Source organism: Duganella sp. SG902, from assembly GCF_013376005.1.
Classification (GTDB): Bacteria; Pseudomonadota; Gammaproteobacteria; order Burkholderiales; family Burkholderiaceae_D; genus Rugamonas.
The window spans coordinates 115,344-230,686 of sequence record NZ_JABMJK010000007.1; the positions used below are offsets into that span (position 1 = coordinate 115,344).

A 115,343-nucleotide genomic window follows, 5' to 3' on the forward strand; every position below is an offset into this window, starting at 1 on the left:
CGGCCCCGGCGAACGGTCCAGCATGCGGCCAAAGGGCTCCATCATCCAGCGGGTGTTGAGGGCGACACCTTCCATGAACGCACGAATGATGTCTTCGCGCGAATGGGCCAGCGAGAGATTGATCAGGCCGGCGCGCAAGCTGGGGTCATCGACCGGCGTGCGCTCGCCAAACAGCCAAGGCATGTAAATCAGGCCGCGAGCCCCGGCCGGCACGCGGGAGGCAATGGTGTTGAGGATGTTGTAGACGTCCGGCCGCTGTTCGTCGCTGAGCAGTTCGTCGGGGTGGAACAAGATGCGGTCGCGCAGGAAGGAGAGATTGGCGCCGGCGGTCGATTGCAGCGCCAGGGCGAGATAACGGCCGTCGACGGCACAGGGTACCGAGGCGATCTTGCGCCGCACATCAGTTTTCTGGTGCGGCACGTGCGCGCCGAGCCAGGAGGAGGTGCCGAGGTACAGGTGGGAGGCGTAGTCGGCCACCGCCGCGCCTACCGCGACGGCGGAAGTGTCGGTCGCGCCGGCCACCACCATGGTGCCCGGATGCAGGCCGAGCGCCTCGGCCACGTCGCGGCGTAAAGGCCCCAGCAGTTCGGTGGAGGCGACAATATCCGGCAGCTTGTCGCGCGCGATTCCCAGCATGGCGATCAGACGGTCGTCGTAGCGGATGCGCAGCGGATCGCGGTTGTTGGTGACCCAGGCGGTCAGGATCGAATCGCGGGTGGCGCAGACGCGGCCGCTCAGACGCAGGTTCATGTAATCGAGCACGTTGAGGAACTTGGCGGTGCGCTCATAGCGCGCCGGATCCATGTCGCGGATGAAGGCGATATGGCCGGCGCTGTCCTTCCCGGACAGGGCGGGGGCGCCACCGGTCAGGCGCAGCCAGCGCCACAGCTTGAGCGGGCTGTAGCCCTCGATGTTGAGCCAGTTGCCCCGCGCGCGGCGGGTGATGGGGCCGGCGCCGCGCATGTCCAGCCAAAGCATGGCGCGGCCCAGCGCATTGCCGTCGCGGTCGACGCAGACCGTGCCTTCCGTTTGCGTGGAGCAGCAGACGGCCACGATCCGCCGCCGTACGCAGGGGTCTGCATGGCACAGCCGCCCGGCGGTGGTGAGCAAGGCTTGCCACCAGTCTTCTGGTTCCTGTTCCGCAGCTACGCCGTCCACGTGCAGGTGCACCGGCTCGAAGGCCCACGCGAGCACGGCGCCCTCCAGGGTGATCAGGGCACACTTGCAACCCGAGGTGCCAAGATCGACGGACAGGACCAGCGGCGCGCTGGCGCGGTCGCTTGACGGTGGTTGGACTGAATAAGACATGGTGCTGGCGGTGGCTCCCGGCGGACGATTGTTTCATGAAAGATAGTTATGACTAGCATATAGCGATGGCTATAATTCCGCAACAATTTTGTTCATGCGATAATTGGCCTGACTCTTTCCATTCATACTTCCGCCATGGTCACCAGCAGCACCTCGAGCAAACCCAGCCTAGCGGCCAAGAAAATCCCGGCCCAGCAGAGAGCTTCCGATACCTATGAACTCATCCTGGAGGCGGCCGCGCGGCTGCTGGCCGACGTCGGGGTGGAGCGTTTGTCCACCAACATGGTGTGCGAGCATGCAGGGCTGACGCCGCCTGCGTTATACCGCTATTTCCCCAACAAGTACGCGTTGCTGTGCGAGCTGGGGCAGCGCCTGATGCAGCGCCAGAATGAATTGATTCCACTCTGGATCACGGCGCAGGCGTTGCGCGGCAGCGTGGTCGAACTGGAGCGCGCGCTGGCCGGACTGTTGTTGGAAACCTACAAAGTCACCAGCGAGACGACCGGGGGCGTATGGATCTTGCGCGCGTTGCGCGCGGTGCCGACCTTGCAGAAAGTGCGTCTGGATTCGCACGCGCAAGTGGTGGCGGCGCAGAGTGGACTGCTGCGCGCGGCGTTTCCCGATGTGCCGCCGAAATCGCTTGAGCTGGTCGAGCGTGTTACGGTCGACATGATCTATGCAGGCGTGGAGCTGCTGTTCGACGAGCCACTGAGTCCGCGGGCGGTGGCCGATGTGATCGCCTCCATGATCGCCAGCCATCTGACGCGCTTGCGCGGCTAGTGCGGGGTGGCCGGCATGGTAGGCTGACGGCAATCCTCACTGCTGGCGGCACCTCGGATCGCAAGGGTATCCCGGTCGACCGGCTCTGAGCCAAACTCCGGCGGCCCTTTGCGCTCAGGGCAGGCGACTGTCCAGCGTCACCTGCGTACCACTCAGCCCCGGCGCGCTCGCGGTGAGCACCAGGCGGCCGGCCTGGCCGGGCCGGGTGCGCACGATCGCCAGCGCCTTGCCGTTGAAGACCCGGCGTGTGGGCGACTGGAAGGATTCGAAGCTGGTCGCGTCGCCGTTGTCGGTGGCGACGATCTCGCCCGGTCCGCTCAGACTGAACGCTACGCGATCGCTGGCGCGCGGTATCGTATGGCCAGCCTTGTCGGTCACCGTCACGGTCACGAAGGCGAGGTCGGCGCCGTCCGCGCGGAGCGTCGCACGGTCGGCGACAAGTCGAAGCCCGGCCGGTTCGCCCGTCGTTTGCACGGTGTCCTCGGCCCACGGCTTGCCATTCTTGTAGACCACGGCGTGCAGGATGCCGGGCGCGTAGACGACGTCGTCCCAGCGCAGCCGGTAGTCGCGCGGACTGCGCTTCTTGCGGCCGAGCGACGTGCCGTTCAGGAACAGTTCCGCCTCATCTCCCGAAGTGTACAAGTGTACCGGCGTAACCAGCCCAAGCCGCTCTGGCCAGTTCCAGTGCGGCAGCAAATGCGCCATGGGAAACTCGGGGCGCCAGCGCGCCTGGTACAAGTAGAAGCGGTCCTTCTTGAATCCGGCCAAATCGACGATGCCGAAGTAGGAGCTGCGCGAGGGGATCTCGATCTTCTTCAGTTCCGCCAGCTCCTTCGCGGCGCGCTGCTGCTGGGCGGGGTCGCTGAAATTCAGAAGATTCGTGCTGTCGCTGTTGTAGGGCGTCGGTTCGCCGAGGTAGTCGAAACCGGTCCAGACGAATTCGCCGGCGACGAAGGGATGGTCGTCCTGGCTGCGGAACTCCGTCTCAGCCAGCGTCGCCCAAGTGGGCGCGGTCAGGTCGTAGCTGCTGACCTGGAAGTCGGCCATGCCCTTTGTCCCATCGTCCCCTAGCGGGAAGAAATATACGCCGCGCGAGCTGACCGTCGACGCGGTTTCGCTGCCGAATATCGGAATGTGCGGGGCGCGGTCGTGGAAGTTCGCGTATTCATGTGGTTTGTAGTTATAGCCGAACAGGTCGACGGCTTCCTGTAGACCGTTGTAGCCCGCTTCGATGTTGTTGTTGGCCATCGTGAGCGGGCGGGTACGGTCTTCGCTGCGCGCGATGGCGGCCAGCCGCGCGGCGAGCTTCCAACCTTCGCTCTTACCCTGTTCGGGGATCTCGTTGCCAATGCTCCAGCCGAACACACTTGGATGATTGCGGTCACGCCGGATCATCGCACGCAGGTCCTGTTCATGCCAAGCGGTGAACAATGTGTGGTAGTCGTTTGGCTTCTTGCCGACGGCCCAGGCGTCGAAGGCTTCGTCGAGCACCAGAAAGCCCATGCGGTCGGTCAGGTCGAGCAGCTCGGGCGCGGGTGGATTATGGCTGGTGCGGATCGCGTTGACGCCCATTTCTCGGAGGATCTCCAGCTGGCGTTCAAGCGCTCGCGTGTTGATCGCGGTGCCCAGCGCTCCCAGGTCGTGGTGCAGGCAGACGCCTTGGATCTTGATGTGCTCGCCGTTCAGCAGCAGGCCGCGCTCCGGATCGAGCGTGATGCTGCGCACACCGAACGGCGTTTCGACCACATCGGCCACGCGGCCGTTCGCGTTGACGGTGGTGACAGCAACATAGCGCTGCGGGTTGGCGATGCTCCACAGGCGCGGCTGCGGCAGCGTCAATGCGTGGCTGATCATGGCCTGGCGTCCGGCCACGATCTTGACCGGTGTGGCCGCCTCTCGACGTGCGACAGGCTCGCCGAGGCGGCGGCCATCGGCGCTCAGTGCGTAGATCTCGGTCGTCACCCGCACGTTCGCTGTCGCGGCATCGTTCTGCAGCGTCGCCTGCAAGTTCACGATGGCGGACGTGGTCGTCACCTTCGGCGTCGTCACGAAGATGCCGTCCTGTGCCACATGCAACGGGGCCGTTTTGACCAGCCAGACATTGCGGTAGATGCCGCCGCCCGGATACCAGCGCGATGCGTCGGGCGGATTGTCGAGGCGGATAGCCAGCACATTCTGCGCGCCTGGGTTCACCCAAGGGGTAAGGTCCACGCGCCAAGAAGCGTAGCCGTATGGCCAACCGCCCACGTAATGGCCGTTTATCCAGACTGCGGCGTGCGACATGGCGCCGTCGACGTCCAGGTAAATGCGGCGCCCGGCGTCCGCCGCAGGCAGCGTGAAGTGCTTGCGGTACCAGCCGACGCCCCACGAGGGTAGTTTGCCGGTCTCGCCAGGATAGGATTGCTTGAACGGCCCTTCGATGCCCCAATCGTGCGGCAGGTTGAGGCTGCGCCAACCCGCGTCGTCGAATCCGGCTGCCGTGGCGACCGCGTTCCACATGTCCGGGCTGGTGCCGGCGGCCGGCGCCAGGGTACCGGCCGGGTCGCCCTTGTTGAAGCGCCAGTCGGTGTTGAAGGCAAGACGTTCGCGCGGCGATATGGCGTCGGTGGACCTGGCGTCCTGGAGCGACATCAGGCCGAGGGAGAGGCAGATAAGGAGGTGGGCGTGGCGTGTCATGGATGTTCCTGGATCAGCGTGTTTGTGTGGTGATGGTGCTGGGCGTGCCTTTGGCGCCGGCCACCCAGGTGTGGTTCCCGGCGATGCTTCGTCCGCTTGTGGCGGTGCGGGGGCGAGCGGGCAAGTCCCAAGAAAGCTTTTGAGCGTATGGTGCGGGTATCAAGGCTTGGTTACATCGTCCGTTCAGACGGTGCCAGGACTCTCGTCACACGCCATACTTCCAGTTGTCACGCACTGATGACCTGTGGCGTCATCTCCGCCATGATCGATACATCGTCACCGTTGGACAGGGGCCATGCTGCCAGTGCAGTCGCTAACCTCGCGCGACGACTGGTCCGGCGTCACTCCGTAACTGACGGTACCTGTACTAATGGTTGTCGATAGCCGACATTGGACAGCTTCAAGTATCTTCATTGATCTACACGCGTTAAAGAGAAAGAGACTGAAAATGAAAATGACGAGACGAGCCTTGCTGGCATCGGCAAGCCTTATATGTGCGATCCCGGCGCTGGCCAGCCCGGCGCCGCTCTATAAGAGATCGGGGCAGCCGATCCCCGAGCGGGTGCGCGACCTGTTGCAGCGAATGACACTGGACGAGAAGGTCGCCCAGCTGTGTTGTTTGTGGATGAATAAGCGCATGCTTGTCGACGTCGGCACGTTTGCCTTTTCACCGGAAAGGGCGGCGAAGGCAATCCCTCACGGGATTGGGCAAATCGGACGCCCGTCTGATCTCGCGGGAAGTGCCCGTTATCTGACCAACTCGTTTCGTGAGCCGGAGGATATGGTGAACTTCATCAATGCCGTCCAAAAGTATGCGGTGGAAAATACCCGCCTTGGCATTCCGGTCCTTTTTCATGAAGAAACCGCACATGGACTGGCGGTGAAAGGCGCGACGTCATTCCCTATCCCGCCGGCGCTTGGTTCGACGTGGGATCCTGAACTTGTCGAAGCATGTTTCACGCTAACGGCACGCCAGGCGCGGCTCCGCGGCGTCACAGTCGCGCTGAGTCCCGTGCTGGATCTCGTGCGCGATCCGCGCTGGGGCCGTAGCGAGGAGCTGTTCGGCGAGGATCCTCACCATGTTGGCGTGATGGGGGCGGCGGCGGTCAAGGGACTGCAGGGGCCGGCAAGGCCCATCGCGCCGGACCGCCTGTTCGCGACGCTCAAGCATTTCGTCCATGGCATGCCGCAGAACGGCTTGAACATTGGACCATCGGACATGTCGGAGCGCCTGTTGCGTGAAGCCTATCTGCCGCCTTTCATGGCCGCCGTGAAGCAAGCTAACGCGGCGATCATCATGCCGTCATACAACGAGGTGGGGGGCGTGCCGTCGCATGCCAACGCCGACCTGTTGCAAAAAACGGGGCGGGGACTCCTGGGCTTCAAAGGGGCGTACTTCAGCGATTATGGTGGTGTGGCGGAACTGGCGAGTTTGCATGGCATGGCCGAGGACCCAGATGGGGCGACGATTCTCGCTCTGAATGCGGGCGTCGATGCCGACCTTCCAGAGGGCAGCAATTATTTGCGTCTGGCCAAACTGGTCAAGGACGGTCGCGTCCCGCTGGCGAACGTTGACGCCGCCGTCGCGCGCGTCCTGGCAATGAAGTTCGAAGCGGGTTTGTTCGAAAATCCCTACGTCGATCCGGAGCGCGCGGCAGCTGTGCTCGACGATCCTGCGGCGATTCCACTGGCGCGCAAAGCCGCGCAGAAAGCCATCATCCTTCTCAAGAACGACGGCGTGTTGCCTCTTGACGCGAGCAAGACACTGAGGATTGCGCTGGTCGGTCCCAACTCGGTCACGCCGTTGTTGGGCGGTTATTCCGGCTGGCCGAAACAGACGGTCGGCGTTATGGAGGGAATGCGTGCCGCCGCCGGTCCGAACGTGACGATCGAGCAGTCCGATGGCGTGTGGATCAACGTGCCGGTGCCGCACGGCGTACGTCCCGAGGTCCAGACCATACGCAAAATCCCGCAGGCGGAGAATGAGGCCCGGATCGCCGCCGCCGTCGAGGTCGCGCGCAGATCCGATGTCGTGGTGCTGGTCGTTGGCGACAACGAGCAGATCACCCGGGAAACGGTCACGATGGTCAACCCTGGCGACCGTAGTTCCCTGGGCCTGTACGGCGATCAGGATGCGCTCGTGGATGCCATGCTGGCGTGCGGTAAACCGGTGATCGCGGTGCTGCTCAACGGCCGCCCTCTGGCGACGACCAAGCTTGCCCAAAGCGCGCATGCGTTGATCGAAGGTTGGTACCTGGGCGAGCAGGGCGGACACGCGGTCGCCGACGTGTTGTTCGGAAAAGTAAATCCCGGCGGTAAGCTGGCGGTATCGATCCCCCGCTCGATGGGGGAACTCCCGGCGTTCTACAACCGTCATCCCTCGGCCGATCATGTGCCTTATGTCGAGGGCAAGCGCCGGGCGCTGTATCCGTTTGGATATGGACTCAGCTACACCACCTTCGAGTTGTCCGTGCCGCGCCTGTCGAAGACGCGGATCGGCGCCGACGAACGCTTTGCCGTGGAAGTCGACGTATCCAATACCGGTAAGCGCGAGGGCGACGAAGTCGTGCAGGTGTATATTCGCGATATCGTCAGCTCGGTGCCGCGCCCGGTCCTGGAGCTGAAGGCCTTCCGTCGCGTCACGCTCGCCCCCAGCGGCACTGCCACGGTACGGTTCGAGCTCGGTCCCGAAGCGCTGGGATTTTGGGACAAGGCGATGAAATGGTCGGTCGAGCCAGGCGCGTTCATGATCAGTACCGGCAACAGCTCCGACAACCTGAAGTCGGCAAAACTGCTCGTTGTTTGACGATCGCGCGCTGTGAAGAATCGATTCCTGACGTGTCGTATACTGGCCGCGGCTTCGTTGGCGGCCGGTGCGTGGGGCGCGGCGCAAGCGGCCTCGCCGGCCCTGGTCGACGCCTTCGAGGGCAAACCAAGGCTGATCGTGCTCACCGACATCGGCAACGAGCCCGACGATCAGATGTCATTCGTGCGCCTGTTGGTGTATTCGAATGAGTTCGACATGGAGGGACTGGTCGCGACCACCTCGACATGGTTGCGGAATACCACCAACCCGCATACGCTCAAGGAAATCATTGACGCCTATGCGAAGGTGAGACCCAACCTGATGCTGCACGCGCCGGGTTGGCCGGAGGCGGCGCGGCTGCGGGATCTGGTGGTTACCGGACAGCCGAGATATGGTATGGCGGCTGTCGGCCCGGACAGGATGTCGCCAGGCGCGCAAGCCATCGTGGCTGCCGTCGACCGTCCGGACTCGCGGCCTGTCTGGATCAGCATATGGGCCGGCGCCAATACGCTCGCGCAAGCGCTGGCGCATGTCCGCGCAACGCGCGTGCCCGAGGCGGTAGACGCCTTCGTCGCCAAGCTCCGTGTCTACGCGATTTCCGACCAGGACGACGCCGGCCCATGGATACGACGGGAGTTCCCTGGACTCTTTTATATCGTGCAGCCGTCGACGCCCGATTCCGCCGACTACTATTATGCGACCTGGACCGGTATCAGCGGTGACGTCTATTACAGGAACGGCGAAGGCGCCGACGGTACGACGGTGACGAATGCCTGGCTCGATACCCACATCCGAAGCAAGGGGCCGCTGGGAACCCACTATCCGCGTTTCGCCTTTATCATGGAAGGCGATACACCGGCATTTCTTGGCCTGGTCAACAATGGTCTCAACAGTCCTGCCCATCCAGGTTGGGGGGGCTGGGGCGGCCGCTACATTTACCGCAAGCCTTATGGCGAGACCCGGTCCATCTGGACGCAGGGCGGCCATGTCGGCGGCGGGCCGTCATCGCAAGACGAAGTCGTTGGCGTCGACGGGAAGCCCCACGTGTCCGACCAGGCCACCGTCTGGCGCTGGCGGACGGCCTTTCAAAACGATTTCTCGGCACGGATGGACTGGACTGTCGAGCCGTTCTCCAAGGCCAACCACAATCCAATCGCGATTGTGAACGGCATTGAAGGCAGCAGGCCAATCGTGGTCGATGCGGAAGTCGGCAAGCCAGTCATCCTCGATGCCGGCGCGAGCCGAGATCCCGACGGACAGGCGCTGCATTTTCGCTGGATCAGTTATCCGGAAGCCGGCTACACGCTTGGTCGGCACATGGCGGGAATTACATTATCCAACGCGGAAGGTCCTACGACTACGATTATCCCGAAGTCGGTTTGTCGGCCCGGATGGCTCCCGGAAAACATGAAATGCAAGGACGGTGTTGCACACATCGTCCTCGAGGTGACGGATACCGGTACGCTCCCGCTCACGACCTATCGGCGAGTCATCTTGAATGTCCGTGCCTCGGTCCAATGAGGGCGTACAACATGATGGAGGTCGGACTCGTGCCTTTTAACGACAGATCCGGGCTTTCCCCAAACCCGAAAACCGCGCAACTGACTACTGTGAGGCAAAGCATGACAGTGAACTATATGAATGATGGTGGCGTGGGCAAGGGCGGCTCCGTGGACCCTGGCATGATCGGCAAACGGGGCCGGAGAATTTTCGCTCCATTCCCTGTGCTGGTGGACATGGTTCGCGCGATGACCGTCTTGATGGCGCTCTTGTGTACATGGCCGCTGCACGGTGCACGGGCTGCCGAAGCCGTGTGGATCACACATCCTGACCTGCAGGCTAAGGTCGCCACCGTTCTTCACTTAAGAAACAGCGTTGATCTTGCCGGCGTGCCTGAGACCCTGTGGATCGACGTGAGCGCCGACCCGCGGTTCATCTTGTATGTGAACGGGCGGCGGGCGGCCGCTGGTCCTGCGACCAGCGACCTCAAACACTGGCGCTACAAGCGTGTCGATATCGCGCCTTTCCTGCGCCAAGGACACAATGACGTGGGCGTTGTGGTCTGGAACCTGGTCCATTCCTCCGGTCCGCTTGCGCAAGTCGGCGCGCAAACGGCATTCTATTTGCGGGCCGAGGATTCTGCTTTTGAGATGTTAAACAGCGGACCCCAATGGCAAGGCCGGATTGATGCCGGTCACACTTCGATCGCCGCGGTAAAACAACTGTGGCGCCACTTGAAGGATGCTTTCTATGCCGCATCCAACCCGGAGGTGATCACGGCTGCGGACGCTGACTGGGGCTGGGAGACCGGCCCGTTGGCCCCGGCCGGTTGGAAAGATTCGGTGCCGGTCATTGAGGCAAACGCGACTGTGCCATGGACCCTGACGCCCGATCCGCTTCCCTCAATGCGGTACGAAGAAGTCGAGCCTGGTCATGTCGTGCGCACCGATATGTCCGCCACGACGGTCTTCCCGGCGCAACCGGTCACCATCCCGGCGAACAGCCACGTCAAGATCCTGCTGGCGCGGCCCGCGATGGTGGCAGCCTATCCATCCTTGACGGTTTCCGGAGGCGCGGACGCCAAAATCAAACTGCTGTATGCCGAGGCGCTCTACGACGCGCAGGGCAGGAAAGCCGATCGCGCCGAAGTTGGTACCCGCGTCCCCAGGGGGATCTATGACACGTTCATCGCAGACGGGGAGCGCCGTAAGTTCGAGTCGCTCGATTGGCGTGTCTGGCGTTTCCTCGAGCTCGAGGTGGAAACACAGGGGGCGCCCCTCACCCTGGAGAAGCTCACGGTTTTCGAAACCGGCTACCCGTTCAGACAGGTGGCGAAATTCGTCTCCGATGACGTCCAGTTGAACAGGATATGGAACATTGGCTGGCGCACCGCCACGATTGACGCGCACGAAACGTATATGGACTCGGCTTATTGGGAGCGGCTCCAGTATGTTGGCGACACCCGCTTGCAGGCGCTGATTTCGTACGCGGTGACGGGCGATGACAGGCTGGCTGTGAACGCCATCGATGCCATTGGTTGGTCCAACGTAGACGGGCTTACCGAGGGCGCTTATCCTAGCCGCACTTCGAACCTCATCGCACCGTTTTCGCTGATCTGGATTGGCATGCTGGACGATTATTATCGGTACAATCCGAATCCGGCGGTAGTAACGCGTAACTTGCCGCGTGCGCGCCAGGTGCTGAAATGGTATGCGAAATATCTACGTCCTTCGCATATCCTCGGCAAGACGCCGACGTGGAATTTCGTCGATTGGGTCGGGCAGTCCGGGCAGGACAGGGATGTCTTTCCTTCCTATGACCAGCAGGGCGAATCGTGCCTTACAACACTGTTCTATCTGGGGGCGCTCCAGCAGATGGCGCGGCTGGAATCGGCATTGGGCGATAGAAACCTCGGCGCTGCCGATGCGGACAAGGCCCGAGCGATTTCGGCAGCGGTGCGTGCCAGGTGCTGGAGCGCTGAGCGCGGCCTGTTCGCAGACGACCCGTCGCTGACAAAGTTCTCGCAACATTCGAACTCGCTGGCGATCTTGTACGGTGTGACGCATGGCCTCGAGGCTCGGCAAATACTGTCGCGTATCACACGGAACACCGGAATCGATGCACCGGAAGGCATAACGCAGACAAGCTATTACTTCTCATGGTATCTTGCGCAGGCTTTCGCGCATGCGGGCCAGGCTGATCGTTATCTGGCCTTGCTGTCGACTTGGCGCGACCTCCTTAAGCTGAACTACACGACCTGGCCGGAGGAGCGTGGCAACACACGTTCCGATTCCCACGCCTGGAGTGCTCATCCGACGGCCGACCTGCTCGGCTTTGTTGCCGGCATCCGACCAGACGCGCCGGGTTACGCGCGTATCCTCATCGCGCCCCATCTAGGAAGTCTGACCGCGCTGGACGTGACTGCCGCGACGCCGTCGGGGCCGGTACGGGTGCGCTATGGGGTGTCGAAGCGGAGCGTATCGACAACTATCTGGAAGCCGGCCGGTCTGCGCGGGGTGTTTCGGTGGAAAGGCAAGGATTATCCTCTTACGAAAACCAGGACGACTTTCCGATTGCCTCGTTGAATTCCTGCCCGGCAAACGCGTTTGCGGTGTCACCACACGGAGCCGATGAATTGCTGCGATCGATCAGTCCGGTAATGTGCATGCGGCGAACGAGGTCGGCAGATGAGCCCGCCGTGGCCCAGCATCGCACGCGCCCGGCGAGCGCATTGGAGTCCTGGCCCACAGATACCCGGTGCGGTCGCGCGCCAAGGCCTCAGTTGCGCCCTCCGGGGGCTGAGCGGTATGACGATCGACCCAGTGCGATGGGCCGGTTCCTCAGCTTCAACGTTGGCCGTTGCGGAACCTGGACAAGTGATGGACCGCGTCGTGCCTGCTCCAGCTTGACGATGCTAAGTTGTCGGGAAAGTCCCACATTTGGAATCGTATGGTTTAATATTTCCCTTCCGAAATTTCTGTTGGTGTTTTACATTGTAATATTTTCGCTGGTCTGCAGATGCCGCCAGCTTTGCACCCCAGCTTTGCAACAAGGAGGGCGTGCCGCAGGGCCGTTATGTCATTGAATTTTTCGCCTCCCATCCCCGGCCTGTTTAGTCGGCTCATCGCTATTCTATTCGCCAACCTGCGCACCAGGAGCTGCAGCCTAGGATCGCGCGACGCTGTTTTCCAGGGCGTAAAGCTGTTCTGGTTGCCAATATTGCTGACCTGTCTTTTGTCCGCGCCGGCCATTAGCCAGCAACTGCCCTTGCGTCACTATGGACAACTTGAAGGACTGGATAACTTGCAGGTGACCGCACTTGCTCAAGATGGCAAGGGGTATCTCTGGGTCGGCACCGTTAATGGTTTATACCGTTTCGATGGTGAGCGTTTTCGCCGGTTCTCACAGTCCGGAGGCATACCAGCCATTCCAGTGGCGGCGCTGCACACTGATCAGTATGGCGATGTTTGGGTTGGGACGAGACGAGGGATGTGCCGCATCGAGGGAGCAGCGTGCCGGACGGTGCATACCCGTGAGGGAACGGTACTGCCAGTCGGCATTGGTCAACACTTCGCATCATTTGGTTCTGATCAACTATTGGTAGTCAGCGGGGATCAGCTCTGGCGGGTTCAAGCTAAGCGGGACGGAGAGGGCCTTGAAGCGACCCCATTTTTCGGCGGCGGGCGCGCACGGTCAAGCGGAAACGAGGAGGTATCCAGCATCGCGACCGGACATGACGGTGACTTCTGGATGGGGTGCGGACCAAGGGTGTGCCATTATAGCAATGGCGAATTGCGGGTATTTGGCCACGCGCAAGGAGTACCGACCGGTGGCAAGAGCTGGCCGGCGTTGCTGCTCGATGGCAAGGGGGAACTGTGGTGCCGCAGCAGCACGGGAATGATGATGTCGCTGCCGCCAGGCGCCGGGCGGTTCATTGAGCGTCGCCCGGCGCCGCTTGGGGGGGACGGTATCATAGCGCCGGTCATGACGGCGGACCTGGATGGGCGGCTGGTCACATCCAACGGCTTCGGCTTGCTGCGTGGTTCGCCAGGAAATTGGCAAGCGATAGGTGAGGAGCAGGGATTTAACCCAGATGACGAGGTTAGCGCGCTGTTGATGGACCGGGATGGCGATCTATGGATAGGAATCGCTGGGCGAGGACTGGTTCATTGGCAAGGCTATCGCCAATGGGAGAGCTGGAGTACTCGTCAGGGTTTGCCGAGCAACACAGTGTGGTCTTTTTTACGCGCCAATGACGGGGCGTTGCTGGTCGGTACTGGACAAGGGGCGGCAAAACTGGATCCCGTTACACGTCGATTCATTGTCCATCCAATAGCTGCGGGAGCAGACCGGACCCAGTGGAGCAGTATGGTCGAAGACCGGTCCGGCAATGTTTGGGCCAGCTCGTTTTCCGGCTTGCTGCTCAGGAAGCTCCGTTCTGGCGGCCGCTTCGAGGTGGTGGCAAAGCTGCCCATGATACAGATACTGTTGGTTGACAGCGGCGGAAATCTGTGGATTTGCACCGAGCAAGGGCTGTATCGATTAGAGAACGGTGCCAACAAGCCTCGGTTGGTAAGCTTGAGCGAACGCATGGCTGGAGTGCGGACGGAGTCCGCAATACGCGCTGCTTGCCAGACCGCGCTTGGTGTTCAGTGGTTCATTGCTGATGGTGTCTTGTTGCGGCACGTGGAAGGGCATTGGTCCCGGCCGCAATTTGCGTCGTCCGTGGATATGAAGCTGATTGATCTGAGCTGTGATGAGAATAGCCTGCTGTTAACCCATGCGGATGAGACCAAAGTGTGGTGGGTGGATGCGGATGCGCTTGCCCCACAGCTGTCGTCGCGTACGTTCGATCTCGCTAACAGTCCGCTCAAAGGCCGCACGGTGCAATCGACATTGATAGACAGCCGCCGCTGGCTGTGGGTCGGTACCGAGGGCGGGATCGGCGTCTGGAATGGTCGGGGCTGGCGTGTGCTCAATCAGCAAAGCGGGCTGATATGGAACGACACCAGTCAGCATGCATTGTACGAAGACCTTGATGGTTCGGTGTGGATTGGGACCTCGAATGGCGTGTCCCACTTGTCCCATCCGGAAGAGTTGTTTACGCTACGGCCGCAAAAAGTTTTGATCGACTCGGTCACTGTCGATGACGCACCGCAAGCGACCACCTCGTTTTCTGTTCCATGGAGTAAAGGGACCTTGGCGGTAAAACTGGCGGTGTTGTCGTTCCAGAATTACGAGGGACTGCGCTACCGCTACTTCCTGCGCGGACTGGATCATGACTGGAGCATTACCGAATCGTCGGAACTGCGCTATACGGCGCTGGCGCCGGGTAGTTATGTGCTGAAGGTCATGGCGGAAAATATCGTGACGCAGACCAGTTCCCCGGTAGAGGAGCTTACGTTCACAGTGATGCCGCCATGGTGGCAGTCGTATTGGTTTTACGCTGCGGCGTTGACGCTGATGATCGGAGCGACAGCAGGTCTATCGGTAGCGCTTTCCCGTTGGCGCTGGCGCAAGATGTTGCTGAGACAGCGCGAGATGGAGGCCTTGGTTCAGCAGCGCACACAGGAACTGGAAGTGTCGCGTGAAGAGCACCGCCAGCGCTCGCTACGGGACAGCCTGACTCAGATATGGAACCGGGCTGCGATTATGGACCTGATTACCCGGCAGATCGCCGAGACACAGGCCAGCGGCAGGCCGTTCCTTTTGGTGCTGCTGGACCTCGATCACTTCAAGCGTATCAACGATACCTATGGGCATTTGGCAGGCGACGCGGTATTGAAGGAATTCGTGCGCCGGACTCAGGAACGTTTGCGAGATGATGATGCGCTTGGCCGTTACGGCGGGGAGGAGTTCTTGTTGCTGTTGCCTGGTCTGGATGCGAATAGTGGACGCAGGCGTCTTAATGGTTTGCATCTCGAAGTCTGCGCCGCGCCGATGGAAATCGGGGAGGGGGGAGCGATTGATGTGACCTGTAGTTTCGGCGTGGCGACCGGAGCCGGGAACGCCACGGCAGAGTCACTGATCCAACAGGCTGACATGGCGTTATACCGCGCCAAGGAAAACGGGCGTAATAGGATCGAATACGGCTAACTTTGAGCTTGCTATCGCCCGGCACCATCCAACAAGATATCCAGCATGCGCTTCGGATTTTTAATGAAATCATGCATTACTTGGAAATGCTCGGTCTCTTCATAGCGAACTCGTTTGAGTCCTGTGTCCGAACACGCGTAGACATACGCATCCGGATACGCCATCAGAACCGGCGAGTGCGTCGCGATCACGAACTGCGCACCATCAGCGGCAAGTTCATGGAGCCGGCTCAGTAAAGAAAGCTGACGCTGAGGCGACAGGGCGGCCTCGGGTTCATCCAGTATGTAGAAGCCCTCGCCACGAAAGCGATGCATTACCAGGCTCCAGAACGATTCGCCGTGCGACTGTTCGTGCAATGCGGTAGCGTACGCCTCGGCCTGCAAGCCAACCAAGCAGGAGAGTAAGATCGATGCGTTCAACCCGATGACATTCTTCACGGCCTGCAAAAGCCTTCGCGTTGACGTGCCAAGGCTCTGAACTAACTGCGGATGGTATCTTTGATGGTATCGAAGAAAGTCCTTGGCGAAATTGCCCAAGGATTCAGCGTGTTCGAGGTTTCGCTAGTCATTGAGTGGGGATGGTGCGTTTTGTGGATACTGGCGCATCGTTGTCGCATATTGCCTCATAAAGTTTGGATAGTGTCGACACGGAGATACCCGACAGTTGGCCTACTGCTGCGTACGATATTCCCGAACGCAGCATGTCAATAATTACTGAGTGCCTCAGTGCCTGGATTGGCGAGCTCGTTGGGAATTCTGCCGCGCGTGCATACCTCTGAACCCGTCTGCTGAGTCCCCTGATCGACCAAGCGGCGCCGCTGCTGCGAACGATAAGTCGCTCACTGCCTAAGCGATCCCGTATGATTTCCGTCAAAAAGCTGGAAACGTCCGGGGGAAGTGCTAGTTTCAGCGGAGCATCGCCGACAAGCAAATCATTGTGGAACTCTCCGGTCGTCACGTCGAAGCTCTCGACTTTGAGGGATATCAATACCGATGGCGGGAGAGGCAATAGACAAAGCGCTTGTGCCATGGGCTTGAAGCTCTTACTTGCGACGGAGATAAATTGCCCGCGCAAGCTGCGGGTAATGTACGGCAGTTGGTGACGACTCGCCTCCCGCGTCACCCGCAGTGCTGATCGCCACGCGCTGTCATCCGTTACCAAGCCATCCGCAATCGCTTGATTGAGTGCTGCTCGCACGACGGCGAGATCGCGGAAAGCGGTCGCAGGTTGGCGCGGTCGTAGTTTTGAATCGGCGCCGGTCACCGGGGCAGAGATCAAGCGGACGCGAAACTGCTTCAACTGGTCGCTGGTCAATTTTGACAGTACACATCCCGCTAGTGGGTCGGATTCGACCCAGCGGCGATAGCGAGCCGCGAGTTCATTCGCTGCCGCATCACCTTTGGCGGCGCGCACCTTCTCGGTAAAGCGATGACACGCAAGCAGCACAGTCAAGGGGGCGTCGTTCGGTCCGTTCTGCATTGCAGCTCCCTTGTTCGATTCAAGGTTTTTGTTCGTCGATTCTATTCTTATCGTTCGACGGAGGGAGCAGCGATGACAAGGCTGCGGTCGCAACATGATCGCGTAGATGCCCGTAGTGCTTTTCGATCATCGCCACCGATGTGCCGCTGATCTTTGCTACGGTCAGCAGGTCGGCACCAGCGCACACCATGTCGGTTATGGCTGAATGGCGGAGCGTGTACAGCACGGTTTGCTCCGGCAGCCCAGCTTTGAGGACAGCGCGTTTGATCAGTTTTTTCCACGCGTCTTTGGTCCAGGGCAGACCGCACTCGCGCACGAACAGCGGCTCGCCTGCAGAGCGATTGGCGGCGATGCGGGTGAGGAACTCGTTCACTGCTGCGGGAAGCGGAAGCCAGCGGTTGGCCCCTGCCTTATCCTTGCCCACACTAAGCGTGCTTAGCCGAGGCTCGTGACTGCCCACTTTTAGATGGGCGACCGCGCCCGGACGCATGGGCAGCATGGCCAGTCCTTGCAAGAACACCGCGATATCGCCGCTGCCATGCTCGATCAGCTGCAAACGCTGGCTGAGATCGAGGTACAGGGTACGGCGCTGGCCAACGTTTTTATACGAGCACAATGCTTGCCTCCACGCCCGATCGGAGGTGATCAGTCCGTCCTGCAATGCTTGGTTAAGCGCTGCGCGCAGCGGTGCAATATCACGGTTGACGGTATCAAGGCTGCGAGGGTGTTGCGGCAGATACTTCGGCTTGACTGGCTTATCCCTGACCCGTTTGCGCCAGGCGCGCGCCTGGTCCGCTGTGAGCTCATCGATCGGAATAGCGGCGATTGGATCCGGCGCGATCCAGCGTGCGAAGCGCGCTGCCAGTTCGTCCGCGGCATGATCGCCTTTGGCAATGCGAGCATGTTCGACGTACTGCTCACAGACGTTCAAAATTGTCGGTCTCGGCTTCTGCGTCGACTGCGGCGCGGGCGGCGGGCTTGGCTGGGACAGCAGCTTTTGCGCGGCCGCCAGCGCGTGGTCGAAGCGTTGATGCGCTGGAACGTCTTCGAAGGTTCCGAGCGGGTACCAATGGCGGGTACCACCGTTGGCCTCGCGAGCGCGCGCCAGCCAAGTGCCGGTGCTGCTGGCAATTTGTTTGCGATACCCGAGGTAAAAGCCAACCCGAATACGCTGCCAGTAGGGATCGCGACGGGGTGGCAGGCCATGTCGAGCAGCCACTGTGTCGATTTTGAAAGACATCCATTTCTCCGGTAGCTCTGGCCCTCAATTGATGAAACACGGTAGCAGAGCATGACAAAAGTATGACAAACATTAGCGGAATCCCGCGAACGCCGGCGGACATAGATCAATCTGAGCGTGCTACAAGCAGCAATATTTTTAGCGGGGGTGTGTTGCCTCGCATTGAATCGATTTTGGCCTGTACGTCACAGGGGAAGGCCGCTATAATGCCGCCGATCGACGGGAGGTTAGCTCAGGGGTAGAGCACTGCATTCACACTGCAGGGGTCGCAAGTTCGAAACTTGCACTTCCCACCAGAATTCTAGTGTTTTTGAAGCACTGAAAAAAGAAGCCGACCATTCCATAGGTCGGCTTTTTTTGTAGGTGTAGTTTATTATTTCACGATCGAATGTAGACAGGATGCTTGCGGCGCCAGCCAATTGCCCCGAACAACCCGAGGCCGGCCAGAATCATGGCGTAAAGATCTGGTTCGGGAACGGCGGCGGTGATGACGAAAGCCATGTCGCCAAGATCGGCTGCTCGGTTCGTTGCGCCGTCCCATTGCAACGCGTCGGCTTGCCCATTGGCGCTGATCGCATAGGTCCAGACGCTATTTCCGCGCAATACATGCGTGATGCCCAGCCAATAATTACCAGCCGCGAGGTCGATGGCCAGGCCGTCCACGGTCGCGAGTAAATAGCCTTGGTCGATGGCGATCGTGGCCACTGACGTGCCGGAATAAAGCGCCGCGCCGCCGTTGGTTGGGGTGGACGTCCATATACTCCACTTGGTTGCGTCGTAAAAGCCCTCGACAATCCCCACGTTCCAGTTGGCGAACCCGCTTACCGTGGTCGGTGAGGCGAGGGTGAATTGGTCATAGATAGTCCAGGTCCCGGACCCTCCGCACGCCTTCGGACCGGAGATGCAGTGGTAGCTGTTGTCGGCGGGCGCTCCGTTATCGAACACCACCCCGGCCTGGGCCAAGCCACTAGCCAACGTCAATGCGACTATCGCGAAGAAGTTTTTGATATTCATAGATTCCCCCAAATTTGTATCTATTATAATATTTGCAACCGAATGTGGGGGCAGGTTGTTCAATCGTCCCTCCGGTTCTGCGACACCTCAGCCGCAGCCTACCTTCGCAGCGCATCGATGAGCTGTTTCGCCTCCGACAGGAGGAGGGCTACGCATTCCTGGTCGCTGGAATAGCATCGCCCGCCGGTGCTCAGCACCTGCACCCGGGGATCAACCCACGCGGACGGATCCTCGCCGGGGAGCAGTGTGGCTTCGGCCACGGCCGTGTACTTGTTCGGGTGGCCGGCCTCGGTCCTGGCGTTGCACCGTATGGTGATCTCCCAGCCGCGATAAATTTGTTGAAGGATGTGTGGCATAGCCGGTCTCAGCTGAGCGTTGCGAATAGCATAACGCAACCATCGGCAAGTAATGATTGCTTTTTGCTATCGAATCAAGGTTGATTGTTCTGTCGTGCCCTGAATAAGCGCCCAAAATCTCCTGGTATGAATTTATTAATTTATTTTGGAAATAGTATTTCCATAACATTATTTTCATTGTATTATTTAATTAAATTTTAACAACCGTTAGTCAGGAGCTGGGATGAAGAACCAAAAGTTTGTTGGACTGCTCGCCACCGCTGTCTTCGCGCTGGCCACGTCGTCCGCGGCGACCGCCGCCAATTACATCGGGATCAGCGGCGCGCACGCCGACTTTTACTATGACGCGGATTTATATGGCATTGGCACCGCATCGGTGGTGGGCGACAGCATCAGTTTTGCCTTGCCGTCGTTTTATTCCGCCACCGCGACCTCCAAGACCGCTAACGATAACGCCTCCGAGACTCTTAGCGACAACTTCAACAAGGGCCTGATCGCGGTGGCCCACACGGGCTATCAGCTCAACGCCAGTCTGACCACCTCTGTCACGGTGGAATTCATCAACACCGGCGGCAGAAGCAACGGCATGCTCCAGGAAAGCTACTATGTCTACGAGGGTGGCTATTACAACGGCCATGTCACCAGGTCGTCGCGCCTGTTCATCGGATCGTCGGCGAATTTTTATGAAAGCTTCACTTCGCCAGGCACCGTGATTAAGAGTTCCGCTCCGGATACGGATTTTGGCTCGGGCCTGTATTCCACCCTGATCGTCGAGGATGGTTTCTACTACTCGGCTGGTCTACTGGGCTTGGGTAGCGCCAGCACCAGCGTCACCTCTGTGAGTTACGGTTTTACGGCGCTGACCATCGGCACACCGCCGATCACGCCGGTGCCCGAACCTGAGACGTATGCCATGCTGCTGGCCGGATTGGGAGTGCTCGCCGCCGCCAGCCGCCGTCGCAAGCAAGGCTGATGCAACTTTAATGCAACCATTTTCGAAGGAATGACTGTGAAGATATTTAGATCCCTACGCGTGGTTTTGCCCGCTTTGTTGACGATGGGTGTGACAGCCGGCGCCCAAGCCGCCAATTATGTGACGCTGAGCGGCGTCAATGTGGACTTCCTGGTGGATGCTGACTATTTTGACCTCGGTGGCGTAATGGTGACCGGCAACGCGATTGCCTTTAACTTCGCGCCGGACCGCTATGTGACCAGTGTTGAGAACACGCGTCCGAGCCGTCTGGGCGATTCCACTTTCTATGGCAGCACAGCCACGCGTGGCCTATTGGTGATCGCCCACCAGGGCTACGACCTGGGCAGCTCCTTTACCAGCAATGCCACTGCCAATTACGTGCGCTCGGCGAACGCGGATAACGGTGGGAATGTGTACATCAGCAGCAAGGGGTACATCGGCAGCTACGCGGGCGGTGTATTTTCCGGCGACACCGTGAGCGATTCGAGTTCATTCATCAACTTTAGCTACAGCAAGGCCAACATTACTTATTACAGCAACTTCAGCTCGTCCACCACCGCAACGAATGCGCTCGCATTGGATGTTGGCTTTAATGCTTCGCTGTGGGTTTCCGGCCTCGGTTCGGCATCGGCCGGCGCCACCAGCCTGACCTATCAGTTCACCGCCGTGGCCGACGGTTCGCCGCTGCCTCCGCCGGGCAGCCTGGTGCCGCCAGTGAGCAATGTGCCGGAACCTGGAACCTACGCGATGCTGCTGGCCGGTTTGGGCTTGCTGGGCCTGGTTCGCCGTCGCAAGTAGCAAGCATTTCCCGCGACATCTCGTCACAGATCCAGCGCATGTTTGTGGATTACCCAGCCCAGCGCGGCATGGGCGCCGACGATGTCGCGCCGCTGCAGGCAGCGCTGGATCGCCTCGGCATCCCACGCGCCAAAGGTGGCGGCGAACTCCGGCGCGCAGGCGGCGAACAGCGTCTGCGCCAGGTCGCCGCCGGCGCGCAGCGCCTGGTCCAGCCGCCTTAACTCGTCCAGCCAGGCGGCGGGTGGCCGGGCGGCGGCGGCGGTGGCGTCCAGGGCCTGGTCCGGCAAACGCCGCTCGAGATTGGCGCATAGCTCGGCCAGCGCGGCTTCCAGCGCGTCGAGCGCGCCGTTCAGCGCTTCCGGCGGCGGACGCTGGCGCGCCGCGCGCTCGAACGCGTCGGCCAGCCGCGCCAGCCGGGCCGCGCCCAGGCTTTCCGCCACCGCGCGCAGGGAATGGGCGTGGCGTTCGGCGGCCTCATGGTCCGCCGCCGCCAGCGCCGCGCGCAGCCGGGCGCCGCAATCGCGCTCGTCCCGCAGGAACATGCGCAACACCTTGAGCAATAGCGCGTCGTCGCCGTTGACGGATTTGCGCGCGTGCGCCAGGTCCAGCCCGGCCACCTCGTCCGGCAGGGCCGGCGTCGCCTCCGCGCCCGGGCCGCGCGGCGCCGTGTGCGTGGCGGCCGGCAGATAGCGCGCCAGCACACGGTACAGCTCGGCCGGCATCAGGGGCTTGCCGAGGTGGTCGTTGAAGCCGGCCTCCTTGCAGCGCCGTCGCTCGTCGGGCAGGACGTTGGCGGTGACGGCGATGATCGGCAGCGCGTCGAAGCGGCGGTCGGCGCGCAGCCGCAGCGCCACCGTGTGGCCGTCGATCTCCGGCATGTGCAGATCCAGCAGCACCAGCTGGTAGCGCCGCGGCGCGTCCGCCGCCCGCAGCCGCTCGATGGCGATCCTGCCGCTGCCGGCCACCTCGACCTCGATGCCGCAGGCCCGCAACATGCCGACCGCGATTTCCTGGTTGATGGCGTTGTCCTCGGCCAGCAGCACGCGCGCGCCCTTGAATTGCGGCACCGCCTCGCGCGCGCCATCGTCGGCCGGCGCCGGCGCGAACAGCCGCGTCAGGGTCGCCAGCAGGCTGCCGCGCGTGACCGGCTTGGCCAGCATGGCGTCGACGCCGGCCGCCAGCGCCGCCTCGTCCGCCGCCTGCGTGGCGCCGGCGGTCAACAGCGCGAACCGCGGCCGCCCGGCGTCGCCCGCATACAGATGGCGGATCAGGGCCGGGCCGGGCCGCCGCGCGCCGGCCAGCAGCAGATCGAACGGCGCGGCGGCGTCGCGCACCTCGGCCAGCGCGTCCGCCGGGCTGGCCGCCGCCACCACGGCGATGCCGAGATGCTCCAGCGCGCCGCGCAGCGCCGCGCGGGCCGCCGCGTTGTCGTCGACCACCAGCACCCGCAGGCCGTTCAGCGCGGCCGGCAGCGGCCGCGCCGGCTGGTCGGCCGCGTGCTCCAGGCTGAGCTCGATGGTGAAGCAGCTGCCGGCGCCGGCCTGGCTTTCGGCGCGGATGGTCCCGCCCATCAGCTCGACCAGGTTCTTGCAGATGCTCAGCCCCAGACCGGTGCCGCCGAACTTGCGCGTCGAGGAGCTGTCGGCCTGGGAGAACGGCTGGAACAGCCGGCCCAGCACGTCCGCCGACATGCCGATGCCGGTGTCGCGCACGCTGAAGGCCAGGCGGCTCCGGCCCGGCCCGCGCTCGAGCCGCCGCACCGTCAGCACCACCTCGCCGCGCGCGGTGAACTTGAGCGCGTTGTTGACCAGGTTGATCAGCACCTGGCCGAGGCGCAGCGCGTCGCCGCGCAGGCGGCGCGGCACCTCGGCCGGCACCACGAAGTTGCATTCCAGCGGACCGCCGCGGCCGCCCCCGCCGACGGCCGCGACATGGGCCAGCAGCTCGTCCAGGTCGAAATCGGCGGTCTCGATCTCGACCTTGCCGGCCTCGATCTTGGAGAAGTCGAGGATGCCGCTGACGATGCCCAGCAGCGAGGTGCCGGCCTGGTGGATCTTCTGCAGCTGCTCGCGCTGGCCGCCCGCCGACTCGGCGTTCAGCGCCAGGTAGGACAGGCCGATCACCGCGTTCATCGGCGTGCGGATCTCGTGGCTCATGTTGGCCAGGAACATGGACTTGGCCTGGGTCGCCTCCTCGGCGCGCGCGCGGGCCGCCTCGGCCTGCCTGAACAGCAGCGCGTTCTGCAGCGCCGCGCCGAGGTGCGAGGCGATGGTCTCCAGCAGGCGCTGGTCGCTGGCGCGGTAGGCCGGCGCGCCGCCGCCGCGGCGCACCGTCAGCGCCCCCAGCGCCACGCCGTTGGCGATGATGGGCACGCACAGCTCGGCCGGCGCCAGCTCGCCGCGGCCGGCGCCGATCACGCGCGCGCCGCGGCCGGCGTCATGCAGGCCCGGCCGCGCCGGCGCGCCGGCGGCGTACGGCACCTCGAGGGCGCCGCTGTCGCGCTCCAGCAGGGTGATCTCGGTGCCGCCGGCGTCGAACATGCGGTGCACCTGGTCGCCGACCAGCGCGATCAGCGTGTCCAGGTCGAGCTTGCCGGCGAGGGTGTGCGCCAGGCGGTTGACCTCCGCCAGCTCGGCGTTGCGCTCGCTGGCCAGCCGGTGCTCGCGCTCGGCCTCGCCGCGCTGCTGCTCGGCCAGCGCCTTCTGCTGCAGCACCTCGGCGGTGCGCAGCGCCACCTCGCGCTCGAGCGCGCCGCGCTGGGCCGCCAGGCGCCAGGTGCGCAGCCGGTAGGCGCCGTACAGGGCGCCCGCGGTCAGCAGCGCCATGGCGGCGCGGAACCACCAGGTCTGGTACCACCACGGCAGCACGGTGACGGCCAGGTCCAGGGTTTGCGTGCTCCAGGCGCCGCTGCGGTTGGAGCCGCGGATGGCCAGCCGGTAGCGGCCGGGCGGCAGGTTGGTGTAGGACGCCACCCGGTGCGCGGCGTCGGCCGCGATCCAGTCGCGGTCGAAGCCCTCCAGCCGGTAGGCGTAGCGGTTGCGCTCGGGCGCGGTGAAGTCCAGCGCGGCGAACTCCACGGCGAAGCTGTTGGCCTCGGCCCGCACCAGCAGCGGCGCGGCGGCGTCGTGCCGGCCGCCGGGCGGCACCGGCTGGCCGCCCAGCCGCAGCTCGGTGACCACCAGCGGCGCGTCCAGGCGCCACGGCCGGTAGCGCTCCGGGTGCACGATGGTGAGGCCGCCCGAGCCGCCGAACACCAGCTCGCCGCTGGCGGTGGCCACGCCGGCGTGCGACCAGTAGGGCGAGTAGCGCACCCCGTCCGCGCGGCCCAGCACGCCGATGGCGAGGGTGTCCGGGTCGATCACCACGATGCCGTCGTCGGTGCTGCACCAGACCCGCCCCTGGCGGTCCGCCAGCAGGGTGCCGGTGTTGATGTTGGGCATGCCCTGGGCCGCGCCGAGCCGGCGGAAGCGGCGCGCGCCGCTTCCACCGCCCTCCATCACGTCGATGCCGCCGTTGCTGCCCACCCACAGCCGGCCGCGGCGGTCGGTGTGCAGGGTGTTGACGTAGGCGTTGCTCAGCGCGGCGGGATCGAGCGGGTCGCCGAGGATGCGCTCGAGCACGGCGCCGCTGGCGCGGTCCACCCGGTTCAGGCCGGTGCGCGTGCCGACCCACATGGTGCCGTCCGGCGCGCGGTGCAGGGTGGTCACGTCCATGCCGCTCAACCCCTCGACGTGGCGCACCTTCTCCAGCCCGCCGCGGCCGTCGCGGCGCGCCAGGTACACGCCCTCGGTGGCGGTGCCGATCCAGAGCAGGTCGCCGTCCTCGGCCAGCGCGCGCAGGCGCAGCCGCTCGAGCCACGGCGCCGCCACCCGGACGGCGTCGCGGCCGCCCGGCCCCGAGCGGTACAGCCCGGCGCTGGTGGCCACCCACACCACGCCGTCGGCGCCGGCCAGCAGCGTCGAGACGTGGGTGGCGGGGCCGGGATCGTCGTCGCGCCGGCGCCGTGGCTGCCAGCCGGCCGCCGTGCCGCGGCGCGGGTCGATCAGGTCGGCGCCATGGCGCACCGAGGCGGCCCAGATCTCGCCGCCGGGCGTCAGCGCCAGCGCGTTGTAATAAAGATCGGACAGGCCCGGGCGGTCGTCGCGCCGCTGGCCGAGGGACATCACGGCCGGCAGCGGCTCCGACCGGCTCAGGCCGCTGTCGGTGGCGAGCCAGATCGAGCCGGCGCGGTCGGTCAGTAGCGCGCGCAGCATGCCGCTGGCGAAGCCGCCGGGCGCCTGGCCGTCGAAGGTGGCGCGCCGCAGGCGGCCGCTGGCCGGATCGACGATGGCGACGCCGCCGGCGAAGGAGCTGATCCAGATGTCGCCGCCGGCCGCCTCGCTGATGCCGGTGATGATTTCATTCTTCATCAGCGTGGCCGCCTCGGCGCTGTCGGCGTAGCGCGCGGCCGCCGCGCCGCCGGGCGGCAGCACGAACACGCCGCGGTCGCGCGTGCCTATCCACAGGCGCCCGGCGCTGTCCATGAACAGGGCGCTGGCCACGGCGCCGTCCGGCAGCGGCAGCTGGACGAAGCCGGCCGCGCCGCGCGCGCGCCACACCAGCCCCTTGAGCGTGGCCACCCACAGCGTGCCACGCGGGTCGAGGTACACGGCCTTGACGGCGTCGCCCGGCGGACTGCCGGGATTGGCGTCGTCGTGCCGGTAGTGGGTGATGCGGGCGCGCGCCGGCTCGGCCACGCCGGCCATGTGGTCCAGGCCGCGGTCGGTGCCGATCCACAGGCCGTCCGCGCCGTCGCCGGCGATGGCGCGCACGCCGCCCGGCGACAGCGCCGAGTTCTTGCTGTGGTAGGTGACGAAGTCGTCCGTCTCCGGCCGGTAGCGCGCCAGGCCGCCGTTCACCGTCCCCACCCACAGCAGGCCGCGCTGGTCCACATGCACCGCCACGATGAAGTTGTCGGGCAGCGAGCGGCTGTCGCCGGCGACGCTGGTGTAGTTGCGGAACCGGTAGCCGTCCCAGCGCGACAAGCCGCCCTGGGTGCCCACCCACAGAAAGCCGGCCTGGTCCTGGGCGATGTCGGTGGTGACGGGATTGGACAGGCCGTTCTGCGCGCCATAGTTCTGGAACACGGGCTGCGCCAGCCGCGACCAGCCGTCGGCCCCGGCCTCGGGCGGGCCGGCGGCGGCCGGCCCGGCCAGCGCGACGGCGCAGGCGGTCAGCAGGCCCGGCCAGGCCCGTGTCCACCACCGATTATGTATCCAAGCCGCCAACCGCCGCCCCCGCTAGATGTCCCCTGTTGCACAGATTACCATTTCCCTGGAATGCCAGACATCAGCAATGCCTGACAGCGGGGTAGGGAAATCCCTGCTATTACCGCGCGGCGGCCCGCCGCGCCATGGGCCACGCGATCGGCCCGATTTCTGACCTGAAAATAAGGATTTCCTGATGGAGGATATTGCCCCGAAATTACTATAATTGCTTATTCGCAACGCACGACTGATCATGCAAAACCATGAGCCACGGAGATCCCAACAAGACGGACTACATCCCGCTGGACCGGCATATCAAGTCCATCTCCCGTTACTACCTGGGCACGCTGGCGGCGGTGATCGTCATCGTGCTGATCATTTACGCCGCCATGCAGGTGGTGCTGGAACGGCATTCCGTGCAGCAGAGCATCAGCTTTCTCACCAGCAACCAGTTCATCCAATTCCAGCAGCTCAAGGGCACCGCCCGGGCCTTGATGCGCGGCGCCACCAACGAGGTGGTGCCGGACAATGTGCTGAACCACATGATCGACGATCTCAACCAGCAAATCGCCGGCATCAGGGACACTGGCGCCCGGCTGCACCGCCTGCGCCTGCAGCTCGACAAGGACGCCCGGCCCAGCGATCTTGACCTGCGTCTCGCCGCCTTCATCGAGCGCGCCGAGAAGCTCGGCAAGTTCAGCAACGACAGCCGCAGCCGGCATTACTCGTTCTGGGGGCCGATAGATTTCGCCGCCGCCTCCGACGGCGCCATCATGCGCGGTTTCCAGCTGGAGGTCGCGCAGTCGTTCGACAAGAGCCAGGACAGCATCGTCGCGGCCAAGCGGATCAGCGCCCTGTTGATCCTGTCGCTGCTGGCCGCGCTTTGCCTGGTCGGGGCGCTGGTCATTCTTCCGCTGCTGAGGAAGCTGCGCACCGAAAACGACAAGAAGGAGGCCTTCGAACGCGAGCTGTCGGTGCTGGTGCACAAGGATAGCCTGACCGGCCTGTGCAACCGCCGCTCGTTCAATCAACAGCTGGAGCGGCTGGTCCAGCCGCGCCACGCGGATGGCGGCCAGCCGGCGTCCGCCCCGTTCGCGCTGCTGTTGATCGACCTCGATGATTTCAAGGCCGTCAACGACACCTTCGGACACCAAACCGGCGACCGGCTGCTGATCGAGGCGGCGCGGCGCATCACCTCCAGCCTGGCGGCCGGCGCCATCGCGGCGCGGCTGGGCGGCGATGAATTCGCGGTGCTGGCGCCCGGCGTCGCCGACAACGCGGCGGCCGAGGCGCTGGTGGCGCGCCTGCGCGCGCTGCTGGTGGTGCCGTTCGCGTTCGAGGGCCACACCCACCGCATCTGCGCCAGCATCGGCGGCGCCATCTTCCCCGAGCACGGCGCCGACGGCAAGGCCCTGATCCGCTGCGCCGACCTGGCGCTGTACGCCGCGAAGGTGGAACGCAACAGCGAGGTCATGTTCAACGCCGCGCTCATGGCCGACCGCCTGGCGGAAAGCCGGCTGCGCGCCGAGCTGTACCAGGCGGTCGAGGCGGGCGAGTTCCTGGTGTATTATCAACCAAAGATCGATATCCGCACCGGCCGCCACCTGGCGTTCGAGGCGCTGGTGCGCTGGCGCCATCCGCAGCTCGGCATCCTGCCGCCGGGACGCTTCCTGCATCTGCTCGACACGGCGCCGCTGATGACGGCGATGACCGAGATCGTCGTGAACAGGGTGGCCGCGGACATCCGCGGCTGGCGCGACGCCGGCCTGGAGTTTGGCAGCGTGGCCATCAACATGCCCGAGACCGCCCTGATATCCGACGCCGGCTACGGCATGTTGAGCGGCGCGGTGCAGCGGCATGCGATCGAATGGAGCGACCTCGCGATCGAAATCACCGAGGACGTCTTTGTGAACAAATACGCGCAGCAAATCCTGGCCACCGTCCTCAAGCTGCGCGAGCGCGGGGTATCGATCGCGCTCGACGATTTCGGCACCGGCTTCGCCTCGCTGACCAACCTCCGGAATTTCCATTTCGACGACATCAAGATCGACCGCAGCTTCGTGTCCGAAATCGGCAAGGAGGTCAAGTCGGAGCAGATCATCAAGGCCATGATCAATCTCGCCGCCAATCTCGGCAAGCGCTGCGTGGCCGAAGGCGTGGAGACGGAGGAGCAGGTCCTGTTCCTGCGGCAGGCCGGCTGCGTCATCGCGCAGGGCTATTTCTATGCACAACCCCAGCCGTTCGAGGCCGCGACGCCCAGCCTGGCGTCCGCCTTGGCGATTTCATGACGGGACGGATAGCACCATGAGCACACGCAGACCCTCGATGAGCGCCGGATGCGCGGCCCTGCTGCTCGCGGCCGCCGGCGCGGCCCATGCCCAGGCCCCTGCCGCGCCGGCGGTGGAGGTCGCGCACTACTGGGTCTCGCCCAGCGAGCGCAAGGCGTTCGACGTCTACCGCGACGCCTGGCGCGGGCTGGGCGGCAAGTGGTTCGATCTGCCGTCCCGCAACAAGCTGGCGCAGGTGAACATGGCCACCGAGATGATCGCCAACGGTTATCCCCCCGCCGTGATCCAGTGGAACGCCAATCGGGAAAGCATGGAGCTGGCGTCGATGGGCGTGATCCAGGATATCGACGAAGTCGCGGCCGCCGATCACTGGCGCGATTTCCTGCCACGGAATTTGATCAATCACATCAGCTACAAGGGGCATATCTATTTCGCGCCGGTCGATATCCACGCCGAGAACTGGGTCTGGACCAACAAGAAGATATTCGACGAGTTGAAACTCATCCCGCCGACCAGCTGGGAAGGTGTGCTGGCCAGCGCGGCGAAAATCAAGCAGGCCGGCTACACCCCCATCGCGCTCGGATCGGGCGCGTGGGAGATTTCCTTGCTCTTCAACGACATCGTCTACGCCGTCTACGGACCCGACGGGTACAACCGCCTGCTGGCGGGGGGCGATTCCAACGCCGCCATGGAGCCGGCGATGCTCAAGGCGCTGGACATCCTGCGGCGCCTGAGCGCCTTTGTCGATCCGGCCCGGAGCGGCAAGACCTGGGTCGACGCCACGCTCTCGGTGGGGCGGGGCCGGGCGGCCATGCAGTTCATGGGCGACTACGCAAAAGGGGAGCTGGAGCAGGCCGGCCTGAAGGTCGACAGGGATTTCCGCTGCACGCTGGCGCCGGGGACGGAGTCGATTTACTTCGTCGTGATCGACGCGTTCGCGTTTCCGGTCTCGAATAACGAGCAGGTGCGCCGTTCCCAGCGGCTGTTCGCGCGCCAGCTCATGAATGTCAACAACCAGCTCGCCTTCAACCGCATCAAGGGATCGATCCCGCCGCGCACCGACATCCAGCGCAGCCATCTCGACACCTGCGGCAAGGTCGGCCTGGATCTGATTTCGCGCGAGAACGGGCAGGTGTTCGCGCAATCCATGCTCATGCCGCCGCAAATGTCGCAGGGGTGGATCGATATCGTGGCCGACTACTTCAACAATCCAAAGATCCCGCCCCTGCAGACCCAGCGCCAGCTGGCGGAGGTGCTGTCGCAAAAATGAGGCGCGGCGGCGCTAGCGCGCCGGCAGCACGGTGCCGCGCAGCGCGCCGAAGCCGATGCGCGGATGGCGGCCGGCCCTGGTCCAGCCGCGCATCTCGATGGTGTCGCCATCCTCCAGGAACAGCCGCTGTTCGCCGCCAGGCAAGGTCAGCGGCTGTTTGCCGTTGGCGGTCAGTTCCAGCAAGGAGCCGGCTTCCTCCGGCAGCGGGCCCGACTGCGTGCCCGATCCCAGCAGGTCGCCGGCCTGCAAGGCGCAACCGTTGACGGTGTGGTGCGCCAGCAGCTGCGCCACGGTCCAGTAGGAATGGCGGAAGTTGGACTGCGAGATGCGCGCCGGCGCGATACCGTCGCGGCGCATGGCGGCCGTTTGCAGCAGCACCTCCAGTTCGATGTCGAAGCCGCCGCTGTCGCGCAGCGCCGGGTAATCGAGGTAGGGCAGCGGCTGCGGATCGGCGGCGTCGCGCCGCCACGCGGCGCGGTACGGCGCCAGCGCTTCCAGCGTGACGATCCATGGCGAGATGGTGGTGGCGAAGTTCTTCGACAGGAACGGCCCCAGCGGCTGGTATTCCCACGCCTGCAAATCGCGCGCCGACCAGTCGTTGAGCAGGCACAGGCCGAACACGTGCCGCTCGGCGTCGGCCGCCGCGATCGGCTCGCCGCGTTCATTGCCGCCGCCGACGAAGATGCCCACCTCCAGCTCATAGTCCAGCCGCTGGCTGGGGCCGAACACCGGCGCGGCCTCGGTGGCGCCGCGCGTCTGGCCGCGCGGGCGGTGGAAGGCCTGGCCCGAGACGCCGATGGTGGAGGCGCGCCCGTGGTAGCCGATCGGCACCCATTTGTAGTTGGGCAGCAGCGGGTTGTCCGGGCGGAACAGCTTGCCCACCGCCGTGGCGTGATGGATGGAGGTGTAGAAGTCGGTGTAGTCGCCGATCCGCGCCGGCACCGCGAATTCCGCCTCGGCCTGCGGCACCAGGATTTCGGGGCGCGGCGTGGCGTTGTCGCGCAGCAGGCGCGACAGGGCAAGGCGCAGCGCCGACCACGCGGCTGGGCCGGCTTCCATCAGCGCGTTGAGGTTGGAGCGCGCGCCCAGCATGGCGGCCGAGCGCGCCAGCGGATCGGCGTCCTCCAGCGCCGGGCCGAGCGCGGCCAGCGCGGCGATCTGGTCGCCGATGGCGACGCCGCCGCCGAACACGGCATCGCGGTCGGCGCGGCGGAACAGGCAGAACGGCAGGTTCTGGATCGGGAAGTCGGTGTCCGCCGTGTTGGCCGAGGCCACCCAGCTGCGCAGCGCCGGGTCGTGGGTTTCGTTCAGTTGCATGCTCATGCCTGATTCGGGTTGAAGTTTTTCTTGAAGCCTTGCCAGCACTGGTAGTAGTCCGGCTGCAGTTGCGGCGAGGCCAGCGCGTGCGCGGTCGGCAGGATGACGTTGATGGTCTCGAACATGAAGGCCATGGTGTGGTCGATTTTTTGCGGCGTGCTGGTGTCGATGGCGCTGGCCTTTTCAAAGGTCGGCGCATCGGGGCCGTGGCCGCTCATGCAGTTGTGCAGGCTGGCGCCGCCGGGACGGAAGCCGGACGATTTGGCGTCGTACTGGCCTTCGATCAGGCCCATGAACTCGCTGGCGACGTTGCGGTGGAACCAGGGCGGGCGGAAGGTGTTCTCGGCCGCCAGCCAGCGCGGCGGGAAGATCACGAAGTCCAGCGTGTCCACGCCCGGCGTGTCGGACGGCGCGTGCAGCACCAGGAAGATCGACGGGTCCGGATGGTCGTAGCTGATCGAGCCGATGGTGTTGAAATGGCGCAGGTCGTACTTGTACGGCGCGTAGTTGCCATGCCACGCCACCACGTCCAGCGGCGAGTGGCCGATGCGCGCGCTCCACAGGTTGCCGCTGAACTTGGCCACCAGTTCGAAGTCGCCCTCCTTGTCCTCGTAGGCCGCCTGGGGCGTCAGGAAATCGCGCGGATTGGCCAGGCCGTTGGAGCCGATCGGGCCCATGTCCGGCAGGCGCAGCAGGGCGCCGAAGTTTTCGCAGAGGTAGCCGCGCGCGCCGCCGTCCGGCAGGCTGACCTGGAAACGCACGCCGCGCGGCACCACGGCGATCTCCTGCGGCTCGATGTCGATCACGCCCATTTCGGTGGCGATGCGCAGGCGGCCCTCCTGCGGCACGATCAGCAGTTCGCCGTCGGCGTTGTAGAAGTAGCGGCCGTCCATGTCGCGGTTGGCTGCATACAGGTGGATGGCGCAGCCGGCGTTGCCGGCCATGGTCACCCAGCCCTCGATGAAATCGGTCGGCGCGTCCGGCATCGGCAGCGGATCCCAGCGCAGCTGGTTGGGCGGCGCGGCGACCTCGTTGAAGTTGCTGACGATGCGACCGTTGCCGATCTGCTTGAAGGGCTGGTGCATGGCGGACGGGCGGATGCGGTACAGCCAGCTGCGGCGGTTGTGCGCGCGCGGCGCCGTGAAGGCGGTGCCGGATAGTTGTTCCGCGTACAGGCCGTAAGGCGCGCGCTGCGGCGAATTCTGGTGGGCGGGCAGGGCGCCGGGCAGGGCTTCCGTGGCGAACTCATTGCCGAAGCCGGACAGGTAGCTCATGGTGTCTCCTTGGTGATCTTGCTGATATCCAGCGCTCAATGTAGTGCAAACCCATGGGATTTGCGATATAAATGGAAAAATGTGGACTATTTATACTGTAAATAATGGACCTGCGCGACCTGGATTTGAATCTGTTGCTGGTGTTTCGCGAGATCATGCGCGAGCGCCAGATTTCCGCCGCCGCCAAGCGGTTGCGGCTGACGCAGTCGGCGGTCAGCAACGCGCTGGCGCGGTTGCGCGCAAGCACCGGCGACGACCTGTTCGTGCGCACCGCCGAGGGCATGCAGCCGACGCCGCTGGCGGAAGGCATGGCGGACGCGGTCGGCGCGGCGCTGTCGCAACTGGAGCAGGCGTTGCGCCCGCCGCCGGCCTTCGAGCCGGCCGGCAGCCGTCGCCGCTTCACGCTGGCCATGACCGACGTTGGCGAAATCCACTTCATGCCGCGCCTGATCGAGCGCTGCGCTGTGCTGGCGCCGCAGGTGGAGATCGCCACCGTGCGGCTGGGCGCGGTGCATCCGCGCGGCGAACTGGAGGAGGGACGCATCGACCTGGTGCTGGGCGCGTTCGAAGATGCGCCGGAGGCGTGGTTTCAGCGCCGCCTGTTCCGGCAGTCGGTGGTCACGCTGTTTCGCCGGGGGCATCCGTTGGCCGAGGGGCGCCTGACACAGGCGCGCCTGGCGGCGGCGCGGCATCTGGTGGTGACGGCGATGGACAGCCCGTACGACGCCATCAACCAGGCCTTGACCGGCGCCGGTGTCGACCTGCGGCGCGCCTTCAGCGTGCCGCATTTCGCGGCCGTGCCGTACATCCTCAGCACGACGGACATGGTGGCGACGGTGCCGCAGAAGCTGGCCGAGCGCGCCGCCGGGCCGTTCCAGCTGTGTCAGGCGCCGTCGCCGCTGGGCTTGCCGCTTTTGCAGACCAATATGTTCTGGCATCGGCGCTTTCATCAGGACCCCGGCTTGTGCTGGCTGCGCGAATTGATCGCGGAGAATTTTGGCGAACGGATGAAATAGTTTTCAAAAAGAAAGTCATCTGATGATATTATCAACGTGGCATGATAACTACAGATATTTATAGGAATTTACCGATTTATCGCTGATTTTTATTTAATGTTTCCTTATGGTTGTATGATGACATGGCAGTCATATGATGACTTGCACTTTTCATCGTTTGGCTGCGTGTTGCGTTAAAACCTTCCAATAACAATCGCAAGGAGACAATGATGGCTTTGAAACACACAGTGATTTTTGGCGCGGTGGCGCTGTTGTGCAGCGCCGGCGCATCGGCGGCGGACTGGCCCAGCGGCTATTCCAAATGCGCGGACAGTGGCGGCACCTGCAAGGTAGGCACCAGCAGCCGGCAGGTGTCGTTCGGCATCAAGGATAAGTGGGTAATCGGTACGTTCTCGGGCAATATCTTGTGTGACGTGGCCACGTTCGGCAGCGATCCCTATCCGGGGCTGGCCAAGAAATGCGCTGTCGGCCCGTTGGCCACGCCAACGCCTACGCCGACCCCCACGCCGACCCCGACACCCACGCCAACGCCAACGCCAACGCCGACCCCGACACCAACGCCAACTCCGACACCCACGCCAACGCCAACCGACGCCACCCTGGAAGCGGCACCTTCCACCGGCTGGGCCGGCCAGAACGGCGGCACCACCGGCGGTGCGGCGGCGCCAGCGACCGCCATCTACACGGTCAGCTCGGCGGCGCAACTGGTCGCGGCCATCAAGGCGCAGGGCGACAATCCCAAGATCATCAAACTGTACGGCACCATCGACCCGACCGCGGCCGATAACGGCGGCCCATACAAGGACACCACCGACCAGGCCGCGCGCCTGCAGATCAAGCTGGGCAGCAACACCACCCTGATCGGCACCGGCAGCGACACCAAGCTGGTCAATGCCAACCTGGTCATCAACGGCAAGCAAAACGTCATCATCCGCAACCTGAACATCGTGATGCCGTGCGATATCGCGCCGGTATGGGATCCGGACGATGGCAGCACCGGCAACTGGAACTCGGAATACGACGGCATCACCGTGCTGGCGTCGAAAAACGTCTGGATCGACCACAACGCCTTCACCGACGCGCCGAAAACCGACGACAAGCTGCCGATCGAGAACGGCAAGATCAAGCAGTGTCACGACGGCGCGCTGGACGTCAAGAATGGCTCGGATTACGTGACCATCTCCAACAACCGCTTCGAGCTGCACGAGAAGAACAACCTGATCGGCTCATCCGACAGCAAGACCAGCGACGACGGCCACCTGACCGTCACCTTCAACAACAACTACTTCCTGAACGTGGCGGAGCGCGCGCCGCGCGTGCGCTTCGGCAAGGTTCACATCTATAACAACTACTTCGAAGGCTCGCGCTCGCACCCGGTCTACAAGCATCAGTACAGCATCGGCGTGGCGTACAAGGCGAAAATCATCGCGCAGAACAACGCGTTTGAGATCGCCGGCGCGTCCAGCTGCCCGGACATCATGAAGAATCCGGGCTCGTCCAGCATGACCGGCGCGATCGTGGAATCGGGCTCCCTGCTGAACGGCGGCGCCCTCAGCGCCGGCGGCGCGTGCAGCTTCAGCAACGCTGTGGGCTGGACCGTCCCCTACAGCGTCAACCTGCTGAACGCGGCAGACGTCAAACAGTCCGTGCTCGGCAACGCCGGCACGGGCAAGCTGACGGTGAAATAGATGCGCGGAGCGCCTTAATCGGCGCTTTCCAGCACGGCGCGGCCGAGCAGCGGTTGCAGCGGCCGCGCGTTGTGCGGGTACAGGTGGGTGAAGCGGCGCAGCTGTGCCGCCGACAGTTCGACCGGGGTTTTCAGCACGTACCAGTTCACGCCTTCGCTGCATGGCGGCGTGGTGAGCGAGCCGGCGAAGTTATAGTAGCCGTGCGCGGCAGGCAGCAATTGGGAGACGTCGAGCGTCACGCCTTCCGGATCCTGCTGCACCTCCTTCTCTTTCGGAATCGCTTGCCACACGGTCTGCACCAGCGGGTTGGTCTTGCCGCGCTTGAACAGCACGGCAACGACCGCCAGCTTGCCATCGGCATCGCGGTGCACCAGGTGCGCCACCAGCGGATAGCGGTGGCCCTTGATGCTTTCCTCGCTAGGCGTGTGGAAGTGGAATTGCAACAGCTGGTATTCATGGCCATCGATGCTCAGCTTGCTGCCTGGGGCGTAGTTCACCTGCACGGTATGGCCGTTGTCGATGATGTGCAACGGCGTCGGCGCGTAGCTGAAATTCAGCGCTGGCAGGGCGCTCTTGCTGGTGGCGCGAATGTCGATCGGCGATTGCTCGTGGCCCAGCTTGCAGCTGCTGAATTCAGCTTGCAGGTTGCCCCAGTTTTGCGGACCGTGCGCGCCATCATAGCTCCAGCTCGCATGGGGCTCGGCGGCCAGGGCGAAGGCGGGCAGCAGGGTGGCGCAAAGCAGGAGGCGGCGTGGCAGATGCATGGATAATCCTTTAGTGAATAATCCCGTTACGTTCGCACTGTTTTTTTTACCCGTCAATCGGAAGACTATTACCATTTGGAAAGGTTGTGTGTGGGGGGGGCGGAGCTCATGCGTCGAACTCGGCCCAGACCAGGTGGTGGTCGGAGGCCTCGTCGCTGGCCTTGGTGACGGTATCGTAGGGCTGCCACAATTTCGGGTGGTAGCTGCCCTGGCGCTCGATGCCGGTGTTCGTCAGGCGCTGGCGCAGCGCCGGTGACATGATGAGGTAGTCGATCTTGTTGGCGGCGGTGCCGGTGCCGTAGGTGCCGGGCCGGTCGGTCGGGTAGGATGGGTGGTCCTGGATATCGGTGAAGCCGTCCTGCCACAGGCTGTTGAACAGTGGCTGTGCCGGCGTGTCGTTCAGGTCCCCCGCGATCAGCACATGGGGCGTGCGTTCCAGCCCGGCGACGGCGATGGCGTGGGCGCGCTCGGCCTGCGCGCGCCGCTTTTCCTGCATGGCCGGCGTATCGCCGCCGCGCTTGGATTTGAAGTGGTTGGGCAGCACCAGCAATTCGCCGCCGTCCGGCAGCGCGATCCAGTATTCGGGACAGTCGCGCGAGAAAATGCGGCTGCCGTCCGGCCTGGCGTCGTCCACGTGGCTGGCCATGCCGCTGATCGGGTAGCGGCTCAGGATGCCGACGTCGATGCCGCGCTCGTCGTTGCCGTCGATGACCATGTGGTGCGGGTAGCCGTGGTTGAACTGGGCCTTGAGCACCTGGCTGTTGAAGCGGCCCAGCGTCGGGCGCGATTCGACCTCCACGCACACCAGAATGTCTGGATTGACGCCGGCGATCACGCGCGCGGTGTTGTAGGTGGCGGCCCAGGTCACTTCGCCCATGCGCAGGTCGAACCAGCCGGTCCAGTCGGCCCGGCCGGCGGCGACAATGGTCACCGCGCCGGTTTTGGAACGCGAATACAACTGGCCGCGCACCCGGTTCAGGACGACGTAGGTATTCGACGGCGCGTTCAGGCTGCTGAAGCGATAGACCTCGTCCAGTTCGAGCAGGCGCCGCTTGTCGTGGCCGCTGTAGCTGTCCTTCTCCACGATGGCGTTCAACTCCGCGTGGTCTTCCACCGCCTGCCGTCCGGCCGCCTCGGCCTCGTCGGACAGCGCCAGCGGGCGCGTGAACAGGTTTTCCATGTTAAAACTGGCGATACGGATAGTCATGGCGGCGCTCCCCGGGTTTGCTGTTGAAAAGACAACTATCTGGGCCATCATAATCCCGCCCGGTTACCGGAGCATGACGCCGGCCAAGCCTTTGCACCGGGACTGTAAAACTGCTACTATTATCTGATATCGATAACAAACGGAGATGCGGTCATGATGAAATCCTTGTTCCTGGCGCTCATGCTGGCGGCCGGCGCCAGCACGGCGGACGCCGCGCCCTGGCCGCTGTACCGCGATCCGGTCTACGATGGCGCCGCCGACGTCTCCATCATCTACGACCGCGCGGAAAAACTGTGGAAGATGTTCTACACCAACCGCCGCGCCACCATGAAGCTTGAGGACCGCGACGACGTGGCCTGGGTGCACGGCACCGCCATCGGCGTCGCCACCTCGGCCGATGGCGCGCACTGGCGCTACCAGGGCACGGCCAGGCTGCCGGCCTCATGCACGGACGCCACCTCGTGGGCGCCGGAGCTGTTCTATGAAAATGGCGTCTATCACATGTGGCTCACCGTGGTGCCGGGCATCTTCCACCGCTGGGGCGTGCCGGGCGCGGAAGGGCGCATCGTGCACCTGACCAGCAACAACCTGAACGACTGGTCCTGCGACAGCAAGGTGGATGTGGGCACCAGCCGCATCATCGACGCGAGCGTGCTCAAGCTGGGCGACCGCTACCGCATGTGGTACAAGGACGAAACCGTCGGCGGCCTCATCGTGGCGGCCGACAGCACCGACCTGCGCAGCTGGCGCAAGTCCGGCGAGCCGGTCTCCACCACCCATGCCGAAGGGCCGAAAGTATTCCAGTTCAAGGGCAGCTACTGGATGGTGGCCGACGCCTGGAAAGGCCTGATGGTGCTTCGCTCGGACGACGCCACGCACTGGCGGCAGCAGGAGGGCTACATCCTGTCCGAACCGGGTGTGCACGCCACCGACCAAGCCATCGGCCAGCATGCCGACGTGGTGGTCAGCGGCGGGCGCGCGTTCATCTATTACTTCGTCCATCAGGGCAGGGAGCCGCAAGCGGCGGCCGATCCTCACTGGTGGCAGCGTACCGTGATCCAGGTGGCGGAATTGATCTACACGGATGGCAAGCTGACGGTGGACCGCGACGCCGGCCTGTCGTTCCAGCTGATCGCCCCCGACCAGTGAAAAATTGTTGGGAATGTATCAGTCGCGCTACAGACGGACGCGGCAAGCGTGGTACATTTCGTGGCCGCCCCTTAAACGCAATAATTTGTTATCGATAACTTGCTAAAAATTGTGATCGATAACGGAGGGCGGCGTCCATCAATTAAAAAGGAGACATATGAATACCCTCTCACTTCGGGGTGTCACGGCCGCCGTGGCATCTGCATTGCTGTGGCTGGCCGTATCCCCGGCCGGCGCCATCACCGTCGTGGCCACGCCGCAGGCCGTGCCCACCGTCAGCGCGGCCGGCTTCAAGCACCCGGCGCTGGGCTTCACGCTGGAGCAGCTGGAATACGCGCGCCAGCAGGTCAGGGCGGACGTGGAGCCGTACAAGACTTACTACAACACGCTGGCCACGGTGTGCTGCAACTACGCCAGCCTCGACCTGCAACCGACCAACCGCGACCCCAGCAAGGTCGATACCCCGAACACGCCGAACTACAACAACGGCACCGGCCAGACGCGCATGATCAACGATTCACAGGGCGCCCTGACCCAGGCCATCCTGTACTACATGACCGGCAGGAACGAGTACCGCCGCAACGCCATGCGCATCCTGCGGACCTGGAGCAATATGAATCCCAACGGTTACGCCTACTTCCCGGACGCGCACATCCACAATGGCGTGCCGCTGTTCCGCATGCTGATGGCGGCCGAGATCATGCGCTACACGCCGGCCGACGCCACCTACACCGCCTATCCGCTGGCTTGGACCGCGACCGACACGCAAAAGCTCAAGGACAACCTGATCGACCCGATGGAGCGCACCTTCTTCGCCAGCAACGAGCGCTTCATGAACCAGCACGTGTATTCGATCGCCGGGCGGCTGGCGGGCGCCATCTTCACCGACAATCGCGCGCGCTACGATGAGACGGTGGAATGGCTGACGGTGAACGCCACCTCCACCCGGCAGGACATCAACGGCGGCATCCTGCCCTTGATTCCACGGATCGACGCCGACAATCCGCTCAACACGGTCGGCTATCCTTTCTATCAAATCCAGGAAATGATGCGCGACCAGGCGCACGGCGGCGACAATGTCGACAACCTGATCGGCCTGCTGCGGCTGGTGAATTCTCAGGGCACCAAGGTCGACCCCTACACCGGCAAACCGTCCACGGCCGGCGACGCGGTCAGCGTCTATCACTTCGGCGGCGACCGGGTGCTGATGGGCGCCAACTCCTACGCCCAGTTCATGCTTGGCTATAAAGCGCCATGGGCCGACACCACCGGCGGCAGTTCCGGCATGTCCGAAGCCTACCGCGGCCGCCTGTACGCCGCCGAGGGCATCGCGGAAGTCTACAACGTCTACAAGTACGAGCAGGGCGTGGACGTCGATACCGTCGCGCCTTACCTGGCCACCGCCGCCGCGCACCAGAACGGCTTCGTCACGCCATGGGGGCGCGGCACGCCGGACAACAAGGACTTCGGCGCGGAAGCCTTCATCACGCTGCCCAAGGCGCTGACCGGCAAAACGCTGCCGCCCAACACCGGCATGCTGGAAACCGAGCGCAAGACCATTTACCTGAACGGCGACTGGAGCACGCTCACCGAGGGCGACCGCACCTTTGGCCGGGGCCAGGTCACGCCGTCCGGCGCCACCGTGGTATTCCACGACATCGTGTACGCCGACCGCAGCAAGTACGCGCCGGTGGGCATGATGATCCGCACCAACGCCGTCACCAAGCTGGCCGCCAGCGGCACCGTGGACGGCAAGCCGTGGTGCGAGATGACGGTGCCGAATACGGAGGGCCAGTGGCGCTACATCGTGCCGGACGCCTCGACCGCCGCCACCGGCGCGCGCAGGCTGGGCGACAACATCATCTATTTCAAGTTCACCGGCGCCGAGGGCGCCAGCGTGGACGTCGACTTCGTCAACCTGAACGCGCCCACCCAGTTGACGCCGCCGCGCTTCGCCATGCCGGTGTTCCCGCTGACCGAGTATGTGGTGCAGGGCATGGCCTACCGCGCCACCTATACGGCCACCGACGCCAATCCGGCCGACACGGTGAGCTACAAGGCCGTCAGCATTCCGGCCGGCGCCAGCCTGGACAGCGCCACCGGCGCCCTGGTCTGGACGCCGACGCCGGACCAGGTGGGCGAGCATGACATCGTCATCAGCGCCACCGACGGCGTCGCCATCAGCACCATGACCGCGCGCCTGAGCGTGCAGCCGGACCGTCAGACGGCCTTCCTGGCGGCGCAGGGCGGCTACGATGTCGCCTCGGTCTACACCACGCCATCGTTGGCCGCCTTCAAGGCGGAACTGGCGCCGCTGCAGCAGGCGGTGGCCAGCACCTCGGACGCCGACTTCCCGGCGCTGCTGAAGAAAGTGCAGACGGTGACGCAAAAGCTGGAACTGCTCAATCCGCGCCTGCCGTCGGACGGCAGCCTGGACTGGAGCAAGAACATGGTCACCACCACCGTGCTCAATCCGGCGGCGATACCGGGGCTGGTGGATGACGACTACAACACCACCTCCGGCGATCTGCGCGACGTGGTCACGCTGGACTATGGCGAGAACTACCGCGTGGCAGCCAGCGCCTTCGGCATCCGTCCGCGCTTCATGTTCGGCAACCGCACGCAGGGCATCAATGTCTACGGTTCCAACGACAAGTCCAGCTGGACCTTGCTGAGCAGCCGCGAAACCAGCGACACCAGCGGCCAGAACTTCATCATGGAAGTGATACCGGTGGTGCCAGGGCAGGAAAACCAGAAATACCGCTACTTCATGGTACGCGTCGACCATCCGGGTCCGCCGACCGATCCGGCCTATCCCGGCATTTCCTCGTACAGCGAGCTGCATTTCTATGGCAGCCGCTACGACTTGCTGGCCCCGGTCGACGTCAGCGCCAGCGTGAAGATGCAGCAGTCGGGGCTGACGGTGAACCGCTTCACGCAGAAGTACACTGGCACGGTGACCATCACCAACACCACGCAGCAAACCATCAGCGGGCCGCTGCAATTCACGCTGGAGAACCTGACGCCCGGCGTCACGCTGGATAACGCCACCGGCTTCAAGGATGGCGTGCCCTACATCACGCTGCCGGCCGCCGACCTGGCGCCGGGCCAGAGCGTCACGCTGAGCACCACCTTCAGCAATCCATCGAAACTGGCGATCAGCTACGGCCGCAAGCTGATCAGCGCAAAATACTAAGGAGACCAAGATGACTTTCGTAAAAGACCTGTTGACGAAGCTGCTGTTCGCCGCCTTGCTGCTGGGCGGAGCAGGGCAGGCGTCGGCGCAGAGCTACACCGTCACCATCGATACCGCCACGCTGGGCGGCGGTTCGGCCTACCTGGGCCTGTACTTCCTGGGGCTGGCCGACGCGGCGCCCGCGAGCGCCACGGTCAGCCACTTGCTGGGCGACCTGAGCGGCCCGGCGCAGCTGTCCGGCGCGGTCAGCGGCACGTTGCCGGGGCCGTTGGTGTTCGGCAATGGCGGCGAGCTGGTGCAGGCCGTCACGCTGGGCGGCGTGCTGAAGTTCAACCTCAGCCTGACGGCGGGCGGCGGCGACGCCGGCATGACCTTCGGCTGGTCGCTGTTCAACGACAGCAGCTATCTGGGCGCGGATGGCGACCTGGGCACCGTGGCGCTGCAGCCGGGCGCGCCGAATGTCGTCAGCGGCTTCAGCGCCGTCAGCAGCGTGGCGGCCGTGCCTGAGCCGGCCAGCTACGCGTTGCTGCTGGCCGGGCTGCTGTGCCTGGTGCTGTTCCCGCGGCTGTTGCGCGTACGCCGCACCGCCTGACCTGTAACGCGGCCGGGGCCGGCGGGCCGGCGGTCCCGGCCGCACGAAGTGTTTGACAGCCCGACAGAGCTCATATAATCTCTGTTATCGATATCAAAAATTAAAATCAGGAGACAATTTGTACCTCGTACGCATACTCATGGGCGTGCTGGCCTGCCTGCACCTTTCGTTGGCGGCGGCCCAGACCCAGGTCCATCCTTTCCCCAGCCCGGTGCGTTATACCCACCATAACGACGATTTCACCGTGCGCGTGCGGACCCCGGGCGGCGTCTGGCAGGACCTGTACGAATACAAGGTCAAGGTCGACCTCGACAAGCCGCAGGAAGCGTCGATGGTGTATTTCAATTTCGACGGCACGGTGGAACTGGCGGTGCAGAAGAACAACGGCATGTTTTCCAAGGTCGCCGTGCGGCCGGACGCCAAGGGCCTGAAGCCGGTGGTCAAGGACGGCATCGCCTACATCACGCTGCGGCGCCCGGAAAACCTCAGCATCGAGTTTGATGACGACCGCCTGCACAACCTGCACGTGTTCACCCACGCCATCCGCAAGGACATGCCGGCCGTGCCGGCCGACCTGTCGTCCAACGATATCGGCGTCGGCAAGACCCCGGACCTGACGCAGAAAACCGTGTTCTTCGGCCCCGGCGTCCATAGCGGCGAGTTCCGCCTGCGCTCGCACAGCACGGTGTACATCCACGGTTCGGCTATCCTCAAGAACCCGCTGCTGCTGGATGGGGTGGAGGACGTCAAGGTGATCAGCGACGGCCTGTTCGACGGCGTCGAGATGATGACCATCCGTAATTCCCGCAACGTCGAGATCGACGGTCCCATCTTCATCAACCAGCCGCACGGCACCATGCGCTGCGTCACCTCGCAGGATCTGGTCGAACGCAACATCCGCACCATCGGCGCGGGGCAGTGGTCGGACGGGCTGGGGCACTTCGCCTGCGAGCGCGTGACCATCAGCGACAGCTTCATCCGCACCTCGGACGACTGCCTGACCTTCTACAACCACCGCTGGGACATCTGGGGCAACACGCGCGACGTCAAGGTCAGCGGGACCACCCTGTGGGCGGACGTGGCGCACGCCATCATGATCGGCATCCACGGCAACACGCCGACCGCCGAGCATCCGCAATCCGAAGTGCTGGAGCGGCTGCGCTTCAGCGACATCGACATCCTCGACCACGACGAGGACGAGCCCGAGTACGAGGGCGCGCTCGGCATCATGGCCGGCGACGACAACCTGGTGCGCGACGTGGTGTTCGAGGATATCCGGGTCGAACGCATCGAGGAGGGCAAGCTGTTCAACCTGAAAATCGCCTACACCGCCAAGTACAACACCAGCCCGGGTCTGGGCGTCGAGAACATTACGCTGCGCAACATCAAGTACTCCGGCCGCGGTTCGCCGAGCGCCGCACGCATCACGGGACATGACGCCAGCCGCAAGGTAAAAAATGTCATACTAGAGAACGTTACCATGGGCGGCAAAAAGCTCACCAGGCCGGAACCCGGCGTGCTGGAGGTGAACGAATTTGTCGAAGGCATCCAGTTCCGTTGAAAAGGGTAGATGTGAGCATGCAAAAGATCATGATGGCCATGCTGGCGGCGGCGCTTGCCGCGCCGGCGCTGGCGGCGCAGCCTGCGCGCGCCGAGTGGGAGCAACCTGAAGTGGTGGCGGTGAACCGCGAGCCGATGCGGGCCACCTTCTTCAATTTCGAAACGCGCGAGAAGGCGCTGGCGGGCGAGCGTTCCGCTTCCGCCAATTTCGTATCGCTGGATGGCACCTGGTCGTTCGCCTATTCCGCGACCCCGGAGGCGCGGCCGAAAAACTTCTACCAGCCTGGCTATGACGTCGGCAAATGGGGCAGCATCCAGGTGCCCGGCATGCTGCAAACCCAGGGCTACGGCAAGCCGATTTTCACCAACATCGACTATCCTTTCCCGCCCAACGAGCCGTTGATTCCGCATGCGCTGAATGAAGTTGGTTCCTATCGCCGCGACTTCAACCTGCCATCCAACTGGAAGGAACGCGACGTGTTCCTGCAGATCGGCGCCGCCGGCGCGGCCTATTACGTGTGGGTGAACGGCCATAAGGTCGGCTACTCGGAAGACTCCAAGCTGCCGTCCGAATTCAACCTGACGCCCTACGTGCGCGCCGGCCGCAACACCATAGCGATTGAAGTCTACCGCTGGGCCGATGGCTCCTACCTGGAGGACCAGGACTTCTGGCGTGTCAACGGCATCGAGCGCAGCGTGTTCGTGTACGCCGAACCGAAGACCCGCCTGCGCGATTACAAGGTGACGGCGTCGCACGACGGCCGCTTCGAGCTGGCGGCGGAGATCGCCGGCAAAGCCGCCGACGTCACGGTCAGCGCGCGCGTGCTGGATGGCGACAAGGAACTGCTGCAGGCGTCCGCCGCGCCGGGGACCGACCGCAAGGCCGTGCTGCGCGGCGCGGTCGCCAACGTCAAGCCATGGTCTGCCGAGACGCCCAACCTGTACACGCTGCTGATCGAGGTGAAGGACGCACGCGGCCAGCTGATTTCCGCCACCGCGCGCAAGATCGGCTTCCGCACCGTGGAAATCGCCAATGGCGAGGTGCGCGTCAACGGCAAGCGCATCATGATCAAGGGCGTCAACCGCCACGAGCATGATCCGCACACCTATCGCGTGATGTCGATGGAGAGCATGCGCAAGGATATCGAGCTGATGAAGCGCGCCCACGTCAACGCCGTGCGCACCTCGCATTACCCGAACGATCCGCGCTGGTACGATCTGGCCGACGAATACGGCCTGTACGTCATGGATGAGGCGAATATCGAATCGCACGGCTACATGCAGCTGGGCGACCGCGCGCCGACGCCTGAAGCGCGCGCGGCGATCCAGCTGGGCTACAAGCCGCACTGGCTGGCGGCCCACCTCGACCGTGTATCGCGCATGGTGGAGCGCGACAAGAACTCGCCATCGATCATCTTCTGGTCGCTGGGGAACGAGGCCGGCACCGGCCCCAACTTCGAGCAGTCCGCCGCGTGGATACGCAAGGCCGATCCGACCCGCCTGATCAGCTATCTGGGCCACGGCACCATCGGCGAGGAGCACCTGCCCAACGCCTACGTCGACATCTATGCGCCCATGTACGACGACATCGAGAAGATGGCCGACTACGCGCAGGATCCCGCCTACAAGCAACCGATGATCCAGTGCGAATACGCCCACGCCATGGGCAACTCGCTGGGCAACCTGGAGGACTACTGGCAGGTGATCCGCGCCCACCGCAAGCTGCAAGGCGGCTTTGTATGGGATTGGGTGGACCAGAGCGTGATCGCCAAGGATGAAAAGGGGCGCACCTACTGGGCATCCGGCTTCGACCTGAATCCTAAGCGCGGCGATAACAGCGTGGTGGGCGACGGCGTGCTGCGCTCCGACCGCACGCCGGATCCGGAATACTATGAATTGCAGAAGGTGTATTCGCCGGTGGTGTTCGAAGGCGATGCGCGCAGCGGCAAGATCGAAGTCGTCAACCGCTACGATTTCCGCGACCTGTCGCACCTGGCGCTGGCGTGGAAGCTGGAGCGCAACGGCGTGCAGATCGCCGCCGGCACGCTGCCCTCGGCCAACGCGCCGGCCGGTGGACGTCAGCAACTGGCGCTGCCGTCCGCCGTGGCGGACGCGGTGGACAAAGCCGATGGTGGCGAGCTGGTCTTGACCGTTAGCGCGTCCGGTGCGGAAGGGCAGGCTGGCTGGTCGCAGTTCGTGCTGGCGTCGCCGGCCGCCGCCAGCGGCAAGGTCGCATGGGTGACGCCGCAAGGCTATGCGCTGCGCGGCGGCAAAGCCGTGTTGTCGCTGGATCCGGCCACCGGCCTGGTGAACTACAGCGTGGACGGCAAAGTCCTGCTGAAAGGCGGCAGCCCGAACTTCTGGCGCGGCCTGACCGACAACGACGAGGGCGCGGGCGTCGACAAGACGCACAAAGTCTGGCAAACCTTCACCGCGCAGCGCAAGGTGCGCTCGGTTGCCGTGGAGGGCGACAGCATCAAGGTGCTGTTCAGCTTTGGCGCCGGCGCCGCGCACTGGGAGAACGTGTTCCGCATGCGCGCCGACGGCACGCTCGATGTGCAGGCGAACTTCGTCCCGCTGCGTGACGATCTGCCCGATCCGCTGCGCCTCGGCCTGCGCTTTGACATGCCGGCCAGCCTGAATCAACTGCAGTGGTATGGCCGCGGCCCGTTCGAATCCTACGCCGACCGCAAGACCGGCGCGGCGCTCGGCCTGTACGCGGGGGCGCTGGCGGACCAGTACCACAGCTACATCCGCCCGCAGGAAAGCGGCAACAAGACCGACGTGCGCTGGCTCAAGCTGGCCGGGGCGCTGAACATCAGCTCCGACGTGCCGTTCAGCTTCAACGCGCTGCCGTTCCCGTACGAGGATCTGTACCTGCGTCCGCGCGGCCAGTGGAAGAGCTCGGAGATCGCCCCGCACGGCGACGGCAGCCTGCTGATCGACATGGCGCAGGCCGGCGTCGGCGGCGATACCGGCTGGAGCCTCGACGGTCGTCCACACGTCAAATACCGCATTCCATTGCAGGCTGCCAGTTACCATTTCAGCATAGCGCCATAAGGCCAGTTGTTGGATTTCAACAGAACCTGATATCAGCGAAGAAGTGATTGACCCTGCTGCTTCGCTTGATTATCATGGATAAAAAAAGTTATCGATAACTTGGTGTGCTTTAAGTTGTTTTGTTATCGATAACTAGTACACCCCAGCAGTTATTATTAGAAGAAAAGAGGAGATGAAGTCATGCGCAAGGCCCTGTTCAACACCGTGCAACTCACCGTCATGGCCCTGGCTGTCAGCCAGGCTTACGCACAAACCCCAGCCAAGGAAGAAGCCGGCACCACCGTGGTGGTGAGCGGCCTCCGCGCCAGCGCCAGCTCGGCGGTGGCGATCAAACGCGACACGATGGAGGTGGTGGATTCGATTTCCGCCGAAGACATCGGCAAGCTGCCCGACATGAACGTCGCGGAAACCCTGACCCGTGTGCCGGGCGTGCAAGGCTACCGCTACGGTGGCGAGGGCGCCTCGCCGGTGGGCCAGGGCTCGGGCCTGACCATCCGCGGCTTGTCCGGCCAGACCGCGTCGCAAGTGAACGGCCGTTCGTACTTCACCGCCGGCGCGCGCGAATACAATATCGAAGGCGCGATTCCCGGCATGGTGGCCGGCATCGACGTGTTCAAGAACCCGTCCGCCGAACACATCGAGGGCGCCATCGGCGGCCTGGTCAACATCCGCACCCGCAAGCCGAGCGACTTCAAGGAACTGACCGCCACGCTGAGCGTCAACGCGCGCCAGAACGACATGGCCAAGAAGACCGACCCCGAGCTGTTCGGCCTGATCGCCAACAAGTTCGACCTGGGCGGCGGCTCGCGCATCGGCGTGATGGCGGCCGGCGTGTATCAGAAGAGCACCGGCCGTTCCGACAACAACCCGGCCAACGGCGGCGCCAACTTCAAGCGCGCGATTCGCGGCGACAGCGCCGAATACGCCACCCTGGCTGCGGCCAACACCTCCAACGCCCCCAACCAGCCGATGGCGGCCTACGTCGGCCGCAGCGACGTGTCCTACCTGACCGGTGTGCCGACCGTGGCCACCGGTGGCGCCAACACGCCCAACCTGAGCGGCCTGACCGCCGAGCAGGCCGCCAACGTGATGGTGGCGCCGGGCCTGACCAGCAACGTCTTCCAGGAAACCATCTACCGCACCCGCAAGGGCCTGAGCCTGGCGGCCGACTACCGCCACAGCAACACGCTGCGCTTCTACACCGAGGGCGAGTACACCTACTACCAGTACTACCAGAACTACCGCGGCCTGAATTCCATCGACGGCGGCAACGTGCAGAACCTGCAAACCACGCCGTTCGCGTTCACCGAAGGCATGGCCAACCGCAACCTGAACGGCGGCTCCGACGATGTGCTGGTCAACCAGCGCCTGCGCGGCGGCACCTTCCTTAACTCGACCATCAACACCGTCGGCGGCGAGGAACATCGCCCTTACACCACCTGGATCGCGGCCGGCGGCGTGGAGTGGAGCCCGACCGCGGCATGGTCGCTCAAGGCCGACCTTTCCTACATCAAGGCGGACCAGAAGCAGGATAACCGCTCGGTCAACATGGATTCGGCCAACGGCCTGTACTGGAGCACCAACCGCGTGGCCGATGGCGCGCCGCACCAGCTGACCTTCACCGGCCCAAGCCTGTCCGACCCGAACAACTTCGTGTTCCGCGACTACAGCAACGGCACCTACCAGAAGTGGGACGACAATGGCTACGCGGCCAAGTTCGACGCGGCGTATTCGCCTGACAGCGGCTTCATCTCCAAGATCAAGTTCGGCGCGCGCGCCGCACACCAAAAGAGCCTGTTCACCAACTTCAGCTTCAGCGGCAAGCCATTGACCAGCGACGGCAAGGCGCTGGCGCCCAACCGGTCCAACGGCATCAGCGCCGGCACCATGACCGGCCTGCTCGAAACCGCCCCGACCAACTTCATGAATGGCGACGCCGGTTATGCCGGCGGCTTCCTGGTGGTCGCACCGACCGCGCTGGACGGCAACCGCATCATGACCTCCTTCCCGAACGCCGGCATCCCGGCCGAGGGCAGCTATCCGGAAAACGCGCTGGCGCGCCGCGTGTTCAGCGAACACACGCTGGCCGGCTACCTGGTGGGCGAGTTCGCCACCGAGGACGAGCGCCTGCGCGGCAATGTCGGCGTGCGCCTGGTGCGCACCAACACCGACCTGACCGCGCGCGTGGCCAACACCACCAGCGGCACCACGGTGATCGCCGATAACTTCAAGTCGATCTCGTACACCAACGCGCTGCCGACCTTTAACCTGACCTACAACATCCAGAAGGACTTCCTGGCGCGCTTCGGCTACGGTCGCGGCCTGACCCGTCCGGACATCGCCTCGCTGAATCCGTCGATCACGGTCAACACCGTCAACGGCACCGGCTCGGTGGGCAATCCGGACCTGCGTCCGCAACTGGCCAACAGCTTCGACCTGTCGCTGGAGCGCTACTTCAACGCCACCAACTACGTTTCGGCCGGCGTGTTCGACAAACAGATCAAGGGCTTCCTGAGCGGTATCGTGGAGTGCCAGACGGTGGCGCAAGTGCCGGCCTATAACGGCAACATCGCCAATAGCTGCCCGGTTGGCCAGTACCAGATCACCAAGTCGGTCAACGCGCAGGATGGCTACGCGCGCGGCGTGGAAGTGGCGGGCCAGTACTTCTTCGACAAGGACGCGGGCTGGCTGCAGAACTTCGGCGGCTCGGCCTCGTACACCTACGTCGACACCTCGAACCCGATCAACATCGGCAGCGTGACCGCGCCGCGCGTGATCGACAGCCAGCAACCGATGGTGTCGAAGAACAGCTACACCGTGGCCGGCATGTATGAGGCCAAGGGTTTCTCGGCGCGCCTGGTCTACACCTGGCGCTCGGATCAGGTGCTGTTCGGCGTGTCGCCGAATCCGATCGATGGCCGCTACATCCGTTCCTACGGCATCGTGGACGCCTCGCTCAATTACGACATCATGAGCAACCTGACCCTGAGCGTCAACCTGTCCAACCTCACCAACAAGGGCCTGGACCGTTATGTGGGCGAGCCGGGCGCGTATGCCACCGGTGTCGAGCGCCAGCACTACCTGAACGGCCGCACCTTCGCCGTGGGCCTGCGCTACAAGTTCGGCAAGTAAGACTTGCCGCCACGGCCGCAATCCGGGCGAGCCGCCTGGATTGCGGTTTTTTTATGAGTGAAAGAGAAAATGAAACGACGCTTTCTTGGCATTGACGAAGGCTTGCAGCGACTGCACCTGATCGACACCGCCACCCAGGACTTTATCTGGACGCTGGACCTGAAGGACTACCCGCTGGCGCGCGACATGCAGCGGCTGGACGAGGAGCGCGTGCTGGTCGGCTACGATCACGGCTACTTCGAGCTGGAGTGGCGCACCGGCCGCGTGCTGGCCGACTGCCGCCGGTGGAAGGATGTAACGGCCGCGCACCGCCGCGCGGATGGCAACACGCTGGTCACCGGCATGAACCTGGACGGCCGCAACGGCGTCAACGTGCTGACGCTGTCGCCGAACGGCGAGCTGCTGCACACGGCCTACCGCGAGGGCGACTACGTGCGCCTGATGCGCGTGACGCCGCAGGGCACTTATCTGCTGTGCACCAACGATCACATCAAGGAGACCACGCCGGAACTGGTGGAGCTGCGCCGTTTCAGCGCGCCGGGCTTCGAGCACGCGTGGAAGGCCGAGCGCATGGCCGATGGCTCGACCATCGTCTCGGCCGGCTATGGCGCCTTCATGGCGGTGTTTGACGGGGAGGGCAGGCTGGCGCGGCGTTTCGGCGCGGCCGGCGAGGTGCCGCAGGCGGTGGCGCCATTCTTCTACGCCACCTACGCCTTCACGCCGGACGGTCAATTGCTGGTGGCGAACTGGCAGGGGCACGGCCCGGAAAACGGCCACAAAGGCGCGCAGCTGCTGCAATTCGATAAGGATGGCCAACTGGTGGACAGTTGGTCGGCCCCGCAGCGCATCTCGTCGCTGCAAGGCCTGCTGCTGGTTTAATACGGACCGGCGCCGGGAGCACCCAGATCGAAGTGCTCCACGTCCAGCCAGGAACCGGCTTGTTTGCCTATGCTGAACAAGCCGACCTGCGCGCCCACCCAGGTGCCTCGCGTGACGGGGAAGGGGCCGCTGGCGGGCTTGAAAGTCAAGCCATCCACGCTGTAGGAGAAGTTGACGAAGGCGCCCTCGTTCATGTGCGCGCGCAGCGTCAGCTCGGCCGGGGCATCGGCCAGCACCACCGTCGATTGCTCCTTGCAGCGCGGGCCGAACGGACCGCATACCGTCATCACCAGTTCGTTGAGCTTATCCTTGCGGCGCAGGCCCAGCCACGCGTACTGCATGCCGTTGACGATCAATCCGGCGCGGTCGCCGTCGCGCGCCTGTTCCAGCTTCACGCGCGTGGTGACCAGGAAGCGAGAGGCCGGCGCCTTTTGCGTCAGGATGGCCGGCGAGGCGCGCACGTAATCGTCGGCGTCCTCCACCGCCTGGGTGTAGAGGCGCAGCGTGCCCGGCCTGGCCGACAGCGAATACCATTCCGGCCGCGCGTTGGCGCCCCATTGCCATTGCAGGCCCAGTTGCGGCGCGCTGAAATCGTCGCTGGTCGGCGGCGCGGCCAGCGGCTTGCCTTGCACCGGCTTGGCGTGCGTGATCACCGGCTCACCGGTGCCCGGCTTGCGGCCCGGCTGGCCGATCAGCGGCCAGCCGTCTTTCCATTGCATCGGCTGCAGGTGGGTGACGCGGCCGTAGGCGCCCTTGTCCTGGAAGTGCAGGAACCAGTTGCCGCCGTCGGGCGCATCGACCCACGCGCCCTGGTGCGGGCCGTTGACCGGCGTGTCGCCCTGGTCCATCACATTGCGCACTTCGTAAGGGCCGGTCAACGAGCGCGAACGGAACACGGCTTGCCAGCCTTGCTCCACGCCGCCGGCCGGCGCGAACACGTAGTAGTAGCCGTTGGCCTTGTAGATCTTCGGGCCTTCGACCGTGTGATAGCCCGGATAGTCGGCGCCGTTGATGATGTCGCGGCCTTTATCGTCCAGCATTTTGGTGGCGCCGGCGTCCATGCGGCGCAGCGTCACCACGTTGTTCTTGCCGGCGCGACTGAAGGCCCAGGCGTGCAGCAGGTAGGCCTGGCCGTCGTCATCCCACAGCGGCGCCGGATCGATCAGGCCACGGCCGGCAAGCAGCAGGCGCGGTGCGCTCCACGGGCCGCGGAAATTCTCGGCCTCGATCACGTAGATGCCGAAATCCGGATCGGGATAGAAGATGTAGAAGCGGCCATTGTGATGGCGCAGCGCGGGCGCCCACACGCCCTTGCCGTATTGCGGCTTGGCGAAGGTGGCGGCCGGCGTCAGCGCGGGCAGGGCGTGGCCGACCAGCGTCCAGTTGACCAGGTCCTGCGATTCCAGCAGAGGCAGGCCGGGCGTGTTGGAAAAGCTGGACGACGTCATGTAGAAACGGTCGCCCACGCGGATGGCGTCCGGATCGGCGTAGTCGGCGTGCAGCACCGGATTGCGATAGCGGCCGTCGCCCAGATCGGCGATCCAGGGCGCGTTGGCGGGCGGCGGCGATTGCGCCTGGGCGGCATGGCACAGCAGGGCTGCGGCCAGCGCGGCGGTCAGGGGCAGATGTTTCACCAGTAGGGCTCCCAGATGCGGCTCAGGCGCGTCAGTGCTTCCAGATAGAAGTAGTCACCCCAGATGCACGATTCGTCGACGCCGATGCGGTTCGGCTTGTGGTACACGGCGTGGCGCAGCAGGCCGGCGCCGGGCGCGCCATCGTGGTTGAAGTAATGTTCGGACAGGGTGATGACCATGCCGGCGGCGGCCCGTTCATACTGCGCGCGCAGCGGATCGAGCAGCGGCAGGCGGCTGGCCAGTTCCAGCAGGCCGCAGGCGGCCACCGCCGCCGCCGAGCTGTCGCGCTCCTCCGGGCCGCCGGTGAAGATCAGGTCCCAGTAGCAGATGCCGTCCGCCGGCAGGCGGTTCAGGTAGTAATTGGCCAGCACCTTGCCGAGTTCCAGCAGGCGGGTGTCGCCGTTGTGGCGCGCCACCAGCGGGAAGCCGGCTATGCCCCAGGCCTGGCCGCGCGCCCAGCACGAGTCGTCGCTGTAGCCCTGGTGGGTCTTGCCCTCGCGCGGCTGGCCGTTGTCGGCGTCGAAGAAGAAGGTGTGGTAGGTGGAACCGTCGGCGCGCACGATGTGGCGCGCGGCCTGTTCGATGTGGCGGTTGGCGGCGTCGCGGAAGCGCAGGTCGCCGCTGGTCTCGCTGGCCCAGTACAGCAGCGGCAGATTGAGGTTGCAGTCGATGATCATGCGGCCGCGCTGGGCCGGGTCGTTCAGGTCGCCCCAGGCCTGGATGATGCCGGCGTTCGGGTAATAGCGTTCCAGCAGCAGTTCGGCCGCGCCCAGCGCAGCGCCGCGCGCCTGCTCGCTGCCGGTCAGCTTGTAGCCCGCCACGCAGGACAGGCTGTACAGGAAGCCAAGGTCGTGGTGGTTGGTGGCGATGCGCTCGCGCTGGCGCTGATCGAAGCTGGCGACGTGGGTTTCCGCCACGTCGCGGAATTCCGGCTTGCCGCTCAGCTCATAGGCCAGCCACAGCATGCCGGTCCAGAAGCCGTTGGTCCATTCCGTGTTGTCCATGGCCGGGTAGATGCCGGCGGTGCTGGAAGGCTTGGGGAACTGCGCGCCGAAATGCGCGGCGTTGCGCTCCACCGCCGCCAGCGCGTCGCCTATGGCCTGGTCCAGCCGCGCGCGCGATGGCAGGTCGCGCCACGCCTGCGGCAGGCGCGCGGTTTGCAAAGGTTCCGGGCATGCCGGGTGTAGTGCTGCTTGCATGAGTGATCCTTAGTTGGTTGCGAGGGCCGCGTCTTTGCCGGCGGCGACTTCGGGCGGCGTGGGTGACAGCGCGAACGCCGACAGCACCAGGAACACCGCGCCGATGGCGGCCAGCAGCAGGTAAGTGTGGTTGAAGCCGATCAGGTCGTAGGCCTTGCCGACCACGGGCGACAGCAGGGCCAGGCCCAGCGAGTGGCCGAAGCTGACGCCGACCATGTAGACGGTGGAGGCCAGGCGGTTGTCGAAGTGATGGGCAATGTAGCGGAACACCGACACCACTAGAATCGGCAGTTCGATCGAGTGCAGCATCTTCATGGCCGAAATCGAGATCGGTCCGACCGCCAGACCGGAACCGGCGATGCGGAAGATCATGATGGTGCCGGCCAGCAGCAAGCCGTACTTGGCGCCGATGCGGCGCACCAGCAGGGGCGAGACGAACAGGCCGGCCGCCTCGACGAAGATCTGCAGCGAGTTCAGGTAGCCGAACATGGCGGCGCCGGTGGCCTTGTCCGGGAACTGCGAGGCGAAATAGCTGGGGAACTGCTGGTCGTACACCAGATACAGGTTGGTCACGCTCAGGATGAACACCATGAAGCGCCAGAACGCCTTGTCGCGCAGCAGGGCCCAGGCGTCGGCCAGGCGCAGCTGGGCGCCGGCGGCGGCCACGGTGTCATGCGCGGGCAGGCGCCAGAACGCCAGCATCAGCACCAGCAGCAGGCCGGCCATGGAGGCCAGCATGAAGTTGATGTGCGGGTCGACGTTGTACAGGCGGCCGGTCATGAAGGCGGCGCTGGCGAAACCCAGCGAGCCCCACAGCCTTACCCGGCTGTATTCGAAGCCGTAGGCGCGGCCGATGCGGTCGACATAGGATTCGATCGCATAGCTGCCGGCGATGAAGGTGATGCCGAGGTAGATGCCTCCCAGCGCCGCGCCGGCCAGGATGTGCGACTTGAGCAGCGGGCCGTAGACGTACACCAGGAACAGGCCGGACAGCATGCACATGACGCCGACCGCCCACAGCACGTGCTTGCGCATGCCGACCTTGTCCGACAGGTAGCCATACACCGGCTGCGAGCACATGGCGGCGATGAAGTTGGCGGAAAATACGATGCCCGTCTCCGTGCCCGACAACTGCAGCGTGGAGCGCAGCCACAGGGCCAGCAGCGACATGCTCATGGCCTGGGCGAAGAAATAGACGTACACAAACGTGCACAGGAAGCGGAAATGCGACTGCTTGCTGGTCATGACAGGAGTGTCTCCGGATTGTCTTTATAGTTGTTATCGATAACCTAGCGCGCTTGGGCCTGGCTGTCAAGTGGCCGCAGCCACAGGGCCTGGCCGCCGGACGCCGGCATGGCCAGCGTCAGCACGGTGCTGGCGTCCACCGCCTGGCGACGGATGCCGACCTTGGTGCGGGTCGGGGCGCTGGCGTCGTCGGCGTAGATGGTGGCCTCGTAGCGCTGGCCGCCCGGCAGGAAGTCCAGTTTCAGCTGGACCGTGCGCGCCTCGTTGTTGGTGATGGCGCCGACATACCATTCCTTGCCGCTGCGGCGCGCGATGGTGACGTTGCGGCCCGGCGCGCCGTCCAGCACCCGGGTCTCATCCCAGACGGTGGGCACGCGGTCCCAGAACGCCAGTTCCGGCTCGTCGCGCGACATTTCCGGCTTGTCGTACCAGTACAGCGTTTGCAGCGGGCTGTAATACACCACGGCCAGCGCCAGCTGGTGGGCATGGGTGGTCTTGATGCGCGGATCGTAGTAGCAAATGGTGTAGTCGGCCGCGCCGGCCAGGTAGCGCGTGAACGGCAGCACGGTGTTGTGGGTGGCGTCCGGCATCTCCTCGTTGCCGCGGATGCCTTCCGAGGTCAGCAGGTTGGGCCAGGTGCGCTGCTCGCCGGTCGGGCGCCAGTCGTCGTGGATGTTGACCATGATCCCGGCGGCGGCGGCCTGGCGGATGGCTTTCTCGATCCAGGTGGTCCAGCGGTGCGAGCCGACCTGCACGAAGCCGAACTTGACGCCCTTGACGCCCCAGTCGCGGTAGGTCTGGAACAGCGTGTCGGACTGCGTCAGCAGCGCCTGCTGGTTGACGTACAGCCAGACGCCGATGCCGCGCTCCTTGGCGTAGGCGATGATGGACGGCAGGTCGAAATCCGGGATGGCGACCTTGGTCGCGTCCGATTCGAAGGAGAAGGCCGGGCCGTACCACTTCCAGTCGAACAGGATGTATTCCAGCTTGTGGCGGGCGGCGAAGTCGATATTGGCCTTGGCGGCGGCCGTGGTCTGGGTCATCACGCGCATGATCTTGCCGGGTTTGATCCATGCGGTGTCGGCCAGCGCGGCGGGCTGGTTCAGGTTGAGGATGAAGGCATTGTTCTCCACCAGTTGGCCGGGGCTGCGCGCGATCATGATGCCGCGCCACGGCGTGGCGAAGGGCGAGATCAGGTCGGCCGCGTCGTGCATGGCGGTGACCAGCGTGTCCGGCTTGTCGGCGCTGAGCTTGAACTTGGTGCGCGCATAGTCGACCATCTGCGCCTCCAGCAGGGCCACGTACAGGCCGTTGGGCAGCTCCAGCGTCAGCGGGCGTTCGGACTGGTCGGGCCAGTCGCGCAGCGGCAGCAGCTTGTAGGGCGCCTGCGCCCAGCCGTGATACCAGGCCTTGGTGCCGGCCGGCAGGGCGAATTCGGTGTCCTCGCCAATCACGCGGTAGTAGCTGCCTTTTTCGTTTTCCGGGAAGGCGAAGCGCAGCGCCACGCCTTCGTTGTAGGCGCGCGCCTCCAGCGACAGTTTGTAAACCGGGTTGTCGTCCTTGACCAGGTCGATGGCCATGGCCTGGTAGTGGTCGCGGACACCGGCGGTTTCGCCGGTGACGGGTGTCCAACTGCTGTCATGGCTGGTGCGGCGCACGCCGGTCACGGCCAGGTTTTCGAACCAGCGCGCGCGGCGGTCGATGGGCAGCGCCATGGCGCTCTCGGACAGATGGTTGTCCAGCCGCAGTTCCAGCAGCGATTCGCGGATCACGGTCTGGTCGCCGTAGCGCACGCTGTAGTACAGGGCCCGCTTGCCGGCCTGGTCGGTTTTCTGTTGCACCGTCAGGATGATCTTGCCGTCCGGCGAAGTGAGGCGCTCTTCCAGGCCGGCGGCTTGCGCCAGCCCGCAAGCCAACAGGATGACTACCGCGATCAGGCGACGCATGGGGTGTTTTCTCCGGCAAAGGTGGTGACGTGGACCGACGGCGCCAGCGCCTCGATTTGTGCCAAGGTGGGCGGATTGGCGCCGGCCCGCAGGCAAGCGGCGGCGCCGGCGGCCACCGCGCAGCGCAAATGGCGCGCGCCGGTGGCTTGCGGCTCGAGCATCAGGCTGTACAGCAGCGCGCAGATGCTGGCGTCGCCGGCGCCGATGGTGTCGGCCACGGTGATGGTTGGCGGCCTGGCTTGCCAGGCCTGCTGGCCGGTGTGAAATTCCGCGCCTTCGGCGCCGCGTGTCAGCAAAATACTGGCCTCCGGGTTGAGCGCGCGCAGGCTGGCGAGGCCACGGCGCATGTCGTCGGTACGGAACAGGCCGACCAGGTCTTCGTCCGAGACCTTGATGACATCGGCCAGCACCGCCATTCTGCGCAGCATCGGATCGTAGCGCTCATCCATCAGCTTGCGGAAATTGGGATCATAGCTGATCTTGACGCCGGCGGACTTCAGGCTGCACGCCAACGACAGCAAACGGTCGGCCAGCGGCGGCCGCGCCAGGCTGATGCCGCCAAAATGCACCCAGCGCGCTTCGCGCTCCCAGCCGGTGGGCAGGTTCCATGGCGCGAACTGCTGGTCGGCGCTGTTTTCACCGATAAAGAAGTAGTCTGGCGGGGCGGTCTCGTGCACCACGGCCAGCAGCGGCGGGCGGTCGTTCAGTTGCAGGAAGCGCGGGTCGAGGCCGGCCTCCTGCGCGCTGGCTTGCAATGCCAGGCCGAACACGTCGTTCGAAATGGCGCCGGCGAAGGCGCTCGGCACGTCCAGGCGCGCCATCGCGCGCGCGACGTTGAGGCCGGCGCCGCCGGTCATGCTGGTCCATTGATTGGCGCCGGTGCGCACCAGGTCGGTGAGGGCTTCGCCGGCCGAGACGAACAGGGGCAGGGTGTTCATGCCTCGCTCCCCAGGGCGCGCAACACCTCGTAGCAGGCGCCCATGGTGTGGTAGTCGGTCTTGCCGGCCGGGCTTTTCTCGTCGCTGAGCTTGCGGTTGTCGCGGCTCAGGATGCGGTACCAGGCGCCATGGCGGTGATCGATCATATGGGTCCAGCTGTAGCGCCACAGGCGGTCGTACTCATCCCAGAAGCGCTCCTGGCCGGTGCGCACCGCCAGCACGGCGGCGGCCGCCAGCGATTCGGCCTGCACCCAGAAATATTTGTCGCCGTCGCAGATGCTGTTGTCCGGACCGAAGCCGTACACCATGCCGCCGTGCTGGTTGTCCCATGCGTGGTCGATGGCATCGTCGAACAGGGCGATGGCGCGCGGCAGCAGCCAGTCGGCCGGCAGATGGCGCTCCAGCAGCAGGAGCAGCTTGGCCCATTCGGTGAAGTGGCCCGGCTGAAAGCCCCATGGACGGAAGATGTTGGTCTTGTCGTCGCGGTTATAGTCCCAGTCGATTTGCCAGTTGGCGTCGTAGTGTTCCCATATGCGGCCGCCGGCCGGCGCGGCCTGGCGCTGGGTGATGTTGCGCGCCACCTTTTCGGCGCGCAGCAGGTAGCGGCGCTCGCCGCTAGCTTCATAGGCGGTGATCAGCGCCTCGCAGGCGTGCATATTGGCGTTCTGGCCGCGGTAGGGCAGCACCACGCTCCAGTCGGCCAGGGCCTGGTCGGCGTACAGGCCGTGCTGTTCTTCCCAGAAGTGCTGTTCCATCAGCTGGTAGACCTCGGCCATCCACTCACGCGCCTCTTCGACGCCGGCGGCCAGCGCCTGCGAATAGGCCAGCAGCACGAAGGCCAGGCCGTAGCAGTGGTTCTCGCCATCCTCCACCGTCTTGCGCCGGCCGTCCCAGCGCAGTTGCCAGGCGTAGCCGCCGGTGACCGGATCGCGGTGCACGTCGCGCAGGAAGGCGACGCCGTGGCGCACCGCGCTCAGATACTCGTCGCTGGGAAAGTGGCGGTGCGCCATCGCGTAGTTGAACACGAAGCGGGTGCTGCTCACGAGGTGGCGCGTGGCGTGGTCGTAGACCGTGCCGTCGTCCTTGAAGAAATGATGGAAGCCGCCGCTGGGGTCGATGCAGCGCGGGTGGTAGAAACGCATGGTTTCCTGGATGTGCTGTTGCAGCGCTTCGGGGGAACGGAATTGCGGCGTCATGTCGGACTCCAGTCTGTCAAAGGTGGCGCCAGGCGGGCTGGCAAGGCGCCGCTCCAGGCGGCAATGCGGTATTGGGTGCGCCATGGCTGGCCGGCATGCAGGCTGATGCCCAGCCGGTCGGCCAGCGGATGTTGTCGCGGCGGGCGGGCGACCCGGCTCAGGTCGAACACGCTGTTGACCGGCTCCGCCCCCAGCGCCACGTGGCGGCCTTGCCAGGGGAATTCCGGCCGGCCGCGGTTGCTGAGCCAGAGCATCAGGTCGGGGAACTGGCGCGTGTCCCACCACATGCCGACGCGGGCGTCGTAGTCGAGGTAGTTCAGGCTGAACGGCGCGGCATGATCACCCGCCTGCAAAGCCCGCACCTGCAGCAGCTCCTCGCCGTCCTCGCGCAGGGGCAGGTGGCTGAGGTCGAGCGGGCCGTGGATGCCGGCCAGCGCGTCGAGCCGCTCCGAGCGGGTGTCGGGCAGCAGGCGGCTGATGGCGCCGGCGCTGCCGCTGGGGTAGCTGAAGATGCCGGCGTGCCGGCCCAGCTCCAGCTTGACACGGCCGCTCGGATACGGCAGGCGGAAGGTTGGATGCAGGCCGGCCGGGAGGCGCAGGCTGCGGCGCGGCCAGATCACCAGTTCCATGTCCAGCGCGGGCGCGTCGGGGACCACCCGGACGTGGCGTTCGATGCGCGCCACCGGCGAATCGTCCGGATAGTCGATGGCCAGGCAGACCCGCTCGCTGTCGGCATGCTCGCAATGCCAGCGGTGGTTGGAACTGTAGCCGTGCGGCCAGCTGTCCTCCGGCGCGAAGGCGGTCCAGTCGGGCGGCAGGTCGGCCGGCAGGTCGGTGCGGCCGAACGGCACGCACGGCCATTCGCCGCGCATGCGCCGCAGCACGCCGGGCAGGCTGAGCGAATTGGTGGTGCCGGCCCAGGGCGCGACGTGCATGACCTGCAGGTCGCGCTCGGCGTCGAGGCGGAAGTGCAGCGGTCCCAGCATCGCGCCCAGCGCTTGCACCTCGGCGCTGCCGAATTGCCACTCCAGCCGCCACATTTGCGGCGCCAGCGGCGGCTTGAACTCAGCGGCGGACATGGGACCCATCCTCCATGGCCTGCCGGGGCGCCGGTTGTTCGGTGGCCTTATGGCGGAAGCTGGCGCTCATCGTGCCAGCCACCCGCCATCCACCGGCAGCACCACGCCGTGCACGTAATCGCTGGCCGCGCCGGCCAGGAACACCGCCGCGCCGGCCAGATCCTCGGGACGGCCCCAGCGCCCGGCCGGGATGCGCGCCAGGATTTGCGGTTCGCGCGCGGGATCGGCGCGTAGGGCGGCCGTGTTGTTGGTGGCGAAATAGCCTGGCGCGATGGCGTTGACGTTGATGCCGCGCGCCGCCCATTCGTTGGCCAGCGCGTGCGTCAGCCCGGCCACGCCGCTCTTGCTGGCCGCATAGGCCGGCACGCGGATGCCGCCCTGGAAGGACAGCAGCGATGCCACGTTGATGATCTTGCCGCCGCCCTGGGCCAGCATGTGGCGCGCGGCCGCCTGCGACAGGAAGAACAGCGATTTCAGGTTGGTGTCCAGCACCGCGTCCCAGTCCTCCTCGGTGACGTCGATGGCGTTGGCGCGGCGGATGATGCCGGCGTTGTTCACCAGGATGTCGAGCCGGCCGAAGGCGTCCAAAGCCTGCTCCACCACGCCGGCCAGCTGGGCCTGCTGCGGTTTCCGCGACAGGTCCGTTGGCACGAAATGGAAGCGGCGGCCGGCGGCGCGCACGCGGGCGGCGGTCTCGGCGGCGTCGCTGCGGCCGGCCGCCACGATGTCTGCGCCGGCCTCGGCCAGCGCGATGGCGATCGCCTGGCCCAGACCGGTATTGGCGCCGGTGACGAGCGCGGCGCGCCCGTTCAGGTCAAACAGATTGTGCATGGGGTTCTCTTATTTAAGCTGGCAGATATCCAGCACGTTCATGTCGGTGTAGTCGAGGTTTTCGCCGCCCATGGCCCAGATGAAGGCGTAGTTGGCGGTGCCCGAACCCATGTGGATCGACCATGGCGGCGACAGCACGGCTTCCTCGTTATCGATAACTATGTGGCGCGAAGAATCAGGCTGGCCCATGAAATGGAAGATGCGCTGATCCTTGGCGACGTTGAAGTAGAAATAGACCTCCGAACGGCGCTCGTGCACGTGGGGCGGCATGGTGTTCCAGACGCTGCCGGTTTTCAGCTCGGTCAGGCCGAGCAGCAACTGGGCCGACTGGCACACGCCGGGAATCACATATTGGTAGATGGTGCGGGCGTTGGACGTTTCCAGGCTGCCGCGCTCCAGCGGAACGGCGGTGGCGTGGGTGATTTTCTTCAGTTCATAGCGGGCGTGGGCCGGGGTCGAGGCCAGGTAGAAGCGCGCCGGGTTGCCGGCGTCGTCCGAGCTGAACTCCACGCTGGCGCTGCCCATGGGGATGTACAGGCCGTCGCGCGGCGCCAGCTCGGTGGCGACGCCGTCCACCGTCACGCGGCCGCTCCCGGCGCCGACGTTGATGACGCCCAGTTCCCGCCGCGTCAGGAAGGGCACGGCGCCGTTGCCCGGCGTGGCCGGCTGCGGCGGCAGGGCCAGCGTTTGTGCCAAGGGCAGGGCGCCGCCGATGATGAAACGCTCGTCGTGGCTGTAGTTGAGCGAAATACGCTCCGGTTGGAACAGGCCGCTGACCAGGTAGCGCTCGCGCAGGTCGTCGTTGCTGGCCTGCGCCATCATGTCGGGATGGGTGGCGTAGTAAGTCTTGTCGAACATGGGGCGTCTCCGTGATTTGTTATCGATCACATTCTAGCAGAACTATTTCGCTAAAAGCAAAGGGCAGATTGTGCCGGGATGCTGTTGTGTGGCCCGTAGGTAAAGATGTAGGAAAACTTCAGGTTTTTTTGCCGAGTGGCGCTATCTAGGGTAGGATGGCAAAAAATTTGATCGATAACATGGCGTGTTTCCTAGTAAACATAGCCATTGGAGAGCTTAACAATGCCACGTGCCACGAACAACAAGGATAGCAAGGACGCGACGGACGAGCCAATGCGTCCGGCGTCCAACGTCACCCTGTACGACGTCGCCGAGCGCGCCAAGGTGTCGGGGATGACGGTGTCGCGCGTCATCAACGGCAACGCCCACGTCAGCGACAAAACGCGCGAGAAGGTGATGCGCGCCATCGACGAACTTGGCTACAAGGTCAACGTGGCCGCGCGCGCCGCCCGCGTCGGCACGCTGCGCGTCGGCCTGCTGTACAGCAATCCGAGCGCCGCCTTCCTGAGCGCCTTTCTGGTGGGCGCCATGGGCCAGTGCAACCGCAGCGGCGCCGAATTGATCCTGGAGCATTGCGCCGACCTGAAATCCCAGCGCAAGGCGATCGAGCGACTGATCAGCGTTGGCGCGGACGGCATCCTGGTGCCGCCGCCGCTGTGCGATTCGCGCTCCGCGCTCAAGCACCTGAAGGAGATCGGCATGCCGACGGTGGCGGTGGCCACCGCCAAGCCGTCGCCGCAGGCCTCGGCCGTGCGCATCGACGACTATGACGGTGCGCGTGCCATGACCAAGTATCTCCTGTCGGAAGGGCACACCGACATCGCCTTCATCAAGGGCGACCCCGAGCACACGCCGGCGCAGCTGCGCTACCAGGCCTTCATCGACACCATGCGCGAGGCGGGCCTGCAGGTGCCGGCCGAGCGCATCGCGCAGGGCATGTTCACCTACCGTTCCGGCTTGCTGGCGGCGCGCGAGCTGCTGAGCCAGAACACGCGTCCGAGCGCCATCTTCGCCAGCAACGACGACATGGCCGCCGCCGCCATCGCCGTCGCGCACGGCCTGCATCTGCAGGTGCCGGAAGACGTGGCCATCGCCGGCTTCGATGATACGCCGGTGGCGGTCACGGTCTGGCCGGAGCTGACCACCATCCACCAGCCGATCGCCGAGATGGGCAGGGCGGCGGTGGAGCTGGTCATCGATCACGTCAAGGAGCGCCGCGCCGGTCACGACGTGCCGCCCAAGCACCAGCTGATGCCTTACCGGCTGGAAGTGCGCGAATCCACCGCGGCCAGTGAGTAGGAATGAAGTGCCGGGACGCTAAGTGCCGGCATTAGTTGGCAAGGCCAAGACGCCAAAACGGCGGTGTGGAGCCGCCGAAGAGATAAGCATGCTGTTTCAATTTCCACGCCCCCCCGGACTGTACGAACCAATATCCCTCCCCACCGCACACGGCCTCATTCTTCCCCAGGCATACCTCGGCATATAACAGGGCATTGTGCTGCCTGTCGTAGACGATTTTTGAAAATCCCACCGCCACCAGATCGGGGGCCGCTTTCAGCAATGCCTCTTGGTCGAGAAACGCCACCGCCGAATCGAATTTCAGCAAAGGCGCACGCTGCTCGGTCAGCAGTTGTTTTTGAAGAGCTGGTGGCAGCCCATGTAAAGCGTCTACAAACTGATTCTCAGGTGCGTGGCGCGGTACCCTCGGCGTGAGTATGGTTGCGGCGTTGATCGTCTGGCTCCATACCGCGAAATGTGCCGGTTGCTCGTGGTTCAGGATGGTTTTAAGTGCGGCCTGATAAATGGCGGAATCATCGGGGTTAATGTCCTCTGCAAAGGAGGTATTAATAACGGCAAATAATATAAAAGCAGGAATAATTCGCATGGTCAGTTCAATAGCTCAAGAAGAATGTCGTGTAATGCTACGGTTTTGTCCTGAGCTGGAAGTAACGAAACGTAAATCGCCCCTCAATCAAGCTGAGTTGGTTATCGATAACAAGAATTGGTTGACACCTCGCGCGGTTGTGCTAAACTTGTCTCGGTTATCGATAACAATGTGTTTACTCCAGTGGCGCATCTGGCGTCGGTAACAGTCTCCCGTATGGAGTCCTCATTCCATGTGGTTAAGCCGAGGCGGCCGACGGGCCACTCGGCATTTTTTTTAATCAACGCCGGTGGTGGCGAAGCGCTCGCGGTACAGCTTGGGCGTGATGCCCAGTTTTTTCATGAAGACACGGCGCATGTGGGCCTCGTCGCTGAAACCGGCGCGCGCGGCCACGGTTTTCAATGGCAGCGCCAGATCGGCCAGCAGGCCTGTGCCGCGTTCGAAGCGGCATTGTTCGATGAATTCCTGCGTGCTCAGGCCCACTTCCTGCTGGAACACGCGGGTGAAGTGGCGCTCGCTCATCATGGCTTTTTGTGCCAGTTGCGCGACCGTCAGGCGTTCGTGCAGGTTATCGAGTATCCAGTTTTGCAGCGTGCGGATGTTGGGGCGGGTGGTGCGCTCGCTCAGCAGATGCGCGCTGAACTGCGATTGGCCGCCCGGCCGCTTGAGGAAGACCACCATTTCGGTCGCCACTTCCAGCGCCAGGTCGCGGCCGTAGTCTTCCTCCACCAGCGCCAGCGCGAGATCGATGCCGGCCGTGACCCCGGCCGAGGTCCAGACGTTGCCGCAACGGACGAAGATGGCGTCGGCGTCGACGTCGATCGCCGGGTATGCGGCTTGCAGGCGCTCGGCCACGCTCCAGTGCGTGGTGGCGCGCTTGCCATCGAGCACGCCGGCGGCGGCCAGGAAGAATGCGCCCGAGCACAGCGCGGTCAGGCGTTCAATGCGCGCGGCCACCGCCGCCACCCAATCGGTGATGGCGGCGCTGTCGGTCAAGGCATCCTGGATGTGGCGCGCACCGACGATGATGGCGTTGTCGGGCAGGGCCAGCGTGCTGAGCGCCTTGGTGGCGTCCAGCGACATCAGCGTATCCGAGCGCACCGGACCGGTCTTGTGGGAGGCGATGCGCACATCGTAGCCGCCATCCTGGCCGCGCCGCCGCAGGTGCAGGTTGGCGTATTCGAACACCGACATCGGGCCGATCGCTTCCATCGCTTTGAAGCCGGGATAGACCACGATATCGACTGTTTTCATGAGGTGCGCGGGCAGGGCAAAGAAAAATCCGGCCATTATTGTATCAATTCCAGCCATTCTCGGCCGGGCGGGGACACGCGGCGCGCGCGGGCGGCCACAATGGCGGCTTTCATCGCCACTGGAACCGCACACCATGAAAACCAAAGCCGCAGTTGCCTGGCGCGCCGGCGCGCCGCTGACCATCGAGGAAGTCGACCTGCATGGCCCGCGCGCGGGCGAGGTGCTGGTCGAGCTCAAAGCCACCGGCATTTGCCATACCGATTACTACACCCTGTCCGGCGCCGATCCGGAGGGCCTGTTCCCGGCCATCCTGGGCCACGAGGGCGCGGGTGTGGTGGTCGACGTCGGCCCCGGCGTGACCACGCTGAAGAAGGACGATCACGTGATCCCGCTGTACACGCCGGAATGCCGCCAGTGCAAATTCTGCCTGTCGAAGAAAACCAATCTGTGCCAGGCCATCCGCGCCACGCAGGGTAAAGGCCTGATGCCGGACGCCACCAGCCGCTTCTCGCTGGACGGCAAGCCGCTGTTCCACTACATGGGCACGTCCACCTTCTCGAACTACATCGTGGTGCCGGAAATCGCGCTGGCGAAGATCCGTTCCGACGCGCCGTTCGACAAAGTCTGCTACATCGGCTGCGGTGTGACCACCGGCGTGGGCGCCGTGTTGTTCTCGGCCAAGGTGGAGGCGGGCGCCAATGTGGCGGTGTTCGGCCTGGGCGGCATCGGCCTGAACGTGATCCAGGCAGCCAAGATGGTGGGCGCCGACAAGATCATCGGCATCGACATCAACCCGGCGCGCCAGGACATCGGCCGCAAGTTCGGCATGACCCACTTCATCAACCCGAACGAGGTGGAGAACGTGGTGGACGCCATCGTGCAATTGACCGACGGCGGCGCCGACTACAGCTTCGAGTGCGTCGGCAACACCACGCTGATGCGCCAGGCGCTGGAGTGCACCCACAAGGGCTGGGGCCAGTCCTTCATCATCGGCGTGGCGGCGGCCGGCCAGGAAATCTCGACCCGTCCATTCCAGCTGGTGACCGGGCGCGAGTGGAAGGGCTCGGCCTTTGGCGGCGCGCGCGGCCGCACCGACGTGCCGAAGATCGTCGACTGGTACATGGAGGGCAAGCTGAATATCGACGACCTGATCACCCATCGCCTGAAGCTGGAAGACATCAACCAGGGCTTCGACCTGATGAAGCGGGGCGAATCCATCCGTTCGGTGGTGCTGTACTAGGCGTTGCGAGTCCGGCGGTCAAGGCATACAATTACGGCCGTCGGGTTTTCTACGCCCCTATTCGAACAAGGAAAATAATGAGTCTGCCACAATACGTCACGATCAATGGAACCTCTTATGCATCGGAAAACCTGAGCGAAGCAGCGAAAGCCCAGGCGGCTAACGTACAGGTGGTGGATGCGGAGCTGGCGCGCCTGCAGCAGCAAATCGCCATCGCCCAGACCGCGCGCAATGCCTATGTGGCGGCGCTGATCGAGGCGGTGAAGGGCAAGGACAAGGCCGCCCCGGCGGACAAGCCGAAAAAACCACGCGCGCCGCGCAAAGCCAAGGCCGCGTCGGCCGACGCCGCCGCCTAAGCGGCGGGCTGCCGCTGCAGCTCGGAGATGCGGCGCGCCTGCTCGAAGACGGCGCGCGCCGTCAGGTTCAAGCCGGAGACCGGCATTTCAGCCTTCCGCAGCGCGGTCACCACCCAGGAATTGCAGTTGTTGAACAGGCTGTAGCTGCCGGTCGCCTGATAGAAGTGGTCCGGATTGCCCGGCTGCTGGCTCAGGTTGACGGGCTTGCCATCGGGAGCGATGGCGATGCTGCGGTCGATGTATTCCACCAGTTGCTGAAACCCGCGCTCCGTCAGCGACAGCGCGACGACGTCGCTCGCCTGCGCGCCCAGCGGCGGATTGGTGTCGCGCCCGCCGACCTGCATGGCCGGGTAGTCGGACGCCACCAGCGCCTTGACCGCCTTCGACAGCGGCGGGTGCTCCATCACAAAATACTCGCCATCGCCCCAGCCGACCAGCACATATTTGTGCCCGCCCAGGTCGCCGCCCAGCCTGCCGCTGCGGGCAAGGATGGACGGGCCGTCAAACATCAGGGCGGTATGCCAGCCGTACTGCACCACATAAACGGTGTGCGGCGTGGCCTGCGTAGGCAGCTCCGAACGCTGCGGCACGCCCGCGCAACCCGTCAGAAGGATCAACAAAGTGTAGGCAAGCAGCTGCTGGAGGATGGCTTTCATCTGAATTCGCGGATACGCTAAAGCCCGCCATTCTACAGGCCAGGCGAGGCGCCGGGCTCCCGTCATTCGCTCCAGCGGAAGCGCACGCCGTCGCTGCCGTCCGGGATGGGGCCGGGGCTGTCCGCCACCAGCGCCCCGGTCTGCGGATGGATGCGCAGGTAGAAATTGGTCTGCAGCGACATCAGCAGCAGTTCCCCGGTGGGCGTTTCCATCCATTGGAACGCCTGGGCGATGCCGGGACGGGCGACCTGTAGCGTGGCGCCACCATCGAGGCCGATGCTGAGGTAACTGTCGCCCGCCTGCAGCGCCACCCGGCCCAGGCCGAGGTCGCGCACGGTGAAGTTGAGCGGCTGGGCGGCCGCGCGGCCGCTGGCCGCTTTCAGCTGGATCGCGCGCTCGTACGGGATCGGGCGCATCAGGCCGCGCGGGTGGGGCTGGCTGATCTCGACGCTGTCGAAGTCCGCCGCGCCGCCGTTCTGGTTGCCGGTGTTGTAGTTGAACAGCGCGTAGCGCACGCCCTGGAAGGTGGTGAGCTGGAAGATCATGGTGAACTCGGCGCCGATGGGCTGGAAGTTCTGGCCATCGGTCGAATAGCTGAAGCGCGCTTTCTCCTTCAGGAAGTCGCACTCGGCGCGCAGCCACAGGCGGGTGGCGCGGATCGGGACGCGCACGGTCTGGTTGCGGGCCTGGTCGAACAGGGCCAGTGACAGCTTGCTGTCCTTGCGCTCCACGCCCAGCGTGGCGTAGGGCAGGTTGAGCAGCGCGAGACCGGCGACGTCGTTGTCCAGCAGCCCGGCCACGTCCAGCGCCACGGTCGGCGTCGACACCGGGCCGATGGCGCGCTGCGTCAGCGTGTTGCGCGCGTCCCAGAACGAGGTGGCCGGCATGGAGCGCAGGCGCAGGAAGCCGGGACGCTCGCTGAGCGACCAGCGGTCCTCCACCGGCACATGGTTCCATTGCCACAGCGGCTTGAGCGCCGGGTCGGAGAAGTCGTCATTGCGTTCGAACGGCACTTTGACACGCTGCCGTTCCGCCGTGCGCGGCTTGACCCAGGTACGCGGATTGCGTCCCAGATTGCCGGGCAGGCCGAAGTACGGCCAGCCATCCTTCCAGGTGATGGGCGCGAGGCTGAGCAGGCGGCCGACCGAGTTATAGTCCATCATCGAGAAGCCCCACCATTCGCCGGCCTCGGTCAGCACGATGCCGCCTTGGTGCATGGCGGTGCCGTCGCGCGAGGCGGGATTGGGCGGCGTCACTTCAAACGGATACTGTTTGTTGCGCAGGCGGTAGCCGGTCACCATGCCGAATCCTTCATCCTTGCTGATCGCCTGATTGACTTCATACGGGCCGTAGACATCGTCGGCGCGCGCGGCCGGCATGCGGAAGCCGCCGGCGTAATTCGCGCTCAGGATGTAGTACTTGCCGCCGATTTTGTAGAAGTGCGCGCCTTCGCCCATGCCGTCGGTCTTGGCGAATAACACCTTCTCCGTGCCCGGCACCAGGTCCAGCAAGTCGTCGGTCAGCTGGGCGATGTGCATGTCCTGGTGACCCCAGACCGCGTAGGCCTTGCCGTCATCGTCGAACAGCACCGACAGGTCGTGCAGGCTGCGCTTCATCTCCCAATGCGTCCACGGCCCGCGCGGATTGATGGCGGAATAAATCTGCGTGCCGCGCCCATTGACGTTGGTGAAGATGTAGAACACGCCGTTGCGGTAGCGCAGGCTGGGCGCCCAGATGCCCTGGCCGTAGATATTCTTGCCGCCCTCCAGTCGGTAGGCCGGGCCGAAGTCGAGGCGCTCGGCGGCGTAGCTGAGGAACTCCCAGTTGACCAGATCCTTGGAGCGCAGCACCGGCAGGCCGGGCATGGCGTGCATGGTGGTGCCGGTGAGGTAGAACCAGTCGTTTACGCGGATCACGTCCGGATCGGAGAACTCGTCGTAGAACACTGGGTTGGTGAATGTGCCGTTGCCGTTGTCCGGGGTCCAGGTGGTGGTGAGCTGGGCCTGGGCGGGAGCGCACGACAAGGCGGCAAGCAAGGCGAACAATACGGCTGGTTTCATGGCTTCTCCTCGTTCTAACGGCCCTGCAGCGTGACGGTGGCGGGCCGCAGTCCTTCGGCCGTGGCCCGCACCGTGATCGCGCCGCGCTGTCCCGGCCTGGCGCGCACGATGGCGAGCGCCAGGCCGTTGAAGGCGGCACGCTCCGGCGACTTGAAGGATTCCAGGTTGGTTGGATCGCCGTTGTCGGTCGCCACCAGTTCACCCGGGCCTTCCACCGTGAAGCGGATGCGCTGGTCGGCGCGCGGCGCGGTCACGCCGTTGGCGTCCGTCACGCGCACCGTGATGAAGGACAGGTCGCGGCCATCGGCGGCGATGGTACCGCGGTCGGCGCTGGCCTGCAAGGCGGCTGGCGCCTGCGCCGTTTTCACCGAGGAGCGCGCCCATTCCTTGCCGTCCTTGTAGGCGATCACGCTGATCTCGCCCGGTTCGTAGACCACGTAATCCCAGCGCAGACGGTATTCGTACGGCGCCTTCTTGCGGCGGCCCTGCGATTTGCCGTTGACGAACAGCTCGGCCTCGTCGCCGGAGGTGAACAGATGCACGGGTGTGACTTCGCCCACGCGCTCTGGCCAGGTCCAATGCGGCAGCAGATGCGCCAGCGGCAGGTCCGGGCGCCAGCGCGACTGGTACAGGTAGTAGCGGTCTTTCGGGAAGCCCGCTAGGTCGATGATACCGGAGTAGGAGCTGCGCGCGCCGTAGTAGGGTGTCGGCTCGCCCAGGTAATCCCAGCCGGTCCACACGAATTCGCCGGCCACGTAGGGATTCTGGTCCTGCGCCGCCCACGAGCGGTCGGCCGAGCTGCCGAAATCGGCGGCGAACAATTCGTAGGCGCTGACTTGCTGGCGTTTCGGATCGCCGCCGACGCCAGGACGTACCGGCGCGCTGTTCACGCCGGGCACCGGGAACTGGTACTCGCCACGGCTGCTCAAGGCCGAAGCGCTTTCGCTCGACATGATCATCTTGTCGGGGAATTTCTGGTGGAATCCCGGGAACTGGCCGGGCAGGCTGCGGATGCCCGCGCCCTGGTAATTCAGGCTGATGACGTCCACCGTCGCCGGCAAGGCCATGTCAGGCTTGGCGTAGTTCATGGCGCCGGTGATGGGCCGTGTCGGGTCTTCCTCGCGCGCGATGTTCACCAGCCTGGTGCCGATCGCCGCGCCGGCCTCGCCGGTGTATTGTTCGCCCACCTCGTTCCCCACGCTCCACATGATGATGGACGGGTGGTTGCGGTCGCGCCGCAGCATGGCGCGCAGATCCTGCTCGTGCCAGTCGGGGAAGATCAGATGGAAGTCGAGCGGGGTTTTCTTGCGCTCCCACGAATCGAAGACTTCGTCCATCACCAGGATGCCCATGCGGTCGGTCAGTTCCAGCAGCTCCGGCGCGGGCGGATTGTGGCTCATGCGCACGGCGTTGGCGCCCATTTCCTGCAGCATCTGCAGCTGGCGTTCGGCGGCGCGCACATTGAAGGCCGCGCCCAGCGCGCCCAGGTCGTGGTGGTTATTGACGCCGTTGATCATGATCTTTTCGCCGTTGACGAACAGGCCGTGGTCCGGATCGAAGCGCAGCGAGCGGATCCCGAACGGTGTTTCGTACGTGTCCACGGCCTTGCCGTCGCGGCTCACCGTGGTCACGGCGACGTAGCGGTGCGGGCGTTGCCGCGGCAGCGGTCCCCACAGGCGTGGCTGCGCGATGCGCGTGTCCGCGTTGACGGTGGCGCTGCCGCGTGCCGCCACGGTGACGCGTTGCGCGGGCAGGGTGGCGACGGCGGCGCCGGTGCGCTTGCCATCTTCGTTCAGCAGGTAGAGCTGCGTGCGGACCTCCAGCGCGGCCGCCTCCTTGCCGTCGTTGTCGACGGTGACGGCCAGTTCCACCTTGGCCGCCTCGCGCGAGACCTCCGGCGTGCGCACCACCGTGCCCCAGTGGGCGACGTGCACCGGATCGTTCACGCTCAGCCACACATTGCGGTATAAGCCGGCGCCCGGATACCAGCGCGCCGATTCGGCCGGATTATCGAGCCGTATCGCCAACTGGTTGCTGCCACCCGGCGCAAGGTAAGGCGTCAGATCGAGCCGGAACGAGTTGTAGCCGTAAGGCCAGCCGCCCACCAGCCGGCCGTTGAGCCATACGCTGGCGTGCGACATGGCGCCGTCGATGTCGAGGAAGATGGACTTGCCCTTGTCGCGCGCGGGAATGTCGAGTTTTTTGCGATACCAGACCGGCCCCCAGGTGGTCAGCCGTCCCATGCCGCCGTACGGGCCGGTGGCGAGGAAGGGGCCTTCGATGGCCCAGTCATGCGGCAGCGTGACGGCGCGCCAGGTGCGGTCGTCGAAGTCCGCGCGCAGCAGCGGCGGCGCCACGGCGGGATCGGTGGACGGGCGTTGCGCGCGCCGGGCCGGATCCGCCACGAAGGCGTTGCCGCTCGGGAGTATCCATGGCTTCAGCAGACCATCGGCGGGACGCTGGAGTTTTTCCGCCTCGTCGGGACGGGCGTCGGCCACCTTGCCGTCGGCGCTTTGGCGGATTTCGGGTCGCACGTCATATTGCAGCAGCGCGGCATAGCCCTCCGGGTCGCCGCGCTGGAAGCGCCAGCCTTCGTTGAGGGACTGGCGTTCCGCCAGCGCAGAGAGGGGCAGCAGAGCCAGGCCCAGCAGGCCGGCGCCAATCAAGCGATGCATAATGTCTCCTTTTAATTCGAATAATGATAGCGCAACCATTTTGGTTTGTCAGTTAGAATGATTTCGATATCAACATCCCGAGAGAAAAGATGCCCGCAAGCCCTGTCACACTGATCGATGTCGCCAAGTCGGCCGGCGTTTCCCCGATTACCGTGTCGCGCGCCCTCAACGAGCCGCACCTGGTGAAACCGGCGACACTGGCCAAGGTACAGGAGGCGGTCAAGCGCACAGGCTACGTCAAGAATATGCTGGCAGGCGGCCTGGCCTCCAGCCGCAGCAAGCTGGTGGCGCTGGTGCTGCCGACCATCTCGACCCAGACCTTTGCCGACATGGTGCAGGGCGCGACCGACCGCCTCACGGCGGCCGGCTACCAGCTGCTGCTGGGTATCGTGGGTTATGAGACCTGGCGCGAAGAGATGCTGGTCGAAACTGTGCTGAGCCGCCGTCCGGACGGCGTCATTCTCACCGGCTCGCTGCACACCGACAGCACGCGCCAGCGCCTGCTGCAAATCGGCACGCCGGTGGTGGAAACCTGGGACATGACGCCGCACCCGATCGACATGGTGATCGGCTTCTCGCACGAGGAAGTAGGGCATTCCTGCGCCGCGCATCTGCTGGAGCAGGGCTATCGCCATTTCGGCATGTTGACCGCGAACGACCCGCGCGCCGGCCAGCGTAACCAGGGCTTCCAGGTGACGCTGGCCCGCCAGGGCATCAACGTGGTGGCTTCGCATACGGTGCAGGCGCCGGGCGGCCTGCCGCAAGGGCGGCTTGGCGCGGTGACGCTGCTGGATCAGCATCCGGAGCTGGACGCCATCTTCTGCAGTTCGGACACGCTGGCGCACGGCGTGCTGATCGAGGCGCAAAGCCGTGGCCTGCGTGTGCCTGAGGATCTGGCGATCATGGGTTTCGGCGATCTGAATTTTTCCGCTTACACCAATCCGCCGCTGTCCACCGTCAAGGTGGATGGCGCCAAGATCGGCGGCATGGCGGCGCAGGCCTTGCTGGATCGTCTGGGCGGCGACGAGTCGGCCGAGCGCATCGTCAACACCGGTTTTGAACTGATCCAGCGCGGCAGCACTTAAAGTTCCGCCAGCCGGCCGCGCAGGTCGGCGGCGCGTTCGCGCAGCGCCGTCAACGCGCCATCGTCCATGCGGCGCAGCTGCTGGTACACCATGCCGAGGCGATGGTTGCCGGCCAGCTGGCCGCGATGGCGGTCGAAGAAGTCCCAATACAAGGCGTTGTACGGGCAGGCGCGTTCGCCCACTCGGGCTTTTTTATCGTAGTGGCATCCCTTGCAGTAGTCGCTCATGCGGTCGATGTAGGCGGCGCTGGAGACGTAAGGCTTGGTGGCCAGCAGCCCGCCGTCCGCGAACTGGCTCATGCCCAGCGTGTTGGGCAGCTCGACCCACTCGAAGGCGTCGATGTAAATCCCGAGATACCAGTGGTGCAGTTCTTCCGGCGACAGCCCGGCCAGCAGCGCGAAATTCCCGATCACCATCAGGCGGTTGATATGGTGTGTGTGCGCATGCTGCAGCGACTGGCCGATCGCGGCGGCCACGCAGCGCATGCGCGTCTGTCCATCCCAGAACCACGGTGGCAGTGGCGCATGGTGATCGAAGGCGTTGAGTTGGTCGTAGCCCGGCATGCGATGCCAGTAGACCCCGCGCACATATTCGCGCCAGCCGAGTATCTGGCGGATGTAGCCCTCGGCCGACGCCAGCGGCACCGCGCCGTCGTGGTAGGCCTTCTCCACCCGTTCCACCACGGTGCGCGGCGACAGCATCTTGACGTTCATCGCGAACGACAGCAGCGAGTGAAACAGCCTCCAGGCCTTGACGCTCATCGCATCCTGAAAGCGCCCAAAGTGAGGCAGCGCCTGCTCGACGAAGCGCTCCATTTGCAGCAAGGCCTCCTCCTGATTCAGCGGCCACGCGAATTGCGCGGCGTTCGGTTCGCCAAAACTGCTCGCCCCGGATGCCTGGATGGTTTGCCACAGCGCGCTGTGATCGTGCCGGCCGCGCAGGTCCGCCGGCTCCCACGGGATGCCGTTCCACGCCTCGCGGTTGTCGTGATCGAAGTTCCATTGCCCGCCGGCGGGCTTGCCGGTGTCGGACATCAGCACACGGTGGCGCGTGCGCATGCGGCGGTAGAACTGCTCCATGAGCCAGTGATCGCGGCCCGCGAAGAGATGGGCGGCTTCGTCGCGCGCGATGTAGAAATGCTCGGTGTCGTCCATGCCGGACGGGATGGGGAGGGCGGCGGCATAGGCGGCCAGTTGCCGGTCCAGCCGCCACTCGTCGGGCGCCTGCCATGCGAATTCGGTGGCGCCGTGGTGCGCCAGCAGATAATCGAGATTGCCAGGCACCGTCTGGCGGTTGTCGGGATCGTCGATGGCGAGATAGTGCACGCGGTGGCCGGCGTCGTGCAATTGACGCGCGAAGTCGCGCATGGCTGCGAAGATGGCGATGATCTTCTGCGCGTGGTGCAGCACATAGTCGGTCTCCTGCCGCACTTCCATCATGACGTAGATCACGTCATCGTCGCGGCGGGAGAACCAGCTGTGTTGCGGATTTAACTGGTCCCCGAGAATTAGTCTGAGCTTCATCGGGGCGAGTTTACTATGGATCAGAACTCCGTGGTGGCGGTCAGCCCGAAGGTGCGCGGTGCGCCCGCGACCAGGTAGCCGGCGCCTTGCGCGCCGCCAGCCGAAGCCCAGTAGTTCCTGTCGGTCAGGTTGTCGACGCGCGCGCGCAGGATCACGCTGTGGCCATCCACTTTCAGATCGTAGCGCACGCTGGCGTCGAGGCGATTCCAGGCCGGCAGGTTTTGCGTGTTGGCGGCGTTGACCGCTTGCGAGGCCGTATGCAGCGCGCGCGCCGACAGGCTCAAACCGCGCACACCCGGCACGTCCCAGTCCACACCGATGTTGGCTTGCGTGTCCGGTACGCCGATGACGTCCTTGCCGTCGGTCAGGCCGCCGGCGGTGCGACGCTGGGTGGCGTCCAGCAGGGTGAAGCCGCCCAGCACGCGCAGGCCGCGCAGCGGTTCGCCATAAGCCGTCACTTCCAGCCCGCGGTTGCGCTGTTCGCCATCGATACCGAACACCTTGGTGGCCGGATTGAGCACGCCCAGCGGCTGGCTGGTGGTGAACAGCGCGGTGCTGGCCCCATAACGGCCGCCATCATATTTCACGCCGATCTCCTTTTGCACCGATTTGTAGGGCGCAAAGATCTGGCCGACGTTGATCGCGGTCGATCCGGCAATCGCGCCTTGCTGCAGGTTCTCGACGCGGTTGGCATACAAGGACACCTGTGGCGTCAGCTTGTAGACGATGGCGGCGATCGGCGTGTTGGCGCTTTCGCTGTAATAGGCGCTTTGCTTGTTCGTGTTGTAGGCGTAGCCGACCTGCTTGATGTTCTGATGACGCAGGCCCACCGTCAGCAACACGGTGTCGTTGAGGAAGCCCATGCTGTCGACCGCAGCCTGGCTCACCAGCGTGACGTTGTTGGTGGTGCGTGGATCGGCCAGGGTGTTGCCGAAGGTGGTCAGTGCCGGCAAGGCCAGAACCGGCGGTTGATACAGTGTGGTGTTCTGGTATGCCGAGGTGGCGTAGGCGTTGCGCGAATCGAGATCGAAGCCGGTGGTGGTCAGCGCCAGCTTGTGGCTCACCGGGCCGCTGCGCAGGGTGGCGCGCAGTCCCAGTTCGCCGGTCTTGATGTGGTCCTCGCGCGCATTGTCGAAGCGGCGGATCTGTCCCGCGCCGCTCGCGGCGGACAGGTTCAGCGTGCTGGCCAGGCGGTTCAGTTCATGGCCGCGGCGTGCGCCGAAGGAGGCCCATGCCACCACGTCCTTGCCGATGTCCCATTCGCCGCGCAGCGTGCCGAAGACATCGCGCTCGCTGGAGAAATCCCACGGCTGGCCGTAGTTGGCCGAGGCGTCCGGCGCCGCCGGCACTGTCAGGCCGGCCGCCACGTTGACCGCCGGACGGGCGCCATGCAGTTCGCTGTCCTGCCAGCCCAGGTCGGCCGAGAGGCGGAAGCCCCGGCCGCGATAGTCCGCGCCGATGGCGGCCAGTTGCAGTTCGCGCCGTTCTTTGTCGATGCCGGTGCCGCCCTTGCGTTGCGCGGCGTTGATGCGGACGCCGACGCGGTTCTCATCGCCGAAGCGGCGCGCGATGTCGGTGGCGAGATAAGTCTGTTTGCCGGTCTGCAGGCCGGCCGACACCTCGGTCAGGTCCTGGTTCGGCGCGCGTTTCGGCAGCAGGTTGATGGCGCCGCCGATGCCGCCCCCCGATGGCGAGGCGCCGTTCAGGAAGGTGTTCGCGCCGCGGAACACCTCCACCCGTTCCAGCAGTTCGGCCGCGATGTACTGGCGCGGCAGCACGCCATTTAAGCCGTTGTAGGCCAGGTCGTCGGAATTGAGCGGGAAGCCGCGTATCACGTACAGCTCCTGATAATTACCGAAGCCGCGCGCCACACGCACACCGGGATCGCTTTGCAGCACGTCGGCCACGCTGTGGGCCTGCTGGTCCTGGATGAATTGCTGGGTGAAGTTGGTGCTGTTGAATGGCGTGTCCATCACCTCCATGGTGCCCAGCAGGCCCACGCGGCCGCCCTTGGCGACCTGGCCGCCGGCGTAGGTTTTCGACAGCCCGGCCGCCGAGGCGTCGGCGCTGGCGCTGACCACCACGGTTTGCACCGTGTCGTCAGTGGTTTGCGCCAGGGCGGGCAGGGAAGAGAGTGAGGAGAGTACGAGAACGGGAAGACGGCGCATGGTGCAATACAAGGATGAGAATGATTGCTATTATCATCCATATTGCACCGCTTGTGGTCTGCCTAAAGTAAGGGAGCGGTCACGCCACGCACGCCCACCAGCCCGAGGATGGTCAGCATGACGTTCTGCGGCGCGGTGTGCGCGCGCTGCGCGGACCACCATTCCAGCTTCTCGGAGTGATAGCCGCCCGAACTGCCGCCGCCGGACATTGTGATGGCCGGGATGCCAAGGCTCATCGGCAGATTGGCATCGGTGGAGTGCGCGCCGTCCAGTAGCGCCGGCCGACCTTGCACCGTGGCCGCCGCCAGCGCGGCCTTGACGATCAGCGAGTCCTTGTCCATCTGGCCCGCCGGGCGGTCGCCGATCAGCGCCACCTCGGCGGTGATGGCCTTGCTGTTCCAGCGCTGGTTGGTGTCGTCCACGGCTTGCCGGATGGCGTCCTTGATCTGCTGCTCGACCTTGGCCAGCAGCGGCGCGTCGGCCGAGCGGATATCGATCAGCAGCGAGGCTTTCGCCGCGATGCTGTTCACCGACTGCCCGCCTTGCACCACGCCGACGTTGAACGTCACCTTCGGCTGCGCCGGCACGCGGATGTCGTCGATGCGCGCGATCGCGCGGCCGGCCGCGTGAGTCGCCGACGGCAGGCCGAAGCCCTCGTAGCTATGGCCGCCGGGTCCGCGCATGGTCACCTTGAAGCGGCGGCTGCCGGTGCCGATGTAGGTCACCGGGTCGCCCTCGGCGCCCAGCGCCGGCTCCAGTCCGATGAAGGCCTTGATGTCCTTGCGCTGGCTGAACAGGTACTTCACGCCTTTCAGGTCGCCCAGGCCTTCCTCGCCGACGTTGGCGACGAAGAGCACATCGCCCTCGGTCTGCACGCGCGCGTCGCCCAGCGCGGTGGCGATGGCCAGCATCGCCGCCAGCGAACGGCCGTTGTCGGCGATGCCGGGCGAGTAATAGCGGCCATCCTTCTCGCGCACCGTGAGGTCGGTGCCGGCCGGGTAAACGGTATCGAGGTGCGCGGCCAGCACCACGGTCGGCCCTTTGCCGCTGCCGTGATAGGTGCCGAGGACGTTGCCTGCGCCGTCGATGTGCACATCCCGCAGGCCGGCCGCCTTCAGGCGTTCGGCGTAGTCGCGGGCGCGCGCGCCTTCGGCAAAGGTGGGCGCGGGTATGGCGTTGATGGCCAGCGTGTTGGCCGTGGTGGTGGGCTCGTTCTTTTCGATATAGGCCAGCGCCTGTTTCACCGCCGGTTGCGCGGCGATGCGCGCCATTTCCTGTTCCTGTGCGTGCGCGTGGAAAGCCGCAACGATGGCGAGGCCGCTTAACAAATGCTTCATGATGCTCCAGTGCTTGAGGGGAGTCCGGCGATCAGCGCCATCAGCGCTTCCACGTCCAGCGGTTTGACAAAATAGTGATCGAAGCCGGCCGCGCGGGCCTGCTCGCGGTCCTCGCGCCGGCCGTAGCCGGTGACCGCCACCAGCGTCGCGCGCCCGGTTTGCGGCAGGCCGCGCAGGCCGCGCGCCAGGTCGTAGCCATTGATGTCGGGCAGTCCGATATCGAGCAGGCAGAGTTCCGGCGCCACCGCTTGCGCCAATTCCAGCGCCTTCAACGCGCTGTGCGCCACGCTGACGTGATGGCCGGCGGCTTCCAGCAGCAGTTGCAGCGTTTGCGCGGCATCGATGTTGTCGTCCACCACCAGCACCCGCATCTTGCGCGCCGGCCTGGTCTCCAGGCCCGGGCGCGCGGTCGCCGCAGGTTGATGCTGCGGCGTGCCGGGCAGGGTGATGGTGAAGGTGCTGCCTTTTTGCTCGCCCTCGCTCTCGACACTGACGCTGCCGCCATGCAGCTCCACCAGCGATTTCACCAGCGCCAGGCCCAGTCCCAGCCCGCCTTGCGAGCGGTCCGAATTGCGGGCAGCCTGGGCGAACAGTTCGAACACGTGACTGCGCAGCTCCGGCGACATGCCGATGCCGTTGTCGCTGACGATCAGCTTGACGTTGGTGCCGTCGGCGCGCGCGGTCAGTTTGATCGCGCCGCCGGCTGGCGTGTATTTGGCGGCGTTGTTCAGCACATTCACCAGCACTTGCACCAGCCGTTTATGGTCGCCGGTCACCACCAGCGGGAACGGCGGCAGTACCACCTCGAAGCTGTGCTGGCGCGACTTGAGCAGGGGCTCGGCCTGCTCGACCGCGTCCGCCACGATGCGCGCCACGTCCAGCGGCGCGCGCGTCAGCGTCACCAGCCCGCGCGTGACGCGCGACACGTCCAGCAGATCGTCCACCAGCCGCGTCATGTGATGCACCTGCCGCACGATGATGCCGGCGGTGCGCTGCACGGCGGCCTCGCTGGCATGACCGCTTTGCAGCAGCTGGGCGCCGGCGCTGATCGGCGCCAGCGGGTTGCGCAGCTCGTGCGCCAGCATGGCCAGGAATTCGTCCTTGCGGCGGTCGGCCTCGCGCAGCTGGCTTTCCGCCTTCAGGTGCTGTAGCTCCTTTTCCTGCAAGGCCTCGGCCATGGCGTCCAGCGCGCGCGCCAGTTCGCTGATTTCTTCCTTGCCGTAGACGATGCCGCTGCGCGCCTCCAGCGTGCCGGAGGCGATGCTGTTGGCGGTGTTGGCCAGGCGCTTCACGCGGCGCAGCACCAGCACGTCGCCGACGAACCATGCGGCCAGCAGGGCCAGGCCGATGGTCGCGGCCAGCGCCATCAGGTCCAGCATCTGGTCGTGGTTCGCGTTGGCGGTGATTTCCTTGAGCGGTATGCCGATGGTGACGGTGTAGTCGGACAGGCCGTTGCTCCCAACGCGGGCAAAGCGGTGCAGGCGCTCGATGCCGTCCGGCCCGACCAACACCACCGGCTTGCCCGGTTCGGCCGCCATGGCGTTGCGCATCTCCGGCGAGACCTGCTTGCCGAACCACTGCTCCGGGTTGGGCTTGCGCGAGATGATCTTGCCTTCCGAGTCGGCCGTCAGCAGCAGCGAGCCGGGCGAGAGCTGGATGTCGGCGACGAAGCGATCGAGCCGCGTCAGGTCCAGCGCCGCGAACACCACGGCCTTGACGCGCTGCTCGTCGTCCAGCACCGGGTAGGTGAGGTTGACGGTGTGCTTCTGGATCACGCGGCCGAAGATGTAGCCGCCGGCGACGAAGCGGCGCAGGTGCACGGCGCGCCGGAAGTGCGAGCGGTCGGCCAGGTTGACCGGGGTCTTGGACGGCACGGCGCTGCAGGTGACGTCGCCATTCAGCTGGATCAGCCCAAAGTTGACGTAGTCCGGGTTCAGGCGCTGGATGTTGGCCAGCAGGCGGCTGCAGTGGGCCTGGTCGCCCATCAGGTCCGGGATGCTGGCCAGGTCGCGCAGGATCTGGCGCGCGCCGGCCAGCGATTGCGCCTCGTTGGCGGCGGCCAGGTTGGTCAGGCGCTGCAGGTTATCCTGCGCCACTTCCACCGCGTGCGCTCGTTCGCGCGCGCCGTTGATGAAGGTCATGACCGCGATCGGCGCGATCGCCAGCATCACCAACAGCAGCAGGCGGCTGCGCAGGGTATTCAATTGGAAAAGCAGGAAGGCCATGCGCGTGGTCAGGCCGCGTGGTAGAGCTGATTGCCGAAATCGACCAGCGCCCGCACGCCGCGGCGCAAGGTGGCGACGTCGTCGCAGATGTAGCCGATGCGGATGTGGCCGGGCACGCCGAGCGCCTCGCCCGGCATCAGTGCCACGCCGCGCCGGTGCAGCAGCTGCTCGCTGAAGCCGATGCCGTCCATGGTCAGGCGCGAGATGTCGCCCCACAGGTAGGGGCCGGAGGCGGGGCGGCGCATGGCCAGCCACGGCACGCCGGCCACCAGCTCCAGCACCAGGTCGCGCCGCGCGCGGTATTCCTCCAGCATGGCGGCCGGCTCGCCGCTTTCCAGCGCGGCTGCCAGCGCCAGTTGCGTCAGCATCGGCGCGGCGGCGGTGATCGGGCCTTGCAGCGTTTCCATCGCCGTCACCAGCGGCGCCGGCGCCACCGCGAAACCGGCGCGCCAGCCCATCATGGCGTGGCTTTGCGAGACCGAGTACAGGGTGACCACGCCCAGCTCGCGCCAGTCCGCGCGCGCGGCCAGGCTGGTGTGGCCGCCCTCGAAAATCAGTTGGTCGTAGCTCTCGTCGACAATCGCGCGGGTGCCGGTGCGCCGCAGCCAGGCGGCGACGCGCTCCACCTCGGCCTCGCCCAGTACCATACCGGTTGGGTTGTGCGGGTTGTTGAGGATCAGGATGCGCGCCGGCGGCAGGCTGTCGAGCAACTGGTCGGTGATTTCCTCCGGCAGGTCCACCAGCACCGGCCGCAGTTCCAGCAGTTTGCAGGTGGCCACGTAGGCCGGCCAGTGCGGCTTGAAAATGATGACGGCGTCGCCCGGATCTGCCATCGCGTACAGCGCCTGGTACAAGGCCTGCTTGGCCCCGTTGGTGACCAGGATCTCGTCCGGCGTGGCCGGAATACGGTTTCGGGCGGCCACGTAATTGGCCAGCCGCGCGCGGATGCGGGCGTCGCCGCCGACGGCGGTGTAGGGCAGGGTGGTCTGCTCCAGGCCTTGCCGCACGGCGTCCAGTGCGGCCGGCGGCGCAGGGAAGTGCGAGATCGCGATGGAGAAATCGATCACCGCCTCGCCGCGCGCCTTCATGGCATCCACCCGGCCGTGCATCGCGGTGGTGGCGAGCGGCTGGGAGCGGGAAATGCGACGCGAGATGTCCATGGTGATTCTTTTCGGGAAAGATTTATTCTACTTCAATTGGCGGCCCCGGCAAGGTGCTGCGGGGCAATCGTGCGTGGCCTCTGGTATCCTATTGGTCTTGACTAACGAGGATTTTATGCAGTTCAAAACAACAACAGTCCGCCGCGCGCTGGCGCTGGCCTTTATCGGCGCCGCGGGCGCCGCCACCGCGCAAGCGGAGGACATCATCAAGATCGGCCACGTGGCCGCCACCTCCGGCCCGATCGCCCACCTGGGCAAGGACAATGAGAACGGCGCCCGCATGGCGGTGGAGGAGTTGAACGCCAAGGGTGTGCTCATCGGCGGCAAGAAATACAAGGTGGTGCTGCTGGCCGAGGACGACGCCGGCGATCCGAAGCAGGCCACCACGGTGGCGCAAAAGCTGGTGGACGCCAAGGTGCAGGGCGTGATCGGCCACGAGACATCGGGCACCACCATTCCGGCCTCGCGCATGTACTACGATGCCGGCATTCCGCAGATCACGCCGTCGGCCAGCTCGCCGCAGTACACGCGCCAGCGCTACAACACCACCTTCCGCAACATCGCCAACGACGAGCAGCTTGGCCCCGCGCTGGCGCGCTACGCCATGCAAAACATGCAGGCCAAGCGCATCGCCGTGGTGGACGACCGCACCGCCTACGGCAAGGGGTTGGCCGATGAATTCAGCAAGACCGTCAAGCGCACCGGCGCCGCCAGCGGCGCCAGCATCGTCTCCACCCAGTACACCAACGACAAGGCCACCGACATGACGGCCATCCTGACCGCCATCAAGGCCACCAAGCCGGACATGGTGTTCTTCGGCGGCATGGACGCGGTGGCCGCGCCGATGCTGCGCCAGATGAAGCAACTGGGCTTCCCGGTCAAGTTCATGGGTGGCGATGGCATGTGCTCGGACTCGGTGCCGCGCCTGGCCGGCGACGGCATGAGCGATGGCCAGGTGATCTGCGCGGAAGCGGGCGGTGTCGAGCCGTCGCAGGAAAAAGGCATGGCCGATTTCCGCGCCGCGTACAAGAAGAAGTACGGCATCGAGGTGCAGACCTACGCGCCGTACACCTACGACGCGCTGATGACCATGGTGGCGGCCATGCAGAAGGCCGGCTCGCCGGACCCGGCCAAGTACCTGCCGGTGCTGGCCAGGATCCAGTACAAGGGCGTGACCGGGAATATCTCGTTCGACGAGCGCGGCGACGTCAAGGACGGCGTGCTGACCATCTTCACCTTCAAGGGCGGCAAGCGCCAGAAGCTGACCGTGATGAAGTGAATCAGACCCCGGGCGGCGGGCCGCCGGCGCCCGGACCGCCCGGGCCACCGGGACCGCCTGGGCGCGGACCCCAGCCGCCGCCTTCTTCCTTGTCGCCCGACGAGCTGGCGCCGCCGAAGCGGTACGACAGGCCGACGTAGAACACGCGGCCGTCGAAGCGGCGGGTGCTGGTCTCGCGCAGCGTGGCGCTGTTGATCACGGTCTCCATCTTGTTGGTGTTGAACAGATCGGTCACGTTGGCCACCAGCGTCAGTTGCGGCGTCAGCGTGTGGCGCCAGCTCATGTTGAACGTGTGGTTGGGCGAGCGGTAGCCCTGGCCGGACAGGGTCTTGCCCATCATTTGCAGCGCCATCTGGATCTGGTTGGCGGCGTCGTACTGGTAGTTCAGCCGCGCGCGCCCGCTGAGCGAGTTGGCGGTGCGTGTCACCAGCACGCCGGTGTCGTCGTAGAAGCTTTGCTGGGCGCGCGCCAGGTTGCCGCTGGTGTTGAGCGTCAGCGATGGCGTCAGCTTGCCGCTCACGGTGAATTCCAGGCCGCTCGAATGACTGCCTTCGCCGTTGGCCTTGGTGGTCAGCAGCACGTTGGGCGCGATGAAGTAGCGGTAGTCGACGATGGCGTCGGTGTCGCGGCGGTAGTAGCCGCGCAGATTGGTTTCCAGGCCGCCGAACTTGGTCTCGTAGCCGATTTCAAACGAGTCGGTCTTGGTCGGCTTCAGGTTCGGGTTGCCCGAGGAGACGTTGAATTCGTCGCGGTAGGTCACGTACGGATTGAGGTCGTTGGCGTTCGGGCGGCGGATGCGGCGCGCGTAGGCGAAGCGGATGTTGGCGGTGTCGGTGGCCTTGTAGGTGGCGAAGAAACTCGGTATATAGTTTATATAATTATTGTTGGCCTTGACGCCGCCGGTGATCTGGTCGATGTCCATGTCGGTGTATTCCGCGCGCAGGCCGGCCAGCGCGCCCCAGCGCTCGTTCAGACGCATCTGGTAGGTGCTGTACAGCGCGTACACGGTTTCGTCCAGCTCATAGGCGTTGGTGCGGCCGGGATTGACCTTGGCCGCGCCGGTGGCCGGATCGATATCGGTGTACAGCGTGTCGAAGCTGGTCTTGTTGGTGGCGATCTTGTAGCCGGCCTTGGCGGTGCCGCCCCACAGCGGGCGCTCGTAGTCGCCGGTGAAGTCGACGATGCGGGTGCTGTTCTGGCTGAACTGGGTGGCGCGCGTGTCGGGCGTGACCGGGACGGTGTAATCGTTGTTGTAGGCGCTGGTGTTCTCGTTCTCGGAGGCCGAGACGCGCAGGTCGATCTTCAGCGTTTCGCCCGGCAGCTCGCCCTTGTGGTCGTAGCGGCCGCCCCAGGCGAAGTTCTTGCTGTCGCCGGTGCGCACGGTGCTGCGCACGTAGTCGCTGGCGGGGCTGAGGCTGGTGGCGCCATAGACGTAATGGTCGTTGGCGCGCTGGTCGTTGGTGCGGCTGTTGTAATTGGCGCTGGCGGTCAGGGTGTCGGTCTGGTTGAGGTTGTAGCTGACCTGGCCGTTGACGGCCGCCATGTCGTTCAGGCCGCGGCCGGACGATTGCTGGCTGCTGTGCACGAACTGGCCGGTGCCGGGGTCGAGCCGGTCGCGCGTGACGTCGGCCACCGAGTTGCGGCCGTCGTGGCGCACGTTGGCGCTGCCCTGGAAGCCCCACGGGCCCTCGTTATACGTGCCGTTGACGGCGCTGTTGTAGCGGCCGGCGGTGCCGGCGTTGCCGTTGACGGTGGCGAAGCCGCCCGGCTTGCGGTTGCGGCGCATCACCAGGTTCAGGATGGGGCCGCCGCCGGCCTCGTTGCCGAACTGGGCGCCGGGATTGTTGATCACCTCCACCGACTCGATATCGTCGGCCGCCATGGCTTGCAGCGCCGGCCCGCGATTCTCGCCCTGCAGCATGGCCGACGGCTTGCCATCCACCATGATCTGCACATTGGTGCTGCCGCGCAGGGTGACGGTGCCGTCCGGGTCCACGTTCACGGACGGGACATTGTTGAGCGCGTCGGCGGCGGTGCCGTTGGTGCTCGATATGTCGGACTTCACATCGTAGACCTGGCGGTCGATGCGGTTGGTGGGACGCTCCGCGGAAACAGTTACCTCTGGAACGACCGGGGCGGCCTCCTTGGCCTTGGTGGTCGTGGCTGGCTTTGCGGCTGGCTTTTCGGGAGTGGTGGTTTGGGCGTAAGCTGGCAGAATGGCGCTGCCGGTCAGGCAGCAGGTAAGCAGTATCTTTTGCATGGTTTCGACGGCACACCGTCATGGTACGGTAGAGTTGCCATTATATCAGTGCGTTTTCGGGCAAATAAGCGCATTTACGCTTCTTTACCTTAGCTTTACAGAGAGAGGAACATGGCATGGCACGCGGCACCGCGCACATTGGCAACGACCATTACACCACCCGCATCGAGGTCGGCGGCCACGCCCTCGTCGGCGACGAACCCGAGCGCAACGGCGGCGGCAACGCCGGGCCGGCGCCGTACGACTACCTGCTGGCGGGACTGGGCGCCTGCACCGCCATCACCCTGCGCATGTACGCCGACCGCAAGCGGTGGCCGGTGGAGGCCATCGACGTCGACCTGCACCTGACCCATGGCGACGACGGCGCCATGCTGGTCCGCCGCACGCTGACGATCAGCGGCGCGGTCGACGACGGGCAAAAGGCGCGCATGGCGGAAATCGCCGAAAAGACCCCCGTCACGCTCACCCTCAAGGCCGGCCTGCGGATCGATACGGCGCTGGCCTGACCTGGATCAATATATAAGCCGATAAACGGCACAGGATGACCTCTCGCGCGCAACGCGGCGGGAGGTCTCATGCAATCCTTTACCGAAGCTATCTTCAGGTTGTTTGACGATCTTGAGGCACGCCTCGCGGCAAGCGGTTTGCCGGCCGGTGCCGTACGCGCTTACCTGTTCGGTGGTTGTGCCGTGCACATGTATCAACGCAATCGTGTGAGCGAAGATCTTGACGCGGAATTTGACTACAATCTCATTCATCGTGATGACGTGTTGCTGGTGCTGAGCGAATTGCCTCCGGTCGCCTATGACCATCCTGTGATGGGCTTATCCAAGTTGGCTTTCGATCATCGGTTCAATACCACGCTTTGTCCATTGCATATGGATTATCAGGACCGTGCTACACAATTAAAGCGAGCACTGCCATCGCCACTGACGATATGGCTGCCAAATCCTATGGATGTTGCGATTTCCAAGCTTGGCCGTTTATCGACGGTAGATGTCGCGGATATTTTGGTCTTGTTACAGGATCCTGCTGCCTCTTGGAATGAGTTTGAGCGGTTGGCGACCGAGGCTTCGCAATATTATGTCGGCAGGGATTTAACCGGCACGATCGCTTATGTCAAACTCCAGTGGCAAAGGAGGAATGGTGATGTCACCGGCACAGAAGATGTTGAATGAGATCGCGCAAAACGGACTGCACGGCGTCGACCGGGAGTATATTATTTATCTTGCGAAAGCTATCTGGTACTACGATTTGCGGCCCGATATGGGAGCACTGGAAGGGCCGTTTCGTAATGACGTAGGCTACTTTGCAGACTCGTTGGGCCATTTTAGTGTGCTTTCGAAAGAACAAAAGCACGCGCTGCGGGCTCCCTTGCTGCCGTATAAGCCAGCATCGGCTTGCGATGACCCGGACCTCAACGATCCGCTCGCGCGGGAGTGGCACGCCAGCTGCGACATCATGCCCTTTTTTGCCGACATTCTTCAATTCCAGACGCGCCACTACGCGGCCGGTTGGGGGCGGTAGTTTTTTTATCTTCTTCAGGGAACTTCGTTTTCGCCTCGCGGGTCTAATCACAGCAAGTTGAGCTGTGTATCGCTACCCTGGGGGATGATATGGACCTGATCAAACACCTGGCGGGACTGCTTGCGGTCGCCGCCAGCTGCTCCGCCGTTGCCGCGCCTTTGCTGTCGGAAGGCTTCAATGATGTCGCCGCGCTGCCTGCCGATGGCTGGGTGTTCATCAACAACAGCTCGCCACCCGGCAGCACCGGCTGGTTCCAGGGGAATCCGGCATTCTTCCCGGCCGCGTCCGGGCCGGCGGACTCATATGTCGCGGCCAATTTCAACAATGCCGCCTTCGGTGGCGCGGTCAGCAACTGGCTGCTGACGCCGGAGCTGCCGCTGGTCAACGGCGAATCGCTCAACTTCTCCCTGCGCCTGCTGGGCCAGGGCTTGCTCGACCGCGTGGAAGTCTATTTCAGCGGCGCCGGCGCCAGCACCAACGTCGGCGCCGACTTCTCGCTGCTGGCCGCGTTCGAATCCGCGACCGATACCGGCTGGCGGGACCGCAGCCTGACGCTCACCGGCCTGGGCGCGCCGGCCAGCGGCCGCTACGCCTTCCGCTACGTCGTCGACGACACCAGCCTCAACGGTAACTATGTTGGCGTCGACAGCGTCAGTGTCGACGTCAACGCCATCCCCGAGCCCGGCACCGTGGCGCTGGTGTTCCTCGGCGCGCTGGCGTTGATGGCGCCGCGCCGCCCGCGGCGGTCGCGCGGGCTGTGGCTGCTGGCGGGCGGGCTGGCGGCCGGCGGCGCGGCGGCGCAGACCGGGCCGGATGGCTTGATGAGCTTCCCGCACGTGCGGGTGGAGGCGCAGCCGGCCGCGTCGTCCATGCCCGGGCAGGGCGGCTTCATGGCCTACAAGGACCCAGTCACCGGCCAGCTGACCGGCCCCATTCCCGAGCAGGCGGCCTTGCTGACGGCGGCGGCGCGGGCGCCGGCGCCGCTGGTCCGGCAAGCGCGTCCCGCGCCGCGCGCCGCGCACGGCGGCGTCAGCCTCATGCTGGACGACCGCCAGGCCCGCTATGCCGTCGCCCGCAAGGCGGCGGACGGCAGCATCGCCGAGAGCTGCGAACCCCTGTCGGGAGAACTGAAATGAAATCCCTGCTCACCTCCATCGGTATGGCGGCCGTGATGCTGATGTCGTCCGTCAGCTGGGCCGCCGCCACCATCACCATCGTCAACGGCGACCCGCCCGGCATGGGCTTCAACGATCCCACGGCGGTGGCGCCGGTGGGCGGCAACAGCGGCACCACGCTGGGCGCCCAGCGGTTGAACGCGTTCCAGGCCGCCGCCAGCAAGTGGGGCGCGACGCTGGACAGCGGCGTGACGATCCGCGTGCTGGCCACCTGGGACGCCTTGCCCTGCACCGAAACCGCCGCCGTGCTGGGCAGCGCCGGCGCGCTGGAAGTGTTTGCCGATTTCACGCAGGCGCCGCAGCGCAACGCCTGGTTCAGCAAGGCGGAAACCAACAAGCTGATCGGCTTTGACGCCGATCCCGCCACGCCCGACATCCGCGCCCGCTTCAACGTCAACCTGGGCCAGCCGGGCTGCTTCACCGGCTCGCCGTTCTACCTCGGACTGGACAACAACCACGGCCCGAATACCGACCTGGTCACGGTGCTGCTGCATGAGTTTGCCCACGGCCTCGGCTTCCAGACCTACACCGACGACCAGACCGGCGAGCTGCTGGCCGGCATCCCCAGCATCTGGGATTACTTCCTGCTCGACACCAGCACCGGCAAGGTGTGGAAGGACATGAGCAATGGCGAACGCGCCACCTCGGCGGTCAAGTCGGGCAAGCTGGTGTGGAGCGGCGTGCAAGTCACCAATGCCGCGCAGGTCGTGCTGCGGGCCGGCACGCCCATCCTCACCATCCTGGCGCCGCCGCCGGTGGCGGGCGTGATCCAGGTCGGCACCGCCGCGTTTGGCCCGCCGCTCGGCACGCCCGGCCTGACCGGCGAGGTGATGCCGGTGGTGGACACGCCGCCCGATCTGGGGCTGGCCTGCGCGCCGCTGTCGGCCGTCAACGCGCTGGCGGTCCGGGGCCGGATCGCGCTGGTCGACCGCGGGCAATGCACCTTCGTCATCAAGGTGCGCAACCTGCAGGACGCCGGCGCCATCGGCGTGATCGTGGTGGACAACGTGGATGGCGCGCCGCCGCCGGGGCTGGGCGGGGCCGACCCCGGCATCCACATCCCGGCCGTGCGCGTCACGCTGGAAGACGGCCTGCTGCTCAAGCAGGCGCTGGCGCGGCGCACGCGCACGCATTCGGGGCTGTTCGCCAACCTGGGCGTCAACCTGGCGGTGCGCGCCGGCACCGACGCGCTGGGACGGGTGCTGATGTATGCGCCGCGGCCCAACCAGCCCGGCTCCTCGGTCTCGCATTACGACACCAGCGCCACGCCCAACCAGCTGATGGAGCCGGCCATCAATGCCGACCTGAGGCACGAGGTCAGGCCGCCGTACGACCTGACCTTCCCGTTGTTGAAGGATATCGGCTGGTAGCCCGGATGCGCCGGCTCAGGCCGGCGCCGTGGTGACGTACTCGAAGATGCGCTCGGCGCAGTCCTCGGAGATGGTCAGGAAGCGCGCGCCGTTGCGGTAGCGCCCGTGCGTGCCGATCGGGGCGCTGTGCACCACGGTCAGCGTGATCTCGTTGCGGATGGCGCTGCCGGGGAAGCTGAAATGCAGCACGAACTGGGCGCCGGTGGGCATGGGACGATCGCTGACAAAGGCCACGCCCATGCGCGCGATATCGATGATCTGCACGGTGAGCGGGTGTTGTCCATGGCTGTCGGTGATGTAGGCGTCGACCTGCAGCAGGCGCCGTACATGCTCTCGTCTGGGGTCCGTCATTGTCGGGGATGGCCTCTAAAAACGCTAGTATGACAGATCCGCCGGCCAAGCCGCCAGGGCCGTGCGCTGCCGTACATACGGCCGTTGTGTTGTTTGCTACGTTGGCGGCATGACTACGCCACTCTATAAACAAATCGACCGCGTGCTGCGCAAGGTGTTCGGCATCGACGCGCTGCGCGACGGCCAGCGCCGCGTGATCGACAGCGTCCTGGCGGGCCGCGACACGCTGGCCGTGATGCCCACCGGCAGCGGCAAGTCGCTGTGCTACCAGTTGCCGGCGCGCCTGCTCAAGGGCTTGACGGTGGTGGTCTCGCCGCTCATCTCGCTGATGAAGGACCAAGCGGAAAAGCTGGAGGAGGCCGGCATCGCCAGCGCCGCCCAGGTCAACAGCAGCCTGTCGCGCGGCGACGAGCAGGAGGCCCTGCAGGCCATACAGGACGCCGGCAAGGACATCGTCTTTTGCACCCCGGAGCGGCTGGCGACGGCCGAATTCCAGCAGCTGCTGCGCAAAACCGGCGTCGCCCTGCTGGTGATAGACGAAGCCCACTGCATCTCGCAATGGGGGCACGACTTCCGCCCGGCCTACCTCGAGATCGGCGCCGCGCTGGCGGCATTGGGCCAGCCGCAGGTGCTGGCGCTGACCGCCACCGCCACCGACGACGTGATCGACGATATCCGCGCCCAGTTGGGCCGTCCCGCCATGCGGGTGGTGAACACCGGGATCTACCGCCCGAATCTGCAGTACCGCGTGCGGCAGGTGACCAATCCGGACGAAAAGAACGCGGTCCTGCTGGAACTGGTGCGCGGGACGCCGGGCGTGGGCATCGTCTACGCCGCCACCGTCAAGGCGGCCAAGGAGGCGTATCAGCTACTGGCGGACGCCGGCGAAAGCGTGACCCTCTACCACGGCCGGCTGAAGGCGGCCGAGCGCAGCGACAACCAGGAATTGTTCATGAACGGCGAGCGCCGGGTGATGGTGGCCACCAACGCCTTCGGCATGGGTATCGACAAGAGCGACACGCGCTTCGTCATCCACCTGCAGGTGCCGGGCAACCTCGAGGCCTACTACCAGGAATCGGGCCGCGCGGGCCGCGACGGCGAGGACGCCGAATGCACGCTGCTGTACTACCACGACGACACGCGGCTGCAGAAATTCTTCCTCATGAAGAGCAAGGCGCCGGATGAAAAGCATGAACTCGACCGCGAAAAACTCGAACGCATGATCGCCTACGCCCAGAGCGGTTTTTGCCGCTGGAAGCTGCTGCTCGATTACTTCGGCGACCCGGTGCCCGGTTTTGAACGCTGCTGCCGCTGCGACAACTGCCTGTCGCCGCCGGTCATCTCAGGGGAGGACGTCGAACAACAGCAGCTGGGTGACTTGCGTCTTGCTGAAGTTGTCGTCGGAGATCAGCACCAGGCTGGCGTGGCCGTTGGCTAGGCGCGGGCCGAACGCCATGCCCTCCAGATTGTCGACGATCGGCAGTTTCAGGTCGCCCACATCCAGCACCAGCCGCTTCTTCACCAGCTGGTAGCTGGCGTCCTTCAGCGTCGGCAGGTGCTGGACGTCGGTGGCGCCGTCGGTGTCGATCTCGTAGATGCGCACGTAATCCTTGTACGAACCGTCATCGGCCTGCACGCCGGAGCGCTCCATCACCAGCATGCGGCGCTCGCTGAGCGACAGGATTTCCGAGATGCCGTTGTCGGCGTACTTGCCTTTGCCGGGCGTGGCGGGAATCGCCTCCAGCGGATAGGCGTACTGCCCCAGCACCGTGCCGTCGCGCGTGAAATGCGTGATGCGGTTGACCGCGCCCTGCGACGGCGTCGGCTCCGGCCCGTCCTGATACAGCGGACCTTCCAGCGCCACCCACAGCGTGCGGCCGTCCGGCGTGAAGCTGAGACCCTCGAAGCTCTGGTTATTGCGCGGGCCGGACTTGTGCTCCTTCGATACCGTGAACAGCGGCGGCAGCGGCAGCGTGTACTGATAGCGGCCGTCCGGCGCGGCGCGGCGGATAAACGGATCGAGCGACAGCGCGACGTCGCCCTCGCTGCCGTACCAGATGCTGCCGTCGCGCGGATCGACGCGCACGGTTTCCAGATCCGGCACCACGCCGTTGCTGCGCTTGGACTCCTCGCGCGACGGGTAGGTGGTGCCGTCCGGCTGCAGGAAGATGCCCACGCCCGTCAACTGCACCGATTTGAACGATTGCGCGTCGTAGGCCAGCTTGGCGCGGTAGTAGCGCGCCGGATTGAATTGCGAACGGTCGTCGCTGATCATCACCCATTCGTCGTGGGCGGCGTCGTAGTCGATGCCGGACAGCCCGCCGACCATCGTGCCCTGGAATTGCTGGCGCCATGGCAGGCGCTGTTCACCGATGAAGCGCAGGCCGGAGACCGTGAGATCCGGGATCGACGGCTTGGTCGGAGCGAAGGGCGCGCAGGCGCCGAGGGCCAGCGTGCAGGCGAGGGTGATGAGCGTCTTTTTCATGGACGCGCATCATACCATCAGTTGCTGCTGCATTTCGGACAAGTTCCCTTGATGAGAAAGTCGATTTCCTGCGTGTGGAAGCCGGCCGGCAGCTTGATCTTGCGCGGCAGCGCGACGTCGGTGAAGCAGGTCACCTGTTCGCACTTGGTGCACTGGAAGTGCGCGTGTTCGTGCGCGTGATGGCCGGCGCCCGCGCTGAAGCGCCACACCTGGTCGGCGCCGGGGATGCGGTGGATCAGCTCATGCTCGGTCAGCCATTCCAGCACGCGGTACAGGGTGACCGGGTCCATCTCGGCGTGCGCCTGCTGGGCGAGGTGGGACTGGATCTCGTGATGGGTCAGCGATTTATCCTGCGTGAGCAAAAAATCAAGCACCAGCACGCGCTGGCGGGTGACGCGCGCGCCGGTCGAGCGGATTTGAGATTCGGCGATGGAGGTTTGCATCCCGCCATCTTATCACGCTAGAATACCGGCCATGATTCGCCGCCTCCCCATAGTTCATGTGTTGCTCGCGCTTCTGCTGCTCCTGACGCAGCAGATCGGGGTGACGCACGCCTATACCCACTGGAGCGGCGCCGAGCAGCAAAATGCCCAGCTCATTGGACAACTCTCCGACGAGGACCAGGCCGAGCATCGCAAGCGCGTGGCCGTCCACAAGGTCTGCGCCGAATGCGTATCGGTGGCCCAGATGGGCGCCGCCATCACCAGCTCCCCGCTGACGCTGGCCATCTCCACCCTCAGCACCGGCCCGGTCAGCATGCCGGCCACGCTGGCCGCCTGCGAGCGGACCACCTGCGTCTTCCAGTCCCGCGCTCCCCCTCTGGCCTGACACCCAAAATCCGTCCCGAGTTTTGAGTTATTCGCCGCCGCGCGCCGCAAGGTCGTGCGGCGCGAGCTGTCATCCATTTTGCTAGAGGTTTTTATGAAGATTCAACGCACGCTGCTGGCCAGCGCGATCCTGTCCGCCTATTCGCTGGCTTTCGCCCAGACGCCGGTCGTTCCCCAGGTGGTCGTGACGGCCAACCCGTTCGGCAATAGCGCCAACGACCAGATCCTGACCCCGGCCAAGGTGCTGGCCGGCGATGAGCTGCGCGACAAATCCGGCAGCTCGCTGGGCGAGACGCTGTCGCAGGAGCTGGGCGTGTCGGCATCCGCGTTTGGCGCGGGCGCGTCGCGCCCCATTATTCGCGGCCTGGAAGGCGCGCGCGTCAAGATGCTGGAGAACGGCATGGCCGTCTCCGACGTTTCCGGCCTGTCCAACGACCACGCGGTGGCGGCGGAAGGCGCGACCGCGCAGCAGATCGAAATCCTGCGCGGCCCGGCCGCGCTGCTGTATGGTTCGGGCGCCATCGGTGGCTTGGTCAACGTGGTGAACGAGCGCATTCCGACCGCGCTGGAACCGAAGCTCACCGGCCAGATGGAGGCGCGCGGCAGCACGGTCGACAGCGGCCGCAACGCGTCCGGCACGCTGGACGGCGCGGTCGACAAGCTGGCCTGGCACATCGACGGCAACCTGCGCAACGCCGATGACTACAACACGCCGGTCGGCCGCCTGGCGCATTCGGACACGCGCTCGCGCACCGGCGGCATTGGCGGGTCCTACATCGACAACTGGGGTTTCGTCGGCGTTTCGGCCTCGCGCCTGTCCAACGTGTACGGCATTCCGAGCGCGGAAGGCTCGAAGATCGACCAGAAGCAGAACCGTTTCGACATCGACAGCTTGGTGAAGTCGCCTTTTGAGGGCTTCGAGACCTTCAAGTTCAAGGCCGGCTACACCGACTACAAGCACGCCGAGATCGGCGAGGACGGCGCGCCCGAAGTGCTGTTCAAGAACCGCTCGCTGGAAACGCGCTTCGAGCTGACCCACAAGCCAATCGCCGGCTGGCACGGCACCTTCGGCGTGCAGACCGAGAACACCAACTTCTCCGCATTGAGCGCGGAAGGCGGCCCGGATACCGTGCCGGTCACGCATTCCACCTCCAACGCCGCCTTCCTGGTGGAAGAAACCGACTTCGGCCCGGTCAAGTTCAACGCCGGCGGCCGCGTGGAGCGCGTCAAGCGCGAGCCGGTGACGGGCGTGAACCGCTCGTTCAACCTGCAATCGGCATCGGTGGGCGGCCAGTGGCCGTTCGTGCACGGCTACGCGCTGGGCGCGACCTTCTCGTATGCACAGCGCGCGCCTTCCACCGAGGAGCTGTATTCCAGCGGCCCGCACGACGCCACCGTCACCTTCGACATCGGTAACGCCGATTTCAAGAAGGAGACCTCGCGCAATATCGAGATCAACGTCCAGAAGACCACGGGGCTGGTGCGCTGGAAGGCCAACGTATTCCGCAACAAGGTCAGTGATTTCATCTACGGCCATATCACCGGCAATCTGCTGGACGAAGAGGGCAATCCCGGTGATGAACTGCGCGAACGTATTTTCGAGCAGGCCGACGCCACCATCCAGGGCGCGGAAGCGGAATTGGAATACAACCCGACCGGCGCCGGCTGGTCGGGCCGCGTGTTTGCCGACACCTCGCGCGGCAAGCTGGAACGCGGCGGCAACCTGCCGCTGCAACCGGCAACCCGCGTCGGCGTGAGCACGGCCTACAAGATGGGCCCATGGCGCGCGGGGTTGTCGCTGGTGCATGCGCAGTCGCAGGATCGTCTTGCATCGTTTGAAACCACCGACACGCCGGGCTACAACCAGTTGAACGCCAACGTGTCGTACGTTCAGAAAGTCGGCGACTACGACCTGACCTGGTTCCTGCTGGCGAAGAACCTCACCAACGAGGAGATCCGCGTATCGACCTCGGTCTTGAAGGATATCGCGCCACTGCCAGGCCGTAACGTGGTGTTCGGCGTGCGCGCCAAGTTCTAAACGTGCAGGCTGTCGAGGATGGCGGCCTTGAGCTGGGCCGCCTCCACGTCGCCGCGCTTGCGCGGGGCGGGGCCGGGATGAAACTCGGTCAGGCCGCCATCCAGCAGGACGATGCGGTCGCTCAGGTAGAGCGCCTCGTCGATATCGTGCGTCACCAGCAGCACGGTGAGCTTGTGCTGGTAGGCCACCTTCAGCAGCAGGTCCTGCAGCTTCATGCGGGTGAAGGCGTCGACGGCCGAGAAGGGCTCGTCGAGCAGCAGCACGCGCGGTTGTGTGAACAGGCCACGCGCGATGGCGGCGCGTTGGGCTTGTCCGCCGGAGAGCTGCTTCGGCAAGGCGTGGGCATGGTCTTGCAGCCCGACTTCGGCCAGCAGCCGTGTGACCAGGCGTTGCGAGGCCAGCGCGTTGCCGCTGTCGAAGGCGACGTTCTCCGCGACTGTCAGCCATGGGAACAGGCGCGGCTCCTGGAAGATGAAGCCGATGTCGCCGCTCGGGCCTTTCAGCGGCGCACCGCCTACTTTGATCTCGCCTTTGAAGTTGCGGTCCAGTCCCGAAGCGATGGACAGCAAGCTGCTTTTGCCGCATCCGCTGGCGCCAATCAGGCTGACGATCTCGCCTTCCTGCAGCTGCAGGCTGACGTCGCGCAGGACGGTGCGGGCGCCGTAACGCTTTTCTTCAACGTGAATATCGAGTGCAATGCTCATGCGTAGCTGTCGCGCCATGCCAGGCTGCGTTTTTCAATGGCGGCCATCAGCGTGTCGCTGATCTTGCCGAGAATGGCCAGCAGGAAGATGGCCGCGAGGACGATGTCGGCACGGCTGGTTTCGCGGCCGTCCGACAGCAGGTAACCCAAGCCTTTGCTGGCGGCGATCAGTTCCGCGGCCACCATGAACATCCATGCGAGACTCAAACCGTTGCGCAAGCCGGTCAGGATGGCGGGCAGGGCGGCCGGCAGCAGCACGCGCCTGGTCAGCGCGACATTGGATAAGCGGTAGAGCCGCGCGACTTCAATCAGCTTGCGGTCCACGCCGCGTATGCCGGAAGCGACGCCCATGTAAATCGGGAAAAAGGCGCCGATGGCGATCAGCACGATCTTCGGCGCCTCGTCGATGCCCAGCCAGAGCAGCAGCAGCGGCACCCACGCCAGCGAAGGAATGGCGCGCAAGGCCTGGAAGGTCGGATCGAGGATCGCCTCGGCGCGGCGGCTCAAGCCCACGGTTGCGCCGAGCAGGATGGCGAGCAGCGCGCCCGCGATGAAGCCAGCCGCCACGCGCGCCGTGCTGGCGGCGATGTGGCCAAGCAGTCCTTGTGCGCCAAGGTCGCGCAGCGTGTCGAGGATTTGTGTTGGCGCCGGCAGCAGGTTGGATGGAATCAGTCCACCGCGCACCGAAAGCTCGATCGCCAGCATGGCCGTCACCGGCAGCAGCAAGGCAAGCAGGATGCGCCGCGCGCGCTCCCCGGCGGCGCCGCGTGGCGCTGCCGCCACCTTGGCCTGCGCCAGTTGCGCCGCCGCCGCGATGGCGTGGCGGCGCTCTTGCCGGGATGGGGCGGCTGTCGGGGTGGCCAGTTGGCTGCTCATCGCCGCCGCTCCTAGGCCCGGGCGATGTAAGGTTGGGCGAAGCGCGTATCGACCAGCTCCGCGATGGCGCGGTTCAGGTCCGTATCGGCCTTCACCAGCGACTCGTCTTTCAGAATCGGTGCGGCCACCTGTAAGGCCTTCACATGCTCGCTGCCCGGCTGCGGATTGCTGAAATCACTGCGCAGCTTCACCTGAAGCAGCGCCACCGGCAGCGACACCTTGGCTTCCTCCGACAGGATCTTGGCCGCCTCGCTCGGATTGGCCCGTATCCATGCGCGCGCTCTTTCATAGGCCTTGATTACGCGCGCCACTTCCGCCGGCCGCGTGGCCAGGAAGTCCTCGCGCACGTTCAGGAAGCCGTACGTATTGAACGCCACGTTCCGGTAAATCAGCTTCGAGCCGGATTCCAGCTCACTGGCCGCCATGTGCGGATCCAGGCCCGCCCAGGCATCCACCTTGCCTTGCTCCAGCGCCGCGCGGCCATCCGCGTGCTGCAAGCTGACGTGTTCAATATCGCTGCGCTTCAGGCCAGCCGTCTGCAAGGAGCGCAGCAGGAACAGATAAGGATCGGTGCCCTTGGTGGCCGCGACCTTCTTCCCCTTCAGGTCCGCGACAGAGCGAATGCTGGAATCCTTGCGCACCACCAGCGCCGTCCACTCTGGACGCGAGAAAATGTAAGGTGTCTTGATCGGATTGCCGTTAGCCTTGGCCAGCAAGGCCGCCAGACCGGCCGAGGAACCGATATCGATACTGTTCGCATTCAGATATTCCAGCGCGCGATTGCTGCCGGCGCTGAGTACCCAGCGCACCTGCACGCCATCGGCCTTGAAGTCCTCTTCCAGCCAGCCAAAGCGCTTGAGCACCAGGCTGGCGGGCGAATAGTAAGCATAGTCGAGCCGCAACTCCTTGAGCGGCGCCGCGGCGACCAGCGAGACAGGAAAAAAGCCGGCAACGGCGGCGCTGCCGGCCGCCAGTTTCAACAGGGTTCTGCGCTTCATGTTTTCCTTGAGTGAGGCATGGATGCTTTAAGTATTGCATCCGCGCCTACCCGAGTACACGAAGAAATCCGGCTTTATATAGTCGAAAATCGCATCAAGCCAGGGCTTCCGCAGGGCCGAAGAACTCATAGTAAGTCTGCGACGACGGCACGCCCAACTCGGCCAAGTGCGACTTGATGGCCTTCATGAATGGCGTAGGGCCGAGGAAGTACGCTTCCAGGTCGCGCGTCACCGGCAGCCACTTGGCCAGATGCTGCGAATTCAGGTAGCCGGTGGCGTCAGGCTGCGGTGCTTTCTCGTCGGCGCTCTCATAGCAGTAGAAGCGTTGCAGCTGCGGGTGCTTGGCCGCCAGCGCATCGATATGATCGCGGAAGGCATGCACGCCGGCGTGGCGCGCCGCGTGAATGAAATGCACCGGACGGTTGCTGGTCAGCGCCGCCGTCAGCATCGCCAGGGTGGGCGTGATGCCTACGCCGCCGCTGATCAGCACCAGCGGCTTGTCGCTGTCGGCCAGCACAAAGTCGCCGGCCGGCGGGAACACATCGATGCTGTCGCCCACATTCACCTGATCGTGCAGGAAGTTCGACACCAGGCCGCCTTGCTCGCGCTTCACGCTGATGCGATAGGTGGTGCCATTCGCTGCCGCCGACAGCGAATACTGGCGGCGCTGTTCAGTGCCGTTCACCTTCACCGCCAGGCCGATGTACTGGCCTGGTTTGTGCGCGACCACCTTGCCGCCATCGGCCGGAGCCATTACGAAGGACGTGATCTCGTCGCTTTCAACGGTCTTGGAAACCACCTTGAAGGCACGGGCGCCGCGCCAGCCGCCTTCCGCCTGTTCGTTTTGCTTGTAGATGCCTTCCTCCGCGCCGATCAGGATGTCGGCCAGTTGGCCGTAGGCCGCCGCCCAGGCCTCGATCACCGCGTCAGTCGCCACTTCCGCACCGAGCACCTCGCGGATCGCCTTCAGCAGCGAGGCGCCGACGATGGGGTAGTGCTCCGGCTGGATCTGCAGCGAGACGTGCTTGTTGATGATGGTGCTCACCAGCGGGCCGAGATTCTCCAGCTTCTCGATATTCTTCGCGTACATCAGCACCGCATTGGCCAGCGCGCGCTGCTGCGTGCCTTCCGTCTGATTCGCCTGATTGAACAGCGACTTCACTTCCGGATAGTCGCGGAACATGGTCTGGTAGAAGTGGCGCGTCAGGGCTTCGCCGCCTTGTTCAAGAATGGGAACGGTGGCGGTGATGATGGCTTTATGTTCGGTGCTCAGCATGATGTTCTCTCGGTCGTTATGAAGTTTTGACGTAAAGAAGTATATCATATGAATGTTTAAATGTGCGGCAAGCGCCGTCAAAAACTTTGACGGCGCATCAGTCGGGGCTTAGAGATCGAACTTCAGTTCAGCGACGTAGGTGCGTTGCGGGTAAGGGTGGAAATTCCAATATTGGTAGTTATTCAGGTTGTCCACGCCCAGCGCCACGCTCCATTGCCGGTTGATGCGATAGTGCAGGCGCGCGTCGGCGGTGAAGTATTTGCTGGAGCCTTGATAGGCAAAGCCGTTGACGTCCGAATTATCCAGCGTTGAATACTGCCTGCCGCTGTAGCGTGCCGCCAGCGTGGCTGACAACTTGTCGTCGAAGGCGTAGGTCGCCACGCCGGTCGCCCGCCATTCCGGAATACGCGGCTGCCATTTGCCGACACTGCCGGGCGCCTTGTCGTTGCGGATAATTTTGGAATCCGTCCACGTCAGGCTGGAACTCACGTCCAGGCCGAACAACTTGGTCGTGTATGAAATCTCCAGACCCTTGGTGCGTATCAGGTCCACGTTCTGGATATTCGTGACCACTGGCAGCACCAGCACGTTGGTCTGCGAGTACAGCGCGTCCGTGGTGCGCTCGCCAAAAGCCGTCAGGCGTAGATAGCCTTCCTCCAGTTTGCGCTCGCCGCTCAGCTCCGTGGTCCATGATTTTTCCGGCTTGAGATTCGGATCGTTATTGGTCAACTGGCCGGCCGCGTTGACGCCACCCTGATACAGCTCGGACACCGTCGGCATGCGCACCGCGCGGCCCAGCGACGCTTTCAGCAGCCAATCCTCGCTCGCTTGATACGCCAGCGCGGCCTTGGGCGAAACATAATTCTCGGTGCGCTCCGCATGCCGTGCCGCCGCCGTGGCGTTGGCGGTGACGCCGTCGTGCGCGTGCCAATGCTCGAAGCGCGCGCCCAGCACCGTCTTCCAATGCGGAGCGAACTTCCACGTATCCTGCGCATACAAGCTGTTGGTTTCAGTCCGGCCGGCGAAACGCGAAGTCGGATTGCCGACTGGCGCGCCGTCGATCCAGTTGTCGGTCGGCGTCTCGGTGCTGCTTAGCTTATAGGCTTCGCGCTGGTAGCCAAATTCCGCGATGTGCGCGGCATTCGGACGCCACACACCCTTTGCCGCCAAGGTGTTCCAGCCGGTGCCGCCCTGATTCACCAGCCGCCCCTTGCCGCCGTCGAGCGCGGCGGGCAGCGCGATGGTGGCGGCGCGCAGCTGGTCCTTGTCGTAGTCATACAGGCTGGCCGCGACCTCCCAGTCGAACACGCCCCTGGTGTTGGTCTTCAGCGTCAGGCCGTGCATGACGTGCCGCAGGTCCTCGTTGGATAGATTGAAATCGGTCTGGCCCAGCGTGTAGCCACGGCCATCGATATTGATCGCGCCGCTGTACACCGGCTGTCCGGCGGCATCGCGCAGATAGGAATTCGGACGGCCCTCGGAATTGTTACGCCACAAGCCGAAGGTATAGGTGGCGCGCATGGTCGGGGAAAAGTCGTAGGCGAGTTTCGCCTTGAGCTGTTCCTGCACCGTGTGATACTGCGTGGCGGCGCCCAGCAGATACCATGGATTGTTGTTGCGATCGAGGCCCGCCACCGCGCCGGTCACCGGCGCGCCGCCGCCAGCGGCACCAGCGCTGAGCAGGCGGGTAGGGAAGGTCAGCGGCTGGCCTTCGCTGTCGGTGCGGCTCAAATCGATAAACCACGACCACGCGCCAGCGCGGTCGCCCAACGCGAAATTGCCTTGCTTGCCGTCGTATTTGTCATCGCTGCCGTACAGCTTAAATGGCTGATGGGTGAGCGTCAGCTTGGCGTGGGCTTCAAACGTGGTCGGCATGCGGGTGACGTAATCGACCACCGCGCCGACCGAGTTGCCGCCGTAAGCCGCGGAGAAGGGGCCATACAGCACATCGACACGTTCGATTTCCTCGGGGCTGACCATGCCCCAGCGCGGCGCGAAGGTGGCGCCATTGCCCAGATAATTGGACAGCAGGATGCCATCGGCGTACACCATCGAGCGCGCGCTGTTGCCGGTGCCGGAAGCGCGCGTGGACAGCACGGCGTGATTGTAGTCGCCGATGTAGCGCTTGCGGACCAGAAGGCTGGGCAGGTACTTCAGCGCATCCTCGGCATCGGTGGCGTTGATATCGCGCTCGATATCCTCCCGGGTGATGCTTTCAATCGTGGTGGGGATCTGCGTCGGCAGCGAAGTAGGGCGGGTGCCGACGATGTTGACGGTATGCGGTGCTTCCTCGGCGTGGGCGGTCGCGAAGACAGCCAGCAACGCCAATGCGAGCGGGGACATAGTGGTTTTCATGGTATTCCTGATGATGCATATGAACGGCCGCAGGCCACGCGGGCGTGGACTGCGGAATAAAGCGAACGATCAGGAAAGGGCGGGCGGCCCGCGCGGACTGGCGGTGCTCCAGGTATGAAGCGGTTGCGGCGCGGTGTAGAACAGCGGTGGGTAGAAATCATGGCCGCCGATGACGGCGAAGCCGCTCAAGGCCGGCGGCTCCAGGGCCGGGGCGCCGCCGTGCGTGGCGCAGTAGGGGCAATGCTCCATGCCGTGCATGGTGTTGGACGGCGCCTTCTTGGTGGGGCCGTCCACCGAGCACATCTCCGACAGCACGCTGGAGGTGGACGCGGCCAGCGCGTGCGACACCGTCGGCGCGAGCGCGGCAAACAGGACGGCCAGCATGGCGATCCATAAGTGCAGCGTCTGGCGTCGTAGGGTCTTGAGCATGCGTTAATTATAAAGCAAAGTTGCTGCGCGCTGGAAATTGAGAATGAGAAGTGTTATCATTCACGGCATTCCAAACATCAATATTCTTCACATGCCTGAATTCAAGTTGACCGCGCTGGCTGCCGCTGTATCCGTCTTGCTGGCGCCGGCCGCGCAAGCCCAACAAACCGACGACGCGCCGATGGAAACCATCCAGGTGTCCGGCAGCTGGCTGGGTTCCGGCCTGCAAAACAGCGTCAAGAATTTTGCCGGCGCCCGCACCGTGGTTGGCAAGGAAGATATCGCTGAAAGCGGCGCCGCCAACATCGGCGACGTGCTGCGCCGCATTCCGGGCGTGCAGGCAAGCGACAACTCCGGCACCGCCGGCAGCGCGATATCGCTCAACATCGGCGTGCGCGGGCTGACCGGGCGCTACTCGCCGCGCTCGACCGTGCTGCTGGACGGCATCCCGCTGGCGGTGGCGCCCTATGGCCAGCCGCAACTGTCGTTCGCGCCGGTCAGTCTGAACAATATTGAATCGATCGACGTCGTGCGCGGTGGCGGCGCCGTGCGTTACGGCCCGCAAAACGTCGGCGGCATCATCAACTTCCGCAGCCGCGAGATCCCGCAGGGCGAGGGCCTGAGCGGCGACGCCTCCATCCGCTACAACGACTTCGGCCAAGGGGGCAGCAACCGCCAGTACAGCGCCTTCGTGGGCGGCACCGCCGCCAGCGGTCTCGGCGTCGCGCTGATGTATTCGGGCATGGAAGGCACCGAATGGCGCGCCGGCAGCGACGAGCGCGTCAACGACGTCGCCGTGAAATTGCGCTATCCGCTGGACAGTCACAGCGAGGTCTACGGCAAAGTCTCGTACTACGACGTGCTGTCGCGCACGCCGGGCGGCCTGACCGTGGCGCAATACCGGGCCGATCCATTCCAGAACACGCGGCCGACCGACTTCTGGAGCGGCGACCGCAAGGGCGTGGACGTGGGCTACCTGAACACCATCTCGGCCACGCAGGAATTTGAAGTCAAGGCGTATTACAACGAAAGCTTCCGCCAGAGCTCCCTGATCAACGCGGCCAGGACCCAGCTCACCTGGCAACCGCGCAACTACAAAGTGACCGGCATCGAGCCGCGCTACACCCAGCGCTTCAACGCCGGCGGCCTGACGCATGACGTCACGGTCGGCTACCGCTATCTGCGCGAGCGTGGCGACGACAACAACTTCATCCAGACCGTGGCGACAGGCGTGAACGGCGCCACCACCACCTTCATCAACAGCACCGACGCGCACGCGGCCTACATCGACGACCGCATCGCGCTGGGGGCATGGCGCGTCACGCCGGGCGTGCGCTACGAGAAAATCTCCTCGACGCGGGACGACGTCGGCGCCAGGTCCAGCTTCGAGACCGACAACAACAAAGCCTTGCCATCGCTGAGCGTGGCGTATCTGGTGAACCGCGACTTGACCGTGTTCGCCAACTACACCACCTCGTTTGGCGCGGTGCAGAACACGCAGCTGAACTCGCAGACGCCGGCCAATCCGCTGAAGCCGGAACTGGCGAAGACCGCCGAAGTGGGCGCGCGCTGGAAGAGCGCGTCGCTGAGCGCGGAAGTGACCGCGTTCAAGCTCAAGTTCGACAACCAGATCGCGCAGGTGCCGGGGATCGTTCCGGCGACCTTCCAGAACATCGGCGCGACCAAGCACGACGGCATCGAGACCGCGCTCGACTACAGCTTCGACCAAGCCAGCGCGCTGGCCGGCCTGAACGTCTACGCCAACTACACCTACACCAAAGCGATACAGGAATCGGGCGCGACGGCGGGGCTGGACGTGCCATTCTACTCGCGCAACACCGACACCCTGGGGGCGCGTTACCGCGTTGGCGCCTGGACCGCCAACCTGTTGAGCACGCATCAAACCAAGCAATATTCGGACACGGCCAACACGGTGGCGGAAGCGGCCAACGGCGGCGTCGGCCTGATCCCCGGTTTCCGCGTATGGAACGCGCAGCTGTCGTGGAAGCCGGGCGCGTACGAAGTGGCGGCGGGCGTCAACAACCTGGCGGACAAGCGCTACTACACGCGCAACGTCGACGGCAACGCCGGCCGCATGACTGGCGCCCCGCGCACCGCCTACCTGCAACTCCGCGTCACCTACTAAATCCGGGGTCAGGTCCTCCATTTCTACACGAGCACAGCGCTAGTGGCCGTATTTTTTGACGGCACGCCCGGCTGTAGCAAGTGAGACGTTGAAATGGCGGGCGATGGCGGTCAGGGTGTAGGCGTTGCTGCGGTAGGCTTCGGCTATGGCGAGGTCACGGTCGGGAAACTTCGCCTGATAGGCCGGTAAAGGCAGGTGCACCGCGCTGCGATGCAGTTTGCTGATGCCGCTGTCGGCCAGCGGGAGCGCAGGCGCTTGAAGCTGCTGGATGAATTGCTTGCTTCCCAGGATTAATTGACGGTAAGTGTTGGCCAGAGGAGTTTTCGCGCCAATGCCGGCCAGCACGAACTCGCGGTAGGCCTCCTGCGCCGCGTGCGCCTGTTGGCCGAACTTGGCGAGCAACCAGCCTATCTCCAGCCAATCTGGCGGCGATGCCGTCAGCGACGTCAGCAGGTAGCTGCTCCAGCGCCATTCGCCCGGGTCACGGACCAGGCCGGCACGCACGGGATTCAGGACGATGTACCGTGCCAACTCCAGTAAATAGCTCTCCTTGTCCACGAGAATGGCTTTGTAACGGCCCTGGAACACATGGCCCGCCAACGCGTGGCGGCGATTGAAATATTGCGAGTACACACCGTTCAGCTGGCGCATCCCGCTTGCCAGTTTGCCTTCCATGGTCTCAACCAGCAGATGGTAGTGATTGTTCATCTGGCAGAAGGCGTGGATGGCAAAGTCGAACCGCGCGCACACTTCGCCGAGGGTTTGCAACCACATCAAGCGGTCGGTGTCGTCATAAAAGATCGCCGCCTTACGGTCACCTCGACTGGTGACATGGTATAGCGCGCCGGGGAATTCGAGTCTGAGCGGTCGAGTCATGACCACAGGGTAAGCAGCCATGCGCCCTCGATGATTGTCCTAAATCAGAAAAGTTCCGTTTACAGACGAGGCCGTGTAGAAATGGCGGACCTGACCCCGGAGTTTGCGTAGGACTAAGATGACATTTTGCAATGTTCGTAGCCTACATAGGACTACAAAGTGCTCCTATACCGGCAGTTTAGGTCGCTGCGTATAGTGTCTACATCAACTGGACAGACACTCACAGGGGCATATGATGAATGCGATCCATACTTCTTCCGCCGCGCCACAGCAGTCGATCAGCCTGATCGGCGCGCAACAGAACGATTTGCTGCGCGCCTTGTCGCGCGATGATTTGCTGGCCTTGTTTAATGACTTGGAATTGGTCACCTTGCCAGAAGGGAAGCATCTGTTCGATTTCGGTGACGCCATCGACTACACCTATTTCCCCACCAACGCCATCGTTTCCCTCCAGTATGTGATGGAGGATGGCGCCACCACCGAGATCGCCGTCGTCGGCCGTGAGGGGGTGGTCGGCGTGGCCCTGCATCCGACCGAACGCGCCAGCTACGCCGCCGTGGTGCAAACCGCCGGCTATGGCTATCGCCTGAAAACCTCGGTGCTGCGCGAGGTGTTCTATACCGGCGGCCCGCTGGCCCAGCAATTGATGCGCTATACCAGCATGATGTTCGCCCAACTGGCGCAAAGCGTGGCCGGCAGCCGTCATACCAGCATCGAGCAGAAACTGTGCCGCTGGCTGCTGGAACGCCTCGATCGCTCGCTGAGCAATGAGTTGAAGGTTACCCAGGAAATGATCGCCAATATGCTCGGTGTGCGCCGCGAAAGCATCACCGGCGCCGCCGGCAAACTGGCCCAGGAAGGCTTGATCACCTATCGTCGCGGTTGCGTTACCGTGCTGGACCGTGAGGGCATGGAGCGCCGCGCCGGCAGCTGCTACCAGGGCCGTGCCGCGGTGGCGGCCAGCCCGGCGCAACAACGCTACGCGGCGTGAGGATTCAGTGCAGGACGCGGGAAGGCGGGTCGATCAGGAAACCGTCAAATTCCCGTCGCGCCGGCATGCGCGCCGCCAGGTCCTGGTCCAGCTTGCGCTGCACCAGCTTGTGCCAGGCGCTGGCCCAGCGGGCCGCCAGCAGGGATTCTTCGGCCGAACGCGCGTAAAGCGTGCGTTCCACGGCAATTTTCTGTCTTTGCAGGGCGTAGCTGGCGGATATCAAGGTAGTCATGGCGTAGTTTGACTGGCTGGTTGATCGGCGATGCAGTGCCATTGTGCCCGTGTCGACCCCGTCCTGAATGTGCGCCACTTCACCCATAACGATGAGAAATCGAACTCAGCCGTGTAAAATAGATGGGCTGTTGCATTTTTGCATCGTTTCTTGTCGGATTTTTCCCTGAATGTGGTCTTCCCAAATTTCTAAAAACGCGTTGGCGGGCCTGACCACGTCGTTCGCGCTGGTTCCCGAATGCATCGCTTTCGCGCTGGTGGCGCATTTGAATCCGCTCACCGGTTTGTACGGGGCTTTCTTTATCTGCACCATCACCGCGATCTTCGGCGGCCGCCCGGGCATGATTTCCGGCGCCGCCGGTTCGATGGCGGTGGTGATCGTGGCCCTGGTGGCCCAGCATGGCCTGCAGTATTTCCTCGTCACGGTGGTGTTGAGCGGATTGATCATGCTGCTGTTTGGCGTGCTGCGGCTCGGCAAGCTGGTCAGCATGGTGCCGCATCCGGTGATGCTGGGCTTCGTCAACGGCCTGGCGATCGTGATCGCCTGGTCGCAGCTGCAGCACTTCAAGGTCGATGGCGCCTGGCTGCGCGGCCCCGCGCTGGCCTGGATGTGCGGCCTGGTGGCGCTGACCATGGTGATCGTCTATCTGCTGCCGCGCCTGACCAAGGCCTTGCCGCCAGCGCTGGTGGGGATTCTGGGCGTGGGCGTGCTGTCGCAGCTGCTGCACCTGCCGGTGCGCACGCTGGGCGACATGGCCAACATCGCCGGCGGCTTGCCGCAATTCGCGCTGCCCGATGTGCCGCTGAATATGGATACGCTGCGCATCGTGCTGCCTTACGCGGCGCTGATGGCGGTGGTCGGCCTGCTGGAAACGCTGCTGACTTTTAATCTCACCGATGAAATCACCGAAACGCGCGGCTTGCCGAACCAGGAGTGCGTGGCGCTGGGCGTGGCCAATGTCACCTCCGGCCTGTTCGGCGGCATGGGCGGCTGCGCCATGATCGGCCAGACCATGATCAACCTGAGTTCCGGCGGCCGCACCCGCGTCTCGGGCGCGGTCAGCGGGATAATGATTTTACTGTTTATATTGTTTCTATCGCCGCTGATCGAGCGCATTCCGCTGGCCGCGCTGGTGGGCGTGATGTTCGTGGTGGCGCAGCAGACGTTCGCGTGGAGCTCGCTACAGGTGCTGGGCAAGGTGCCGCGCCATGACGCCTTGCTGATTATCGTGGTCACCGCGATTACCGTCGCCACCGACCTGGCGATCGCGGTGCTGTGCGGGATCGTGATCGCGGCGCTGGGCTTCGCCTGGCGCCATGCGCGCGAGATCCGCGCCGACGCGGCCACCGTCGACGACGTCAAGACCTACACGCTGCACGGCACGTTATTCTTCGCATCGGTGGCCCGCTTCAACGATTTGTTCGATCCGCAGGGCGATCCCGGGCAGACCGTGCTCGATTGCCGCCATCTGCGCCTGGCCGATCATTCGGCCGTGGTGGCGGTGGCCACGTTGAGCGAACGCTACGCGCGCGCCGGCAAGACCCTGCAAGTGCAGCACCTGTCCAAGCGCTGCGCCACGCTGCTGCAACGCTCGGGTGTGATGGCTACGGTATGAAGTAATCGTCCAGTATTTGCTCAACAGAGTAGGGGAGCTGCGCTGGGAAGGAGTTGAGATCCAGTCCGGTTTCCGATGCCGCCCTGTATCGGGTGGTCTGGTAGCAGTCCAGCGAGAACGGCTGCACCGAAGCGCGCATGCTGGGGGCATCCTTGAGCAAAAACGCGATTCGGCGGCGCTGCTCTCGCAGATGGATTTGCGCATCTATCCATAGCACCAGATCGTCGTCGTAGCTCGGGCCGCTGCGGGATTGAACCAGCGTTTGCATGTCGCACCTCCAGAAAGGCATAGGCTAATCCTATGCTCCTTCTGAAGTTTGATACAACTCAGTTACCGCTTATTTGCCTTCCAGCGCGGCGATAGCGGCGGCTACGCCTGCGCCGTAGGCCGGATCGGCCTGGGTGCAGTTGTAGATGTGGCGCTCTTGCACCGCCTTCGATACGCCGTGGATCGCGCGCGCCGTGTTTTCAAACAGCAGCTGCTTTTTCTCGGCCGTCAGCAAGCGGAACAGGTTGCCCGGCTGCGAGTAGTAGTCGGTGTCCACGCGGTGGTTCCAGTGGTCGGCCGCGCCTTCCAGCGACAGCGGCGGTTCCTTGAACTGCGGGCTCTCGACCCATTCGCCTCGGCTGTTCGGCTCGTACGGTGTGCTGCCGCCTTCGTTCGGCAGGATGCGCATGGCGCCGTCGCGGTGGTAGTTGTGGAACGGGCACTTCGGCGCGTTCACCGGGATCTGGTGGTGGTTGACGCCCAGGCGGTAGCGCGCCGCGTCGCCATACGAGAACAGCCGCGATTGCAGCATCTTGTCCGGCGAGAAGCCGATGCCTGGCACCACGTTGGCCGGCGAGAACGCCGATTGCTCGACCTCGGCATGGTAGTTCTCCGGATTGCGGTTCAGCTCCAGGATGCCGACGTCGATCAGCGGGTAATCCTTGTGCGGCCACACCTTGGTCAGGTCGAACGGGTGGTACGGCACTTTGGAGGCGTCGGCTTCCGGCATGATCTGCACCGCCAGTTTCCAGCGCGGGAATTCCTTGCGCTCGATCGCGTCGAACAGGTCGCGCTGCGAGCTTTCGCGGTCGACGCCGATCAGCGCGGCCGCCTCGGCGTCGCTCAGGTTCTCGATCCCTTGCTGCGACACGAAGTGGAACTTGACCCAGTAACGCTCATTGGCCGCGTTGATGAAGCTGAAGGTGTGGCTGCCGAAGCCGTGCATGTGGCGGTAGCCTTTCGGGATGCCGCGGTCGCTCATGACGATGGTGACCTGGTGCAGCGCTTCCGGCAGCAGGGTCCAGAAGTCCCAGTTGTTCTCGGCGTTGCGCAGGTTGGTCTTGGGATCGCGCTTGACCACGTGGTTCAGGTCCGGGAACTTGAGCGGATCGCGGAAGAAGAACACCGGCGTGTTGTTGCCGACGATGTCCCAGTTGCCTTGCTCGGTGTAGAACTTGACGGCGAAGCCGCGAATGTCGCGCTCGGCATCGGCCGCGCCGCGCTCGCCGGCCACGGTGGAGAAGCGCAGGAACACATCGGTTTTCTTGCCGACTTCCGAGAACAGCGCCGCGCGCGTGTATTTGGTGATGTCGTGGGTGACGGTGAAGGTGCCGTAGGCGCCCGAGCCCTTGGCGTGCATGCGGCGCTCGGGAATGACTTCGCGGGCGAAGTGGGCCAGCTTTTCCAGGTGCCACACGTCTTGCAGCAGCACCGGGCCGCGCGGGCCGGCGGTCTGGGTATTTTGGTTGTCGACAACCGGCGCGCCGGCAGCAGTAGTGAGGTTTTTCATGAAACTTCCTTCGCCTGAATGGGGATGAATGGAAACTTCCAGCTTAACTACTACAACAACTTTTTACCGCTCTCAAAAGGGAGAGCCGCAATGAAAAACGCCCGGCGGTGCCGGGCGTTCTAAACTACCTGAATTACTTGCTTGGGTAGACGATGTCGTCGCGACGGTCGTGCGCGCGGGCTGCGTCGTCGGTGCCGGTGACTTTCTCTTTACCGTACGACACGGCTTCCATCTGACCTTCTTTCACGCCTTGTACTTTCAGGGCGGTGATCAGGGCTTGCGCGCGCTTCTGGCCCAGGGCCAGGTTGTACTCGGCGCCGCCGCGGTCGTCGGTGTTGCCTTCGACTTTGATTGCGACGTTCGGGTTGGCGGCCAGGAATTTGGCGTGATCGGCGACCAGGGCGTCGAATTCCGGCTTGACGGTGTACTTGTCGAAGTCGAAGTAGACGCTACGGTTCTTGTAGATCGAGCTGTTTGGGTCCAGGTAGGCTGGCAGCGGGGCGGCAACCGGGGCTGGCGCTGGCGCGGCAACTGGCGCTGGTGCCGGAGCCGGGGCTGGCGCTGGAGCCGGTGCTGGCGCAGGGGCTGGTGCTGGGGTCGAGCAGGCGCTCAGCAGAGCGATGGTGCAGGCTGCCAGCAGAAGATTGGTTTTAGCTTTCATCGTAATACTCCCGAATTGGTTTTGTTTGTGGGACAAGGGACACACAAGGGTGTGAGGCTGTACCTCCAGCCGCGAGCGGTATTATATAAGGGTTTCCCTTGGAAATATTGGTCTCATGCATTATTTTTTCAGCCAAGGCTTAAAAGGCGTTAAATCCATATCGCTTTCGACATACCAGGCGCGGCGTGCGATGTCGAATTTGGCCCCCAGTGCCTTGACCTCATCCTTTTCATGAAAGCCCGCCGACAGGTACTGGCGCGATGTTGCCACAGTTGGCGGCGCGGTGGCGGCGCGTTCGTTACGCGCCAGCGCCGCCTCGGCCGCCGCTGAGGCTTTGGGCAGGCGCAGCTGCGCGATGAAGCCGCTGCGCCGGGCCGGCTCGGCCGGCGACAGCAGGGTCAGGCGCGCGCGCGCGCGGGTGGCGGCCACGTAGAACAGGTTTTCCTCCTCGCGTCGCGGCTGCTGCGGGTGTGGGAACTCGTCGTCTTGCAGGAACGGCAAGATCACGTGGTCGAATTCCTTGCCCTTGGCGTTGGCGGCGCAGTCGATCAGCACCGCCTTGCGGTCGCGCTTGCGGCGGATGAAGGCTTCGCGCGCGTTGATCGCGCTCCAGAACTCGCGCAGGCTCTGGCCCGAGGCCTTGGCGGCCTCCAGCAGGCTGGCGATCGACTTGTTGATGACGCCGGCGTCGTAGGCGCGCACGAAGATGCGGCGCGCGGTGGCGGCCAGCTGCACCCGCTCGCACAGCTCGCCCAGCACGGCGGTGGCCGGCGCCTCCTTGTCCACCTCGGCCAGCCAGGCCAGCGCGGCGATGACGGCGCGCTTGGTGGCCTCGCTGGCGACCTCGCGGTAACCGGGTTCGACGCCGTCGCGGCGCTCGTCCTCGATCAGGAACAGCTCGCCCAGCAGGTCCGGGCTTTTCAGGATCTGTTGCTTGAAGTTGTCCATGCTGTGGCTGGAAAACTTCATCTCGCTGAACGCCACCAGCGCGTCGACGATGGCGCTGCGCACCTGCTCGGACTTGACGGCGCCGAAGTCCCGCAGCGCGATCGCCAGCAGCCCGCGCAGGAACAGGATTTCATCGCGCTGCAGGTAGCCGGCCATGGGCGGCGTGCGGTAGTCGATGTCGGCCTCGATCAGCGCGTTCTCGATCGCCATCGACTGGTGGCGGTCGCGGATCAGGATGGCGCAGCCGTCGTAGCTGTGGCCGTCCGCCTTCCACTGGCGTACGGCGGCCACCACGCGTTGCGCGCAGTCGGCGGCGCCGTCGTAGTGGGCTTGCTGGATCTCGGTGCGCAGCGGCAGCTGCGATTCCACCGGCTTTTGCTTGAACTCGGCCATGGCGTAGGCCAGGTGCGGGCCGTGGCGCCAGGTGTGCGTCAGCGGATAGCGCTGCAGCTTGGGATAGCGCTCGGCGAAGCGGCGGTTCAGGTATTCGTCGCTGGCGCCCAGCTTGGCGTGGATCACCTGGTCCTTGTCGCCGGCGCCGACGAAATAGCACTGCGGCCGGTCGATCAGCGCGTCGAGGATGCGGAAGGCGGCCTCGTTCAGGTCGTGCAGCTCATCGCACAGCACCAGCCGGTAGTCCGGGAATTGCTCGGCCAGCCGGCCGCCGCCGTGCAGATTGCAGGCCAGGTCGTAGGTGGCGTCGAACGGGCCGCGGAACACGGCGCCGGCGCCGCCGTCCAGGCGCAGCTTTTCGTATTCCAGCGTGGTCAGGTAGTCGGTCAGCGACACGCCGAGGATCTCGGCGGCTTCCTCGGGCGCCATGAACTCGACGTCGGCCTCCAGCGCCATGCTGGCTTTCAGGCCCAGCTGCGCGTCGAGGAACTGGCTCAGCGCCACGCTGTGGGTGTGCAGTTCCAGGCCGTCGACGTGGTTGGCGTAGCGCTCGGCGGTGCGGTCCATGGCTTGCAGCGCGTAGTGCTTCAGCGCGCGCGCCTCGCCGCACTGGCGCACGTTGTCGCCGTCGATCAGGTCCATCATCCAGGCCGCGAAGTCCTCAAAGCTCAGCACGGCGACGCGGTCGGCCATGGCCGGCGCCACGCCGACCTCCAGCAGGCGGCGGCGCAGCACCTCGCTCGCTTCCGGCGTGAAGGTCAGCGCCAGGATCTGTTCCGGCGCCAGGCCGCGCGCCAGCGCCTCGCCGATGCGCAGCGCCAGCGTGGTGGTCTTGGCGGCGCCGGCGTTGGCGTCCACCAGCACCACCTTGTTCTGCGCCAGCTGGATGGCGCTTTGTTCAGCGGTCGGGATCAGGCCTTGCGGAGTGAAGCGGGGAGAATTGTTCGACTGGTTCATCCGCTACATTATAGCGACCGGCGGCGCCAGGCCGGTAGCGGGGCGCGCCGGCGCCGTGTCCAGGCTGGCCGCGGGCGGCGTCAGGCGCGCGGTGGCGCCCTCGATGAACTGGGCGCTGAACACGCGCTTTTCGATCTCGGAGTCCTGCTGGGCGATGCGCGCGCACAGCAGGTCGGCAGCGGCGGCCGCCATCCTGGGCATGGGCTGGCGCAGCGTGGTCAGGTTGTAGCTGATCCAGTTGGACGGCTCGACGGCGTCGAAGCCGGCCACCGACAGCTGCTCCGGCACCTCGATGCCCAGCTCATGGCGCGCGCAGTCGAGGCAGCCGATGGCCATCACGTCGCTGCCGCAGATAATCGCGTCCGGCACCCCGCCCAGTTGGGCGATGATGGCTTTCAGGCCCTGCGCGCCGCTACGGTAATCATACTGGCCCGGCACCACCACCGGCGCCGGCAGGCCCAGCTCGGCGATGCGCTCGCAGGCGCCAAGGCGGCGCTCGTAGGCCACGCTCAAGTCTTCGTCGCCGGCGATGATGCCGAACTGGCGGTGGCCGGCGGCGGCCAGGCGCGTGACCAGCAGCCGGCCCGCCTCCCGGTGGTCGCAGCTGACGGTGTTGACGCAGCGGTCGCGCAGCATGCGGTTGAACAGCACCAGCGGCATGCGGCGGCGGTCGAACTCGGCGATGTGCTCGTCGGTCAGGCGGGCGGCGGCGACCACGCCGTCCACCTGGTATTGCCAGACGTCGGCCAGCACGCCGTCGACCTCGGCCTCGCGCTGCAGAGTGAACATCAGCAGTCGCTTGCCGCGCAGGTTGAACTGCTGGCTGATCTCCGCCAGCAGCTCCGGGTAGTACAGATTGGCCTGGTTGGTGACGATCAGCGCGATCATGTTCGAGCGGCGCGTGATCAGGCTGCGCGCGGCGGCGTTGGGAATGTAATCGAGCAGGGTGGCCGCCTGCATCACGCGCGCGTAAGTGCTCTTGGAAACGCTGGCGCCGGGCTTGAAGCAGCGCGACACCGCCGACTGCGACACGCCCGCCACCAGCGCCACGTCATACGAGGTGACGCGGCGGTTTTCGCTGGCGATCACGGCTTTCAGCTCGGTCGCGCTGTGCTCCACTGTCAGCTTGGTTTTGCTCATCGTCTCGGGGCGCGGCGTTGGCCTTGTATTTTTATCAGGTAATCTAGGATAATTAAAATCTTACCTGCTAGCAACAAATATCGTATTTCTGCAAAGAAATAACCTCTTCCCTGTGGCTATGACGCAATTTTCCCTGCGCCGGCGCTTTTTCTGATAGCATATCGCCCCTTGATTTAAAGGAAGGGGCAAGATGGCCATAGCTTGCGGCGTCGATTTCGGCACGTCCAATTCCACCGTCGGCTGGGTGCGTCCCGGCCACCCGGTGATGCTGGGACTGGAGGATGGCAAGACCACCTTGCCCTCGGTCGTCTTCTTCAATGCGGACGACGACGAGGTCACCTACGGCCGCGCCGCGCTGGGCGAGTACCTGGCCGGCTACGAGGGCCGCCTCATGCGCTCCATGAAAAGCCTGCTCGGCACCAGCCTGATCGACGGCCAGACCGAGGTCGGCGGCCGCGCGCTGCCGTTCCGCCTGTTGCTGTCCCAGTTCATCGGCGAGTTGAAGCATCGCGCCGAGCGCGCCGCCGGGCGCGAATTCAGCTCGGCGGTGTTCGGCCGCCCGGTTCACTTCATCGACGACAACCAGGAAAACGACCGGCTGGCGCAGGACACCCTGGCCGAGGTGGCGCGCGCGGTCGGCTTCAAGGACATCGCCTTCCAGTTCGAGCCGATCGCCGCCGCCTTCGATTACGAGTCGCAGATCGAGCGCGAAGAGCTGGTACTGATCGCCGACATCGGCGGCGGCACCTCGGACTTTTCGCTGGTGCGCCTGTCGCCCGAGCGCGCCAAGAAAGCCGAGCGGCGCGACGACATCCTGGCCAACGGCGGCGTCCACATCGGCGGCACCGACTTCGATAAATACCTGAGCCTGTCGTCCATCATGCCGCTGCTGGGCTACGGCAGCCGCCTGCGCAACAACAGCGAGGTGCCGTCCAGCTACTACTTCAACCTGGCCACCTGGCACACCATCAACCAGGTCTACACCAAGAAAATGTGGACCCAGCTGTCCGACCTGCTGCGCGATTCGGACGAGCAGGAAAAGCTGGGCCGCCTGCAGCGCCTGATCGACGAGCGCGCCGGCCACTGGCTGGCCATGAAGGCGGAGGAGGGCAAGATCGCCCTGTCCTCCGAGGCCCAGGTGCGGCTCGAGCTCGACCGGCTGGCGCCGCCGGTGACGCTGTCGCTGCGCCGCCAACAGTTCGACGACGCCATCGACCACCTGGTCGGCTCGGTGGAAACCACGGTCAACCAGCTGCTGGCCGACGCCGGCGTCAAGCCCGAAGACGTGGACACGGTGTTTTTCACCGGCGGCTCCAGCGGCGTGCGCAAGCTGCGCGAGCGCATCGGCGCGCTGGTGCCGACCGCCCGCAAGGTGGAGGGCGATTTGTTTGGCAGCATCGGCGCCGGCCTGGCGCTCGACGCGGTGCGTAAATTCGGCTAAGGACAGGCATGCTCGACCAACCCATCGTCATGCTGGACTTTGAAACCACCGGGCTGTCGCCGGCCATGGGCGACCGCATCACCGAAGTGGCGGCGCTGCGCATCGTCGGCGGCGAGGTGGTGGAGCGTTACGTCTCGCTGGTCAATTGCGGGGTGCGCATCCCGGCCTTCATCACCGGCCTGACCGGCATCACCCAGGCCATGGTGGACAGCGCGCCGCCGGCGGCGGAAGTGGTGCCGCAACTGCTGGACTTCATCGGCGGCGACCCGCTGTCGGCCCACAACGCCAGCTTCGACGAGAAATTCCTGCGCGCCGAGGCGGCCGGGCTGAACCTGGCGCCGCGCCACGCCTCGCTGGTGTGCTCGCTCAAGCTGTCGCGCCGCGTGTTCCCGCAACTGGGCAGCTACAAGCTGGGCCAGCTGTCCAGCGCGCTCGGCATCCGGTTCCGCAGCGCCGCCCACCGGGCCGAGGCCGACGCCGAGGTGGCGGCGCAGGTGCTGATCCACATCGGCCGCCACCTGCGCGCCAGTTACGGCATCGCCCAGGTCGACACCGAGCTGCTGGTGGCCGTCAACAAGCTGGCGGCGGCCAAGGTGCCGCAGTTTCTCCAGAAGCGCGCCGGACAATAAGCGGTCGTTCCTGATCGCGGCGCGATTGAGCGCGCGCAAACCCCGCCGAAAAGTGCGTTTTACACTTTAGTCAACATTGTTACAAAGTTGACCAGAGGTGCGCCATGAAAAAGCAGTGCACGGCCCAGCAGGGATATGACAGCTACCGGTGGTTTCTCGACGCCGCCGAGCGCGGCGACGCCTACGCGCAATTCAATCTCGGCCGCATGTACAAGGCCGGCGACGGCGTCGCGCGCGACGAGGCCAAAGCTTGCTACTGGATGGGCAAGGCGGCCCGCCAAGGCCTGGCCTATGCGCAGAACCAGCTTGGCGCCATGTATTACTATGGCCGCGGCGTCGAGCCGGACGATGATCTGGCGGTGTACTGGTTCCGC

General features: G+C 64.8%; 84 protein-coding genes, 1 tRNA gene and 1 pseudogene (2 of these 86 cut by a window edge). 38 read left to right on the plus strand and 48 right to left on the minus strand.

All coding sequences use genetic code 11. The features are described from left to right. On the minus strand, window positions 1-1,308 hold the 5' portion of the coding sequence (locus FHW83_RS16775) for an FGGY-family carbohydrate kinase (RefSeq protein ID WP_176647489.1). 327 nt of this gene lie to the left of the window's left edge; 1,308 of the gene's 1,635 nt are visible here — the first part of the coding sequence; its start codon is at window positions 1,306-1,308; its stop codon lies off the left edge, out of view. 135 nt (window positions 1,309-1,443) lie between these two features. Here FHW83_RS16775 and FHW83_RS16780 point away from each other — a divergent pair, with 135 nt between their 5' ends. Next, a complete protein-coding gene (locus tag FHW83_RS16780; protein ID WP_176647490.1) occupies window positions 1,444-2,088 on the plus strand; it encodes a TetR/AcrR family transcriptional regulator in 645 nt (214 codons plus the stop codon). Window positions 2,089-2,202: 114 nt separating this feature from the next. Here the strand turns inward: FHW83_RS16780 and galB (FHW83_RS16785) are convergent, their stop codons facing one another. Next, complete coding sequence (gene galB, locus FHW83_RS16785) at window positions 2,203-4,764, minus strand: beta-galactosidase GalB (protein WP_176647491.1); 2,562 nt, start codon at window positions 4,762-4,764, stop codon at window positions 2,203-2,205. A gap of 448 nt (window positions 4,765-5,212) precedes the next feature. Here galB (FHW83_RS16785) and FHW83_RS16790 point away from each other — a divergent pair, with 448 nt between their 5' ends. From FHW83_RS16790 to FHW83_RS16805, 4 genes are all read left to right on the plus strand, one after another. Next, window positions 5,213-7,570: a glycoside hydrolase family 3 N-terminal domain-containing protein gene (locus tag FHW83_RS16790; protein ID WP_176647492.1), complete on the plus strand. Its 2,358-nt coding sequence runs from the start codon at window positions 5,213-5,215 to the stop codon at window positions 7,568-7,570. A gap of 12 nt (window positions 7,571-7,582) precedes the next feature. Next, complete coding sequence (locus FHW83_RS16795; protein ID WP_218106319.1) at window positions 7,583-9,091, plus strand: DUF1593 domain-containing protein; 1,509 nt, start codon at window positions 7,583-7,585, stop codon at window positions 9,089-9,091. A 101-nt stretch (window positions 9,092-9,192) separates the two neighbouring features. Beyond that, window positions 9,193-11,655: an alpha-L-rhamnosidase C-terminal domain-containing protein gene (locus tag FHW83_RS16800; protein ID WP_176647493.1), complete on the plus strand. Its 2,463-nt coding sequence runs from the start codon at window positions 9,193-9,195 to the stop codon at window positions 11,653-11,655. A gap of 490 nt (window positions 11,656-12,145) precedes the next feature. Next, window positions 12,146-15,166: a ligand-binding sensor domain-containing diguanylate cyclase gene (locus FHW83_RS16805; protein WP_176647494.1), complete on the plus strand. Its 3,021-nt coding sequence runs from the start codon at window positions 12,146-12,148 to the stop codon at window positions 15,164-15,166. Between the two features lie 11 nt (window positions 15,167-15,177). On the opposite strand, the pseudogene FHW83_RS16810 reads toward FHW83_RS16805, so the two are convergent. The 3 genes and pseudogenes from FHW83_RS16810 to FHW83_RS16820 form a co-directional block, all read right to left on the minus strand. Continuing rightward, window positions 15,178-15,525 (minus strand): annotated as a pseudogene (locus FHW83_RS16810) (AAA family ATPase); the annotation flags it as partial. 205 nt (window positions 15,526-15,730) lie between these two features. After that, on the minus strand, window positions 15,731-16,645 hold the full coding sequence (locus FHW83_RS16815) for a site-specific integrase (RefSeq protein ID WP_176647495.1): 915 nt from the start codon (window positions 16,643-16,645) through the stop codon (window positions 15,731-15,733). Window positions 16,646-16,664: 19 nt separating this feature from the next. Beyond that, the gene (locus FHW83_RS16820) at window positions 16,665-17,885 is read right to left on the minus strand and encodes a tyrosine-type recombinase/integrase (RefSeq protein ID WP_176647496.1); all 1,221 of its coding nucleotides are present in this window, start codon (window positions 17,883-17,885) and stop codon (window positions 16,665-16,667) included. 221 nt (window positions 17,886-18,106) lie between these two features. On the opposite strand from FHW83_RS16820, the gene FHW83_RS16825 reads away from it, so the two are divergent. Further along, a tRNA-Val gene (locus FHW83_RS16825) sits at window positions 18,107-18,181 on the plus strand. Between the two features lie 82 nt (window positions 18,182-18,263). Here the strand turns inward: FHW83_RS16825 and FHW83_RS30790 are convergent. After that, window positions 18,264-18,899, minus strand: coding sequence for a PEP-CTERM sorting domain-containing protein (locus tag FHW83_RS30790; RefSeq protein ID WP_176647497.1), 636 nt, complete (start codon window positions 18,897-18,899; stop codon window positions 18,264-18,266). Between the two features lie 98 nt (window positions 18,900-18,997). Continuing rightward, entirely contained in the window at window positions 18,998-19,255 is a 258-nt protein-coding gene (locus tag FHW83_RS16835) for a hypothetical protein (RefSeq protein ID WP_176647498.1), read from the minus strand. 223 nt (window positions 19,256-19,478) lie between these two features. Between FHW83_RS16835 and FHW83_RS30795 the strand changes: the two genes are divergently transcribed. Both FHW83_RS30795 and FHW83_RS16845 read left to right on the plus strand, forming a co-directional pair. Then, the gene (locus tag FHW83_RS30795; RefSeq protein WP_176647499.1) at window positions 19,479-20,228 is read left to right on the plus strand and encodes a PEP-CTERM sorting domain-containing protein; all 750 of its coding nucleotides are present in this window, start codon (window positions 19,479-19,481) and stop codon (window positions 20,226-20,228) included. Window positions 20,229-20,264: 36 nt separating this feature from the next. Then, window positions 20,265-21,026: a PEP-CTERM sorting domain-containing protein gene (locus FHW83_RS16845; RefSeq protein WP_176647500.1), complete on the plus strand. Its 762-nt coding sequence runs from the start codon at window positions 20,265-20,267 to the stop codon at window positions 21,024-21,026. Window positions 21,027-21,049: 23 nt separating this feature from the next. Here FHW83_RS16845 and FHW83_RS16850 read toward each other — a convergent pair whose 3' ends face one another. Then, window positions 21,050-26,293: a two-component regulator propeller domain-containing protein gene (locus FHW83_RS16850; protein WP_176647501.1), complete on the minus strand. Its 5,244-nt coding sequence runs from the start codon at window positions 26,291-26,293 to the stop codon at window positions 21,050-21,052. Between the two features lie 242 nt (window positions 26,294-26,535). Here FHW83_RS16850 and FHW83_RS16855 point away from each other — a divergent pair, with 242 nt between their 5' ends. Then, window positions 26,536-28,560, plus strand: a complete 2,025-nt coding sequence (locus tag FHW83_RS16855) for a bifunctional diguanylate cyclase/phosphodiesterase (protein WP_176647502.1) — start codon at window positions 26,536-26,538, stop codon at window positions 28,558-28,560. Window positions 28,561-28,576: 16 nt separating this feature from the next. Beyond that, a complete protein-coding gene (locus FHW83_RS16860) occupies window positions 28,577-29,830 on the plus strand; it encodes an ABC transporter substrate-binding protein (protein WP_229224228.1) in 1,254 nt (417 codons plus the stop codon). Window positions 29,831-29,842: 12 nt separating this feature from the next. Here FHW83_RS16860 and fahA read toward each other — a convergent pair whose 3' ends face one another. Together fahA and hmgA are read right to left on the minus strand one after the other, a co-directional pair. Then, complete coding sequence (gene fahA / locus FHW83_RS16865) at window positions 29,843-31,153, minus strand: fumarylacetoacetase (RefSeq protein ID WP_176647503.1); 1,311 nt, start codon at window positions 31,151-31,153, stop codon at window positions 29,843-29,845. Further along, on the minus strand, window positions 31,150-32,421 hold the full coding sequence (gene hmgA, locus FHW83_RS16870; RefSeq protein WP_176647504.1) for a homogentisate 1,2-dioxygenase: 1,272 nt from the start codon (window positions 32,419-32,421) through the stop codon (window positions 31,150-31,152). Before hmgA ends, fahA begins: the two co-directional genes overlap by 4 nt. 104 nt (window positions 32,422-32,525) lie before the next feature. Between hmgA and FHW83_RS16875 the strand changes: the two genes are divergently transcribed. Both FHW83_RS16875 and FHW83_RS16880 read left to right on the plus strand, forming a co-directional pair. Continuing rightward, on the plus strand, window positions 32,526-33,437 hold the full coding sequence (locus FHW83_RS16875; RefSeq protein ID WP_176647505.1) for a LysR family transcriptional regulator: 912 nt from the start codon (window positions 32,526-32,528) through the stop codon (window positions 33,435-33,437). 206 nt (window positions 33,438-33,643) lie between these two features. After that, on the plus strand, window positions 33,644-35,125 hold the full coding sequence (locus FHW83_RS16880; RefSeq protein WP_218106321.1) for a polysaccharide lyase family 1 protein: 1,482 nt from the start codon (window positions 33,644-33,646) through the stop codon (window positions 35,123-35,125). A gap of 14 nt (window positions 35,126-35,139) precedes the next feature. Here the strand turns inward: FHW83_RS16880 and FHW83_RS16885 are convergent, their stop codons facing one another. Together FHW83_RS16885 and FHW83_RS16890 are read right to left on the minus strand one after the other, a co-directional pair. Then, window positions 35,140-35,889, minus strand: a complete 750-nt coding sequence (locus FHW83_RS16885; protein ID WP_176647506.1) for a carbonic anhydrase — start codon at window positions 35,887-35,889, stop codon at window positions 35,140-35,142. 106 nt (window positions 35,890-35,995) lie between these two features. Then, the gene (locus tag FHW83_RS16890) at window positions 35,996-37,096 is read right to left on the minus strand and encodes an endonuclease/exonuclease/phosphatase family protein (protein ID WP_176647507.1); all 1,101 of its coding nucleotides are present in this window, start codon (window positions 37,094-37,096) and stop codon (window positions 35,996-35,998) included. Window positions 37,097-37,249: 153 nt separating this feature from the next. Here FHW83_RS16890 and FHW83_RS16895 point away from each other — a divergent pair, with 153 nt between their 5' ends. The 7 genes from FHW83_RS16895 (at window position 37,250) to FHW83_RS16925 (ending at window position 50,664) form a co-directional block, all read left to right on the plus strand. Next, window positions 37,250-38,245 (plus strand): family 43 glycosylhydrolase, encoded by a 996-nt coding sequence (locus FHW83_RS16895; RefSeq protein WP_176647508.1) that lies wholly within the window; start codon window positions 37,250-37,252, stop codon window positions 38,243-38,245. Window positions 38,246-38,402: 157 nt separating this feature from the next. Further along, window positions 38,403-41,441, plus strand: a complete 3,039-nt coding sequence (locus FHW83_RS16900) for a putative Ig domain-containing protein (RefSeq protein ID WP_176647509.1) — start codon at window positions 38,403-38,405, stop codon at window positions 41,439-41,441. Between the two features lie 10 nt (window positions 41,442-41,451). Continuing rightward, the gene (locus FHW83_RS16905) at window positions 41,452-42,033 is read left to right on the plus strand and encodes an NF038129 family PEP-CTERM protein (protein WP_176647510.1); all 582 of its coding nucleotides are present in this window, start codon (window positions 41,452-41,454) and stop codon (window positions 42,031-42,033) included. 118 nt (window positions 42,034-42,151) lie between these two features. Then, a complete protein-coding gene (locus FHW83_RS16910; RefSeq protein ID WP_176647511.1) occupies window positions 42,152-43,594 on the plus strand; it encodes a glycoside hydrolase in 1,443 nt (480 codons plus the stop codon). A gap of 17 nt (window positions 43,595-43,611) precedes the next feature. Next, complete coding sequence (locus tag FHW83_RS16915) at window positions 43,612-46,653, plus strand: glycoside hydrolase family 2 TIM barrel-domain containing protein (protein ID WP_218106322.1); 3,042 nt, start codon at window positions 43,612-43,614, stop codon at window positions 46,651-46,653. A gap of 180 nt (window positions 46,654-46,833) precedes the next feature. Further along, complete coding sequence (locus FHW83_RS16920) at window positions 46,834-49,785, plus strand: TonB-dependent receptor (RefSeq protein ID WP_176647512.1); 2,952 nt, start codon at window positions 46,834-46,836, stop codon at window positions 49,783-49,785. A 69-nt stretch (window positions 49,786-49,854) separates the two neighbouring features. Next, window positions 49,855-50,664 (plus strand): hypothetical protein, encoded by an 810-nt coding sequence (locus tag FHW83_RS16925; RefSeq protein ID WP_176647513.1) that lies wholly within the window; start codon window positions 49,855-49,857, stop codon window positions 50,662-50,664. Here FHW83_RS16925 and FHW83_RS16930 read toward each other — a convergent pair. The 9 genes from FHW83_RS16930 to kduI form a co-directional block, all read right to left on the minus strand. Continuing rightward, window positions 50,661-52,298, minus strand: a complete 1,638-nt coding sequence (locus tag FHW83_RS16930) for a glycoside hydrolase 43 family protein (protein ID WP_176647514.1) — start codon at window positions 52,296-52,298, stop codon at window positions 50,661-50,663. The two genes, FHW83_RS16925 and FHW83_RS16930, sit on opposite strands and share 4 nt — an antisense overlap. Beyond that, window positions 52,295-53,497 carry a glycoside hydrolase family 88 protein gene (locus FHW83_RS16935; RefSeq protein ID WP_176647515.1) on the minus strand — a complete coding sequence of 401 codons (1,203 nt, stop codon included), beginning with the start codon at window positions 53,495-53,497 and terminating at the stop codon, window positions 52,295-52,297. Before FHW83_RS16935 ends, FHW83_RS16930 begins: the two co-directional genes overlap by 4 nt. Before the next feature lie 9 nt (window positions 53,498-53,506). Continuing rightward, complete coding sequence (locus FHW83_RS16940) at window positions 53,507-54,742, minus strand: oligosaccharide MFS transporter (RefSeq protein WP_176647516.1); 1,236 nt, start codon at window positions 54,740-54,742, stop codon at window positions 53,507-53,509. 44 nt (window positions 54,743-54,786) lie between these two features. After that, entirely contained in the window at window positions 54,787-56,688 is a 1,902-nt protein-coding gene (locus FHW83_RS16945) for a glycoside hydrolase family 97 protein (RefSeq protein WP_176647517.1), read from the minus strand. Then, window positions 56,676-57,626: a carbohydrate kinase gene (locus FHW83_RS16950; RefSeq protein ID WP_176647518.1), complete on the minus strand. Its 951-nt coding sequence runs from the start codon at window positions 57,624-57,626 to the stop codon at window positions 56,676-56,678. Before FHW83_RS16950 ends, FHW83_RS16945 begins: the two co-directional genes overlap by 13 nt. After that, window positions 57,623-58,822: an AGE family epimerase/isomerase gene (locus FHW83_RS16955; RefSeq protein ID WP_176647519.1), complete on the minus strand. Its 1,200-nt coding sequence runs from the start codon at window positions 58,820-58,822 to the stop codon at window positions 57,623-57,625. The genes FHW83_RS16950 and FHW83_RS16955 overlap by 4 nt, the downstream gene beginning before the upstream one ends. Further along, window positions 58,819-59,901, minus strand: coding sequence for a hypothetical protein (locus FHW83_RS16960; protein WP_176647520.1), 1,083 nt, complete (start codon window positions 59,899-59,901; stop codon window positions 58,819-58,821). The genes FHW83_RS16955 and FHW83_RS16960 overlap by 4 nt, the downstream gene beginning before the upstream one ends. Window positions 59,902-59,967: 66 nt before the next feature. Beyond that, window positions 59,968-60,732, minus strand: a complete 765-nt coding sequence (kduD, locus tag FHW83_RS16965; protein WP_176647521.1) for a 2-dehydro-3-deoxy-D-gluconate 5-dehydrogenase KduD — start codon at window positions 60,730-60,732, stop codon at window positions 59,968-59,970. 9 nt (window positions 60,733-60,741) lie between these two features. Continuing rightward, a complete protein-coding gene (gene kduI / locus FHW83_RS16970) occupies window positions 60,742-61,590 on the minus strand; it encodes a 5-dehydro-4-deoxy-D-glucuronate isomerase (RefSeq protein ID WP_176647522.1) in 849 nt (282 codons plus the stop codon). 222 nt (window positions 61,591-61,812) lie between these two features. Here kduI and FHW83_RS16975 point away from each other — a divergent pair, with 222 nt between their 5' ends. Further along, window positions 61,813-62,889, plus strand: a complete 1,077-nt coding sequence (locus FHW83_RS16975) for a LacI family DNA-binding transcriptional regulator (protein WP_229224229.1) — start codon at window positions 61,813-61,815, stop codon at window positions 62,887-62,889. 31 nt (window positions 62,890-62,920) lie between these two features. On the opposite strand, the gene FHW83_RS16980 is transcribed toward FHW83_RS16975, so the two are convergent. Then, a complete protein-coding gene (locus FHW83_RS16980) occupies window positions 62,921-63,475 on the minus strand; it encodes a hypothetical protein (RefSeq protein WP_176647523.1) in 555 nt (184 codons plus the stop codon). Between the two features lie 276 nt (window positions 63,476-63,751). Beyond that, on the minus strand, window positions 63,752-64,729 hold the full coding sequence (locus FHW83_RS16985) for a GlxA family transcriptional regulator (RefSeq protein WP_176647524.1): 978 nt from the start codon (window positions 64,727-64,729) through the stop codon (window positions 63,752-63,754). Between the two features lie 133 nt (window positions 64,730-64,862). Between FHW83_RS16985 and FHW83_RS16990 the strand changes: the two genes are divergently transcribed. Together FHW83_RS16990 and FHW83_RS16995 are read left to right on the plus strand one after the other, a co-directional pair. Next, complete coding sequence (locus tag FHW83_RS16990) at window positions 64,863-65,969, plus strand: S-(hydroxymethyl)glutathione dehydrogenase/class III alcohol dehydrogenase (protein WP_176647525.1); 1,107 nt, start codon at window positions 64,863-64,865, stop codon at window positions 65,967-65,969. Window positions 65,970-66,046: 77 nt separating this feature from the next. Continuing rightward, window positions 66,047-66,325, plus strand: coding sequence for a DUF6447 family protein (locus FHW83_RS16995; RefSeq protein ID WP_218106323.1), 279 nt, complete (start codon window positions 66,047-66,049; stop codon window positions 66,323-66,325). On the opposite strand, the gene FHW83_RS17000 is transcribed toward FHW83_RS16995, so the two are convergent. From FHW83_RS17000 to galB (FHW83_RS17010), 3 genes are all read right to left on the minus strand, one after another. Continuing rightward, complete coding sequence (locus FHW83_RS17000; RefSeq protein WP_176647526.1) at window positions 66,322-66,981, minus strand: DUF2459 domain-containing protein; 660 nt, start codon at window positions 66,979-66,981, stop codon at window positions 66,322-66,324. The genes FHW83_RS16995 and FHW83_RS17000 overlap by 4 nt on opposite strands. Before the next feature lie 62 nt (window positions 66,982-67,043). Then, window positions 67,044-69,041, minus strand: coding sequence for a glycoside hydrolase 43 family protein (locus FHW83_RS17005; protein ID WP_176647527.1), 1,998 nt, complete (start codon window positions 69,039-69,041; stop codon window positions 67,044-67,046). A 14-nt stretch (window positions 69,042-69,055) separates the two neighbouring features. Next, window positions 69,056-71,716, minus strand: coding sequence for a beta-galactosidase GalB (gene galB / locus FHW83_RS17010; RefSeq protein ID WP_176647528.1), 2,661 nt, complete (start codon window positions 71,714-71,716; stop codon window positions 69,056-69,058). Window positions 71,717-71,805: 89 nt separating this feature from the next. On the opposite strand from galB (FHW83_RS17010), the gene FHW83_RS17015 reads away from it, so the two are divergent. Next, a complete protein-coding gene (locus tag FHW83_RS17015) occupies window positions 71,806-72,801 on the plus strand; it encodes a LacI family DNA-binding transcriptional regulator (protein ID WP_176647529.1) in 996 nt (331 codons plus the stop codon). Here FHW83_RS17015 and FHW83_RS17020 read toward each other — a convergent pair. From FHW83_RS17020 to FHW83_RS17040, 5 genes are all read right to left on the minus strand, one after another. Then, the gene (locus FHW83_RS17020) at window positions 72,798-74,324 is read right to left on the minus strand and encodes a cryptochrome/photolyase family protein (RefSeq protein WP_176647530.1); all 1,527 of its coding nucleotides are present in this window, start codon (window positions 74,322-74,324) and stop codon (window positions 72,798-72,800) included. The genes FHW83_RS17015 and FHW83_RS17020 overlap by 4 nt on opposite strands. A gap of 20 nt (window positions 74,325-74,344) precedes the next feature. Further along, window positions 74,345-76,492: a TonB-dependent siderophore receptor gene (locus FHW83_RS17025; RefSeq protein WP_176647531.1), complete on the minus strand. Its 2,148-nt coding sequence runs from the start codon at window positions 76,490-76,492 to the stop codon at window positions 74,345-74,347. 62 nt (window positions 76,493-76,554) lie between these two features. After that, entirely contained in the window at window positions 76,555-77,829 is a 1,275-nt protein-coding gene (locus FHW83_RS17030; protein WP_176647532.1) for a M20/M25/M40 family metallo-hydrolase, read from the minus strand. Beyond that, window positions 77,826-80,054, minus strand: a complete 2,229-nt coding sequence (locus tag FHW83_RS17035) for an ATP-binding protein (protein ID WP_176647533.1) — start codon at window positions 80,052-80,054, stop codon at window positions 77,826-77,828. The genes FHW83_RS17030 and FHW83_RS17035 overlap by 4 nt, the downstream gene beginning before the upstream one ends. 8 nt (window positions 80,055-80,062) lie before the next feature. Beyond that, window positions 80,063-81,214: a pyridoxal phosphate-dependent aminotransferase gene (locus tag FHW83_RS17040; RefSeq protein WP_176647534.1), complete on the minus strand. Its 1,152-nt coding sequence runs from the start codon at window positions 81,212-81,214 to the stop codon at window positions 80,063-80,065. Window positions 81,215-81,329: 115 nt separating this feature from the next. On the opposite strand from FHW83_RS17040, the gene FHW83_RS17045 reads away from it, so the two are divergent. After that, window positions 81,330-82,493 carry a branched-chain amino acid ABC transporter substrate-binding protein gene (locus tag FHW83_RS17045; protein ID WP_176647535.1) on the plus strand — a complete coding sequence of 388 codons (1,164 nt, stop codon included), beginning with the start codon at window positions 81,330-81,332 and terminating at the stop codon, window positions 82,491-82,493. Window position 82,494: 1 nt separating this feature from the next. Here the strand turns inward: FHW83_RS17045 and FHW83_RS17050 are convergent, their stop codons facing one another. Next, window positions 82,495-84,753 carry an outer membrane beta-barrel family protein gene (locus tag FHW83_RS17050; protein WP_176647536.1) on the minus strand — a complete coding sequence of 753 codons (2,259 nt, stop codon included), beginning with the start codon at window positions 84,751-84,753 and terminating at the stop codon, window positions 82,495-82,497. Between the two features lie 116 nt (window positions 84,754-84,869). Here FHW83_RS17050 and FHW83_RS17055 point away from each other — a divergent pair, with 116 nt between their 5' ends. The 5 genes from FHW83_RS17055 to FHW83_RS17075 all read left to right on the plus strand — a co-directional run bounded on the left by FHW83_RS17055 (window position 84,870) and on the right by FHW83_RS17075 (window position 88,825). Continuing rightward, entirely contained in the window at window positions 84,870-85,259 is a 390-nt protein-coding gene (locus tag FHW83_RS17055) for an OsmC family protein (protein WP_176647537.1), read from the plus strand. A gap of 69 nt (window positions 85,260-85,328) precedes the next feature. Then, a complete protein-coding gene (locus FHW83_RS17060; protein WP_176647538.1) occupies window positions 85,329-85,931 on the plus strand; it encodes a DUF6036 family nucleotidyltransferase in 603 nt (200 codons plus the stop codon). Then, the gene (locus FHW83_RS17065) at window positions 85,921-86,280 is read left to right on the plus strand and encodes a hypothetical protein (RefSeq protein WP_176647539.1); all 360 of its coding nucleotides are present in this window, start codon (window positions 85,921-85,923) and stop codon (window positions 86,278-86,280) included. Before FHW83_RS17060 ends, FHW83_RS17065 begins: the two co-directional genes overlap by 11 nt. A gap of 89 nt (window positions 86,281-86,369) precedes the next feature. Next, entirely contained in the window at window positions 86,370-87,416 is a 1,047-nt protein-coding gene (locus tag FHW83_RS17070) for a choice-of-anchor J domain-containing protein (protein WP_176647540.1), read from the plus strand. After that, window positions 87,413-88,825 carry a PA domain-containing protein gene (locus FHW83_RS17075; RefSeq protein WP_176647541.1) on the plus strand — a complete coding sequence of 471 codons (1,413 nt, stop codon included), beginning with the start codon at window positions 87,413-87,415 and terminating at the stop codon, window positions 88,823-88,825. Before FHW83_RS17070 ends, FHW83_RS17075 begins: the two co-directional genes overlap by 4 nt. A 15-nt stretch (window positions 88,826-88,840) precedes the next feature. On the opposite strand, the gene FHW83_RS17080 is transcribed toward FHW83_RS17075, so the two are convergent. After that, on the minus strand, window positions 88,841-89,176 hold the full coding sequence (locus FHW83_RS17080) for a PilZ domain-containing protein (RefSeq protein WP_176647542.1): 336 nt from the start codon (window positions 89,174-89,176) through the stop codon (window positions 88,841-88,843). Window positions 89,177-89,285: 109 nt separating this feature from the next. Between FHW83_RS17080 and FHW83_RS17085 the strand changes: the two genes are divergently transcribed. Further along, window positions 89,286-90,614 carry an ATP-dependent DNA helicase RecQ gene (locus FHW83_RS17085; protein ID WP_176647543.1) on the plus strand — a complete coding sequence of 443 codons (1,329 nt, stop codon included), beginning with the start codon at window positions 89,286-89,288 and terminating at the stop codon, window positions 90,612-90,614. Here FHW83_RS17085 and FHW83_RS17090 read toward each other — a convergent pair. After that, entirely contained in the window at window positions 90,519-91,661 is a 1,143-nt protein-coding gene (locus tag FHW83_RS17090) for an esterase-like activity of phytase family protein (RefSeq protein ID WP_176647544.1), read from the minus strand. The genes FHW83_RS17085 and FHW83_RS17090 overlap by 96 nt on opposite strands. Window positions 91,662-91,678: 17 nt before the next feature. Continuing rightward, window positions 91,679-92,104 (minus strand): Fur family transcriptional regulator, encoded by a 426-nt coding sequence (locus FHW83_RS17095; RefSeq protein WP_176647545.1) that lies wholly within the window; start codon window positions 92,102-92,104, stop codon window positions 91,679-91,681. 58 nt (window positions 92,105-92,162) lie between these two features. Here FHW83_RS17095 and FHW83_RS17100 point away from each other — a divergent pair, with 58 nt between their 5' ends. Together FHW83_RS17100 and FHW83_RS17105 are read left to right on the plus strand one after the other, a co-directional pair. Then, a complete protein-coding gene (locus FHW83_RS17100) occupies window positions 92,163-92,489 on the plus strand; it encodes a hypothetical protein (protein WP_176647546.1) in 327 nt (108 codons plus the stop codon). 93 nt (window positions 92,490-92,582) lie between these two features. Next, window positions 92,583-94,526 carry a TonB-dependent receptor gene (locus FHW83_RS17105; RefSeq protein ID WP_176647547.1) on the plus strand — a complete coding sequence of 648 codons (1,944 nt, stop codon included), beginning with the start codon at window positions 92,583-92,585 and terminating at the stop codon, window positions 94,524-94,526. On the opposite strand, the gene FHW83_RS17110 is transcribed toward FHW83_RS17105, so the two are convergent. From FHW83_RS17110 to FHW83_RS17135, 6 genes are all read right to left on the minus strand, one after another. Further along, the gene (locus FHW83_RS17110) at window positions 94,523-95,230 is read right to left on the minus strand and encodes an ABC transporter ATP-binding protein (RefSeq protein WP_176647548.1); all 708 of its coding nucleotides are present in this window, start codon (window positions 95,228-95,230) and stop codon (window positions 94,523-94,525) included. The genes FHW83_RS17105 and FHW83_RS17110 overlap by 4 nt on opposite strands. Then, complete coding sequence (locus FHW83_RS17115; RefSeq protein WP_176647549.1) at window positions 95,227-96,105, minus strand: ABC transporter permease; 879 nt, start codon at window positions 96,103-96,105, stop codon at window positions 95,227-95,229. Before FHW83_RS17115 ends, FHW83_RS17110 begins: the two co-directional genes overlap by 4 nt. An 11-nt stretch (window positions 96,106-96,116) precedes the next feature. Further along, a complete protein-coding gene (locus tag FHW83_RS17120) occupies window positions 96,117-97,103 on the minus strand; it encodes an aliphatic sulfonate ABC transporter substrate-binding protein (protein ID WP_176647550.1) in 987 nt (328 codons plus the stop codon). Window positions 97,104-97,197: 94 nt separating this feature from the next. After that, entirely contained in the window at window positions 97,198-98,379 is a 1,182-nt protein-coding gene (hmpA, locus tag FHW83_RS17125) for an NO-inducible flavohemoprotein (RefSeq protein WP_176647551.1), read from the minus strand. Between the two features lie 108 nt (window positions 98,380-98,487). Continuing rightward, window positions 98,488-100,734 carry a TonB-dependent receptor gene (locus tag FHW83_RS17130; protein ID WP_176647552.1) on the minus strand — a complete coding sequence of 749 codons (2,247 nt, stop codon included), beginning with the start codon at window positions 100,732-100,734 and terminating at the stop codon, window positions 98,488-98,490. Window positions 100,735-100,803: 69 nt separating this feature from the next. Continuing rightward, window positions 100,804-101,163 (minus strand): DUF2946 domain-containing protein, encoded by a 360-nt coding sequence (locus FHW83_RS17135; protein WP_176647553.1) that lies wholly within the window; start codon window positions 101,161-101,163, stop codon window positions 100,804-100,806. A gap of 91 nt (window positions 101,164-101,254) precedes the next feature. Here FHW83_RS17135 and FHW83_RS17140 point away from each other — a divergent pair, with 91 nt between their 5' ends. Continuing rightward, window positions 101,255-103,309 (plus strand): TonB-dependent siderophore receptor, encoded by a 2,055-nt coding sequence (locus FHW83_RS17140; protein ID WP_176647554.1) that lies wholly within the window; start codon window positions 101,255-101,257, stop codon window positions 103,307-103,309. Window positions 103,310-103,348: 39 nt separating this feature from the next. On the opposite strand, the gene FHW83_RS17145 is transcribed toward FHW83_RS17140, so the two are convergent. Next, window positions 103,349-104,206, minus strand: coding sequence for a transposase (locus FHW83_RS17145; RefSeq protein ID WP_229224230.1), 858 nt, complete (start codon window positions 104,204-104,206; stop codon window positions 103,349-103,351). 214 nt (window positions 104,207-104,420) lie between these two features. On the opposite strand from FHW83_RS17145, the gene FHW83_RS17150 reads away from it, so the two are divergent. Next, window positions 104,421-105,176: a Crp/Fnr family transcriptional regulator gene (locus FHW83_RS17150; protein ID WP_176647634.1), complete on the plus strand. Its 756-nt coding sequence runs from the start codon at window positions 104,421-104,423 to the stop codon at window positions 105,174-105,176. 4 nt (window positions 105,177-105,180) lie between these two features. Here FHW83_RS17150 and FHW83_RS17155 read toward each other — a convergent pair whose 3' ends face one another. Next, window positions 105,181-105,408 carry a hypothetical protein gene (locus FHW83_RS17155; RefSeq protein ID WP_176647555.1) on the minus strand — a complete coding sequence of 76 codons (228 nt, stop codon included), beginning with the start codon at window positions 105,406-105,408 and terminating at the stop codon, window positions 105,181-105,183. A 169-nt stretch (window positions 105,409-105,577) separates the two neighbouring features. Here FHW83_RS17155 and FHW83_RS17160 point away from each other — a divergent pair, with 169 nt between their 5' ends. Continuing rightward, complete coding sequence (locus FHW83_RS17160) at window positions 105,578-107,023, plus strand: SulP family inorganic anion transporter (RefSeq protein ID WP_176647556.1); 1,446 nt, start codon at window positions 105,578-105,580, stop codon at window positions 107,021-107,023. Here FHW83_RS17160 and FHW83_RS17165 read toward each other — a convergent pair. The 5 genes from FHW83_RS17165 to FHW83_RS17185 form a co-directional block, all read right to left on the minus strand. Next, window positions 107,013-107,291 (minus strand): DUF29 family protein, encoded by a 279-nt coding sequence (locus FHW83_RS17165; protein ID WP_176647557.1) that lies wholly within the window; start codon window positions 107,289-107,291, stop codon window positions 107,013-107,015. The two genes, FHW83_RS17160 and FHW83_RS17165, sit on opposite strands and share 11 nt — an antisense overlap. Before the next feature lie 69 nt (window positions 107,292-107,360). Then, window positions 107,361-108,800, minus strand: coding sequence for a catalase (locus FHW83_RS17170; protein WP_176647558.1), 1,440 nt, complete (start codon window positions 108,798-108,800; stop codon window positions 107,361-107,363). A 133-nt stretch (window positions 108,801-108,933) separates the two neighbouring features. Next, the gene (locus FHW83_RS17175; RefSeq protein ID WP_176647559.1) at window positions 108,934-109,461 is read right to left on the minus strand and encodes an OmpA family protein; all 528 of its coding nucleotides are present in this window, start codon (window positions 109,459-109,461) and stop codon (window positions 108,934-108,936) included. 120 nt (window positions 109,462-109,581) lie between these two features. Beyond that, window positions 109,582-111,759: a 3'-5' exonuclease gene (locus FHW83_RS17180; protein ID WP_176647560.1), complete on the minus strand. Its 2,178-nt coding sequence runs from the start codon at window positions 111,757-111,759 to the stop codon at window positions 109,582-109,584. A gap of 3 nt (window positions 111,760-111,762) precedes the next feature. Next, the gene (locus FHW83_RS17185) at window positions 111,763-112,899 is read right to left on the minus strand and encodes a LacI family DNA-binding transcriptional regulator (RefSeq protein ID WP_176647561.1); all 1,137 of its coding nucleotides are present in this window, start codon (window positions 112,897-112,899) and stop codon (window positions 111,763-111,765) included. Between the two features lie 190 nt (window positions 112,900-113,089). Here FHW83_RS17185 and FHW83_RS17190 point away from each other — a divergent pair, with 190 nt between their 5' ends. The 3 genes from FHW83_RS17190 to FHW83_RS17200 form a co-directional block, all read left to right on the plus strand. Next, window positions 113,090-114,340 (plus strand): Hsp70 family protein, encoded by a 1,251-nt coding sequence (locus FHW83_RS17190; RefSeq protein WP_176647562.1) that lies wholly within the window; start codon window positions 113,090-113,092, stop codon window positions 114,338-114,340. Between the two features lie 8 nt (window positions 114,341-114,348). Beyond that, entirely contained in the window at window positions 114,349-114,969 is a 621-nt protein-coding gene (locus tag FHW83_RS17195) for a PolC-type DNA polymerase III (RefSeq protein WP_176647563.1), read from the plus strand. A gap of 104 nt (window positions 114,970-115,073) precedes the next feature. Further along, on the plus strand, window positions 115,074-115,343 hold the start of the coding sequence (locus FHW83_RS17200) for a tetratricopeptide repeat protein (RefSeq protein ID WP_176647564.1). 969 nt of this gene lie beyond the right edge of the window; 270 of the gene's 1,239 nt are visible here — the first part of the coding sequence; the start codon lies at window positions 115,074-115,076; its stop codon lies off the right edge, out of view.

What these genes read in the sequence shown, in the direction of transcription:
- FHW83_RS16835 (WP_176647498.1), bottom strand. Translation starts at nt 19,255, where the DNA reads ATGCCACACATCCTTCAACAAATTTATCGCGGCTGGGAGATCACCATA.
- FHW83_RS17015 (WP_176647529.1), top strand. Translation starts at nt 71,806, where the DNA reads ATGCCCGCAAGCCCTGTCACACTGATCGATGTCGCCAAGTCGGCCGGC.
- FHW83_RS17070 (WP_176647540.1), top strand. Translation starts at nt 86,370, where the DNA reads ATGGACCTGATCAAACACCTGGCGGGACTGCTTGCGGTCGCCGCCAGC.
- FHW83_RS16885 (WP_176647506.1), bottom strand. Translation starts at nt 35,889, where the DNA reads ATGCATCTGCCACGCCGCCTCCTGCTTTGCGCCACCCTGCTGCCCGCC.
- FHW83_RS16960 (WP_176647520.1), bottom strand. Translation starts at nt 59,901, where the DNA reads ATGTCCGCCGCTGAGTTCAAGCCGCCGCTGGCGCCGCAAATGTGGCGG.
- FHW83_RS16800 (WP_176647493.1), top strand. Translation starts at nt 9,193, where the DNA reads ATGACAGTGAACTATATGAATGATGGTGGCGTGGGCAAGGGCGGCTCC.
- FHW83_RS30790 (WP_176647497.1), bottom strand. Translation starts at nt 18,899, where the DNA reads ATGAATATCAAAAACTTCTTCGCGATAGTCGCATTGACGTTGGCTAGT.
- FHW83_RS17045 (WP_176647535.1), top strand. Translation starts at nt 81,330, where the DNA reads ATGCAGTTCAAAACAACAACAGTCCGCCGCGCGCTGGCGCTGGCCTTT.
- FHW83_RS17160 (WP_176647556.1), top strand. Translation starts at nt 105,578, where the DNA reads ATGTGGTCTTCCCAAATTTCTAAAAACGCGTTGGCGGGCCTGACCACG.
- FHW83_RS16995 (WP_218106323.1), top strand. Translation starts at nt 66,047, where the DNA reads ATGAGTCTGCCACAATACGTCACGATCAATGGAACCTCTTATGCATCG.
- FHW83_RS17035 (WP_176647533.1), bottom strand. Translation starts at nt 80,054, where the DNA reads ATGGCCTTCCTGCTTTTCCAATTGAATACCCTGCGCAGCCGCCTGCTG.
- FHW83_RS17075 (WP_176647541.1), top strand. Translation starts at nt 87,413, where the DNA reads ATGAAATCCCTGCTCACCTCCATCGGTATGGCGGCCGTGATGCTGATG.
- galB (WP_176647491.1), bottom strand. Translation starts at nt 4,764, where the DNA reads ATGACACGCCACGCCCACCTCCTTATCTGCCTCTCCCTCGGCCTGATG.
- FHW83_RS16915 (WP_218106322.1), top strand. Translation starts at nt 43,612, where the DNA reads ATGCAAAAGATCATGATGGCCATGCTGGCGGCGGCGCTTGCCGCGCCG.
- FHW83_RS30795 (WP_176647499.1), top strand. Translation starts at nt 19,479, where the DNA reads ATGAAGAACCAAAAGTTTGTTGGACTGCTCGCCACCGCTGTCTTCGCG.
- FHW83_RS17105 (WP_176647547.1), top strand. Translation starts at nt 92,583, where the DNA reads ATGAAGATTCAACGCACGCTGCTGGCCAGCGCGATCCTGTCCGCCTAT.
- FHW83_RS17180 (WP_176647560.1), bottom strand. Translation starts at nt 111,759, where the DNA reads ATGAACCAGTCGAACAATTCTCCCCGCTTCACTCCGCAAGGCCTGATC.
- FHW83_RS16790 (WP_176647492.1), top strand. Translation starts at nt 5,213, where the DNA reads ATGAAAATGACGAGACGAGCCTTGCTGGCATCGGCAAGCCTTATATGT.
- FHW83_RS17130 (WP_176647552.1), bottom strand. Translation starts at nt 100,734, where the DNA reads ATGAAAACCACTATGTCCCCGCTCGCATTGGCGTTGCTGGCTGTCTTC.
- FHW83_RS16945 (WP_176647517.1), bottom strand. Translation starts at nt 56,688, where the DNA reads ATGCGTCGCCTGATCGCGGTAGTCATCCTGTTGGCTTGCGGGCTGGCG.
- FHW83_RS16935 (WP_176647515.1), bottom strand. Translation starts at nt 53,497, where the DNA reads ATGCAAGCAGCACTACACCCGGCATGCCCGGAACCTTTGCAAACCGCG.
- FHW83_RS16900 (WP_176647509.1), top strand. Translation starts at nt 38,403, where the DNA reads ATGAATACCCTCTCACTTCGGGGTGTCACGGCCGCCGTGGCATCTGCA.
- FHW83_RS17085 (WP_176647543.1), top strand. Translation starts at nt 89,286, where the DNA reads ATGACTACGCCACTCTATAAACAAATCGACCGCGTGCTGCGCAAGGTG.
- FHW83_RS16985 (WP_176647524.1), bottom strand. Translation starts at nt 64,729, where the DNA reads ATGAAAACAGTCGATATCGTGGTCTATCCCGGCTTCAAAGCGATGGAA.
- FHW83_RS16875 (WP_176647505.1), top strand. Translation starts at nt 32,526, where the DNA reads ATGGACCTGCGCGACCTGGATTTGAATCTGTTGCTGGTGTTTCGCGAG.
- FHW83_RS17020 (WP_176647530.1), bottom strand. Translation starts at nt 74,324, where the DNA reads ATGAAGCTCAGACTAATTCTCGGGGACCAGTTAAATCCGCAACACAGC.
- FHW83_RS16990 (WP_176647525.1), top strand. Translation starts at nt 64,863, where the DNA reads ATGAAAACCAAAGCCGCAGTTGCCTGGCGCGCCGGCGCGCCGCTGACC.
- galB (WP_176647528.1), bottom strand. Translation starts at nt 71,716, where the DNA reads ATGCATCGCTTGATTGGCGCCGGCCTGCTGGGCCTGGCTCTGCTGCCC.
- FHW83_RS16940 (WP_176647516.1), bottom strand. Translation starts at nt 54,742, where the DNA reads ATGACCAGCAAGCAGTCGCATTTCCGCTTCCTGTGCACGTTTGTGTAC.
- FHW83_RS16980 (WP_176647523.1), bottom strand. Translation starts at nt 63,475, where the DNA reads ATGCGAATTATTCCTGCTTTTATATTATTTGCCGTTATTAATACCTCC.
- FHW83_RS16895 (WP_176647508.1), top strand. Translation starts at nt 37,250, where the DNA reads ATGATGAAATCCTTGTTCCTGGCGCTCATGCTGGCGGCCGGCGCCAGC.
- FHW83_RS17120 (WP_176647550.1), bottom strand. Translation starts at nt 97,103, where the DNA reads ATGAAGCGCAGAACCCTGTTGAAACTGGCGGCCGGCAGCGCCGCCGTT.
- FHW83_RS17025 (WP_176647531.1), bottom strand. Translation starts at nt 76,492, where the DNA reads ATGCGCCGTCTTCCCGTTCTCGTACTCTCCTCACTCTCTTCCCTGCCC.
- FHW83_RS16820 (WP_176647496.1), bottom strand. Translation starts at nt 17,885, where the DNA reads ATGTCTTTCAAAATCGACACAGTGGCTGCTCGACATGGCCTGCCACCC.
- FHW83_RS17175 (WP_176647559.1), bottom strand. Translation starts at nt 109,461, where the DNA reads ATGAAAGCTAAAACCAATCTTCTGCTGGCAGCCTGCACCATCGCTCTG.
- FHW83_RS16975 (WP_229224229.1), top strand. Translation starts at nt 61,813, where the DNA reads ATGCCACGTGCCACGAACAACAAGGATAGCAAGGACGCGACGGACGAG.
- FHW83_RS16920 (WP_176647512.1), top strand. Translation starts at nt 46,834, where the DNA reads ATGCGCAAGGCCCTGTTCAACACCGTGCAACTCACCGTCATGGCCCTG.
- FHW83_RS16905 (WP_176647510.1), top strand. Translation starts at nt 41,452, where the DNA reads ATGACTTTCGTAAAAGACCTGTTGACGAAGCTGCTGTTCGCCGCCTTG.
- FHW83_RS17150 (WP_176647634.1), top strand. Translation starts at nt 104,421, where the DNA reads ATGAATGCGATCCATACTTCTTCCGCCGCGCCACAGCAGTCGATCAGC.
- FHW83_RS17050 (WP_176647536.1), bottom strand. Translation starts at nt 84,753, where the DNA reads ATGCAAAAGATACTGCTTACCTGCTGCCTGACCGGCAGCGCCATTCTG.
- FHW83_RS17060 (WP_176647538.1), top strand. Translation starts at nt 85,329, where the DNA reads ATGCAATCCTTTACCGAAGCTATCTTCAGGTTGTTTGACGATCTTGAG.
- FHW83_RS16950 (WP_176647518.1), bottom strand. Translation starts at nt 57,626, where the DNA reads ATGAACACCCTGCCCCTGTTCGTCTCGGCCGGCGAAGCCCTCACCGAC.
- FHW83_RS17005 (WP_176647527.1), bottom strand. Translation starts at nt 69,041, where the DNA reads ATGAAACCAGCCGTATTGTTCGCCTTGCTTGCCGCCTTGTCGTGCGCT.
- kduD (WP_176647521.1), bottom strand. Translation starts at nt 60,732, where the DNA reads ATGCACAATCTGTTTGACCTGAACGGGCGCGCCGCGCTCGTCACCGGC.
- FHW83_RS17145 (WP_229224230.1), bottom strand. Translation starts at nt 104,206, where the DNA reads ATGGCTGCTTACCCTGTGGTCATGACTCGACCGCTCAGACTCGAATTC.
- FHW83_RS17110 (WP_176647548.1), bottom strand. Translation starts at nt 95,230, where the DNA reads ATGAGCATTGCACTCGATATTCACGTTGAAGAAAAGCGTTACGGCGCC.
- FHW83_RS16815 (WP_176647495.1), bottom strand. Translation starts at nt 16,645, where the DNA reads ATGCAGAACGGACCGAACGACGCCCCCTTGACTGTGCTGCTTGCGTGT.
- FHW83_RS16855 (WP_176647502.1), top strand. Translation starts at nt 26,536, where the DNA reads ATGAGCCACGGAGATCCCAACAAGACGGACTACATCCCGCTGGACCGG.
- FHW83_RS16955 (WP_176647519.1), bottom strand. Translation starts at nt 58,822, where the DNA reads ATGACGCCGCAATTCCGTTCCCCCGAAGCGCTGCAACAGCACATCCAG.
- FHW83_RS17065 (WP_176647539.1), top strand. Translation starts at nt 85,921, where the DNA reads ATGTTGAATGAGATCGCGCAAAACGGACTGCACGGCGTCGACCGGGAG.
- FHW83_RS17135 (WP_176647553.1), bottom strand. Translation starts at nt 101,163, where the DNA reads ATGCTCAAGACCCTACGACGCCAGACGCTGCACTTATGGATCGCCATG.
- FHW83_RS17000 (WP_176647526.1), bottom strand. Translation starts at nt 66,981, where the DNA reads ATGAAAGCCATCCTCCAGCAGCTGCTTGCCTACACTTTGTTGATCCTT.
- FHW83_RS16805 (WP_176647494.1), top strand. Translation starts at nt 12,146, where the DNA reads ATGTCATTGAATTTTTCGCCTCCCATCCCCGGCCTGTTTAGTCGGCTC.
- hmpA (WP_176647551.1), bottom strand. Translation starts at nt 98,379, where the DNA reads ATGCTGAGCACCGAACATAAAGCCATCATCACCGCCACCGTTCCCATT.
- FHW83_RS17115 (WP_176647549.1), bottom strand. Translation starts at nt 96,105, where the DNA reads ATGAGCAGCCAACTGGCCACCCCGACAGCCGCCCCATCCCGGCAAGAG.
- FHW83_RS16780 (WP_176647490.1), top strand. Translation starts at nt 1,444, where the DNA reads ATGGTCACCAGCAGCACCTCGAGCAAACCCAGCCTAGCGGCCAAGAAA.
- kduI (WP_176647522.1), bottom strand. Translation starts at nt 61,590, where the DNA reads ATGTTCGACAAGACTTACTACGCCACCCATCCCGACATGATGGCGCAG.
- FHW83_RS16880 (WP_218106321.1), top strand. Translation starts at nt 33,644, where the DNA reads ATGATGGCTTTGAAACACACAGTGATTTTTGGCGCGGTGGCGCTGTTG.
- hmgA (WP_176647504.1), bottom strand. Translation starts at nt 32,421, where the DNA reads ATGAGCTACCTGTCCGGCTTCGGCAATGAGTTCGCCACGGAAGCCCTG.
- FHW83_RS17155 (WP_176647555.1), bottom strand. Translation starts at nt 105,408, where the DNA reads ATGACTACCTTGATATCCGCCAGCTACGCCCTGCAAAGACAGAAAATT.
- FHW83_RS17140 (WP_176647554.1), top strand. Translation starts at nt 101,255, where the DNA reads ATGCCTGAATTCAAGTTGACCGCGCTGGCTGCCGCTGTATCCGTCTTG.
- FHW83_RS17185 (WP_176647561.1), bottom strand. Translation starts at nt 112,899, where the DNA reads ATGAGCAAAACCAAGCTGACAGTGGAGCACAGCGCGACCGAGCTGAAA.
- FHW83_RS17055 (WP_176647537.1), top strand. Translation starts at nt 84,870, where the DNA reads ATGGCACGCGGCACCGCGCACATTGGCAACGACCATTACACCACCCGC.
- FHW83_RS17165 (WP_176647557.1), bottom strand. Translation starts at nt 107,291, where the DNA reads ATGCAAACGCTGGTTCAATCCCGCAGCGGCCCGAGCTACGACGACGAT.
- FHW83_RS17030 (WP_176647532.1), bottom strand. Translation starts at nt 77,829, where the DNA reads ATGAAGCATTTGTTAAGCGGCCTCGCCATCGTTGCGGCTTTCCACGCG.
- FHW83_RS17090 (WP_176647544.1), bottom strand. Translation starts at nt 91,661, where the DNA reads ATGAAAAAGACGCTCATCACCCTCGCCTGCACGCTGGCCCTCGGCGCC.
- FHW83_RS16860 (WP_229224228.1), top strand. Translation starts at nt 28,577, where the DNA reads ATGAGCACACGCAGACCCTCGATGAGCGCCGGATGCGCGGCCCTGCTG.
- FHW83_RS17195 (WP_176647563.1), top strand. Translation starts at nt 114,349, where the DNA reads ATGCTCGACCAACCCATCGTCATGCTGGACTTTGAAACCACCGGGCTG.
- FHW83_RS17190 (WP_176647562.1), top strand. Translation starts at nt 113,090, where the DNA reads ATGGCCATAGCTTGCGGCGTCGATTTCGGCACGTCCAATTCCACCGTC.
- FHW83_RS16890 (WP_176647507.1), bottom strand. Translation starts at nt 37,096, where the DNA reads ATGACTATCCGTATCGCCAGTTTTAACATGGAAAACCTGTTCACGCGC.
- FHW83_RS17095 (WP_176647545.1), bottom strand. Translation starts at nt 92,104, where the DNA reads ATGCAAACCTCCATCGCCGAATCTCAAATCCGCTCGACCGGCGCGCGC.
- fahA (WP_176647503.1), bottom strand. Translation starts at nt 31,153, where the DNA reads ATGAGCATGCAACTGAACGAAACCCACGACCCGGCGCTGCGCAGCTGG.
- FHW83_RS16925 (WP_176647513.1), top strand. Translation starts at nt 49,855, where the DNA reads ATGAAACGACGCTTTCTTGGCATTGACGAAGGCTTGCAGCGACTGCAC.
- FHW83_RS17170 (WP_176647558.1), bottom strand. Translation starts at nt 108,800, where the DNA reads ATGAAAAACCTCACTACTGCTGCCGGCGCGCCGGTTGTCGACAACCAA.
- FHW83_RS17080 (WP_176647542.1), bottom strand. Translation starts at nt 89,176, where the DNA reads ATGACGGACCCCAGACGAGAGCATGTACGGCGCCTGCTGCAGGTCGAC.
- FHW83_RS17040 (WP_176647534.1), bottom strand. Translation starts at nt 81,214, where the DNA reads ATGGACATCTCGCGTCGCATTTCCCGCTCCCAGCCGCTCGCCACCACC.